Here is a 113091-nt window from a genome sequence, read left to right on the forward strand (position 1 = left end):
AGCAGCGGCCGCACCCCCTCACACGGAGAAGACCATGACCACTGGCTCTTCAGCACACCGTCCGAACGAGTACGCCATAGCCGCCTCCGTGGACCTTCCGTCCGCGCAGACCACCACCGTCACGGGCACCCACCCGGTGGGCGCGGTCCCCGCCGCCCCCGCCGACGCGATCCCGGCCGAGCCGTACCCCGAGGAGGCGCTCTTCGACGAGCACCTCGTGGAGGAGGAACCCGCGTACGACGGACCCGCGCCGGACGAGCGGCCGGAGCCCGCCCGGCCGGACGCCCGCGAGGACACCGGCGAGGACACCGGCGAGGGGACCGCCGGGGCCGGTGCCCGGCGGGCGGCCGGGTCACCGGAGGGCGATCCGGTCGCCGAGCTGGTGCGGACCGCCGTGGCCGACCGGCCGCTGGAGGAGGTCGTCGCCCTGATCACCATGCTGGAGCAGTCACCGCAGTACGCGCGGGCCACCGTCGACGCGCTCCGCGCGGTCGGCGTCAACCGGTCGGTGGAGGACGTGACCCGGCTGGTCGGGCTGCTGACCCGGCCCCCGCGCCACGCCGACAGCGCGGACGAGGCGATCCGGGCGGCGGCCGAGTGCCGCTCGGTGGAGGACGTGTCCCGGCTCATGGAACTGCTGCACCGCACCTCCCTGGAGCCGCACTGCGGCCAGGAGGCGGTACGGGCCGCCGCCACCGGCCGCCCGGTGGAGGAGCTCGTGCAGCTCATCGGCCGCCTCGACCAGGAGCGCCGGGACCAGGCCGGGCGGCCCGGCGACCGTCCCGAAGGGCCCCCGGCGGACCCCGGCGACGACCGGGAACCCCCCGCGCCGGCCGCCGCCGCCCGGACCGGCGGACTGGCCGGAGCCCTCCGGCCCGGCGGCCGGGCCCGGGGCCGGGCGGTGCGGGAACGCGGCGAGGACCGCCGGCGTGCTCAGCGTGAGGCACGGGCCCCGCGGCGGCGGACGGTGTCCCGGACGGCGTCCTGGACGAGCTGGTGCGCCGTGGCCGTGCTCGCCGGATGCGGGGTGGCGTTCTTCCCGCTGCGCACCGGCGCCTCCGCCCGCGGCTACGGCGTCGCCCTCGCCCTGTCGGCGCTCTGCCTGGCGCTGGCCCTGGTGCTGACCGTGCGGCCCGCCGTGCCGGTGCTCGCCGCGGCCGTCGTCGGACCCGCGGCCCTCGCCGCCGCCAAGCTGTACGCCAGTACCGCCCCCGGCTCCCGGGCGGCCCGGGTCATGGACCTCACCCTCGCCCCCGCCTGGGGGGCGGTCCTGGCCGCCGTGGCCGCGTCGCTGGTGGCGCTGACCGCGCTGTGCGCGCGGGTGGCGCACCAGGGCGCCGCCGACCGGTGGCCCGGCCCGGCCGCGCCGGCCGGCCGTACCGCCGACTGACCCGTCCGCGCCCCGGCGCCCGGACCGCCGCCGCGCGGTCCGGGCAGGTGGCGGTTCAGCCGCCGAAGGTGCCGGGCGGCGCCTCGTGCGCGAGCAGCCCGGTGAGCACCCGGTCCGGCGTCAGCGGCAGCTCCCGGAACCGGATGCCGGTGGCGTGGTGCACGGCGTTGCCGATCGCCGCCGCGGAGCCGACGATGCCGATCTCCCCGATCCCCTTGCTGCCCATCGGGTTGAGGTGGGGGTCGTCCTCCTGGAGCCAGTGCGCCTCGATGTCCGTGACGTCGGCGTGCGCGGGCACGTGGTACGAGGCCAGGTCGGACTCGGCGAAGTCGCCGAAGGCCGGGTCCAGATGGCTGCCCTCGGTCAGCGCCATGCCCAGCCCCATGGTCATGCCGCCCACGAACTGCGAGCGCGCGGTCCGGGCGTTGAGGATCCGCCCCGCCGCGTAGACGCCCAGCATCCGCCGCACCCGTACCTCGCCGGTGACCGTGTCGACGGCGACCTCGGCGAAGTGCGCGCCGAAGGCGTGCCGGGAGTACCGGCTCTCGGCGTCGGCCTGCCCGGCGGTGTCCGCGTGGGCGCCGAGGCCGGCCTCGGGGACGGGTCCCGGCAGGGTGGTGAGCCGGTCGGCGAGCCGGGCGCACGCCTCGTGCACGGCCCAGCCCCAGGAGGCGGTGCCGGAGGAGCCCCCGGCCAGCGGCGCGGCCGGCAGCTCGGTGCTGCCCACCTCGATGCCGACCCGGTCCAGCGGCACCCCGAGGGCGTCCGCCGCGACCTGCGCCAGCACCGTACGGGCGCCGGTGCCGATGTCGGTGGCGTTGACCCGGACCAGGAAGGTCCCGTCGGGCAGCGCCCACGCCGACGCCCTGGACGGTGCCGCCATCACCGGGTAGGTGGCCGCGGCCACCCCGGTGCCGATCAGCAGCGCACCGGCGGCCCCGGACCGGGGGCGCGGATCGCGGGCCGCCCAGCCGAAGCGGCGGGCGCCCTCGCGCAGGCACTCCACCAGGTGCCGGCTGCTGAACGGCCGCCCGGTGTCGGGATCGGCGGCCGGTTCGTTGCGCACCCGCAGCTCCACCGGGTCGACGCCGAGTTCCGCGGCCAGCTCGTCCATCGCCGACTCCAGCGCGTACATGCCGGGCGACTCGCCGGGGGCGCGCATCCAGGACGGTGTGGGCACGTCCAGGCGGACCACGCGGTGGACGCTGCGCAGGTGCGGTGCCGCGTACATCACCCGCGCGGGCACCGCCGCCTGCTCCACGAACTCCTTGATCCGGGAGGAGTGCGTGGTCACCTCGTGCGAGAGGGAGACCAGCCCGCCGTCCCGGCCGGCGCCGAGCCGGAGCCGGTGCAGGGTCGGCGCCCGGTGCCCGACCACGGCGGGCAGCCTGCGGCGCGGGAACGCCACGGTGACCGTGCGGCCGGTGTGCCGGGCCGCCATCGCGGCCAGCACCACGTCCGGGCGGGGCGTGCCCTTGGAGCCGAACCCGCCGCCCACGTGCTCGGCGCTCACCGTGATCCGCTCCTCCGGCAGCTCGAACACCTTGGCGAGGGCGGCGCGGACCGGGCCGGTGCCCTGGCTGGAGGTGCGCACCACCAGATGGCCCTCGTCCCACCGCGCGGTGCTCGCGTGCGGCTCCATCGGGTGGTTGTGCAGCGGCGGCACCCGGTACTCCACGTCGACGCGGACCTCGGCGGCGGCGAACGCCGCGTCCGGGTCGCCGTGCTCGCGCACCGCCGGGTACCCGCCGTTCGCGTTCTCGGGGGTGTACGCGTCCGGGTGCGACGCCGTGAGCGTCACGTCGTGCGGCTCGGCCTCGTACGCGACCCGCACGGCGTCGGCGCCCTCCCGGGCCGCCTCCAGGGACTCGGCGACCACCAGCGCCACGAACCAGCCCCGGTGCGGCACCCGGGGGTTCTGCAGCACCGCCAGGATCGGGTCGTCCGGCTCGGCGAGGCGGGGGGCGTTCTCGTGGGTCAGCACCGCCAGCACCCCGGGCAGCGCCAGCGCGGGCCCAGCGTCCACGGCGGTCACCCGGCCCCGGGCGACGGTGGCGGGCACCGGCCAGGCGTGGGCGCGGGCGGGCCCGTCGTACTCGGCGGCGTACCGGGCGGTGCCGGTGACCTTCTCCCGGCCCTCCCGGCGCTCGGCCGGGGCGCCCAGGACGGTCTCGGTGCCGGTGGTGCCAGTCATGGTCTCCTCCTCGAAGGGACGCCGGTTCAGATCGGGGAGACCGGCGCCAGCCGGCCCAGCACGTCCAGGGCCAGGCGGCGGGCCAGCGGCACCTTGTAGGCGTTCTCGCCCAGCGGTTCGGCGGCCGCCAGCTCCAGGTCGACGGCGTGCTCGAAGGCCGCCGCGGTGGGCGCCACGCCCAGCAGCGCCTCCTCCGCCCGCCGGGCCCGCCACGGCCGGTGCGCCAGCGCCCCGAAGGCGAGGCCGACCCGGTCCACCACCCCGTCCGAGCAGTGCAGCACGGCGGCGACGGAGGCGAGCGCGAAGGCGTACGAGGCCCGGTCCCGGGCCTTGCGGTACACCGACGGCAGCCCGGCCGTCGCGGCCGGCAGCAGCACCCCGGTGATCAGCTCGCCGGGGCGGATCTCGGTGTCCTGCTCCGGACGCGTCCCGGGCAGCCGGTGGAAGTCGGCGGCGGACAGGCTCCGGCCGCCCTCGGGCCCGTACAGCTCCACCCGGGCGTCCAGCGCGGCGAGCGCCACCGCCAGGTCGGAGGGGTGGGTGGCGACGCAGTGCGGGGAGTGGCCGAGCACCGCGTGGTCCCGGTGGACGCCCCGCAGGGCGCCGCAGCCGGTGCCGGGCTCGCGCTTGTTGCAGGGCTTGGAGATGTCCTGGAAGTAGGGGCAGCGGGTGCGCTGGAGCAGATTGCCGCCGGTGGTGGCGGCGTTGCGCAACTGCCCGGAGGCGCCCGCCAGCAGCGCCTGCGACAGCGCGGGGTAGCGGTCGCGGACGGCCGGGTGGGCGGCCAGGTCGCTGTTGCGGACCAGCGCCCCGACCCGCAGCGAGCCGTCCGGCAGCGGCTCCACCGCGTCCAGCGGGAGCCGGGTGATGTCGATCAGCGCGGCGGGCGTCTCCACGCCCAGCTTCATCAGGTCGACCAGGTTGGTGCCGCCGCCGAGGTAGCGGGCGCCGGGGCGGGCGGCGAAGGCGTCGGTGGCCTCCTCGACGCTGCCGGCGCGGACGTAGGCGAAGGGCTTCACTCAGATCACGTCCTCGACCGCGTCGGCGATCCGCGGATACGCGCCGCACCGGCACAGGTTGCCGCTGAGCCGCTCCCGGATCTCCGCCCGGACCAGCTCCACCGGCTCGCCGGAGGGCGCCGCCGGGTCGGTGACATGCGAGGGGTGGCCGGCCGCGGCCTCCGCGAGCATGCCGACCGCGGAGCAGATCTGGCCCGGGGTGCAGTACCCGCACTGGAACGCGTCCCGCTCCAGGAACGCCCGCTGCAGCGGGTGCGGGTCCCCGCCGTGCCCGGCGAGCCCCTCGACGGTGGTGACCTCGGCGCCGTCCAGGGTGACGGCGAGCAGCAGGCAACTGTTGACCCGCCGCCCGTCCACCAGGACCGTGCAGGCCCCGCACTGGCCGTGGTCGCAGCCCTTCTTGGCGCCGGTCAGGCCGAGGTCCTCGCGCAGCAGGTCCAGCAGGACGCGGCGGTGGTCGAGGTCGAGGGTGCGGGGCTCGCCGTTGACCCGGAGGGTGGTCTCCGAGTGCGGGGGCGCGGGCGCCGCGCCCGTGTCGTGGCTGTCCATGACGTCGCTGGCCTTCCGGGACGGTCGGTGCTGCCGTGCGCTCCGCGTATCCAGGTTGCTCCGGCTGACACGTGGGCCGGGCTCCGGGTGCGCGGGCACCCGGCTACCCTGGCGATCATGGACATGGCATGGGAGAAGGGTGCCGGGCCCGCCGAGGCGGTCCGCGACGCCTACGAGGCCCTGGCGGAGACCGTCCGGCCGCTCGGCGACGAGGAGTCCTGGCTGCCGACCGGCTGCACCGGCTGGGCGGTGCGCGACCTGCTGTTCCACCTGGCCGGCGACGCCCAGCGGGCGCTGGTCGCCTGCCACACCCCGGCCGGCGGGCCGCCCGACCGGGACGCCGTCGGCTACTGGGCGGACTGGCGGCCCGACGCGGCCGGCGCGGCCCACGGGCGGCGCTGGAACCGGGTGGCGGCCAGCATGTTCCTCGACTTCGGCCAGTTGCGGGAGCTGTACCTGGAGACCGCGGCGGCCACCGTGCGGGCGGTCGCCGCGACCGACCCCGCGCTGCCGGTGTCCACCCAGGGACACGTCCTGACCGCCGGGGACCTGATGCTGACCCTCGCGGTCGAGGCGACCGTGCACCACCTCGACCTGACCGTCGCCCTGCCCGCCGCGCCGGGCCCCTCCCCGGCCGGGCTGCGCGCGGTACGGGCCACCCTGGACGGGCTGCTGGGCCGGCCGGTGCCGCTGGACTGGAGCGACGAGCACTACGCACGCGCCGCCACCGGCCGCGCACCGCTCACCCCGGCCGAACGCCGCACCCTCGGCCCGGACGCCGACCGCTTCCCGCTGTTCGGCTGAGCCGGGGGCGGCGGGCTACTCCTCGCGGGGACGGGGCGATGGGCGCGGAGCGCCGGGGCGCTCCGCGCCGGGCGCGGGGGTGTCCGTGGCCGGGAGCGGGGTGTCCGTGGCCGGAGCCGACGTGTCCGTGACCGGGGCCGAGGCGTCCGGGACCGGGACCGACGTGTCTGTGACCGGGGCCGACGTGTCCGTGACCGGGGCCGAGGCGTCCGGGACCTCGACCGGGGTGTCCGTGACCGGGGCCGAGGCGTCCGGGACCTCGACCGGGGTGTCCGTGACCGGGGCCGAGGCGTCCGTGGCCGGAACCGACGTGTCCGTGGCCGGAACCGGCATGTCCGTGACCGGGACCGCGGTGTCCGGGGCCGGGACCGCCGGGTCCGGGGCGCGTCGTGTCGCGCCGGAGCCGCCCCGGAGGCGTTCCAGCTTGCGGGTCAGGGCGCGCAGCGGGGACGCGGGCCGCGGCGCCGGCGGGAGCGCGCCGGCCGCCTCCCGGTAGGCGGCCAGCGCCTCGTTGGCCCGCTCCGCCGCCTCCCGGTACAGGTCCCGGGACTTCGTCATGGCCTCCAGCGCCTCGGCGTACATGGCCACCAGTTGCCGCTGGCGGGCCAGCTCCTCCTGCACGGTCAGCAGCCGCCAGTCCTCGCGCAGCGCGGCCAGCGCCTCCTCGGCCCCGTCCGGCAGCGGCCGCTCCAGCGCGGCGAACCGGGTCACCGCGGCGATCAGCTCGGTGGGCACGGACCCGTCGAGGAAGACCGTCCGCACGGTGAAGTCGTGGTCGCCCGGCGCCGCCGGCCGGCCCGGCAGGATCACCGCGCCGCCCCGGGGCACCTGGACGCCGAACTCCTCCAGCGCCCAGTTCACCAGCCGGAACTGCTGGGGCGCGGCCCGGTGCTCCACCACCCGGTGGCTGAGCCCCGGCGGCAGTTGCCGTGCCAGCGGCACCCGCCCCCGGTGGTCCGGGGTCATCGCCTCGTGCACCACCACGTGGATGTTCCAGCCCGCCCGTCCCGCGTCGCGCAGCCGCCGCCGTACGGCCTTGTCCTCGTCGGGGAGAAAGTTGATGCCGCGCAGCCGCAGCCCCGTGGCGGTGTCGCGGTCCCAGGTGACGTCCGGGTCGTCGGGCCAGAACTTCCCGGCGGGCGACGGCCACGCCGGGTCCCAGTGCGCCTCGGCCTCCGCGACCAGCGTCCACTCCTGGCTGCCCGCCGAGGGCCGCGCCAGGGTCAGCCGGGCCCGTACGGTGACCTCCCCGGCGACCCGCCAGCGCGCCTCGAAGACCCGCCGCCCGGCCCCGTCCGCCTCGGGCAGCTCCTGGAAGTCGTCGACGACACCGGCGTCCTTGTGCTGCCGCAGGGTGTGCCCGAGGACGTCCCGGGCGGCGGTTCCGACATGGCGGCCGCGGGCGAGCCACACCGTCGGCGGAATGGCTGGGCGAGGAGTCGAAGAGGTCGGCATGGGTCCAGGGGGGTGCGGGGGCACGTATGCAGCCCAGTATCGGTGCCACCGGCCGGCGGAGATCACCCGGGGGGTCCGCCGACCGGCCGCGACGGTGGATGTGGATCACGCGCCGCGAGGGGCAACAGTGCAGGAGAGGTCGGCGGGTGACCGCGGACGACCGTACGGCACGACAAGGAGCGATGTGATGAACCTGGACCTCGACGGGCGGACGGCACTGGTGACCGGTTCCTCGCAGGGGATCGGCGCGGCGATCGCCGCCGGGCTGGCCCGGGCCGGCGCCCGGGTGGGCGTCAACGGGCGGAACGCCGGAAAGCTGGACGAGGCCGTGGCCGGACTGCGGGACCAAGTGCCCGGCGGGCAGTTCGTGCCGGTCGCGGCCGACCTCGGCACCGAGGAGGGCGCCGAGCGCGCCGTCGCGGAGCTGCCCGACGTGGACATCCTCGTCAACAACCTCGGCATCTTCGGCGCCGCCCCCGCGCTGGAGATCGACGACGCCGAGTGGCGCCGGTACTTCGAGATCAACGTCCTCGCGGGCGTGCGGCTCACCCGGGCGTATCTCCCCCGGATGAGGGACCGGGGCTGGGGGCGCGTGCTGTACATCGCGAGTGACTCGGCGGTGGTGATCCCGACCGAGATGATCCACTACGGCATGTCCAAGACCGCGCTGCTCGCGGTCAGCCGCGGGTTCGCGAAGGAGGCGGCGGGCAGCGGTGTCACCGTGAACTCGGTGATCGCCGGGCCCACCCACACCGAGGGCGTCGAGGACTTCGTGTACCAGTTGGTGGACCGCGAGCTGCCCTGGGAGGAGGCGCAGCGGGTGTTCATGCGCGAGCACCGGCCGCAGTCGCTGCTCCAGCGGCTGATCGAGCCCGAGGAGATCGCCAACCTCGTGGTCTACCTCAGCTCCCCGCAGGCGTCGGCCACCACCGGCGCGGCGGTCCGCGTCGACGGCGGGTACGTCGACTCGATCCTGCCGTAGCCGTAGCCGTAGCCGTAGCCGGTGGTGGCGGCCGAAGGCCCGGTGCGCCGGGGCCTACTCGCGGTCGGTGCCGCCGCTGCGGTTGGGGCGGTCCGGGTGCGGCTCGCGGCCGCCGACGACGTCGGCGACGCCGGACTCGTCGGCGGTGTCCTCGTGCGGACGCGGCGTGGACCGCCCGCCCGCCTGGCCGCCGCCGCTGGTGCCGTAGCCGCCGGGCACGCCGGGGACGCTGTCCGCGTCGGCCTGCTCGCGGCTGATGTGCCGGGTGGCGCGGACGCCCGCGCGCCGCTCGGGGTACGGATAGCTGAAGGGCCGGGACGCGGCGCGCTCCCGCTCCGACTCGGCGGAGGGCGCCTCGTCCCGGTGTTCGGAATTCTTGCGTTCGGTCATGGCCCCCGCGTACCCGTGCCGGGGCGCCCCATGTGAGTCACTCCTCCTGTTCCGCGCGCCGCTTGTCCTGCTCGTCCCAGGCCCGGGTGTCGCGCGGCTCGACGTACGGCTCGCTGCCGGCCGGGTGGCCGCCGTCGATGACCCGCTGCCGGGCCAGCTCGGCGTCGAACTCCAGGCCGAGCAGGATCGCCAGGTTGGTCACCCACAGCCAGACCAGGAAGATGATCACGCCGGCGAGGGTCCCGTACGTCTTGTTGTACGAGCCGAAGTTCGCCACGTAGAAGGCGAAGGCGCCGGAGGCGACCAGCCAGATCAGCAGGGCCAGCACACTGCCCGGAGTGATCCAGCGGAAGCCGCGCACCTTGGCGTTGGGGGTCGCCCAGTACAGGACCGCGATCATGAGGACGACCAGCAGGATCAGCACCGGCCACTTGGCGATGGACCAGACGGTCAGCGCGGTGTCGCCGACGCCCAGCGCGGTGCCGGCCTGCTCGGCGAGGGTGCCGGTGAAGACGACGATCAGCGCGCTGGCCACGGCGAGCACCAGCAGCAGCACGGTCAGGGCCACCCGGAGCGGCAGCACCTTCCACACCGGGCGTCCCTCGGGGACGTCGTAGACGGCGTTGGCCGAGCGGATGAACGCGGCCACGTAGCCGGAGGCCGACCACACGGCGCCGACCAGGCCGACCACGGCCAGCACCGAGCCGAGCCCGGCCTTGGCCTGCAACTGCTCGATCGCGCTGGACAGCACGTCCCGCGCGGAGCCGGGCGCCAGCTTCTGCACGTTGTCCAGGACCTCCTGGGTGGCCGACCGCCCGGCGATGCCGAGCAGCGAGACCAGCACCAGCAGGGCCGGGAACAGCGACAGGATGCCGTAGTAGGTGAGGGCGGCGGCGCGGTCGGTCAGCTCGTCGTCCTGGAACTCCTTCACCACGCGCCGCAGCAGCGAGGTCCAGGAGCGCTTCGGCAGCTCGGTGGGGGAGTCGGGCGCGGCGCGCTCGGTGGCGGCGTCCGGGCCGAAGTCCTCGCGGGTCGCCGCCGGCGCCTCGTGGCCGTCGCGGCCGGAGGGGTGCTTGTCGCGATGGGGAATGCGGAGTCGGGCCATACGGCACGAGTTGCCCGTCTCAGCATGAGCACGCCCGCGATCGGGCCGCAGTATGCCGCACCGCGGCCACCTGCCTCCGGGAAACGCCGCAGCTCCCACGGGACGTCCGCGACGTTCCGTAGCCGGGCACGGACCCGCGCGGGTCCGCGCCCGGCGGGCGGATCAGGCGCCGCTTGCCCGCAGCATGTCCTCGCGCTCGACCAGCTTCACCCGCTCCCGGTCCTGCGGCTCGCCCAGGGCGCGCTCCGCGGCGTCCAGCTTGTACCAGCCGTCCCACGTGGTGAACCGGATGTTCCGCTCGGCCAGGAAGGCGTCGACCGCCTCCGGCGCGGGCGCCGACGGGGTGTGCAGCCGCTCGTTGGCGTAGTCGTCCAGCAGGCTGGCCACCGTCTCGTTGGCGTCGCCCTTGGTGTGGCCGATCAGGCCGATCGGGCCGCGCCGGATCCAGCCGGTGACGTACGTGGACCGCAGGTGCTCGCCGGACTCCTGGATCACCCGGCCGCCCTGGTCGGGGACGGTGCCGGAGTCCAGGTCCCAGGGGAGCTTGGGCAGCCTGTCGGAGAGGTAGCCGACCGCGCGGTAGACCGCGGTGACGTCCCAGTCCTTGAACTCGCCGGTGCCCTTGACGTTGCCGGTGCCGTCCAGCGCGGTGCGCTCGGTGCGCAGGCCGACGACCTTGCCGTCCTCGCCGAGGATCTCCGCGGGGGACTCGAAGAAGTGCAGGTACAGCTTGTGCGGGCGGTCGCCGACATCGCGTATCGCCCAGTTCTCCAGGGTCTTGGCGACCATGTCGGCCTGCTTGTTGCCGCGCCGGGTGGCGATCGAGCCCTCGTCGTAGTCGATGTCCTCGGGGTCGACGATGACCTCGATGGTGGGGGAGTGGTCCAGCTCCCGCAGCTCCATCGGGGAGAACTTCGCCTGCGCCGGGCCGCGCCGCCCGAAGACGTGGATCTCCCTCGCCCTGTTGGCCTTCAGGCCCTCGTACACGTTCGGCGGGATCTCGGTGGGCAGCAGCTCGTCCGCGGTCTTGGCCAGGATGCGGGCCACGTCCAGGGCGACGTTGCCGACCCCGAGGACCGCGACCTTCTCGGCCTCCAGCGGCCAGGTGCGCGGCACGTCCGGGTGGCCGTCGTACCAGGAGACGAAGTCGGCGGCGCCGTAGGAGCCGTCCAGGTCGATGCCCGGGACGGCGAGCGCCCGGTCGGCCATCGCGCCGGTGGCGAAGATCACACCGTCGTAGAAGGCGCGCAGGTCGTCCAGGCCGATGTCGGTCCCGTAGTCGACGTTGCCGAAGAGGCGGATCTGCGGCTTGTCCAGCACCTGGTGCAGGGCCGTGATGATGCCCTTGATCCGCGGGTGGTCGGGGGCGACGCCGTAGCGGATGAGCCCGAACGGGGCGGGCATGCGCTCGAAGATGTCGATGGACACACCGGGCTCGGCGGCCACCTCGGACTTGAGCAGGGCGTCGGCGGCGTAGATCCCGGCGGGGCCGGATCCGACGATGGCTACCCGCAGAGGGCGGGGCATGTGCGGTTTCCCTTCGAGCGGTGACAGATCGACTCTCCGGGAAGCCTAAGCTAAGGGCACCCTAAGTCGGTACGCGGGTCCGATCTATGGGCTCATAAGCCGCGCTTATGACCGATCAAGGCGGAGGTTTGGACCGCGCGGGAGCGGAGACGCAGGCGGGAGGCCGACCGGTCCGCTGGAGGGAGCCCCCGTGAACGATCCGAACCGCTGGCGGGCCCTGTGGGTCACCCTGGTCGCCGGGTTCATGATCCTGCTGGACGTCACCATCGTCGCCGTCGCCCTGCCCTCCATGCAGCGCGGACTGGACGCCTCGGCGGCCTCCGTGCAGTGGGTCGTCTCCGGCTACGCGCTGACGTTCGCGCTGACCCTGGTGACCGCGGGCCGGCTCGGCGACGCCTACGGCCGGCGCCGGGTCTTCCTGGTCGCGCTGGCCGCCTTCGTGGTGTGCAGCGCCGCCGCGGGCGCCGCGCCGACGATCGGCTGGCTCGTCGTCGCCCGGCTCGCCCAGGGCGTCGCCGCGGGATCGCTGGCCCCGCAGAACTCCGCGCTCATCCAGCAGATGTTCCAGAACGCCGAGCGCGGCCGGGCCTTCGGGCTGTTCGGTGCCACCGTCGGCGTCTCCAGCGCGGTCGGCCCGGTCGTGGGCGGCCTCGTCCTGGCCCTCGCCGACGGCCCCGACGGCTGGCGGTGGATCTTCTACGTGAACGTGCCGGTCGGCCTGGCCGCCCTGCTGCTCGGCCTCCGCCTGCTGCCCCGCCTCGGACCCGGCCGGCGCGGCGGACTGGACCTGCCGGGCGTGGCGCTGCTGGGTCTGGGCATCCTCGCGGTGATGCTGCCCCTGGTGCTCGCCGAGGCCGGCGGACTGATCCGCCTGTGGTGGCTGTTCCCGGTGGGCCTGCTGATCCTCGCGGGCTTCGCCCGGTGGGAACGCCGGGTCGCCGCCCGCGACGGGGACCCCCTCCTCGACCCCCGACTGCTCACCGGGACCCGCGGGTACGCCACCGGGGCCGCGCTGGCCACCCTGTACTTCGTCGGCTTCAGCGGGGTCTGGCTGGTCTTCGCGCTGTTCTTCCAGAACGGGCTCGGCTACTCACCGCTGCACTCCGGACTGGCGGTGACCCCGTTCGCCGTCGGCTCCGCCGCCGCGGCGGCCGTCGCGGGCCGGCTGGTCGGCCGGTTCGGCCGGTCGCTCACCGTCGGCGGGCTCGCCGCCGTCATGGCCGGCCTCGGCGGCACCGCCCTGCTGCTGTGGCTGGCGCCCGCCCACGGGGCCGCGTGGCCGGCCGCGCCGCTGCTCCTGCTCGGCGGTCTGGGCAGCGGCTGCGTCATCTCCCCGAACCTCACCATGACCCTGCGCGAGGTGCCGGTGCGCATGGCGGGCGCCGCCGGGGGCGCCCTGCAGACCGGCCAGCGGCTGGGCGGCGCGGTGGGCACGGCCGCGCTGCCCGGACTCTTCTACCTGGTGCTCGGCTCCACCCACCACGACTACCGGGCCGCCGTCGCCCTCTCGGTCGGCTCGGGCGTCGCCTTCATGCTCTGCGCGCTGGCCGTCGCCGTCGCGGAGCTGCGGCGGGACCGCGCCGACGGCGGTTCCCGCGCGCCGGAGCGGTCCCCCGGCCGCTCGCCCGCCGCGCACCGCTGACCGCCGGTCAGCGCCGCTTGCCGAGCCTGCGCAGCAGCCCCTGGGCCTGCGCCCGGCGGCGCGGGTCGGCGGCGGCCCGCCGCACCTGCTCCGAGGCCCGGCGCCCCTGCGGGCTGCGCGCGAACTGCTTGATCCGGTCCAGTACTCCGGCCATGTCGTCCTCCTGAGATCGCCCGTACGCGGACGGTGACGCCCGCACCGTCCGCCTACCCGGCCCGGCCCCGCTCACCCCGGCCCTCGCCCGGGTTTGCGCCCGCCGTTCGGGGAAACCAGCAGGGGCACCGGAACGTCCACGACCGTCGAGGTGACAACCGTGTCAGGCAACGAGAAGTCCAAGGCCAGGACCGAGCAGGTCAAGGGCAAGGCGAAGGAAGCGGCGGGCCGGGCCGTCGGCAACGAGCGGCTGGAGGCCGAGGGCCGTACCGAGCAGGCCAAGGGAGACGCCCGCCAGGCCAAGGAGAAGACCAAGGACGCGTTCCGGCACTGACCGGCGTTCACCCGTCCTCGCGGACCGGCCCCCCGGCGGGGCCGGTCCGCGCCGTCGTTCAGGGGATCGGCTGCTGCGCCCAGATCACCTTGCCGTCGCGGGTGTAGCGGGTCCCCCAGCGCTCGGCCAACTGCGCGACGAGGAACAGCCCGCGCCCGCCCTCGTCGGTCATCGCCGCGTACCGCAGGTGCGGGGAGGTGCTGGTGCCGTCGGACACCTCGCAGATCAGGCTCCGGTCGCGCAGCACCCGCACCCGGATGGGCTCCGCGCCGTACCGGATGGCGTTGGTGACCAGCTCGCTGAGGATCAGCTCGGTGGTGAACACCAGCTCCTCCAGCCCCCACTCGGCGAGCCGCCGGGTCACCCCGGCGCGGACCTCGCCGACGGCCGCCGGATCGGCCGGCACCCGCCACTCGGCGACCCGGTCCGGGCCGAGCGCCCGGGTCCGGGCGACCAGCAGCGCGATGTCGTCGACCGGCCGCGCCGGCAGCCGGGCGTCCAGGACCTTCTCGCAGGTCTCCTCCGGTGACGGGCCGGTCCCCGCGAGCGCCGTCCGCAGTTCCGCCAGCCCGGTGTCGATGTCGTGCTCCCGGTCCTCGACCAGTCCGTCCGTGTAGAGCACCAGACGGCTGCCCTCGGCCAGCTCCAGCTCCGCCGTCTCGAACGGCAGCCCGCCCAGCCCCAGCGGGGGCCCGGCCGGCACGTCCGGGAACTCCACCCGCCCGTCGGGGTGGACCAGGGCCGGCGGCGGGTGCCCGGCCCGGGCCAGCACACAGCTTCGGCCCACCGGGTCGTAGATCGCGTACAGGCAGGTCGCGCCGGTGACCGGGGCGCCGCCGCCCTCGGCCGCCTGGTCCTGGTCGATCCGGCCGACCAGCTCGTCCAGCAGCGTCAGCAGCTCGTCCGGGGCCAGGTCCAGCGCGGCGAAGTTGTGCACCGCCGTGCGCAGCCGTCCCATGGTGGCCGCCGCGTGCAGCCCGTGCCCGACCACGTCGCCCACCACCAGCGCGACCCGCGCCCCGGACAGCGGCAGCACGTCGAACCAGTCGCCGCCCACCCCGGCCTGCGCGGGCAGGTACCGGCTGGCGATGTCCACCGCGTTCTGCTCGGGCAGCGTGCGCGGCAGCAGGCTGCGCTGGAGCGTCACCGCCAGACCGTGCTCGCGGGTGTAGCGGCGGGCGTTGTCGATGGAGACCGCGGCCCGGGTGACCAGTTCCTCGGCGAGCGCCAGCTCGTCCGTGTCGAACGGCTCGGGCCGCTCGGCCCGCCAGAAGCTGACCACGCCGAGCACCAGGGCGCCCGCCCGCAGCGGCACGGTGATCAGCGAGTGGATGCCGTACGCCACCACCTGGGCGGAGCGCTCGGCGTCCTGGGCCTGCCAGTGGGGCGCGCGGGCCAGCTCCGGCTCCAGGACGGGGCGTCCGGACTCCAGGCTGCGGGCCTGCGGGGACGTATCGACGAAACGTATCTGCCGACCCACCGGGTACAGCGGGCTGCCGTCGCGGACCCCGCGCAGCGCGGTGCGGCGCAGCGGGGTCACCGCCTCCGGCTGGCCCCCGGCGAGCACCGCGTCGAACAGGTCGACGGTGACGAAGTCGGCGAACCGGGGCACGGCCAGCTCCGCCAGTTCCTCGGCGGTGCGGGTCACGTCCAGGCTGGTGCCGATGCCCACCCCGGCGGCGTACAGCAGGTCCAGGCGTTCCCGGGCGGTGTCGGCGCGGCCGGACAGGGCGCGCAGCTCCGTGGTGTCGCGCAGGGTGGCGACGGTGCCGGGCGGGCCGTCGCGGATGTCGGTGGAGCGCTGGTTGACGGCCAGCAGCCGGTCCTTGACCAGGTGGACCTCGTCGGTGGCCCGGCGTCCGGAGGCCAGCAGGCCGGCCACCGCGGCGGGCAGTCCGAGGTCGCCGACGCGGCGGCCCTCGGCGTCGGCGGGCAGGTCCAGCAGGCGGTGCGCCTCGTCGTTGGCGAGCAGCAGGGTGCCCTCGCCGCCGACGATGAGGACGCCCTCGCGGACCGCGTGCAGAACGGCGTCGTGGTGTTCGTACATCCGGGTCATCTCGTCCGGACCCAGCCCGTGGGTCTGGCGCCGCAGCCGCCTGCTGACCAGTGCGGTGCCCGCCGTGGCCAGGGCCAGCGCCAGGGCGGCGGCGACCAGGACGAGGGGGAGCTGCCGGTCGGCGGCGCCGCCCACGTTCTCGGTGGTGATGCCGGCCGAGACCAGGCCCACCACGGTGCCGTCGGCCGCCTTGACCGGGACCACCGCCTGCACCAGCGGCCCCAGGGTGCCGTCGATCTCCTCGGTGACGGTCCGCCCGGCCAGCGCGGGCCCGAGCGTGCCGACGAACTTCTTGCCGATGCGGTCGGGCCGGGGGTGGGTGTAGCGGATGCCGTCGGTGCCCATGACGACGACGAAGTCCACGCCGGTCGCCTTCCGGGCGGCCTCGGCGCGGGGTTGCAGCACCGCCGTGGGGTCGGGGGCGCGCAGCGCCTCGCGGACGCCGGGGGACTCGGCGAAGGCCCCGGCCACCGCGACCGAGCGGTTGCGGGCCTCCTCGGTGCTGGCGTGCCGCCCCTGGAGCACCAGGGCGGCCACGGCGGCCAGCACCACCAGCAGCACCACGACGACCTGGAGGAGGAACACCTGCCCGGCGAGACTGCGCGCGGGCAGCGTGGACCGGTCCCGCCGCGACCGGTCCGCGGCTCGCCGCCGCCGGGCGAGCGGACCACTGGGACGACGGGCTGACCGGACCTCCGATCGACCCATGAGTCGGACCATGTGCCCATGTCTACACTGCCGGGCCGCGTGAGGCGAGAGAGACCCCCGCGCAGCCGCCGCCCCGAGACCGCCGGAAGCCTCGAAAGTTTCGGTCCCCAGGTCAGCACGCCGGGCGCGGACAGGCCGATCACCCCAAGGATTCCGTGCGGTGAGAGGCGTTGACCCGGTCCGGAGGAGTCCGTAATCTCCTCCGCGAAATTCGGAAACACCACCGAAATTTTCGAGGCCCAGGGAATGACATGCATCTGACACGTCTGTTCAGAGCCGCGACCGCCGGGCTCGTCACCGTCGCCGCGCTGACCACCGCGGCGCACACCGCCGACGGCGCCGAGGCCGCCGACACGCTCGGCTCGGCGGCGGCCGCCCAGGGCCGCTACTTCGGCGCCGCCGTCGCGGCCGGCCACCTCGGCGAGTCCGCGTACACCGCCACGCTGGACCGCGAGTTCACCTCCGTGACGCCCGAGAACGAGATGAAGTGGGACGCCACCGAGCCCACCCGGGGCGGCTTCAGCTTCGGCGCGGCCGACCAGATCGTGAACCACGCCCTCGGCCAGGGCATGAAGGTCCGCGGGCACACTCTCGTCTGGTACACCCAACTGCCGTCCTGGGTGAGCGGCCTGGGCGCCACCGACCTGCGCACCGCCATGAACGACCACATCAACGGGCTGGTGTCGCACTACCGCGGCAAGATCCACAGTTGGGACGTGGTCAACGAGGCGTTCCAGGACGGCGGCAGCGGCGCCCGCCGCGGCGGCCCGTTCCAGGACAAGCTGGGCGACGGCTACATCGAGGAGGCGTTCCGCACCGCGCGGGCCGCCGACCCGGCCGCCAAGCTCTGCTACAACGACTACAACATCGACGGCGTCAACGCGAAGAGCAATGCCGTCTACGCCATGGTCAAGGACTTCAAGGCCCGGGGCGTCCCCATCGACTGCGTCGGCTTCCAGTCGCACTTCAACAGCGCCTCGCCCGTCCCGTCGGACTACCGGGCCAACCTCCAGCGCTTCGCCGACCTCGGCGTCGACGTGCAGATCACCGAGCTCGACATCGAGGGCTCCGGCACCGCCCAGGCCGGCGACTACGCCACCGTGGTCCGGGCCTGCCTCGCGGTCAGCCGCTGCGCCGGCCTCACGGTCTGGGGCGTCACCGACAAGTACTCCTGGCGCAGCGGCGGCACCCCGCTGCTGTTCGACGCCAACTACAACAAGAAGCCCGCCTACGACGCCGTGCTCACCGCCCTCGGCGGCACGGGCGGCGGCGGGGGCGGCGGGGGCGGCGGCTCCGCGTCCTGCACGGCCGCCTTCACCAAGGCCGAGGACTGGCCCGGCGGCTACAACGGCAAGGTGACCATCACCGCGGGCAACGCCCCCATCACCGCCTGGTCGGCGACCCTCGCCTTCCCCGCGGGGCAGAAGGTCGCCACCGTCTGGAACGGCACCGCGAGCTGGGACTCCAGCGGCACCGTCATGACCGTACGGTCGAGCTACAACGGCTCCCTGCCGGCGGGCGCCTCGACCAGCTTCGGGTTCACCGCCATGAAGAACGGCAGCGAGGCGGTACCCACCGTCGGCACCTGCACCGCCTCCTGACGCCACCGCCGCGGCCCCCCGTCCGGGGAGCCGCGGCGGTCCGGGGCCCGCTCAGTCGAGCGGGTCGAGGATCAGGTACGCCTGCCGGGGGCTGCCGTCCTGCACCAGCGACTCGTGGTGCCCGACGTCGTCGAAGGCGAAGGCGTACGCCGTGCCGTCGGCCGTCCGGGAGTGGATCGCGCGGGCGTAGTGGTTGGTCACCGCGTCCTGGTAGAACGCGGCCGGGGAGGTGTCCGGCTGGTTGGGGTTGACCAGCAGCGTGGACCGGTTGAACCCGGCGCACAGGGTGCGGGAGATCGGGCCGCGCACCTGGTCGTTGGGGGCGTCCAGGAGCTTGTGGCAGCCGAAGACGCTGTCCGCGTCGGGCTTCTGGAAGCTGGTGACGACCGCGCCGGAGCCATCGGTGAAGCGCATGACCCCGCCGGAGACCCGGCCGTAGTACTTCGTGCCCGGCCGGTCGGCGAAGGGCGTCACCGTCAGCGTGGCCGTGGCGTACTTCTGCCAGACCCGGTCGATGTAGTCGTCCAGCACCGAGGCGGGCAGGGCGCCGGTGCCCACGCCGTGCCCGGGGGAGAGGGCGCGCAGCACGGTGCCGTCCGAGCGGGTCTGGATCAGCCCGGCCCACCCGGACCGGGCGCGCAGGTCGGCGAAGACGCCCCGGTAGCCGCCGGGCTTGAGATGGCCGGTGACGGCGGTGCTGCCGTCGGCGCGCTGGACGCCGACCGCGTAGGGCGCCGAGAACATGTCGACCTGGGTGCTGTTCAGCCACAGGCCGGCGTCGTTGAGCGTGTACTCCGACCAGTTGAAGAGGATGTCCCGGTTCGGGTCGCTCGGGTTCTGCACGGCGGGCTGGACCAGGCCGCCGGTCGCCAGCCGGAAGTCCAGCTTGCGTCCGTAGGAGAAGTAGATCCGGCCGGAGAGCTTGGGGACGCGGATGGTCGTGGTGCCGCCCGGCGCGGGCCCGGCGATCGAGGCGTCGGGCGCCGGGACGGGCGGGACGCCGCCGGCCGGCCAGGCGTGGAAGGTGCCGCTCGCGTCGGCCCAGCCCTGCCGGCCGGTCGACAGCTCGGTGCCGAGGTTGTAGACGTACACGGGCTCGGCGCGGCCCGAGTTGTTGGTGATCTGCAGCGGGATCGTCGCGGGGACGGCGGTTTCGGCGGGGGCGGCGGGGGCGGCCCCGAGGAGGACGCCGGCCGCGGCGGTGGCGAGCGCGGTCGCCGTCGCGGCGATCCGGTGCCGGAGTGTTCGGAACATGCGCAACCTCCGTACGGGCCCTGCGGACAGGGGCGCGGAGACGTGGGGGGGAGTGGTACGGACCAGCTCTGAGAGCGCTCTCAGATTGTCGCCGGAGTGTGCACATGTCAAGAGATTCGGGTGGTGGGAGCCCTCCGCGGCCGGGTATCACACCGCTGCCGCGGGGGAGCGAAACGGTCCCGACGCGGCGGAAGTTGACGGCAAGCGGATCGGACGGGCCGCTTCGGTGCGTATCGTGAGGTGCCGCAGACCGCCTGCTTGCCCAGATCGGCCCTCGGACCGGACGGTGAGACCCTGTAATGACTCCGGCGCGCAGACCCGATGCCGTGGACTCCTCGGTGCTGTCCACGGCGGTGGACTTTCCCGGCGGATCGGGGATGATCCCCGCCTCCCGCGACCTCGTCCAGGCGTTCGCCGCCCGGCTCCGGGAGGCGGGCGTGGAGGTGCCCGGGAGCTTCCTGGACACCGCGCGCCTGGTCGTCAGCGAACTGGTGACCAACGCCGCGCGGCACGCCCCCGGGCCCTGCCGGCTGCGGCTGGCCCTGGTGGAGGACCAGGTGGAGATCGCGGTCACGGACACCGGGGAGGGCTTCCCCACGTTCCTGCCCCCCGATCCCGCGCGGGTCGGGCGGCACGGGCTGGAGATCGTGACCCGGCTCTGCGACGAGCTGATCACCAAGCCGCACGACCGGGGCAAGACCGTGTACGCCCGTCTGCCGCTGGGCTGACTCAGCCCGCCAGGGCCTCGTCGACGGTCGGGTAGCAGGCGATCAGGGCGTCCACGCCGACGAGCTGGAGCACCCGCCGCACGGCCGGCTTCGGCGCGGCCAGCCGCAGCCAGCTCCCGCCCGCCTCGGCGGCCTGGTGGGCGGCGATGAAGGCGTTGATGCCGCTGGAGTCCATGAAGCCCACCTCCGCGAGGTCGACGACCGCGCCCCGGGACCCCTCCAGACCGGACAGCAGTACGTCGCGGAGCTGAGCGCTGCCGTCGAGATCCACTTCCCCCGCGAGGGTGACGACGCAGACGCCGTCGTCAGTGGTGGTGCGGGTGATCAGCAGCCGTTCCGGCACTGCCGCTCCCTCGGTGTCCGCCACGCTTCCTCACTTCTCGTACAGGTCCGGCCCATGGATTGGTGACCATGATGTTAAGGGTCCGAGGGCCCCCGGTGGGCAACTTGTGGAGGACCGGTTCGGCGCGCGAAAGCACAGGTGTGTGATTAATCTCTTTTCGTGTGGCTCACACATTCGACGAACTCGTCCAGAAGCGCCGTGCGGCGGACCAGGCGCACAGCCGGGTGCGGGAACTGCGCGACGCGTACGGGCCGCCCACCCAGCAGCAGTGGACCGCCCGGCAGTCGGACACCTACGAGACCGCCGTACGCGCCTGGCGGGACCTGGACCGCGACTGGCGGACCGCGATGAACGACTACATCCGGGAGCGGGGCGAGACGGCCCAGGTGGTCGAGGCGCAGGTGCGCCGGGCCCTGGAGGACTCCTAGACCCCCGGGGCCCCCTCGTCCGCGAGGAAGGACCGCGCGGTGGCCAGGGCCGCGGCGCGGTCCTCGGGGACCAGGCCGATGCGGGTGCGGCGGTCCAGCAGGTCGGCCTCGTCCAGGGCGCCCTCGTGGCGGACCGCCCACAGCAGTTCGGCGCCGGTGACGGGGTGGTCCGGCAGGACCCGCGCGCCCAGTCGGGGGTCGCGGGCGGCGAGGGCGTGCACGGCCGGGGCCTCGGTGCCGTAGCGGCGCACCAGCCGGCCCGGGGCCCGCAGTCCCGCCAGTACACGGGGCGCGGCGGCGCCCACCAGCGGCAGCGCGGCGGTGCGGCAGGGCCCGGCGGTGAGCCGGCGGGCGGCGACCGCGGCGTCCACGGCGTCCTCGGCCATCCGGCGGTACGTCGTCAGCTTGCCGCCGACCACCGTCACCACGCCGTCCGGGGAGGTCAGCACGGCGTGCCGGCGGGAGACGTCGGCCGTGCGGGGCGCGGCGCCCGACCGGCCCCGCGGGGCGGTGTCCAGCAGGGGGCGCAGGCCCGCGAAGGCGCCGACCACGTCCTCCCGGCGCACCGGCACCTCCAGCACCGAGCCGAGGACGTCGAGCAGGAACCCGATGTCCGTCTCCGGGGGCTCCGGGACGTCCGGGACGCGGCCCGTCACGGGTTCGTCGGTGAGCCCGACGTAGACCCGGCCGTCGCCCTGCGGGAGGACGAGGACGAAGCGGTTGCCCTCGCCGGGCACGGGGACGTGCAGGCCGGCCGGGAGCGGGCCGAGCCGCTCCGCCCGCAGGACGAGGTGGGTGCCGCGGGAGGGCCGGACCCGGATGCCGTCCACCAGACCGCCGGCCCACACCCCGGTGGCGTTGATCACCGCGCGGGCGCGGATCTCGCCCTCCTCGCCGGTGAGCCCGTCCCGTATCCGGGCGCCGGAGGAGGTCAGCTCCAGCACCCGGACCCGGGTCAGGACGCGGGCGCCGTGCGCGGCGGCGGTCCGGGCCAGGGCGGTCACCAGCCGGGCGTCGTCGGTGAGCCGGCCGTCCCAGGACAGCAGGCCGCCGCGCAGCCCGTCGGAGCGCAGCGCCGGGGCGAGCCGGCGGGTCTCCACGGCGGTCAGGCGGCGCGGCGCGGGCAGCGTGGCGCGGGCGGTGCGGGCGCCCAGCCGCAGCGCGTCACCGGCCCGCAGACCCGTCCAGGCCACCGCCGCCTGCCCGCGGGCGACCAGCGGGGTCAGCGGCAGCACGAACGGCTGGGCGGCCACCAGGTGCGGTGCCGTGCGCTCCATCAGCACCCCGCGCTCGACGGCGCTCTCGTGGGCGACGCCGAACCGGGCGGAGGCGAGGTAGCGCAGCCCGCCGTGGATCAGCTTGGAACTCCAGCGGGAGGTGCCGAACGCCAGGTCGTCGGCGTCCACGGCGACCACGCTCAGCCCCCGGGCGGCGGCGTCCAGGGCGGCCCCGGCGCCGGTCGCGCCCAGCCCGACGACCAGGACGTCCACGGCCGGGCCCGCGGTGGACGCGGCCAGTTCACGGGCGCGGCGCGCTGCCGACAGGGAGGCGCTCATGGCGTCAGGGTCCTCTCCAGGACGGTGCGCAGCTCCCCCAGGAAGGCCGCGCCGGTCAGATCGGGGTCGTCCTCGTCGGTCATGGTCCGCAGCGACAGGGCGAAGGACTGCACCACCAGCAGCACGGCCCGGGCCTGCCGGGCGACCGGCGCGACGCGCACCGAGCCGTCGGCGTGGCCGTCGCGCAGCGCGTCGCCGAGCAGCCCCAGGAGGGCGTCCTGGCTGGCGCCGCGCCGGTCCAGCACATAGGACAGCAGCAGTTCGGGATCGACGTCGACGATCTTGCGGAAGAGAGGGTGCCCGCGGAACGCCGCCACCCCGGCCACCAGCCCCTCCACCAGCAGCGTCCGGGCGTCCGCGCCGGGCCGCGGCCCGGGCATGGCGCCGGTGGCCACGGCGGTCCACTCCCGGGTCATCAGGTCGCCGACCAGGGAGCGCACGTCCGGCCAGCGCCGGTACAGCGTCATCCGGGAGACCCCGGCGCGCCGGGCCACGTCGGTCATCGTGGTCCGCCGCACGCCGACGGCCAGGACGCAGTCCCGTACGGCGTCCAGCACGGCGTCGGCGTCGGCGGAGTTCGGCCGGCCCGACTGGTTGTGACGAATAGGCGTCATGTGTCACAGTGTAACGCCCTCGGGGCCCGGTGCCGCGGCGGCGGGACGCGCCGGGGGCCGTGGTACCGACCGGTGAGGACAGGACGCGCATGGACATGCTGTGGAACGGCTGGGGCGACCCGGCCCGGGCGACCCCCCTGCCCGAGGCCGTGACCGGGCTGCTGCGCGACCTCCTCGGCGTCGAGCCGCGCACCGCCGCACCCGCCCGGCTCGCCGAGGTCGCCGTCCCCGGCGCCCCGCTCCCGGACGCCGCCCGCCGCGCGCTGCTCGACGCCGTCGGCGGCCGCGCGGACGCGGTGCGCACCGACCGCGAGAGCCGCCTGCGGCACACCCGGGGCAAGTCCACCCCCGACCTGCTGCGGATACGGGCCGGCGACGCCGCCGACGCCCCGGCGGCCGTCGTCCTGCCCGGCGGCCACGACGAGGTGCTCGCCGTGCTGCGGGCCGCCGCCCGGCACGGCCTGAGCGTGGTCCCGTTCGGCGGCGGCACCTCCGTCGTCGGCGGCCTCGCCCCCGAGCGGCACGCCCCCGTCGTCGCCCTCGACCTGCGCCGCATGGACCGGCTGCTCGCCCTCGACCCGGTCTCCCGCACCGCCACCCTCCAGGCCGGCCTGCGCGCCCCCGAGGCCGAGGCGCTGCTCGCCGGGCACGGCTTCACCCTCGGCCACTTCCCGCAGTCCTACGAGTGGGCGACCCTCGGCGGTTTCGCCGCGACCCGCTCCAGCGGTCAGGCGTCCGCCGGGTACGGCCGGTTCGACGACTTGGTCCTCGGCCTGACCCTCGCCACCCCCGAGGGCACCCTCGACACCGGCCGCGCCCCCCGCTCGGCCGCCGGACCCGACCCGCGCCAGCTCCTGCTCGGCTCGGAGGGCGCCTTCGGGGTGATCACCTCCGTCACCGTCCGGCTCCGGCCGGTGCCGCGCGTGCGCCGGTACGAGGGCTGGCGGTTCGGCTCCTTCGCGGCGGGCGGCGACGCCCTGCGCCGGCTCGCGCAGGACGGCCCGCGCCCCACCGTGCTGCGGCTGTCCGACGAGACCGAGACCCTGGTCGGCCTCGCCCAGCCGGACGCCCTCGGCACCGCCCCCGGCGGCGCGGACACCGGCTGCCTCGCGGTCGTCGGCTTCGAGGGCACCGAGGAGGACACCCACCGGCGCCGGACGGCCGCGGCGGAGGTGCTGCGCGCGGCCGGGGGCGCCTTCGCGGGCGACGAGCCGGGCGCGCGCTGGGCGCGGGGCCGCTACTCCGCGCCCTACCTGCGCGACGCGCTGCTGGACGCCGGCGCCCTCGCCGAGACCCTGGAGACGGCCGCCTACTGGTCCCGGCTGCCCGGCCTGTACGCCGCCGTCCGCGAGGCGCTCACCGCCGCCCTCACCGGCACCGGCGCCCCGCCGCTGGTCATGTGCCACATCTCGCACGTCTACGAGAACGGCGCCTCCCTGTACTTCACGGTCGTCTGCGCCCAGGGCGAGGACCCCCTCGCCCGCTGGACCCGGGCCAAGCACGCCGCCAACGAGGCGATCCTCGCCGCCGGGGGCACCATCACCCACCACCACGGCGTGGGCACCGACCACCGCGACTGGTACGTCCGGGAGACCGGGGACCTCACGGTGGCCGCGCTGCGCGCCGTGAAACGGACCCTCGACCCGGCCGGGGTGCTCAGCCCCGGCGTCCTGCTGCCCGCCGACTGACCGGCGCTCCACCGGCCGCGCACCGACGGCGCACCGGCCGCGCGCCGGGGGACCACGGGTGCCGACCGGCCACCCCCGCCGACCGGCCACCCCCGCCGACCGGCCACCCTCGCCGACCGTTCACCCGCCGCCCACCCCGAAAGAGGCGCCCCGATGCGACAGTTCACGGCCGTGGTCAATCCCACCGCGGGCGGCGCGGCCGGTGCCGCCGCGCTGCTCCGCGTCGCCCCGCTGCTGCGCGCGGCGGGCGCCGGCCTGGAGACGGAGTACAGCCGCGACCTCGCGCACGCCCGGGAGCTGGCCCGGGAGGCCGGGCGGCGGGGCCGGGTGGTGCTCGCCGTCGGCGGGGACGGCATCGCCGGGTGCGTCGGCGGCGCCCTCAGCGGCACCGGCGCGCTCCTCGGCCTGGTCCCGGCCGGACGCGGCAACGACTTCGCCCGCGCCCTCGGCCTGCCCGCCGACCCCGCCGCCCTCGCCCGGCTGCTGCTGCGCGGCGAAGGCCGGCCCGTCGACACCGTCGAGGTGACCTCCGCCGTCCACGACCGCACGGTGGTCCTGGGGAGTGTGTACGCCGGGGTGGACGCGCTCGCCAACCGGCACGCCAACCACGCGCGCGTGCTGCGCGGCACCGCCTCCTACTACACCGGCGCGCTGCGCGCGATCGCCACCTGGCGCGCACCGGCCTACCGCGTCACCGTGGACGGCGCGGAGCACACGTACCGCGGCTACACCGTCGTCGCCGCCAACTCCGGCTACTACGGCTCCGGCCGGCGCATCGCCCCCGGCGCCCGGGTCGACGACGGCCTGCTGGACGTGGTGATGATCCGGGACGCGCCCAAGCGGCTGTTCTTCGCCCTGATGAACGAACTGAGGGCGGGCACCCACCTCCACCGGCCCCAGGTGCGGGTGGTCCGGGGCCGGGAGGTCCGCATCGAGGCCGACCGCGCGGTGCCCTGCGGCGCGGACGGCGAGGTGGAGGCGGTGCTGCCGGTCACCGCGCGGGTGCTGCCCGGCGCGCTGCGCGTGCTGTGCTGACCGCGCCCGCCGGGCGGCACCCGCCGCCGGGGATCACACCTGGGTGCTGAACCGCTCCCACACCCGGTGCGTGCCCAGCAGCCGCGTGACCTGCTCCAGCGCGGCGGTGCCGGAGTCGGCCACGACCACGCCGGGCGCGGTCGCCGGCACCCCGGCCGCCTGGAGCGCGGCGTCGCCGCCCGCCCAGGCCCCGATGGCCTTGCCGTGCCGGAACGCCTCCGACAGCAGCAGCGCCACCCTCGGGTCGGTGGTGGCGGGACCGGAGGGCACCGGGTCGGACTTGGCGTCCCGCGCGGTGTAGGCGTCGCTGCCCACCCCGGGCACCCCGGCCAGCAGCACGGCGTCGAACTCCACGGACCGGGCGGTCACGAAGGTCCGCTGCACGGTCAGCGCCCCGTCGCCCAGGGTGCCGCCGGCCGGCGCGACCACCAGCGGGACCATCCCGGCGTTCAGCACCGCCTCGCGCACGGCGGCCACCCCCTCCAGGTCGTCGCCGCCGGTGACGATGCCGATCATCCGGCCCTCGGTCGGCCAGGTACCGCCGATCTGCGACAGCGCCGGGCTGGGCTCGACGTCGGCGAGCGGCACGGTCGGCTCCGGCGCCGGCAGGCCGAGGCCGGCCGCGACCTGCTCGCACAGCTCGGGGTCGATGTTGGCCAGCACCTGGAGGGTGCGCTCCTTGACGGCCTGCTCGTAGCACTTGCCCAGCTCGAAGGTGTAGGCGCCGATGATGTGTTCCTTCTCCACCGGGCTCATGCTCAGCCAGAACCGGCGCGGCTGGCTGAAGTGGTCCGCGAACGACTCGGGCGCCTCGCGCACCTTGCGGCCCTCCGGCACCCGCACCGGGACCTCGACGAACGCCCCGGCGTCCGCCCCGGCGGTGAACGGGCAGCCGCCGTCCAGGGAGTTGGGCCGGTAGGGCGCCACGCCCCGGTGGACGGCCGTCTGGTGCATGCCGTCGCGCTGCATGTCGTTGACCGGAGCGTGCGGCCGGTTGATGGGCAACTGCGGGAAGTTGGGGCCGCCGAGGCGGGTGATCTGGGTGTCCAGGTAGGAGAAGAGCCGGCCGGCGAGCAGCGGGTCGTCGGTGACGTCGATGCCCGGCACCAGATGGCCGACGTGGAAGGCGACCTGCTCGGTCTCGGCGAAGAAGTTGGAGGGGTTGCGGTTCAGGGTGAGCAGCCCGACCGGCTGCACCGGCGCGAGCTCCTCGGGCACCAGGTTGGTCGGGTCCAGCAGGTCGATGCCCTCGAAGGTCTGGTCCTCGGTGTCGGGGAAGGTCTGGATGCCCAGCTCCCACTGCGGGTACGCGCCCGCCTCGATGGCGTCGGCGAGGTCCCGGCGGTGGAAGTCCGGGTCGACGCCGTTGATGAGCTGCGCCTCGTCCCACACCAGGGAGTGCACCCCCAGCTTGGGCTTCCAGTGGAACTTCACCAGCGTAGTCTCACCGGCGGCGTTGACCAGCCGGAAGGTGTGGACGCCGAAGCCCTCCATCATCCGGTAAGAGCGCGGGATGCCCCGGTCGCCCATGAAGAAGATGGTGTGGTGGGTGGCCTCGGTGTGCAGCGACACGAAGTCCCAGAAGGTGTCGTGAGCGCTCTGCGCCTGCGGGATCTCCCGGTCCGGGTGCGGCTTCGCCGCGTGCACGACGTCCGGGAACTTGATGGCGTCCTGGATGAAGAAGACCGGGATGTTGTTGCCGACCAGGTCGAAGACGCCTTCGCTGGTGTAGAACTTCGTCGCGAAGCCCCGGGTGTCGCGCACGGTGTCGGACGAGCCGCGCGAGCCCACCACCGTGGAGAACCGCGTGAACACCGGCGTCTCCACGTCCTCGGCGAGGAACGCCGCCTTGGTCACCGAGGCCGCGGTGCCGTAGCTCTGGAACACGCCGTGCGCGCCGGCGCCCCGGGCGTGCACCACCCGCTCCGGGATGCGCTCGTGATCGAAGTGCATGATCTTCTCGCGCAGATGGTGGTCCTGGAGCAGCACGGGCCCGCGCGGGCCGGCCTTGAGCGAGTGGTCGGTGTCGGGAACCCGGGTGCCCTGCGCGGTCGTCAGATACGCCCCGGACTGGGCCATCCTCGCCTGGTCGGCCCCGGTCGGCTGCCCGGTCGGCGACACGGTGGCCGGGCCGCTCTGGTCGGGCTTGGGCGGCAGCGGCTCACGGGGAGCGGTGGGTTCGGCGAGCGACGGTGACTCGGCGGCCGGCTTGCCGGGCACGCCGTCCTCCGGCCCGCCGCCGCTCAGGGTCTCACTGACCTTGTGGGCTACCCGCTTGAGAGGGTTGGCCTCGCTCATATGTCTCTTTCCTCCGAATTCCGGCCGGTCGGCCGCGCTCGTCGCGGCCGGGGTGACGAGTCCCGACGGCGCGCGGGTACCCGCGGACGACCGGATCAGCGGCGTCGATCGCGACGGGTTCCCCGGAACGGACGACGGGTCAGACGACGGTCTTGCCGTCGTGGGTGCCGCCCCGGCAGTACTTGGTGAGCGTTCCGTCCGGACCGTCCGCGGAGATGATGAGCAGGCCGCCGCCGCGCAGGCACTCGGTCGCGGTGACGTCCCCGGGGGCGGCGGCGGCCGCCGGGACGGGCCCGAGCAGTGCGACGGCCAGCCCGGCGGCCCACAGGTACGACGGCTTCTTCATGACGACTCCCGGCTCGGCTGATCCGCTTTCCCGGCCAGCCTCCCCGCCCGGCCCCGGGCCCGCGACCGCACGCGGGCGCACGGGGGACCGGAGGCAGGACCGCGGGCGGCCGGCCGGGGCCCGGCGCGGCGGCGGGCAGGGCCCGACAAGCGTGCAGGTCCGGTCCCCCGGCGGGGAGTTCGGACGGGACGCTCACGCCAGGAAGGGCAGCCTTTCGCGGCGTACGGGGTGCAGGAAGCCGGCGCCGGACGCCCAGCGGGCGGTCTCGGCGAGGGCGGTCTCGGCCAGGCGGCGCCACTCGTTGCCCAGCGAACCGGCGAGGTGCGGGGTGATCAGCGCGTCCTCGCAGTCCCACAGCGGGTGGTCCGGCGGCAGCGGCTCGGGGTCGGTCACGTCCAGGACGGCCCGCACCCGGCCCGCCAGCACGGCGTCGGTCAGCGCGTCCTGGTCGACGACCGCGCCGCGCGAGGTGTTGATGAGCACCGCCCCCTCGGGCATCGCCTCGATCAGCTCGCGGCCGACCAGACCGCGGGTGGCGGGCAGCAGCGGGGTGTGCACGCTGACGGTGTCGCAGCGCGCGAACAGCTCCGCCGGTTCCACCCGCTCCACGCCCAGTTCGGCCGCCTCCGCGGCGGAGACGTACGGGTCGTACAGCAGCACGTCGAGGTCGTGCGGGCGCAGCAGTTCGACGACCCGGCGGCCGGTCAGCGAGGCCGACAGGATGCCGATCCGGCGGCGGTGGTTGCCGACCGTGCGCGGGGTGCGCAGCCAGTCGTCCCGGCGGCGGGCCGCCCGGTAGGCGCGGGCCTGTTCCAGCACCCGCTTGCCGCTGAGCAGGATCATCGCCAGGGTGTACTCGGCCACCGGCACCGCGTTGGCCGCGGCGGCGGAGGACACCTCGATGCCGCGCTCCCAGCAGGCGTCGGTGACGAGCCCCCGGACGCTGCCCGCGGTGTGCACCACCGCCCGCAGCTTCGGCGCCGCCCGCAGCACCTCGGCGTCCAACGGCGGGCACCCCCAGCCGGTGACCAGCAGGTCGGCCCCGGCCAGCACCGAGCGGGCCCGGGGCGTGGACAGGTCGTCCAGGGCCGGGAGCGGCGCGAGGTCGCAGAGCGTACGCAGGGTGCGCAGGGACTCGGCGTCGAGGACGGCGTCGGCGGCCTCGGGGGACATGGCCACGGCGGCCCGGGGCCGGAATCCGGGACCGGGGGAGTGCTGGGTCACTTGGCGGCTCCGGTGGTCGGTCCGCCGCGCCGGAACACGCGGGCGCGGCGCGGGGCGCGGAGGAGGACGAGCGGTACGGCCGGACCGCCGGGCACGGCGTGCGGCGGCTACCGGCGCCGGCCGTGCAGGAAGAGGTGCGGCTCGGGCACCGCGTCCGGGTGGGCCGGCGTGAACAGCGTCTCCTCGCGGTCCGCCACCTCGAACCCGGCGTCCTCGACCACGGCCGTCAGCGCGTCGGCGCCGAAGCTGGTCACGCGGACCGGCTGCCCCATGAAGACGCCCTCGGCGCCCTCCACGTCCAGCGGCACGGTCGCCAGCGCCAGCAGCCCGCCCGGCCGCAGGGCCCGCGCCAGTCGCCGCAGGACGGCGGTCTGCTCGGCGCGGGTCATCTGGAGCAGCGAGAAGTACACGCAGACCGCGTCGAAGGAGCCCTCCGGCAGCGGTATGTCACGGATGTCGGCGCACCGGAAGGAGGCGGCGGGCACCTGACGCGCCGCCAGCTCCGTCATCACGGGGGACACGTCCACCCCGCGCACCTGGTGTCCCGCCCGCGCGAGGGTCTGTGCCGTGGGCCGTCCGGTCCCGCTGCCCACGTCCAGCACCGCACTGCCGGGCGCGAGCCGGCCGAGCAGCCACTCCAGGGAGCGCCGGTGCGCCTCCGACCCGGCGAACGCCTCCTCGTACGCGGCGCCCAGCGCGTCGAACACGGCCGCCGCGGACGTCCCTCGCTGCTGCTCCTCGGTCACGGTCGGCCCTCTCCGGTGGTCGGTGCGCGGGCATCGTGTCATCGGGCCGGGGCGGCGGCAAGGGCGCCTCGGCCGTCCCGGCCCAGCGGCCGAGGCAGGGGTGCCTCGGCCTCCCGGCTCAGCGGTCGCCGCCGTCCGGGGCCGATCCCGGTTTCGCCATCTTGCGGTGCAGGGCCGACTTCACCCCGTCCGGCAGCAGCCGGTCGGCCACGCCCTGCGCCTTGGTCGCCGCCGAGCCGGTGACCACCTTGGTCCGGCCCTTCATGACCGCCTCGAACGCCTGCCGGGCGACATCCGCCGGGTCGTCCTTCGCCATGGCGGCCATCCGGGTGTCCTCCATCCCGGCCCGCCGGAAGAAGTCGGTGTCGGTGGGGCCGGGCATGAAGGAGGTGACGGTGACCCCGGTGTCCTTCACCTCCTCCGCCAGCGCCTGCGCGAAGGACTGCACGAAGGACTTCGAGGCGTTGTAGACCGGCTGGAAGGGGCCCGGCATCATCGACGCGATGGACGAGGTGAACACCATCCGTCCCACACCGCGCGCCACCATCTGCCGCAGCAGCGGCTTGGCCAGTTGCACGGTCGAGGTGACGTTCAGGTCGATCACGGACTGGTCGTCGGCCGGGTCGGTGTCCACGAAGGCGCCGCCCTGCCCCACCCCGGCGTTCAGCGCGGCCACGTCCACGGTCAGTCCGGCGGTGGCGGCGATCAGCCGGTCCACGCCGGTGGGTTCCCGCAGGTCGGCGCGGACGGTCCGGACCCGCGCGCCGGTCTGCCGCAGCCGTTCCGCGGCGTGCTCCAGACGGTCGTCCTCGGCGCAGATCAGCAGGTCGTGACCGTGCTCGGCGAACTGCCGGGCGAGTTCGTACCCGATGCCACCGGACGCCCCGGTCACCAGCGCGAGCGGCTTGTCGGTCTCCATGGAGGTCTCCACAACGTCTTCGCGGTCATCGGTCCCGGACGGCCCCGTCCGGCCGGGTCGGTCGCGCGGACGCGACCAGGCCCGGGTTCCCCCGAGACACGGGTCAAACGACGGCGGCCGGGTCACCCGGTGCGCGGCCGGGCCCCGTCCAGCGCCAGGTCGACCAGGCCCGCCACCAGCGGCTCGTCCAGCGGGGCGCCGCTGAGCAGCACCCGGACGAACAGCGGCCCGCTCACCGCCTCGATCAGCAGCCCGGGGTCGGTGTCCGGGGCCAGCTCGCCGCGGTCCACGCCGCGCCGGACCATCGCGCCGGCCCGGGTGAGCCGGTCGCTCCAGTAGGGCAGCCGCCGGTCGTCCAGCGTGCCGTCCCGCTCCACGCTCAGGCGCAGCAGCGCCTGCCCCTGGGCCGTGCCGAGCAACTGGGCCAGGGTCGTGAAGAAGCGCAGCAGGTCCTCGCGGACCCGCCCGGTGTCCGGGATCGGCAGCGCCGCGTCCAGTTGGCTGGTCAGCGCGTCGAGGATCAGGTTCTCGCGGGTCTTCCAGCGGCGGTAGACCGAGGTCTCGTGCACCCCGGCCGACCGCGCGACCGCCGCCACGGTCGTCCCCGCGAGCCCCTCCCGGGCCAGCAGCTCCACCACGGCGGCGAGCACGGCCCCCCGCATCCGCTCCCCGCGTCTGCGCAGCGGCGGTGCGGCAGCGGGGGAAGAGCGGGGAGTGCGGGGCGGAGTCGTCGGGCCGGTCACCGGCCCAGCCTAAAGCAGGTCGACCTGCGACAGGTGTACGGTTAACGCAAGTCGACCTGCGATAGAGCGCATGGGGCGCCCGGGGTCGCCGCCACCGAGGAGGTCCTGTCATGGCGCGGATGCTCGCCGCCCGTCTGCACGTACCGAGCCGCACCCTGCGGGTCGAGGAGGTGCCCCGCCCGCAGCCCGGCCCCGGGGAGGTGCTGGTCAAGGTCGAGGCGGCCGGGGTCTGCCTCTCCGACGTCCATCTCATCGACGGCACCCTCACCCCGCTGTACCTCCAGGGCGACACCGTCACCCTCGGCCACGAGGTCTCCGGCACGGTCGCCGAGACCGGCGAGGGCGTCACCGCCTGGAGCCCGGGCCAGCGCGTGGTCCTGCACGCGGGTGAGAAGCGCGACGGCGTCACCTACACCCGCGGCGTCGACTACGACGGCGGCTGGGCCGAGTACGCCCTGTCCGCCGCCGACGCCCTGACCGCGCTCCCCGACGCGATCCCCTTCGACCAGGGCGCGATCATCCCCGACGCGGTGTCCACGCCGTGGGGCGCGATCACCGAGACCGGCGCGGTCCGGCCCGCCGAGGCGGTCGGCGTCTGGGGCGTCGGCGGACTCGGCGTGCACGCCGTGCAGTTGCTGCGCGCCGCCGGGGCCTGCCCGGTCATCGCCGTCGACCCCAACCCGGTGGCCCGGGAGCGCGCCCTCGCGGCCGGCGCCGACCTCGCCCTCGACTCCGCCGACCCCGGTCTGCGCCGGGCCGTGGGCGAGGCGACCGGCGGGGCCGGGATCGCCGCCGCCTTCGACTTCGCGGGCGTGCCCGCCGTCCGCGAACAGGCCGTCTCCGTCCTCGCGCCCCAGGGCCGGCTGGTCCTGGTGGGGCTGACCAACCAGCCCCTCACGGTCACCGACGGCACCCGCTTCAGCTACCTCCAGCAGCGCATCCTCGGCCACTACGGCTCCGACATGCCGGTGGCGCTGCCGCAGTTGCTGCGGCTGATCGACCACGGGCGGCTGGACTTCTCCGGCTCCATCAGCGGCGTACTGCCGCTGGCCGAGGCCGCCGAGGCGGTCGCGCGGCTGGAGAAGAAGGAGGGCAACCCGATCCGGCTGATCCTGCGCCCGTGAGATGAGGGACGGCCGGGCGGCCCGCCGGGATCAGGGCGGGGTGAGGCGGCCCGCCCGCCGTCGCGTCGAAAACCCGCGTCGAACACGCCAACCGCCTTCGAAAAGTGGCGAATTCCCGTGTTGCTCCGCTGTTTCACAGGGCGCAGCCTGTGATCCGGGAGCGCTCCCAAGTCCCTCTCCGTCCATCCCCCCACCCGAAAGAGGGAGACCATGGCTTGTCATGCCAGCGCCAACACGTCGACCGGGGTGAGCAGGCCGCGCCGCCTGCTCACCCTCACGCTGAGCGCCGTCGCCGCCGCCCTGCTCGCCCTGATCCCCTGGAGCGGCACCGCCGTGGCGCACGGCTCCGTCATCGACCCGGCCTCGCGCAACTACGGCTGCTGGCTGCGCTGGGGCAGCGACTTCCAGAACCCGGCGATGGCGCAGCAGGACCCGATGTGCTGGCAGGCATGGCAGGCGGACCCCAACGCGATGTGGAACTGGAACGGCCTGTACCGCAACGGCTCGGCCGGCAACTTCCAGGCCGTCGTGCCCAACGGACAGCTCTGCAGCGGCGGCCGGACCGAGAGCGGCCGCTACAACTCCCTGGACGCCGTGGGCCCCTGGAAGACCACGGACATCGGCGGCAAGTTCACCGTCCGGCTGTACGACCAGGCCAGCCACGGCGCCGACTACATCCGCGTCTACGTCACCCGGCAGGGCTTCGACCCCACCACCCAACCGCTGACCTGGAACGACCTCCAACTGGTCGCCAGCACGGGCCGTTACGCGCCCGGCCAGAACTACGACATCCCGGTCAGCACCTCGGGCTACAGCGGCCGGCACGTGGTCTACACGATCTGGCAGGCGTCGCACATGGACCAGACGTACTTCTTCTGCAGCGACGTGAACTTCCGCTGACCCGGACGGCCGGTACCTCCCCCCTCCCCCCACCGCCCCCGCCGGACGCGCCGCGCGTCCGGCGGGGGCGTACCGCCGTTCCCGCCGCCTCAGTCGTCGAGGGCGTCCAGGACGTCGCCCAGGTCGACGTACTTGAAGTTGGTGACGCCCGTGTCACCGTCGCCGGGGGCGTCGTGCCCGTCCTGCACCACCAGCAGGCCGTGCGGGTAGCGGGAGCCCAGCGGCTGATTGAGGGCCGCCGCCCCGTCGCACTCCTCGGAGCCGTCCAGCGCCGCCGACGCGGCGGTCACCCGGAAGCCGCCCTCGTACTCGTTGGCCTCACCGGTCTCGCGGTCGTAGGCGGCGAAGGTGTCGTCGCCCTGGCTGGAGGCGAGCAGGTAGCCGTCGCCGTCCTTCTGCTGGACGAGCGTCAGGCCCTCGACGTCGGCGGTGAGCCGGGTGCCGCCGTAGCCGGGGTCGGCGCCCGCGACGCACTCCTCGGTGCTCTCGTCGTAGGTGCCCGGGACGCCGTACTCGCGCACCTTGTCCAGCAGCTTCGGCGTGCCGGTGAGGTCGGCGCGCAGCTTCCAGATGCCGACGTCCTCCTGACCGGCGTACAGCACCCCGTTGTCCGGGTCGACGACCATGCCCTCGACCTGCGGCGCCTCGCCCGGCTCCGCGCAGGGCGACCAGGAGGTGCCGTCGGGCAGCCGGAAGGCGGAGGGCAGGTCCAGGGTGCGGACCGTGCGGTAGCCGACGCGGCCCTGCGCGGTGGGGGTCAGTTCGAGCAGCGCGATCCGGGTGCGCTCGCGCCGGCTGACCAGGGCGTAGGAGCGGCCGGTGGTCCGGTCGGTGAAGGTGGCCAGCCCGTACGCGGTGCGCTGCTCGTTGATCTCGTCCTGGCCGGCCGAGAAGACCGGGGCGGCGGCCGGGTCGGTGACGTCGGTCAGCGGGCGGTCCGGCCGCGCGGGGTCGATGCGGTAGACGCGCAGCCGGTCGTTGCCCCGGTCGGTGGTGACCGCGAGGTCGGCCCGGCCGGTGCTCAGCTTCACGCCGTGCACCAGGTCGACGTTGTTGAACCGGCCGGGCGCGTCGTCGGCCCCCGGTCCGGGCGGGGCCGCCACCGACTGCACCAGCCGGGCGGCCAGGTCGTAGACGCGCAGCCCGCCCTCCTTGGCGGTGGCGACGACCAGGCTGCGGTCCGGGTCGGCCGGGTTGCGCCAGATCGCGGGGTCGTCGGCGTCGGCGTTGCCGCCGGCCTCGTCGTCCCGCAGCGGGGGCGTCTCGGCCCGGGGGTGCACGGCGGGCAGCGTGCCGCCGCCGGCCAGGGCCGGGCCCGCCGGGAGGACGGCGACCGCCGCGGTGAGGGCGCAGACGGCCAGTCGCCTGAGGGGGTGTCGGGTCACGCCGGGTCCTCCTGAAGTCGGTGACATGACAAGCAAGTTACGCCGGTGATCTTGACGGCGCAGCGGGTCGGCGGGGCGCCCTGCGGGTGACCGGAGGGCGTCCGGCGGGGGAACGGGACGTGGTGCCGGGGCGTCCGCGCGGCCGGTGCGGCCGTCCGGGCGCGGCGTCCGGAGGGTCCGGGCGTCTATACGATGGCGCTTCGGGAAACGGACGGCGGCGGAGGGAGTCAGGTCGTGGCGGACCACCCGCGTCCCCGGCGGCGGGGACAGGGCGAGCTGGAGGCGCTGGTGCTGTCGGCGCTGCGCACGGCGGACGGCCCAGCGACGGCCGGCTGGGTGCAGGAGCACCTCGGCGGCGACCTCGCCTACACCACGGTGATCACGATCCTGACCCGGCTGCTGGACAAGGGCGCGGTCACCCGGGAGCGGGCCGGCCGGTCCTTCGTGTGGACCCCCGCCGCGGACCAGGCGGGCCTCGCCGCCCGCAAGATGCGCAAGGTCCTGGACGCCGAGAGCGACCGCGAGGCCGTGCTCGCCAGCTTCGTCACCGGCCTCGAACCGGACGACGAACGGCTGCTGCGCGCCCTGCTCGGCCACACTCCCGCCGACGGGGACGAGGAAGACTGACGCCGCATGGGGGTCTTCGTCTTCCTCCCGCTGGTCCTGCCGCTGACGGCGTGGCCCGTCGCCCGCCTCGCCGAACAGCACCTGCACCCCCGTACCGCGACCCGGCTGCTCACCGGCGTGGCCGCCGTGATGGCGCTGTGCAGCACGGTCTGCCTGGCCCTGGCGATGGTGGTGGGCACCGCCCAACTGCCCGGCAACCCGCTCCCCGACGGCTGGTCCGACCCGGAGGTGCGGGCCGCCGTGCCGTACGACGAGGTGGCCGGCCAGGCCGCGATCCCGGCGCTGTGCGCGGTCGTCACGGCCTGCGCCCGCGAACTGTGGCGGCACGGCCGGGTACGCCGCCGCGCCCACCGCGCGCTGGCCGGGCTGCCCGGCACCTCGGTGGCCGTGCTGCCGGACGCCGTGCCGTACGCCTACGCGCTGCCCGGCGGCCGACGGGACCGGGTCGTGGTGACCACCGCGCTGCTGGCGTGCCTGGAACCCGCCGAGCGGCGGGCGCTCTTCGCCCACGAGCGCGCCCACCTCGCCGCCCGGCACCACCGGTTCCTGCTCACCGTCCGGCTCGCCGCGCTGGCCAACCCGTTCCTGCGGCCGCTGCGCACGGCGGTGTCGTACACGGCGGAGCGGTGGGCCGACGAGGCGGCGGCCGGCGCGGTCGGCAGCCGCCGCACGGTGGCGACCGCCATCGGCAAGGCGGCCCTGGTCTCCCGGGGCACCCCCGCCGCCACCCTGGCCGGCCTCGCCGCCCCGGGCCCGGTCCCGCGCCGGGTGGCGGCCCTGCTCGGCCCGGCCCCGGCGGTGCGCCGCCGCCCGCCCGTGTTCACCTCGGTGGGCCTGGCGGCGTGGGGCGCGGCCGTGGGCACCGCGGTGTCGGTGATGTCGTCCGCGAACTCGGCGGTCACGATGTTCCTGGTCCTGAAGGCGGCCACACCGCTGTGAGCCGGGCGGGCGCCCGCCGTTCCGGCCGTTCCGGCCGGCCCGGCGGTCTCGCGGCGGCCCTCGCGGCACCGTGCCGCCGGGCGCCCGCTGACCTGGCGCCCGTTGATCCTGGCGTCCGTTGATCCTGGCGCCCGCTGACCCCTGCGGCCCCGGTGGCCGAGCGGCGGACCGGCTGTCGTGGCGGCCCCGGTGGCCGAGCGGCGGACCGGCTGTCGTGGCGGCCCCGGTGGCCGAGCGGCGGACCGGCCTTCGCGGCGGCCTGTCACCCGGCGTCCGGTGGACGGTCGGGGCAGGCCCTCGCAGTTGCCCGGCGCCCGGTGGGCAGCCGGTGAAGCGGCCCTCGCGGAAACCCGGTGTCGGTGGGCGACGGTGTACGGCTACGGTGGCGTGCCGTCGCAGTCGTCACCGCAGGAACGGACCGCCATGCCGCAGCCCTGGATCACCCGCCCCGAGACGCCCGCCGACGTCCCCGCGATCCGGGAGGTGCTCCGCGCCGCGTTCCCCACGGCCCTGGAGGCCGACCTCGTGGACGCGCTGCGCGCCGACCCGGACGCGTGGATCGAGGGCCTGTCCCTGGTCGCGGTGGACGGCACCGGGACCCCCGTCGCCCAGGCCCTGCTGACGCGCTGCCACATCGGCGAGTCCCCGGCGCTCTGCCTGGGGCCGTGCGCGGTCCGGCCCGAGCGGCAGCGCACCGGCGCCGGCTCGGCGGTCGTACGGGCGGCGCTGGACGCGGCCCGGCGGCGGGGCGAGCACCACGTCGTCGTCCTCGGGCACCCCGCGTACTACCCGCGTTTCGGCTTCGGCCGGGCCTCCGCGCACGGCATCGGGGTCGCCTTCGACGTGCCGGACGAGGCGCTGATGGCCCTCACCCTGGACCCCGCCCGCCCGCTGCCCGCGGGCACCGTGCGCTACGCCGCCCCGTTCGGCGTCTGACCCCCGGACGCGGAAGGAGGACGGGCCGCCGGGGCCCGTCCTCCTGTGGTCGCACGGCGGCTGCGGGTCAGCCGACGGGGGCCGCCGGGCCCTTGTCGGCCGTCGCGGACGCCGCGCCGGCCTCCTCGGCCAGCCGCTCCATGCCGCTGGTGGTCTTCAGCGGCTTCTCCTTGATGAAGACCACGGCGACCAGCGCCAGCAGCGCGAACGGCGTGGCGATCAGGAACAGGTCGGCGGTGGCGACCCCGTAGGCGTGCTCGACGATCTCCCGCATCGGCGCGGGCAGCGTGCTCATGTCCGGAACGCTGCCCTCGCCGACGCCGCCGCCCGCACCGCCCCCGGCCACGCCCGCCTTCTCAAGGCCCTTGGTCATCTCGTCGGCGACCCGGCTGGCGAGGATCGCGCCCAGCACGGAGGTACCGATGGTGCCGCCCATGCTGCGGAAGAAGGACAGCACCGAGGTGGCGGCGCCCAGCTCGGCGGCGGGGACGTCGTTCTGCGCGGCCAGCACCAGGTTCTGCATCAGCATGCCGACACCGATGCCGAGCACGGCCATGTAGACGCTGAGCAGCCCGAAGTGGGTGTCGGCGCCGATCAGGGAGAGCAGCGCCAGACCGGCCGTCATGATGACGGCGCCCGCCACCAGGTACACCTTCCACTTGCCGGTCCGGCTGATGATCTGGCCGGCGACCGTGGAGGACACCAGCAGACCGAGGATCATCGGCAGGGACATCAGGCCCGCCATGGTCGGCGACTTGCCCAGCGAGACCTGGAAGTACTGCGACAGGAAGACGGTCCCGCCGAACATGGCGACACCGACCAGGAGGCTGGCGACCGTGGTCAGGGCGACCGTGCGGTTCCTGAAGATGTCCAGCGGAATGATCGGCTCGGCGGTGCGGGCCTCGACGAACACCGCGAGGACCAGCAGCAGGACGCCGCCGACGGTGAGCGCGGCGGTCTGCCAGGACGCCCAGTCGAACCGGTTGCCAGCCAGCGACACCCAGATGAGCAGCGCGCAGACACCGGCGACGATGAGGAAGGCACCGAGCCAGTCGATCTTCACCTGGCGCTTGACGGTGGGCAGCTTCAGTGTGCGCTGGAGCAGGAAGATGGCGAGCAGCGCGAACGGCACGCCGATGAAGAAGCACCAGCGCCAGCCCAGCCAGTCGGTGTCCACCAGCACACCGCCGATGAGCGGTCCGGCCACGGTGCCGACGGCGAAGACGGCACCGAAGATGCCGGAGTACTTGCCCAGCTCCCGGGGCGGGATCACGGCGGCCATCACGACCTGCGCGAGCGCGGTCAGACCGCCCGCGCCGATGCCCTGCACGACCCGGCTGAAGATCAGCAGCGTCGTCTCGTGGGAGAAGCCCGCCAGCAGCGAACCGATCACGAACATCAGCAGCGAGAGCTGGAGCAGCAGCTTCTTGTTGAACAGGTCCGACAGCTTGCCCCACAGCGGCACCGTGGCGGTCATCGCCAGCAGTTCGGCGGTGACGACCCAGGTGTACGAAGACTGGCCGGCACCGAGGTCGGCGATGATCGTGGGCAGCGCGTTGGACACCACGGTGCCCGCCAGGATGGCGACGAACATGCCGGCCATCAGCCCCGACATCGCCTGGAGTATCTGCTTCTGGGTCATGGAACTGGGCGGCGCGCCGGCGGGCGCCTGGGAAGCGGTCACGACTTCTCTTTCGACGGTGGTGATCGGTGCTCCGCGCGGACCGGGCGGGCACCTCGCGGGGTGCCCCGGCCGTGCGGGACGGACAGCGTCCGGCCGGCGGCCCGCCCCGGGGTGCGGGGCGGGCCGGCGCGGCGGGTTACGCGGGCGGCGCCGGGAGTCCGGCGGCGAGGTGGGCGAACACCTCCTGGAACACGTCGCGGAAGGCGCGTTCCTCCGGGCGGGCGCACCAGTGGTCCACGCTGACCCGGACGGCGGTGACCGCCACCGCGGCCAGCAGCCGCGGATACAGGTCCAGTGCCTTGCGGCGCTCGCAGCCGGCGTCGGGCGGTGCCGCCGGGGCGCCGGCCGGCGCGTGGGCGCTCTCCGGGGCCCGGGTGCCGGGGCCGGAGCGGAGCCGCTCGGCGACGGCCTCGGCCAGTTCGGTCTCGTCGGCCAGGTGTGCGCTCAGGCTGCGGACCATCAGGTGGGGTGCGGCGCGCAGCACCTCGCCGTGCAGCCGCCACAGCTCGTGCTGCTGCTCGGCCTCGGCCAGCTCCGCGGCCATCGCGTCCCGCAGCGCCAGGAGCGGGGGCAGGTCGGCCGGCGCGTCCAGCAGGGACCGGCGGACTCGGGCCCCGGTCTCGGCGTCGGTGAGGACGAACACGTCGTCGCGGGTGTCGAAGTAGTTGAAGAACGTCCGGACGGAGACGCCGGCCGCCGCGCTGATCGCCTCCACGGTGACCTTCTCCGCCCCGTGCTCGGCGGCCAGGCGCACCGCGGCCTCGGTGAGAGCGGCCCGCGTCGCCCGCTTCTTCCGCTCCCGCAGGCCGCCCCCCGGGGCGCTCTTCTCCGACATAACTTGCATGCTATGCAAAGATGCACGCTCTGCAAAATCAGCAGGGGCGCGCGCTCGGGGCGTCGCAGGCGGGCTCCGTCGGCCTCGGCGTGCACCCGGCGGCTCCCGCCGGGTCGTGCGCGACGGGCGTGCGGCGGAGCCGCGGGGGTAGGCGACGGCGGGACGGTCGCCGTCGGAGTCGGCGCCGAGGGCGGCCGTGCCGTACCCGGTGACTCCCTGGGCGCGCACCCCGCGGACCCGCTCCCCGGGGTGCGTACGCCGTAGGTCTCCGAGAGGCGTACGCCCCCGCCCCCCGGGGCCCGCCCCCCGAGGCGCGTACGCCCCCGCCCCCCCCCGGCGCCCATATCCCACGCGTCCCCAAAAGTGACCCGAACGGCCCTGCCGGGTACCCGGCCGCCGCACCGAGGGTGGTGGGATGTGCGCATCGGCACCACATCGCACCCCGGACCCCGCGCACGCCCCACCGCCCCGGCCCGACCGCTGCCCGACAGGGAAAGGAACCCCGATGTCCGCTCCGCAGCAGGTGCCCGACGTGCTCCCGGACGAGGAGCTGGCCGCCCTGGACGCCCACTGGCGTGCCGCCAACTACCTCTCCGTGGGCCAGATCTACCTGATGGCCAACCCGCTGCTCACCGAGCCGCTGCGCCCGGAGCACGTCAAACCGCGGCTGCTCGGCCACTGGGGCACCTCACCCGGCCTGAACCTCGTGCACACCCACCTCAACCGGGTGATCCGGGCCCGCGACCTGGACGCGCTGTGCATCTGGGGGCCGGGACACGGCGGGCCCGCCGTGCTCGCCAACTCCTGGCTGGAGGGCACGTACACCGAGACCTATCCCGACATCACCCGGGACGCGGCCGGGATGGCCCGGCTGTTCAAGCAGTTCTCCTTCCCCGGCGGGGTGCCCAGCCATGTCGCGCCCGAGACGCCGGGCTCCATCCACGAGGGCGGGGAGCTCGGCTACTCCCTGTCGCACGCCTACGGTGCCGCCTTCGACCACCCGGACCTGGTGGTCGCCTGTGTGATCGGCGACGGCGAGGCGGAGACCGGCCCGCTCGCCGCGTCCTGGCACTCCAACAAGTTCCTCGACCCGGTGCACGACGGCGCGGTCCTGCCGATCCTCCACCTCAACGGCTACAAGATCGCCAACCCGACGGTCCTGGCCCGGCTCCCCGAGGACGAACTCGACGCCCTGCTGCGCGGCTACGGCCACGACCCGATCCACGTCACCGGCGACGAGCCCGCCGCCGTGCACCGCGCGATGGCCCGCGCCATGGACACCGCCCTGGACCGCATCGCCGCCCTCCAGCGCGCCGCCCGCGAGGACGGCGCCACCGAACGCCCCCGCTGGCCGGTGATCGTGCTGCGCACCCCGAAGGGCTGGACCGGCCCCGCCGAGGTCGACGGCCGGCCCGTCGAGGGCACCTGGCGCGCCCACCAGGTCCCCATGGCCGCCGTCCGGGACAACCCCGAGCACCTGCGGCAACTGGAGGACTGGCTGCGCTCCTACCGGCCCGGGGAACTCTTCGACGAACACGGCGCCCCCCGCCCCGAGGTGCTCGCCTGCGTCCCGTCCGGCCCCCGCCGCCTCGGCGCCACCCCGTACGCCAACGGCGGCCTGCTGCTGCGCGAACTGCCCCTGCCGCCGCTGGAGAAGTACGCCGTCGCCGTCGACAAGCCCGGCGCCGGGACCCATGAACCCACCCGGGTCCTCGGGGACGTGCTGCGCGAGGTCATGGCCGCCACCGCCGACCGGCGCGACTTCCGGCTGGTCGGCCCCGACGAGACCGCCTCCAACCGCCTCCAGGCCGTCTACGCCGCCAGCGGCAAGGCGTGGCAGGCCGGTACCCTCCCCGTCGACGAGGACCTCGACCCGCACGGCCGGGTGATGGAGATCCTCTCCGAACACACCTGCCAGGGCTGGCTGGAGGGCTACCTCCTCACCGGCCGGCACGGACTGTTCTCCTGCTACGAGGCGTTCGTGCACATCGTCGACTCGATGGTCAACCAGCACATCAAATGGCTCAGGGTGACCCGCCGGTTGCCCTGGCGGGCCCCCATCGCCTCCCTCAACTACCTGCTCACCTCGCACGTGTGGCGCCAGGACCACAACGGGTTCTCGCACCAGGACCCCGGCTTCGTGGACCACATCCTCAACAAGAGCCCCGAGGCCGTCCGGGTCTACTTCCCGCCGGACGCCAACACCCTGCTCTCCGTCGCCGACCACGCCCTGCGCAGCCGCGACTACGTCAATGTCATCGTCGCCGGGAAGCAGCCCTGCTTCGACTGGCTGACCATGGAGCAGGCCCGCAGGCACTGCGCGCGCGGCGCCGGTGTCTGGGACTGGGCCGGCACCGAGGACGGCACCCGGGAACCCGACGTGGTGCTCGCCTGCGCCGGTGACGTGCCCACCCAGGAGATCCTGGCCGCCGCCCAACTGCTCCGCCGGCACCTGCCCGAACTCGCCGTCCGCGTGGTCAACGTGGTCGACATCGCCCGGCTGCTGCCCAGTGGCGAACACCCGCACGGCATGAGCGACTTCGAGTACGACGGCCTGTTCACCCCCGGCAAACCGGTCATCTTCGCCTACCACGGCTACCCGTGGCTGATCCACCGGCTGGCCTACCGGCGCCACGGCCACCAGCACCTGCATGTGCGCGGCTACAAGGAGATCGGCACCACGACCACCCCGTTCGACATGGTCGTCGGCAACGACATGGACCGCTACCGCCTGGTCATGGACGTCATCGACCGGGTCCCCGGCCTCGCCGTCCGGGCCGCCGCCGTCCGCCAGCGCATGGAGGACGCCCGGCTGCGCCACCACGACCACATCCGCGAGTACGGCGTCGACCTGCCCGAGGTCGCCGACTGGTCCTGGGACGGCTGACAAGCCGCCACGACGCGCGAAGGGAGCCCCCGCCGTGACCGCAACCCCCGCCGCCACCTGGGAGTACGACGGCTACCACCCGGCCGAGGAACGGCTGCGGGAGTCCCTGTGCACCCTCGGCAACGGCTACTTCGCGACCCGCGGCGCACTGCCCGAGTGCGCCGCGGACGACGTGCACTACCCGGGCACCTACGCGGCCGGCTGCTACAACCGGCTCACCTCCACCGTCGCCGGCCGCGAGGTGGAGAACGAGGACATGGTCAACCTCCCCGACTGGCTGCCGCTGCGCTTCCGCGTCCCCGGCGGCGGGTGGCTCACCCCCGACACCGCGCCGGTCCTCGCCCACCGCCAGGTCGTGCACCTGGACCCGGGACTGCTGGAGCGCACCACCCGCTACGGGCTCGGCGGCAGCCGGGTGCTGTCGGTGCGGCAACTGCGGCTGGTGCACATGGCCGACCCCCATCTGGCCGCCCTGCGCACCGAGTTCACCGTCGAGGGCGACGCCGTGGACCTGGAGGTGGAGGCCGCGCTGGACGGCGGGGTCACCAACGCCGGGGTGCCCCGCTACCGGCAGCTCGCCGGCCGCCACCTCACCCACGTGCACACCGGCGAGGCCGCGCCCGGCACGGTGTGGCTGCGCTGCCGCACCCGCACCTCCGACATCCGGATCGGCCTCGCCTCCCGGGTGACCGCCGGCGTGCCGGTCGTCCCCGGCTCCCGGGACCTGTGCGCCACCCAGCGGCTCACCCTGGAGCTGACCCCCGGCCGGACCGCCGCCGTCGACAAGACCGTCGCCCTGCACACCTCCCGCGACCCGGCGATCAGCGACCCGCTCCAGGCCGCCGTCGACCGGGTGACCGCCGCGCCCGGCTTCACCGAGCTGCTGCGCACCCACCGCACCGCCTGGGCCCAACTGTGGCGCCGGGCCCGCCTGGAGGTGCCCGGCGAGGCGGGCGCCATCCTGCGCCTGCACCTCTTCCACGTCCTGATGACGCTCTCCCCGCACACCGCCGACCTCGACGTCGGCGTACCCGCCCGGGGCCTGCACGGGGAGGCGTACCGGGGCCATGTCTTCTGGGACGAACTGTTCGTCCTGCCCTACCTCGACCTGCACTTCCCGGAGGTGTCCCGGGCGCTGCTGCACTACCGGCACCGCCGGCTGGAACGGGCCCGCGCCGCGGCCCGCGCGATCGGCCGGCGGGGCGCGCTGTACCCGTGGCAGAGCGGCAGCGACGGCCGTGAAGAGACCCAGCGGCTGCACCTCAACCCCCGCTCCGGCCGCTGGCTGTCCGACCACTCCCACCTCCAGCACCACGTCGGCTCCGCCATCGCCTACAACGTGTGGCGGTACTGCGAGGCCAGCGGCGACGCCGAGTTCCTGCACACCAAGGGCGCCGAGATGCTGCTGGAGATCGCCCGGTTCTGGGCCGACTCGGCGGTCTGGGACGACCGTCTGGGCCGGCACCGCATCCGGGGCGTCGTCGGCCCCGACGAGTACCACGACGCCTACCCGGACGCCGCCGCCCCCGGCCTGGACGACAACGCGTACACCAACGTCACCGCCGCCTGGGTGCTCACCCGCACCCTCCAGGTGCTGCGCGCCCTGCCCGAGCCGCGCCGCCGCGAACTGGTCGAACGCACCGACCTGGACGAGGGCGAGCTGCAGCAGTGGGAGGACGTCTCCCGCACCCTGCACATCCCCTTCCACCGGGGTGTCATCAGCCAGTTCGAGGGCTACGGCGACCTCGCCGAACTCGACTGGGACGGCTACCGCGAGCGGTACGGCGACATCCGCCGCCTGGACCGCGTCCTGGAGGCCGAGGGCGACACCGCCAACCGCTACCAGGCGTCGAAGCAGGCCGATGTGCTCATGCTCGGCTACCTGTTCTCACCCGTCGAACTCCGCTCGCTGTTCGAGCGGCTGGGACACCGCCTGGACGACGACCTCTGGCGGCGCACCGTCGACTACTACCTGGCCCGCACCAGCCACGGCTCCACCCTCAGCGGCCTCGTGCACGGCTGGGTGCTGGCCCGCTGCCGCCGCGCCGATGCGTGGACCTACGTCCAGGAGGCCCTCAAGGGCGATGTCGCCGACCTCCAGGGCGGCACCACCGGCGAGGGCATCCACCTCGGCGCCATGGCCGGCACCCTCGACCTGGTGCAGCGCGGCCTGACCGGGCTGGAGACCCGCGCCGGCGCCCTCTGGCTGGACCCGGTGCCGCTGCCCGAGCTGTCCTCGTACGGCTTCTCACTGCGCTTCCAGGGCCACTGGGGGGTGCGGCTGCGGCTGGAGCACGGCCGTCTGGAGATCGCCGTACCGCCCTCCGGGCCGCTGCCCATCGACGTGAGGCTGCCCGACCGGACGGTCCGCGTGTGCCCCGGCGACACCTGCCGCCTCGCGCTCGCGGACGCCGCTCAGCCCGGCAGCGGGTAGGAGACCGTGCGCGGCGCGCCCGCGGGCCGCTCGCCCGAGTAGGTCAGGCTGATCCGGGTGAAGTGCGACCGCTCGTCGGGGGAGTCCAGCCGGACCGTCACCGGGTAGGAGCGGAAGGTGCCGACCGCGCAGTACGGCACGCAGTCGTTGACCTGGTTCACGCCCTGGCCGACCGCCGCCCGCGCGTCCCAGCGCGCCCAGTGCAGCGACACCAGACGGCTGTTGGCGTCGCCGCAGGCCAGCAGGAACGCCCCGGGGCGCACCTCCGGGCGGGCCGCGCAGTCCAGCACCGAGGGCTCCCGGGCGCCCTGCCGTGCGGGGCCGTCCGTCGCCGGGGCGGCCGAGGCCGCGCCCAGCACCAGCGGGGCCGCCAGCGCCGCGGCGGCGCAGAGCGTGACCGCCGCCCTCGTCCCGTGTCTTCCGCGGTGTCCGCCCATGTCCGCTCCCGGCCGTCCTGGGGGAGGCCCGTCGCCTCACCGGTGTCCGTCGATACGACGCTACGACCGACCCCGGCACCGCACCACTCGAACGGACCACCCCCGGCCGCTTCCCCGGGGCACCTCCCGGGGATGCCGGGGTCACCGGCCGGTGCGCAGGTCCACCCCCCGGCGGGCCAGCACCAGGACGCCGGTGACCACCAGGGCGACGCCCAGCACCTGGGGCGCCAGCCACCAGCCGGTGCGGATGTGCTCCTGGTACAGCAGGACGCCGAGGAGCAGGCTGACCGTGGCGTCGCCGAGGGTGAGGGCGGGCTGGGAGGCGACCAGCGGGCCGCCCTGCATGGCGTGCTCCAGCAGCAGGACGGCGGCCACCCCGGCCGCGGCGAACGCGTACGTCTGCCAGGCGGTCAGGAACCCGGTCACCCCGTCGTCGTCCAGGACCCGCATCGCGTCCTTCATCAACGCGGCGGTCAGCGCGTAGCAGACCGCGGTGGCCGTGCCCAGGCAGCCCGCCCGGGCCTTGCCGACGGGCCGCCGCAGTCCGGCCCCGGCGAGCAGCACGGCCGCCGCCGCGCTCGCCGCCAGCGCCGGCACCCAGCGGGCCAGGGACACCTGCTCACGTCCGCCCGCCGGGTCCGCCGACGCCAGCGCCACGCCCAGCCCGGTCACCACGGCGGCCACCGCCGCCCACATCCCGGCGGGCAGCGACCGCCCGGTCATCAGCGAGGCCAGCAGCAGGGCCAGCGGCAGCTCCAGCACGAACAGCGGCTGGACCAGGGAGAGCGGCCCGGTCGCCAGCGCCGCCGCCTGCCCCACCCCGGCGACGATCACCGCGAGCATCCCGGCCAGCCACACCGGCCGCCGCAGCAGATCGGCGATGAGCGAGAGGCGGAACCCCCGGGACTGCGGCACGCTCAGCGCGGCCCGCCGCTGCAACACGGTGGCCAGGGCGTTGCTGAACGCGGCGACGAACGCGAAGAGGACCGGCAGTACGACTCCCATCCACCGATCCTCACCCCGGTCCGCGCCGGGCGCGCGCCGTCAGACGCCCGGCGTCACCTCCTGCGGTGCCGGACGGGGCAGCGTCAGCACGGCCAGGAAGCCCAGCACCGCGACCGCCGCGAAGAAGTAGAAGCCCCACGGGTGGCCCACCCCGGACGCCACCAGGGCGCCGGTGATGGACGGGCCGACGATCGAGCCGAGCCGGCCGATGCCCGAGGCGGAGCCCAGCGCGGTGCCCCGCACGGAGGCCGGGTAGTAGCTCGTGACGTAGGCGTAGACGAGGACCTGGGCGGAGAAGACGAAGACGCCGGTGAGGAAGACCACCGCGTCGAGCAGCAGGTCGCTGTCCATCTTGACGCTCAGGCAGGCCAGCATCGCCACCGAGACCGCGAACCAGCCCAGCGTGGTGATCTTGATGCCGCGCCGGTCGGCGACCCAGCCGCCGAGGACCAGGCCGACGACACCGCCGACGTTGAGCACCAGGAGCTGGGTGACGGCGGTGGGGACGGGGTAGCCGGCGTCGTTCATCAGCTTGGGCAGCCAGGTGTTGAGTCCGTAGACCAGCAGCAGGCCCATGAACGAGGCGACCCAGATGCCGATGCCGGCGCGCAGGTAGGCGGGCTTGAGCAGCTCGGTGAACGGCACCCGGCGGTCCTGGTTCTCCTTGGCGCGGACGAACGCCTGCGACTCGGGCAGCTTGAACCACTGGACGGCGGCGACGACGAAGCCGACGACGCCGAGCAGGTAGAACAGCACCTCCCAGTCGTCGGTGACCTTCAGGGCGAGCAGTGAGGTGACGACCGCGCCGGTGTGGTAGCCGGTCATGGTCAGGGTGCTGGCGCGGGCCCGCCGGTCGGCCGGCATGTGCTCGGCCATCATCGTCAGCGACACCGGCATGCAGGCGCCCAGGCCCAGCCCGGCGACCAGCCGCAGCGCGGCGAACATGGCGACCGAGCCGGCCAGCGGCACCAGGAGGGTGAACAGCGAGAACACCACCACCGAGCCGATCAGCAGCTTGCGCCGGCCGAGCCGGTCGGCGAGCGGGCCGACGCAGACCGCGCCGATGGCGACGCCGACCAGCGACAGGGTGGCGACGGTGGTGGCGTCGCCCGCGGTCATGCCGAGGTGGTGGGTCTTCAGGAGCGTGGGGATGATGGCGCCGAGGACGACGAGGTCGTAGCCCTCCAGCAGGACGGTGATCCAGCACAGGACCACGGTCCAGCGGTCGCGTCCGGGAGCGGAGGCGGCGGGCGCCGGGGAGGTACGGGACGAGGTGACGGAGGCCATGTGGCGTTCCCCCTGGGGACGGGAGCGGGCGGGATCAGAACGGGTAGTCGGCGATGTCCGGGCGGACCGTGACCCACTGGGTCTCGGTGAACGCCTCGACATTGGCCGCGGCCCCGCCGAACCGTGATCCGGTGCCGGACGCCTTGACCCCGCCGAACGGCGCGTTGGGCTCGTCGTCGACGGTCTGCTGGTTGATGTGGACCTTGCCGGAGTCGACCCGGTCGGCGAGCTTCATGGCGGTGCCGACGTCGCCGAGGATGCCGACGGACAGCCCGTACTCGCAGTCGTCGACGATCTCGGCGGCCTCCTCCAGGGTGGCGAAGGAGACGACCGGGGCGACGGGCCCGAAGATCTCCTCCCGCCAGGCCGGCATGTCCGTCGTCACTCCGGTGAGCACGGTGGCCCGGTAGCAGGCGCCGTCGATCTCGCCGCCCGCGGCGACCTTCGCGCCGGCCGCGACGCTGTCGGTGACGATGCCGTGGATCCGCTCCAACTGGCGGCGGTCGATGATCGGGCCGAGCGCCACGTCCTCGCGGGCCGGGTCGCCGACCGGCAGCGCCCGGGCCTTGGCGGCGAGCGCGGCGGTGTACTCCTCGACCAGCGACTCGTGCACGATGTGCCGCCCGGTCGTCATGCAGATCTGGCCCTGGTGCAGATACGACCCGAAGGCGCCCGCGGAGGCCGCCTTCGCCACGTCGGCGCCGGGCAGCACCACCAGGGCGTTGTTCCCGCCCAGCTCCAGGTGGGCCCGCTTGAGCAGCTTGCCCGCGCGCTCGCCGATGGCCCGGCCCACCGGCGTGGACCCGGTGAAGGAGACGACCCGCACCTCGGGCGCCTCGACGACCGCCTGGCCGACCGAGCCGTCGCCCGGCAGCAGGTGCAGCACGCCCTCGGGCAGCCCGGCCTCCTCGAAGACCCGGGCGATGACCACGCCGCCGCTGACCGCGGTCCGCGGGTCCGGCTTCAGCAGCACCGCGTTGCCCAGGGCGAGCGCGGGGGCCACCGAGCGCAGCCCGAGGATGAGCGGGAAGTTGAACGGCGCTATGACGCTGACCACCCCGGCGGGGCGGCGCCGCGCCAGCGACCAGCGGGCCTCCTCGGAGGTGAGGACCTCGCCCTGCGGATGGCTGGGCAGGCCCGCGCACTCGAAGCACTCCCCGATGGCCAGCCCCACCTCGAACGCGGCCTTGGACCGCACCGAGCCGGCCTCGCGGACCAGCCACTCCTCGATCTCGGCGGCGTGCTCGGTGAACAGGTCGCCCGCGCGGCGCAGCACCGCGGCCCGCCGCTGCGGCGGGGTCGCGGCCCACTCGCGCTGGGCCTCGGCGGCGCGGGCGGCGGCGCGCCCCGCGTCCTCGGCGGTGGCCAGGCCGACCGCGCCGAGCCGGTCCCCGGTGGCCGGTTCGACCACCGGCCGGGTGGCGGTGGCGGTGCGCCAGCCGTCGCTGAGGTACTTCTCGCCCCAGACGTCGCTGTCCAGGAATGTCATCGTGTCCCTCTTCTCTGCTGCTGATGCTGATGCGGCTCATCAGCCGTTCGGGTCAGGCGGGGGTGGTGAGCGCCGTGTCCACCTGGATCAGGCGGGGCCCGTCCGGGCGTTCGGCGAGCACGGCGCGGAGTTCCCCGGCGCCGGTGACGTGCCGGGACGGCACGCCGTAGCCCTCCGCGATCCGGGTGAAGTCCAGGCCCGGGATGTCCAGTCCGGGCGCGTCCGGCACGCCGAGCAGGCCGCCGAACCAGCGCAGCGCCCCGTAGGTGCCGTTGCGCAGCAGCACCACCGTCAGCGGCAGGCGGTGCTGGGCGGCGGTCCACAGCGCGGTGATGCCGTAGTTGGCCGAGCCGTCCCCGATCACCCCGACGACGGGCCGGTCCGGGTGGCCCATCGCGACCCCGACCGCGCCGGGCAGCCCGAACCCGAGCCCCCCGGCCGCCGGGAAGTAGTACGAGCCGGGGCGGCGCAGGTCCATCTGGCGCCACCAGGCGGAGTTCGTCGACGTCGACTCCACGACGTACGCGGTGTCCTCGGGCTGCTCGTCGCGGAGCGCGGCGAACACCTCCTCGGGGTGCAGCCGGTCCCCGTCGCCGGCGGTCCGCGGCTCGGGCACCGGCCGGTAGGGGGTGCCGGAGGTGGCGGCGCCGTCGAGGACCTTGAGCAGGTGTTCGACCACGGCCGCGGGGTCGGCGACCAGGGCCTCGCCCATCGGGGCCCGCGCGGCGGCGGAGGCGTCCTCGGTGACCTGGACCAGCCGGGTGCCCTCGGGCAGGTACCGGCCGGGGAGGTGCTCGTGGTAGCGGAACACCGGGGCGCCCAGCACCAGCACCAGGTCATGGCCCTCGAACGCCGCCGAAACGGGCGCGATCCCGGCGGGCAGCACCCCCCGGAACAGCGGGTGCCGGTTGGGGAAGGGCAGCCGGAACAGCGAGGGCGCCGCCCACACCGGGCAGTCCAGGCGCTCCGCGAGGCGCACGGCGTCGTCGAACAGGCCGGGGGTGTCCACGTCACCGCCCAGCACCAGCGCGGGACGCCGGGCGGCGGCGACCCGCTCGGCGAGCCGCCGGCCCTGCTCGGCGTCCGGCACCCCGGCCCGCGCCACCTCCCGGTCGAGCACCGCGAGGCTGTTGTCGCCGGCCTCGGCGGCCCAGTCGTCGTAGGGGACGGAGAGATAGGTGGGCCGCCGCTGCAGCCGGGCCTCGAACACGGCCTGCGCCAGCGCCCGCGGCACATCCTCGGCGCAGGCCGGCTCCGCCGCCCAGCCGACCAGGGGCTTCATCAGCGTCGCCGCGTCCACGCTGGCCAGGTTGGCCTCCGGACCCACCGCGGAGCGCACCTGCTGCCCGGCCACCACCACCAGCGGGGTGCGCGAGGCGACCGCGTTGGTCAGCGCGCCCATCGCGTTGCCGGAACCGGAGGCGGCGTGCAGGTTGACCAGCACCGGTCGGCCGGTCGCCTGGGCGTACCCGTCGGCCATGCCGACCACCGCCCCCTCGTGCAGCCCGAGGACGTAGCGGAATCCGTCCGGCAGACCGGCGAGGAAGGGCAGTTCGTTGGAGCCGGGGTTCCCGAAGACGGTGGTGAGCCCCTGACGTTCCAGGAAGGCATGGGCGACGCGACGCACGGAGGGCACGGGTGGTTCCTTTCGCAGTGAAGCGGAACACACGCTAGGCAGGCCGCGACATGGCCACCAATAAACATTTCGGTAGCCCGATATAGAGTGCCTCTATATGAAGACCTTCGACCTCAACCTCGCCCGGGTCTTCGTGCTGCTGTACGAGACCGGCAGCGTCACGGCCACCGCCGAGACCCTCCACGTCACCCAGCCCACCGTCAGCTACAGCCTCGGCAAGCTCCGCCGGCACTTCGGCGACGAACTGTTCCGGCGCACCGGACGCGGGCTGGCGCCGACCGCGGGCGCCCGCCGCCTGTACGAACCGCTGCGCCGCGCGCTCGCCGAGATCGACGGCACGGTCCGGCAGGCCGACGACTTCGACCCGCGGGCGATGACCGCCCTGTTCACCATCGCCCTGTCCGACCTCGGCGAGGCCACGCTGCTGCCGCGGCTGCTGGTGGCGGCGCGCGAGCGGGCGCCCGGGGTGTCGTTCACCGTGCGCTCCTTCGACGTGGAGGCCGCCGAGGGCCAGTTGCGCCGCGGCGACCTCGACGTGTTCGTCGCCACCCCGGTGCTCACCTCGCACCGGACGGTGCGCATCCCGCTCTTCCAGGAGCGGTACGTCGGCATGGTCGCGGCCGACCACCCCCGGGTGCGGGGCGCCTCGGTCACCCTGGCGGAACTCGCCGCCGAGCACCACGCCACGGTGTTCGGACCCAGCGGGCACGTGGCCCCGCGCGCGCTGCTGGCCGCGCACGGCCTGCTGGACCGGGTGGTGGTGGACGCCACCCGGTTCTCGATGCTGCCGTACCTGCTGGAGCAGACCGACCTGATCGCGATAGTCCCCGAGTACGTCGGTGAGGTCTTCACCGCCTCCCACCGGCTGCGGCTGGTCCAACTGCCCTTCGAGACCGAGCCGATCGAGATCGCCCTGTACGCGCGGCACGAGTACTCCCGCAGCCCCTCGCAGCGGTGGCTGGTCCGCTTCATGGCCGAGGTCCTCGGCGAGCGTCTCAGCCCGGCCCAGCTCCCGCCGCACGGAGACCCCACGGCACTGCTGTGACACCCGTACCGGGCCAGGGGGTTGGCGCGTCCGGGAGCGCACGGACCGACGGTGTGAGCCCTGTACGCGCCCCCGCGTGCGCGGGCAGAATGCGCGGTGCCCCGCGACCACCCGGCTGAGGTGCACCCCCGTCACCGCGTCCCGAGGAAGGCAGGTCGGCTGCCGTGCTGTTGCGTCTGCCCACGTCCGTGTCCGAGGCCCGGCAGCACCTCGCCGAAGGGGCGGTGCCCGTCGGCGGGGCGACCCTCGTCTGGGCCGCCTGGCAGCGGGACGGCTTCCCCGACCTGGCGATGTCGCTGCGGAACCTGCCCGAGGCCAACGAGATAGGACGGGAGCGGCTCGGCGCGGCCGTCCTGCTGCACCGGATCGACGACCGGGTGCCCGAGGTGCTGCACCGCGCCGCCGCCGGCGTCGGCACCGGCGCGGTCCGCCGCGCCGCCACGGTCGGCGGCAACATCGTCGGCAGCACCCTGCGCTGCCTGCTGCCCGCCGCACTGGTCCTCGACGCCCGCGCCACGGTGCTCGGCCAGGACGGTGTGCACGACGTCGACCTGGTCGAACTCATCGCCAAACGGCCCCTGTTGCTCTCCCTGAGCTGGCGGGCGCCGCTCGCCAGCGGCTACCGCAAGCTGCCCGCCGAAGCGGGCGGCCCGCCGCCGCTGGTGGTCGCCGCCGCGGTCGGCACCGACGAGGACGGGCACCGGCGGCTCCGGGTCGCCGTCCGGGACGGCTACGAGGTGCTCAGCGAGGACACCGACGGCACCGCCGACCCCGCGCGGGCCGTCGACGCCCTGACCCGCACGGCCCTCGGCTCCCTGCCCCCCGAGGCCCGGGAGGTCGTCCGCGAGCAGGTCACCGACGTCCTGGACCGCGCCGCCGGTCACTGACCCCCCGCACGCCGGGCCCCGGGCCGGCCGCGTCAGCCGAAGCTGCGGCGGTAGGTGTGGGGGCTGACGCCGGTGGTGCGTTTGAACCGGTCCCGGAAGGCGGTGGGGGAGCCGAACCCGACCTGGGCGGCGATGCGTTCCACGGGGTGCCGGGTGGTCTCCAGCAGGTGCTGCGCCTGCCGGACGCGGGCCCGGTGCAGCCACTGGAGCGGGGTGGTGCCGGTCTGTTCGCGAAAGCGCCGGATCAGGGTGCGGGTGCTGGTCCCGGCGCGGGCGGCGATGTCGGCGAGGCTGAGGTCGCGGCCGAGGTTCTCCTGCAGCCAGGTCAGCAGCGGCTCCAGGGTGGACCCCTGGGGCGTGGGCGCGTGGTAGTGGACGATGAACTGGGCCTGCCCGCCCTCCCGTTCGAGCGGCATGACGGAGAGCCGGGCGGCGTGGGCGGCGACGGCCGACCCGTAGTCGCGGCGGATCATGTGCAGGCACAGGTCCAGTCCCGCGGCGGCCCCGGCCGAGGTGAGGAACTGCCCGTTGTCCACGTAGAGCACGGCCGGGTCGACCTCGACCTCCGGGTGGGCCCCGGCCAGGAGGTCGGCGGCGATCCAGTGGGTGGTGGCGCGCAGCCCGTCGAGGAGCCCGGTGGCGGCCAGCGGGAAGGTGCCCGAGCAGATGGAGGCGATCCGGGTGCCGGCCGCGGCGGCGGTGCGCAGCGCGTCCCGGACGGCCGGCGGCAGCGGCGCCGCGGGCGCGGCCGTCCCCGGCACGATGATCGTGTCCGCCCCCTGGAGACCCTCCAGGCCCCAGGGCGCGCGCAGGGTGAAGGCACCCGCGTCGACCTCGGGCCGTTCGGCGCAGACCCGGATCTGGTAGCCGGGCCGGCCGTCCGGGAGCCGGGTCCGGGTGAAGACCTCGATCGGCGTGGACAGGTCGAACGGGATCACCTGGTCCAGCGCGAGTACGGCGACGGTGTGCATGACCGGAAACTACCGTGCCGCCGGGCCCCCGAGGCCCCCCGGGCGGCCGGAAGTGCCCTTCCTCACCGGCCCGTAGGCGACGCCGAAGGTCCTGTCACTTTTCCGGCGGAAGGTGTCGCTCACGCCACTGGGAGGCGGGCCGGTGGACGCATACCGTCGGGGCGTGCCCGGCCGGCGCCGACCCCTCTGCCCGTACGCGAAGGAAGCAAGGAAGCACATGCGTGCCCCGATCGTCCCGTCCGGCGGCCTCGACCCGCTCGACGCCGCCGCCCCCCGCCGAGCCGCCGCGCCCGTGGAGGCGGTCCGGTCATGACCTACCTGTCACCGATCGTCGTCGGCCTGGTCTACGCCGTCCTGATGTCCCTGCTGCGCGAACCCCACCGGCGCCGGTTCAACGCCGTCATGGTGGCCGGGGCGGGCGCCGCCTATCTCAGCGGCGGAGGCTTCGGCGGATGGGAGTTCCCGGTCACCGCCCTCATCACCTATGTCGCCTACCGGGGCCTGGAGTCCTGGACCTTCATCGGCCTGGCCTGGCTGCTGCACACCGCCTGGGACCTGGTCCACCACTTCAAGGGCAACCCGATCATGCCCTTCTACCACGGCTCCTCGATGGCCTGTGCCGTCTGCGACCCGGTCATCGCGCTGTGGTGCTTCCGCGGCGGCCCCTCGCTCATCGCCCTCGTCCGCGACCGCGGGCGGCGGCCCCGCGCGGCCGGACGGGGCGCGTCCTGACCGGTGGCGGCCCTCACCCGACGGCCGGGGCGCCGGGCGCGAGGACCACCTTGCCGACCACGGCACCGGACTCGGCGTACCGCAGGGCCTCGGCGGCCTGGGTGAGCGGGTAGACCCGGTCGATCCGGGCGGTGACGGTGCCGTCCCGGAGCAGGGCGAAGACCCGGGTGAGGTCCTCGCGCAACTCGGCGCGGTAGGCGTCGGGACGGCGCGCACGGCCCGCCCACAGGTTGAAGAAGTGCGCGGAGCGGCCGTTGGGCAGCGCGTTCCACAGCATCAGCCGGGCGACCAGCTTCAGCACCGGCAGCGCGCCGTTGCCCGGCTGGTCCCGGGTGGCGGCGCTGCCGTACGACACGAGGGTGCCGCCGGGGGCGAGCATCCGCCAGGAGTCCTCGATGCCCTTGCCGCCGACGTGGTCGAAGACGGCGGCCACCCCGCCGGGCGCCAGTTCCCGGACCCGGGCCGGGACGTCCCCGCGGTAGTCGACGGGTACGGCGCCCATGGCCCGGACGGCTTCCTGGTTGCGGGCGGAGGCGGTGCCGATGACCTGCACGCCGTGCGCCCGGGCCAACTGCACCAGGACGCTGCCGACCCCGCCGTTGGCGCCGTGCACGACGACGGTGTCGCCGGGGCGGACCCGGGCCGTGCGGTGCAGCATGCGCCAGGCCGTCGCGCCGTTGGTCACCATCGTCTCGGCCTCGGCGGCGTCCACTCCGTCGGGCACCGGCACCAGGTCGGCGGCGTCCAGCAGCGCGTACTCGGCCCAGCCGCCGGTCTTGGTGAGCGCGGCGACCCGCTGTCCGGGGGCGAGTCCCGGCACCGGGGAGCCGAGGGCCTCGACGGTGCCGACGAGGTCGTAGCCGGGGACGAAGGGGAACGCCGGCATGTCGTAGTACTTGCCCCGGCGCATCTGCTGCTCCGCGAAGGTGACACCGCTGGCCTCGATCCGCACGAGCGCCTGACCGGGCCCGGGCGCGGGCAGGTCACGGACCCGGACCTCCAGGCTCTCGGGCTCGCCGACGCCCGGCAGCACGATCTCGGTGGTACGCATGACGATCTCCTTCGTCGGTCGATGCCGAGTGATCAGTGGTTGACCACTCACTCTGAAGGTCCGAGAGAGGGCGGCCGTCGGACTCCAGGGGAATCGTCGGACCGCCCGTCGTTCGGACTCTCCATTGATGTGTAGTCAACCACTCACACTCTCGCCGGTCAAGCGGGGCGCCGCCGGGGCCGTCGGCCGCGCCGCGTCGGGCCCCAGGGCTTCAGTACGGAGATCACCGTCATGAACACATACGCGGACAGCGAGACGACCGGCCCCATCAGCACGTCCCCCCGGTCGGGCAGCGCCCCCTCGGCGGTGACACCGGCCACCGCCGCGTGCACCGCCGGGCGCAGCACCAGGGCGGTCGCGGTGACCGTGGCCAGCGTCAGCCAGAACTTGACGTACACCCACCGGTGCCGGGCCAGCCCCCACGGCGTGCCCAGCGACAGCACCAGCCCGCTCGCCAGGGTGAGGAACGCGACCGGCAGCAGCAGCCAGTCCGCGAACACCCGCATCCCCCGCACGGCCGCCTCCGTCCCCGCCGCCGACCCGCTCCCGGCGGCGGCGATCCCGAGGGCCAGCAGCCCGAGGGTGACCCCGACCCAGCTCCCGGACGCCACCACGTGCACGACCAGGACGCCCCGCCGCCGGCCCCGCGTCAACTTCGTCTCCATGCGTGCCACCCTGCCGCCGCCCGGCCCCGGGGGCGTCCCGCGCGGGGAGTAACCCGGCGTACTGGCGTCGGCGTACACGCACCACCGTGCCCCGGAGCACCGACGGCTCCGGGGCACGGTGGCGAGGTCGCGCGGGGGTGTTACGGGACGATCTTCAGGAGGCGGTTCGGGGAGCCGCTGCCGGGGTTGGTGACCTTGCCGGTGGTGGCGCCCGCGGTCAGCGCCGAGGCGACCTGGGCGGGGGTGGCGGAGGTGTGGTTCGCGAGGTAGACCGCCGCCGCGCCCGCGACGTGCGGGGTGGCCATCGACGTACCGGAGATGGTGTTGGTCGCCGTGTCGCTGGTGTACCAGCCGGCCGTGATGGAGGAGCCGGGGGCGAAGATGTCCAGGACGGAGCCGTAGTTGGAGTAGCTGGCGCGGGCGTCCGTGCTGGTGGTGGCGCCCACGGTGATGGCCTCGGTGACCCGGGCGGGGGAGGACGTGGAGGCGCTGGTGGAGCTGTTGCCCGCGGCGACGGCGTACGTCACACCGCTGGCGATGGAGTTGCGGACGGCCGTGTCCAGGGTGGTGGAGACGCCGCCGCCCAGGGACATGTTGGCGACCGAGGGGCCGGAGTGGTTGGCGGTCACCCAGTCGATGCCCGCGATGACACCGGCCGTGGTGCCCGAGCCGCTGTTGTTCAGCACCCGCACCGCCACGATCTTCGCCTTCTTGGCGACGCCGTACGTCGTCCCCGCGATCGTCGTGGCCACATGGGTGCCGTGGCCGTTGCCGTCGGAGGCGACGGTGTCACCGTCGACCGCGTCGTAGCCGTAGGAGGCGCGGCCGCTGATCTGCGAGTGGGTGATGCGCACGCCGGTGTCGATGACGTACGCCGTCACCCCGCTGCCCGCGCTGTCCGGGTAGGTGTACGTCCCGGACAGCGGCAGGGAGGTCTGGTCGATGCGGTCCAGGCCCCAGGGCGCGTTGGTCTGCGTGGTGTCGGTGAGCCGGACGCGCTGGTCCTGCTCGACCGAGGCCACCGACGGGTCGGCGGCCAGGCGTCTGGCCTCGGCGGCGGAGAGGGTGGCGGTGTAGCCGTTCAGGGCACTGCCGAACGTCTTCTTCACCGTGCCGCCGTACTCCCGCACCAGGTTCTTGCCGGCGGCGGAGGACGCCTTGAGGCCCGCGCCCTTCTTGAGGGTCACGATGTAGCTGTCCTTGACCGCGGTGGGGGAGCCGGCGGCGATCACGGTGCCCTCGGCCGGGGCGGCCTGGGCGGGTATCGCGGTGAGCCCGCCGGTGAGGGCGGCGGCCGCCGCGCCGGCGATCGCGGCGAACCGTATCTTCTTGCTCAGCAGTGGTGCCATACGAGGGAGTCCTCCTCTAGGCAGCGCGCGCCTGGGTGGGGGCGCGCGGCTGTGGGGGGTGTGCGCGGGCTCGCGCACACGGCCCGCGGACGTCGCGTTCCGCCCCGGGCCGTGGAACAGCGTCGACCAACTACGCGCGTAGGACAAGAGGTTGAACGCATGTCAACGAACCTGTCATGTGCACGAAACGTCGACGGTGTGCCGTCCGGCCACCGGACGGCCGGAAACACGAGGTGAACACCGCGACCACGAAGTGATAACGGCGGACAACCGAACCGCGCGGCCCCGGGTCTAGTCCCGCATGAAGATCTCTTTCCTCCTGCACAACGCGTACGGGATCGGAGGCACGATCACCACGACGTTCAACCTGGCCCAGGCGCTGGCCCGGCGGCACACCGTGGAGATCGTCTCCGTGCTCCGGCACCGGGAGCGCCCGCACTTCGCCCTCGACCCCCGGGTGGCCCTCCGGCCGCTGGTGGACCTCCGGCAGGAGAAGGAGCACCCGCTGCACCTGCGGCCCGCCCAGGTGTTCCCGGCCGCCGAGTACCGCTACGAGCAGTACAGCGAGCTGACCGACCAGCGGATCGGGGCCTGTCTGGAGGCGATCGACGCCGACGTGGTGGTGGGCACCCGCCCCGGACTCAACGTCCACCTCGCCCTCCAGGCGCCGGCGCACGTCGCCCGGGTCGGCCAGGAGCACCTCACCCTGGACAACCACCCCCCGCGCCTGCGCACCGCGCTGCGCCGGGCCTACCGGCGGCTCGACGTGCTCACCACGGTCACCGAGGCCGACGCGGACGCCTACCGCCGCAAGATGCGGCTGCCCGGTGTCCGGATCGAGGCCCTGCCCAACAGCGTCCCCGACCCGGTGCTGCCGCCCGCCGACGGCACCGCCAAGGTCGTCGTCGCGGCCGGCCGGCTGGTCCCCGTCAAGCGCTACGACCTGATCATCGAGGCGTTCGCCCGGGTCGCCGCCGAACACCCCGACTGGCAGCTCCGCATCTACGGCAAGGGCGAGGAGCACGACCGGCTGCGCGCCCTCGTCCTCCGGCTCGGCCTCAGCGACAACGTTCTCCTCATGGGCCCCGCCGCCCCCATGGAGGCGGAGTGGGTCAAGGGCTCGATCGGCGCCGCCGCCTCCAACTTCGAACCGTTCGGGATGACCCTGGTGGAGGCCATGCGGTGCGGGCTGCCGGTGGTGAGCACCGACTGCCCCTACGGCCCCGGCGAGATCATCCAGGACGGTGTCGACGGCCGCCTCGTGCCGGTCGGCGACACCGCCGCCTTCGGCGCGGCCCTGCTGGAACTGGTCCGCGACGACGAACGGCGCCGGCGCATGGGCCGGGCGGCCGTCGAGAACGCCCGCCGCTTCGCCCCCGGCCCCGTCCTCGAACAGGCCGAGCGCCTGCTGGAACGGGCCGTCGCCGCCCGCCGGGCCGGGCGCCCCGCCGCCGAGGACCGCGACCCGGTGCGCCGGGTCCTCGTGGGCCAGGGCTTCGCCGCCCGCGACGCCGTCCACGCCACGGGCAGCCACGCCCTGCGCACGCTCCGGAGGGGACGCCGATGAGCACGGACCAGGACATCGAACCCCGCGTCGACTGCACGGTGGACGCGGACGGCCGTACCGTCTTCGGCGTCCACCCGGCCCCGGCCGCCCCGCGGGCCCGGCTCCTCCTCGCACTGCGCCCGGCGAAGGACGAGCCCGAGCGGACCACCCGCCTCCTCGACCTCGGCCCGGCCGACGGCACGCACCGCCGCACCGCCGTCCTGCCGGTGGAGCAGCGGCTCCCCGAGGGCCGGTGGGACCTGTACCTGCTCCCGGAACCGGACGGCGAGCGGCAGCGGCTGCGCGCCGGACCGCGCGACCTGCGCGCCCTGGTGGACGGCGCCGCCCGGGACCGGTCCGCGCCGGTCGCCGCCCGTGTCCCGTACGTCACCAAGGGCGGCTTCCTCGCCCTGCGGACCTGGCTGCGCGACGCGCACGCCGAGGCCGGCCGCATCACCCTGGCGGACGGGACGCTGACCGCCCGACTCCGCCTGCACGGCGCCGAGTCGGGACCCCGGCCCGGGGTATGGCTGCGGCTGCGCGGCCGGGCCGGGACCGAACTGGCCGCCGAGGTCCGGGTGGCCGCCGACCACCGGGACCTGTCCTTCACCGCCTCCCTCGCCGACCTCGCCGCACCGGCCGCCGCGGCCCGCTCCGGACGGTGCATCTGGGACGTCTTCGTGCGCCCCGGCGGGGCGGTACCGCCGGTCCGGGTCAGCCGGTTCCTCGACGACCTGGCCGACCGCAAGGACATCCAGGTCTACCCGGAGGTCCCGGTCGGCGAGGCCCTCGTACGCCCCTACTACACGGTCGACAACGACCTGTCCGTGGTGGTGACCCGCACCGGCTGACCCCTGCCCCGGCCCGCTTTTGAACAAGTTCAAAAACCTGCGCTAGGCTCCCCTTACACGAAGAGGGGGAGGCCCCATGAAGATCGTGATGCCCGGGGGTACCGGGCAGGTGGGCCGGGTCCTGGAGCGGGCGTTCACGGCCGCCGGACACGACGTCGTCGTCCTGACCCGGCGGCCGTCGGGCCCGGGCCAGGTGTACTGGGACGGCGAGACGCCCGGCCCCTGGACGGACGCCGTCGACGGCAGCGACGTGGTGGTCAACCTGGCCGGGCGGAGCGTCAACTGCCGTTACACACCGGCCAATCTGCGGGCGATGATGGACTCGCGGGTCCGCTCCACCCGCGCGGTGGGCGAAGCCGTCGCCGCCGCCGCGCGACCGCCCCGGGTCTGGCTCCAGATGAGCACCGCCACCGTCTACGCCCACCGCTTCGACGCCGCCCACGACGAGGCGACCGGCGTGCTCGGCGGCAAGGAACCCGGCGTCCCCGGCTACTGGTCGTACAGCGTGGACATCGCCACCGCCTGGGAGCGCGCCCTGGCGGAGGCGCCGACCCCGCGCACCCGCAAGGTCGCGCTGCGCTCGGCGATGGTGATGAGCCCCGACCGGGGCGGGGTCTTCGACGTCCTGTCCCGGCTCGCGCGCACCGGCCTCGGCGGCCCGGTCGCGGGCGGCGCCCAGTACGTGTCCTGGGTGCACGAGACGGACTTCGTACGCGCCGCCGGGTTCCTGATCGACCGGGAGGACCTCAGCGGGCCGGTCAACGTGGCCGCGCCCGCGCCGCTGCCCCAGCGGGCCTTCATGCGGGAGCTGCGCGCCGCCTGGGGGATGCCCATCGGCCTGCCCGCCACCCGGTGGATGGCGGAGATCGGCGCGTTCGTCCTGCGGTCCGACACCGAGCTGCTGCTCAAGAGCCGCCGCGTGGTGCCCGGCCGGCTCCTCGACGCGGGCTTCACCTTCGACCGGCCCGCCTGGCCGGGGGCCGCCGCCGACCTCGTACGGCGCTCCCGCGCCCGCGCCCGGGGCCGGGCGGCCTGACGGTCAGGGCCGGTACTGCTGCTGCGGGGACTGCCCGGACACCTGGCCGCCGGGGCCGTCCTGGGCCTGCGCCCGGAGCTGCTCGGCCTGCTCCTTGGTCACCTTCTGCTCGGCGCCGCAGAAGGTGCACTGGGTCGAGTACGACGTCGAGAACGGGAACAGCGGTACGAAGAACAGCGTGAACTTCGTGACGCGCTTGCGGAGCGTGTGCGCGGCGGGATTGCCGCAGTGGCCGCACACCAGCGTCAGTATCGCCAGTTGGTACAGGTAGCCCTTGGTGCCAAAGATGATCATGCCGGTCCTTCCCCGGGAGGGTGCCCTGCCGCCAGGGTGCCAGACGAGTGCCCGGCGTGCCGCGCGAGATGCACCGCCGGCCGGGCGGCGGCCGGCCGGGTCAGGCGATGGACGCCGAGATCACCGCGGACACCGCGAGGTTGCAGGACGCCGTCACCCACACCGCGGGGTGCGGCTCCGGGTCCACCAGCGTCTCGCCCAGCCTCCCCGGCGTGAGCACGTCCACCACCAGGAACGCCACGGCCATCATCACCAGCCCCAGCAGCCCGAACGACGCCGTGGACACCAGCCCCTTGCCGAAGTCGTCGTACGTCGTCCAGATCGAGGTGAACACCACGCCGCCGACGCCGAGCAGCGCGGAGCTGAGCACCAGCGCCGCGTTGCGGTTGCGCTGCTCCCATATCTGCCGGCCGAGCTTCCCCGGGGTCAGCACGTCGACCAGGACGATACCGAGGACCAGCAGGACCAGACCGAGCGCGCCGTAGGCGGTGGCCCGGCCGAGTCCGTTGACGATGTCGCTCATGGGGGTGCCGGCTCCGTAGGTGAGGGATCGGGAAACGACCGCGGGCGGTCAAGGCGATGCAAAATGTAGCGCACCGCCTGCGACACCCTGTTCGTCACCTGACTTGAACCGTTCGTTCTCTTTAACTGTTCGTGTTTCCGGCGTAGTTTCACCGCCATGACCGCTCCCCGGCCACCCACGCCCGCCGAGGAACTGCGCGGCGCCGGCCTGCGGGTGACGGCGGCCCGCGTCGCGCTGCTGGAGACCGTCCGGCGCGGCGGTCACCTCGATGTCGAGGCCATCGCCGCCGGGGTGCGCGAGCGCGTGGGCCACATCTCCCTGCCGGCCGTCTACGAGGCGCTGCACGCGCTGACCGCGGCCGGACTGGTCCGCCGGATCGAACCCGCCGGCAGCCCCGCCCGGTTCGAGGGGCGGGTCGGCGACAACCACCACCACGTCGTCTGCCGGTCCTGCGGCGCGGTGGCCGACGTCGACTGCGCGATCGGCCACGCGCCCTGCCTGGCCGCCTCGCAGGACCACGGTTTCACGATCGACGAGGCCGAGGTCACCTACTGGGGCCTGTGCCCCGACTGTTCCGCCAGCACACGTTCCTGAGCACCGAGATCCACCCCGGAAGGACGCCCATGACCGAGAACCACGACGCGATCGTGACCGATGCGAAGACCGAGGGCGAAGGAGGCTGCCCGGTCGCGCACGCACGTGCCCCGCACCCGACGCAGGGCGGCGGGAACCGCCAGTGGTGGCCGGAGCGCCTCAACCTCAAGATCCTCGCGAAGAACCCGCCGGCGGCCAACCCGCTGGGCGCGGACTTCGACTACGCCGAGGCGTTCGGCAGGCTCGACCTGCCGGCCGTGAAACGGGACATCGCCGAGGTGCTGACCACGCCGCAGGACTGGTGGCCGGCCGACTTCGGCCACTACGGGCCGCTGATCGTCCGGATGGCCTGGCACAGCGCGGGCACCTACCGCATCAGCGACGGCCGCGGCGGCGCCGGCGCCGGCCAGCAGCGCTTCGCCCCGCTGAACAGTTGGCCGGACAACGCCAACCTCGACAAGGCCCGCCGGCTGCTGTGGCCGGTGAAGAAGAAGTACGGCCAGAGCCTGTCCTGGGCCGACCTGCTGATCCTCGCGGGCAATGTCGCCCTGGAGTCGATGGGCGTGAAGACCTTCGGCTTCGGCGGCGGACGCGAGGACGTCTGGGAGCCCGAGGAGGACGTGTACTGGGGCCCCGAGACCACCTGGCTCGACGACCAGCGCTACACCGGCGACCGCGAGCTGGAGAACCCGCTCGGCGCCGTCCAGATGGGCCTGATCTACGTCAACCCCGAGGGCCCCAACGGCAACCCGGACCCGCTGGCCGCCGCCCGTGACATCCGCGAGACCTTCGCCCGGATGGCGATGAACGACGAGGAGACCGTCGCCCTCATCGCCGGCGGCCACACCTTCGGCAAGACCCACGGCGCCGGCCCGGCGGACGCCGTCGGCCCCGACCCCGAGGCCGCCCCGCTTCAGGAGCAGGGCCTGGGCTGGCGCAGCGGCCACGGCACCGGCAAGGGCGCGGACACCATCACCTCCGGCCTGGAGGTCACCTGGACCTCCACGCCCACCCGGTGGAGCAACGGCTTCTTCGACAACCTCTTCGGCTACGAGTGGGAGCTGACCCGCAGCCCCGCGGGCGCCCACCAGTGGAAGCCGAAGGACGGCGCCGGCGAGGGCACCGTGCCGCACGCCCACGACGCGACGAAGAAGATCGCGCCGAACATGCTCACCACCGACCTGGCGCTGCGCTTCGACCCGATCTACGAGCCGATCTCCCGCCGCTTCCACGAGAACCCGGAGGAGTTCCAGGAGGCGTTCGCCCGCGCCTGGTACAAGCTGACCCACCGTGACATGGGCCCGAAGTCGCTGTTCCTGGGTCCGGAGGTGCCCGAGGAGACGCTGCTGTGGCAGGACCCGCTGCCGGAGCCGCAGGGCGAGCCGATCGGCGCCGCCGACATCCAGGTCCTCAAGGCGAAGATCCTCGACTCCGGGCTGTCCGTCTCCGACCTGGTCTTCACCGCCTGGGCCTCGGCGTCCACGTTCCGCGGCAGCGACAAGCGCGGCGGTGCCAACGGCGCCCGGATCCGCCTGGAGCCGCAGCGCACCTGGGAGGTCAACGACCCCGACCGCCTCGCCGCGGTCCTGTCCGCCCTGGAGGGCGTCCAGCGGGACTTCGGCGCCGGCGGCGCCCGGCAGGTCTCGCTGGCCGACCTGATCGTCCTCGGTGGCTGCGCCGCCGTGGAACGCGCCGCCAAGGAGGCCGGGTTCGCCGTCGAGGTGCCGTTCACGCCGGGCCGGGTGGACGCCACGCTGGAGCACACCGACGTGGAGTCGTTCGCCGCGCTGGAGCCCACCGCCGACGGGTTCCGCAACTACCTCGGCAAGGGCAGCCGGCTGCCCGCCGAGTACCTGCTGCTGGACCGCGCCAACCTGCTGACGCTGAGCGCCCCCGAGATGACGGTCCTGGTCGGCGGTCTGCGCGTGCTCGGCGCCAACCACCAGCGGTCCCAGCTCGGCGTCCTCACCACCACCCCGGGCTCGCTCACCAACGACTTCTTCGTCAACCTGCTCGACCTGGGCACCACCTGGCGGGCGACCACCGAGGACCAGACCGTCTTCGAGGGCCGGGACGCCGCCACCGGCGAGGTCAAGTGGGCGGGCAGCCGCGCCGACCTCGTCTTCGGCTCCAACTCCGAACTGCGCGCCCTCGCCGAGGTGTACGCCAGTGACGACGCCAAGGAGAAGTTCGTCCGCGACTTCGTCGCCGCCTGGGACAAGGTCATGAACCTGGACCGGTTCGACCTGGCCTGATCCCCGCCGGCCCGCCCCCGGCCCGGTCCGGCCGGGGGCGTACTTCAACACTTCCTTGAGTCGTTGCGGTACGCCCCCGGCCCGCGCGACAGTTTCCCCGCACGGTGCGCGGCAGCGCGGGGGAGGGGCGACGCGGATGGCACAGCCGGACGGACCGGGGGGCACCGGGGCGGTGTGGTCCTGGCGCGAGGACTGGCCGGCTCCGGCCTTCGCCCTGCTGGCGGTGGCCGGACTGGCCGGCGTGCTGGGGCCGTCCGGCTGGTCCCGGGCGGGCGTGCTACTGCTGTGCCTGCTGACGGCCCCGGTCTGGTTCGTGCTGTGCCGGGCGGCGGCCCGCCGCGGCGCCGGGGGGATCACCGGGGCGCTCCCGGGGAGGCTGCGCCTGGCGGTCCTGCTGGGCGCGGTGGCGGCCCCGCTCGCCGCCTTCGGCTGGGTCGCGTTCGCCGTGCACCACTCCGCCGGGTACGCGATGCGGTACGGCACGCAGGACCGGATTCCGCTGCCCGAGAAGTGCGTGGCCGGCAGCGCCACGGCCACCTGCGACGACCTGTGGAAGGAGCACGAGGGCGACCCCGGCACCGTCCTGGACAACGAGTACCGCCACATCCAGGTCCACTTCGGCGAGGCCGCCTGGGCGGAGTACGGCCGCTACTACTCGCTCGCCGGGATCGGCGGATCGGCGGGCGGCATCGACATCGACGTCCGGATCGTCGGCGGCGACGCCCATGTGACGACCGGTCTGCACCCGAGCCGCCTGGCCCCGCTGGGCGTCGACCCCCTGCCCTGGCTGGCCTCGGCGACCCTGCCGGCGCTGCTGGTCCCGCTCTCCCTCCGGCTGCGGGCCCCCGAGGCACCCTCCGTCCCGGCACCGCCGTCACCGGAACCGGCGGCCGGCGCGACCGGGGACCGTACCGTCACCGTGGCCTCGGCGACGGCGCGGGTGACGGCGGAGCCGGGCGCCCTGGTCGTCGAGCGGGTCATGACCGGAGCCGGGGGCTCCCGACGCTGGGGCACGGTCCTGGAGACACCGTGGCGGCACCTGTCCGGCCTGGAGTTCGGCCGCGCCCGGCCCGGCGGCCCGGTCGCCCTGTACGCCCGCCGCGCCGGCTCCCCGCCCGCCCGCGTCCTGGACGCCGCCGACCTGGCACCCGGCCAGTGGGCCGAGGTCGCCGCGGCGGTCGCCGCGCGCACCGGCCGCCGGGTCGTCCTGGACCCGGCCGGCTGGTTCCCCGAAGACACCCCCGCCGGCTGACGCACCGGCCCCGGACCGCACACGCGCGTGGTGGTCACCGCCGCCCGCGCGGCCCCGGGCAGGCGGACCACCTGGTCCGGCCGGTGCTCGCCGGTCCCTGGAGGGCCCGCACCGGCGTTCCCCGGCCGGGACCGCAGGGCCGGTCAGGAGAGCAGGTCGACCAGGGCGTCCCCGCGCTCGGTGCGCGCCAGCCGGACGTACTGGCCCTGCCGGTGCCGGACGACGAGCCCGCCGTGCTCCAGCCGGCGGCAGTGGTGCGTGAGGTTGGCGGGGGTGCAGCCGACCCGGGCGGCGACCTCGCTCATCGGCGCCGGTGCCCGCACGGCGCGCAGCACCCGGGCCCGTACCTCGCCGACCACCAGGGACAGCGCGTCGTCCGCCCGGGCCGGGCCGGCGGCGGGCGGCCCGCCCCACAACTGGCCGAGGCCCGGCAGCGGATACCCGATCCACACCAGGTCCGGCCGGTCCAGCGCGAACACCGAGGTGCCGGGGCCGGACACGATCGGCACCAGCACCAGGCGCCGGCCGCCCAGCTCGTACGTGTCCTGCCGCGGGTCCGGCAGGTGCAGCGTCCCGCCGGTCAGCCGGAAGCGGCGGCTCAGATCGCCCAGCACCGCGTCCGCGCAGTTGCGCACCACGGCACCGCCCACCCGTTCCGCCTCCCGGTCGAGCAGTGGCCGGGCCGCCGCCCACACCGGGCCGAACGCCTCCCACACCGCCTGGATGACCCCCGAGTACGCCCGCAGCCACTGCCGGGGCCGGTCCACCACCGGCCGCCACCGCGCGGGCACGGCACCCCCGAACTCGGCCTCCAGCTCCGCGAGCAGCACCTCGGGGGAGAGGTCGGCGAGCTGCTCGCACTGGGTGGCCACATCGCCGCCGGGCATGCTCGCGGTCGGGGTCACACAGTCCGGGACGACCGAGCAACCGCCGTCGAACAGCGGCCGCAGCACCTCCCCGGCCGAGCCCGGCGCGGCCCGCGCGACCAGCGTCCGCCACCGCGCGGGCACCCCGTGGCCCCGCCCGCCGAAGGCGTCCGCGATCAGGGACAGCACGGTGGCGCCCTGATGGCCGGCCACCGACACCCGCAGATCGTCGAGTGCTCCCAGATGCAGCGCCGTGTGCCCGCGCATACCGCCGTCCGTTCCCGCGCGTTCCGTATCCCCGACGCATTGTCACCCCCCGGCAGCGGCCCGGACCCCCGCCCTACGCACAAGTACGCAGCCGCGACTGCCCCTACCATGGGACCCGGAGCACACCGCAACGGGAGGGCACCGTGGCACTGGGCCGGCGCGACTACGAGAGCCTGCTGGCACTCGCCGTGCACGCCCTGGAACAGGACGGTACGCACGCGCCGTGGCCGGCGATCGCCGAGGCGCTGGCCGACCACCTCGACGCCGCGGCGGTCACCCTCACCGAGATCGAAGGCGGCCGGGGACGGCCCCTGGCCTGGTCCCCGTCCCGCCTGACCGGGCCCCGTGTGCGCGAACTGTCCCGGCGGTCGGTGGCCGCCCGCCACCCGCTCATCACCCATTACGGCAGCACCGCCGACACCGTGCCGCGCACCGCCGAGGACGTGACCGGCGGCGCCGAGTGGCGGCGCAGCCCGGCCCGTTCGGTGATCCGGCGGTACCTGGGCGCCGACCACGTACTGGCCGCGCCCAGCGCCCGGACCGCCGGGACGGTCCGGGGCTTCGTGGTCTACCGCGCCGCCCCGTTCGCCCCGGCCCACCGGGACTACCTGCGCCGCGCGCAGCCGCTGCTGGCCGCCGTCGACGCCCACGACCGGGCCCTGGCCCGCTTCCGGACGCCGCCCGCCGAGGACGTGCCGCGCCGGGCCCGCGCCTACGGGCTGACCCCGCGCGAGCTGACCGTGCTCACCCTGCTCGGCGAGGCGCTCCCGGCGAAGGCCATCGCCACCCGGCTGCGGATCTCGGTCCGCACGGTGCACAAGCACGTACAGCACCTGTACCGCAAGCTCGGCACCGGCGACCGGGTGAGCACGGTGCTGCGCGCCCAGTCGCTGGGCCTGCTCCCCGCCGACGCGCCCGGGCGGCGCCCGTCAGTGCCGCAGCCGGGCCAGCACCGACCGCATCGCGTGGCGGACCGCCTCCCGTGACGCCTCGTCCCGGGTGAGGGTCTCGAAGGCGTGCCGGGCGTCCGGTACGTCGATCAGCTCGACGTCGGCGCCGTGCCGGCCGGCGGCGGTGCGGAACTCCTCGACGGTGGCGGCGATCTCGGGCGACTCACGGCCCACCCGGGTGAGGACCACCGGCAGGGCGCCCGCCCGGGCCACCGCCTCGACCGGCCGGAACCGGCCTTCCGGCAGGCCCCAGTTGGCGAGCGGCGCCAGGATCGGGTACGTGGCCGCGAGGCAGCGCAGCCACGGCGGGGGCGCCTGCAGCCAGTCCGCGGCGAGCAGGCCGCCGCCGGAGAAGAACCACAGCGCGATCCGGTCGGCGTCCACCCGGGGGTCGGCCCGCAGGGTGTCCACGGCGGCGGCCACGTCCTCGGCGGCCCGCGGGTAGTCGGACACGTCGTGCAGCCGGTGGTCGAGGACGGCGGCGACCACCCCCTCGCCGGCCGCGTACCGGGCGTACCCGGTCAGCGCCGGCCAGTCCCGGGGCGTCGGCCGGGCGTCCGCGGGCACCGGGCCGCCGTGCACGAACAGCACCGCCGGGCGCGGCTCCCCGGCGTCGGCCGGGTACAGGTCCACGCGTCCGGTCCGCTCGCGCGGGCGCTCCGGCACGTCCAGCAGGAACGGCCGCAGATGCGCGGGCGGTTCCGCGGTGTCGGCCGGTGTCAGCCGGTGCCCCTCACCGGCCGCCGCCCGCAGCAGCACCCGCGCCAGGTCGGCGGGGCAGGACAGCATCGGCCAGTGCCCGGTGGGCAGTTCGAAGAACGTCACCCGGGGATCGGCGAGCGCCTGGAGGGCCGGGTCGCCGAAGTCCACCTGCGCCTGCACCAGTTCGATGCCCACGCCGTTGCGGGTGCACAGCACCGCCGTGCTGGGCAGTGCCGCCGCCGCGCCGGTCAGCCGCAGCGGCTGGAGCAGGGTGCCCAGCGGCTGCGGCGCCGCCAGCGCGGTCAGCCGGTCCAGCGCCGCGTCGGACAGCCCGTCGGTGCTGCCCCAGCGCCGCCACTCGTCGCGCGCCGGGGGCGCCAGCACCCCGCCGTCGGCCGCCCGCCCGGCCAGTTCCGCGCGCAGCGCCTGGTCGGGCACGGCCGCCAGGGCCGGCACCCCGTCCTGGGGCAGCCCCGCGTCCAGGTGGACGATCCGCGCGACCCGCCCGGGCCGCCGGTCGGCGGCGGCCACCGCCGGGTGGATGCCGTAGTCGTGCCCGACCAGCACCACGTCCCGGCCGTCCGTGCCGATCGAGTCGAGCACCGCGAGGACGTCCGCGACATGCGTCTCCAGGTCGGTTCCGTCCTTGCGCGGGCCGTCCAGCCCGGTCAGCGCCACCGGATGCGCCCCGGCCCCCGCCGCGGTCAGCTCCGCGGCCGTCGCCTGCCACACATGCGTGCCGGTGAACCAGCCTCCCACCAGTACGAACTCCGTCATGACCCGCTCCTTCGGCACCTCGTCGTCCGCGCACCGGACCGATCACCCGGCCGCGCTCGCCGGTACCGTAGGAACTCCCCCTGAGGGAGGTTCAAGTGAGCACGACCACCACGCCGTACGACGACCGGTACGGCATAGGTGAGCTGGCCGAACGCGCGGGCGTCACCGTCAAGACCGTCCGCTTCTACTCCGACCGGGGCCTGCTGCCGGAGTCCTCCCGCACCACGGGCGGCCACCGCCGCTACGGCCCCGGGGCGCTGGACCGGCTGCGGCTGATCCGCGCCCTGCGCTCGCTCGGCCTGGCCGTCCCCGAGATCCGCCGCGTCCTCGACGAACAGGACCGGCACGGCGGCCCCGGCGACGCGCTGGAGGAGGCCGTCGCCGGACACCTCAGCGCCCTCGGCGGCCAGCTCACCGCGCTGCGCTGGCGGGAGGCGGCACTGCGGCTGGTGCAGGAGTGCCCGCCCGGCGAACGGCCCGACCGGCTGCGCCTGATTGGCACGGTGACGGCACCGCCGAGCACCGCGCCCCTGGCCCGGTTCTGGCGGGGCTGGCTGCCGGCCCGGATGCCGGCCCGCGCGGTCGCCGCGTTCCTGGAGGTGGCGGTCCCCCGGCCGCCCGAGGACCCGGCACCGGCGCAGGTGCTCGCCTTCGCCCGGCTCAACGCCCTGACCGGCGCCCCCTGCCCGCCCGGCCGGCAGACCCAGCCCGAGGCCCACCGCGCCGTCGGCCCCCGGGGCGCGGCCGTCCTGTATGAGGGGCTGGCCGAGGCGTACGAGCTGGCGGGCGTGGCGCTGCGCCGGGGCCGGGCGCCGGGCGCCGGTGAGGCGCTGGACTGCTTCGTCGCCGCGTACGCGAGCGCGTACGGCACCCGGGACACCCCCGGCTTCCGGGAACTGCTGGCCGGCCGGCTGCCCGCCGAGCCCCGGCTGGACCGGTACTGGGAGCTGGTCGCCGAGGTGCGCACCCCGCCGGGCGGCCGGCCGGAGCCCACCCCGGGCACCGCCCACGACTGGCTGCTCGCCGCCCTGACCGCACCGGCCGCCGCCTGATCAGCGGCCGGTGCCGAAGTCCTGGGTCCACCAGGGGCCGCCGTCGCCGGGGTGCACACCGACGCCGAGGTGGGTGAAGGAGCAGTTGAGTATGTTGGCGCGGTGGCCGGGGCTGTTCATCCAGGACTCCATCACCGAGGCGGCGTCCGCCTGGCCCCGCGCGATGTTCTCGCCCAGCGCCGACCAGGCGTAACCGGCCGCCTCCACCCGGGAGGCCATGGTGGAGCCGTCGGGGCCGGTGTGGGACAGCACGCCGCTGCCCGCCAGCACGTCGCTGTAGGCGTCGGCCGCCCGGGTGAGCCGGTCGTCGGCGGTGAGCGGCGCGCAACCGGCCGCCGCCCGCTCCTCGTTGACCAGCGCCAGCACCTGCGCCTCGGGGCCGGCGGACCGGGCGGCGGCGCTCTCGGCCGGGTGCGGGGCGGCGGCGCCGGTCGCCGCGGGTGCCGGGGCGGATCCGGTGGCGGTGGGTGCCGCCGTCGCGGTCGGTGCCGCCGTCCGCGTCGGCCGCGGCGCGGTCCTCCCCGCCCGGGCGGGCGGGGAGCTCGCCGTGCGGCTCGGGGACACCGACGGGGACGACGACGCGGGGGACGGAGAAGGTGACGACGGAGCCGGGACCGTACGGTCCAGTGTCTCCCCGGCGGTCGGAGCGGCGGTGTCCGCGCGGCTGGCGACCCGGTCCGCGTGCCCGTCGCCCCGGCCGTCCAGGGCCGCCAGGGTCGCCCCGGCCCCGGCGCTGACCACCACGGCACCCAGCACCAGGGCGGTGCGTCCGGCGCGGCGGGACGGGCGGGCGGCTCGGTGGGACCCCATGCGTACGACACCTCTGACCGGTCGGCGAACAGATGATCCCGGCGGACGCTAGTGCGCCCACCGGGATCGGATGTCACTCAACTACGTTCCCTTAAGGCCGGCTTCAGACAGCCTTAAGGAAGCGACCGGTCACTTGTGGAACGTGATGTAGCCGTTGCCGTCCCGGTCGTTCTTGCTCTTGGTGTACGAGTGGACATCGGCGCGGCTGCCCGACGGCTTGACGACGTAGATGGTGTCCTTGTCGTTGTTCCATATGAAGTTGCAGTTCTGCCGGTACACGACGTTCTTCGCGTCGGAGTCGGTGCCCCGGCCGCCGCGCAGCTTGACGTAGTCGCCCGGCTCCAGCTTGTGGCTCGCCTTGAACGTGAACCTGTTGCCCGCGGCGTCCTTGACCACGTACCCCTTGAGGTTGACGGTCGCGGTGCGCGAGTAGTTCTTGATCGTCAGGTACTCGTCCTTGGTGTTGCCACCCGAGCACTTGTTGGAGTCCTTGCCGGGAGCGTCGTACTGCACGCCCTTGATCTTCAGCGCCGAGGAGTACTCGGCGGCCTGGGCCGGGACGGCGGCGACGAGGCCGAGCGTGCCCGCGGCGGCGACGGCGGTGGCCGTCAGGGTGGCGCGCATGCGCATGAGGAAATCCCCCCTCAGTGGTGCCAATGGAGCAACCGGGAGCTTACCGAAGGGGTGATCGGAGGGTGGCCGAAACGTGGAGGAAATGTGTGCGGCCGGTCCCCGGAGGGTCCGGCCGCGGCGGTCGGCGGGCCCGGCGCGGGCTCGGCCCGCGGGTTCGGCGCGGGCCCGGCCCGCGGGTTCGCTCAGATGCCGAACTCCGCCGGGGCGAGCCCCAGCGCGGTGCACGCCTCGCGGATCGCGTTCTGCTCCGACGGCTCGAAGTGGCCGTCCGCGCCCGCCACCACGATGCCGGTCTGGATCACCGCCCGCGCCTCGGCGGGCTTCTTCGCGGCCTTGGCGATGACCTGGAGCGCCTCCGCCCGGCCCGCCTGGAAGTCGGCCAGCAGCCGGTCCACATGCTGGTTGAAGCGCTGGCGGAGCTGGTCCGCCGGGAAGTTCTGCAGCACCTCGTTGGTGACGATCAGCTCCTCCACCCGCTGCCGCTCGGCCGGCTCCACCCGCCCGTCGGCCGCGGCCACCAGCGCGCACATCGCCATGCTGGCGTCCCGGTAGGCACCGCTCTTCAACTCCGTCTTCACCGACGCGAGCTGGGACTTGAACAGCCCGATCAACTGGGCCTTGGTGCCACCGGAGGACGAACCCGGGGCATGGCTCCCGCCCTGCCCGTGCCCGCCGTACGGGCCCTGGCCGCCGCCGGTCCCGCGCGAACCCTGGGACTGCTGGAGATTCTTGGCCTGGTCCTTGATCCGGTCCCACATCGCCACTGGTGCCACCTCGGCTTCTGCTGTGCCTCGCGGACGTCGGTCACGCCGCTTCGCCGGGAGAACGGTTCTGGCCCGCACAGGGTTCCCTCGGGCCCGACCTCCCCTAATCTTCTACATGCACGTAGAACCACCTGCCATGTGAAGGGGTGAACGCCACGATGGTGTTCAAACGACTGCTCGGTTCGCTCGGCGTGGGCGGGCCCACGGTCGACACGGTCCTCGACCCGGGCGCGGCCCGCCCCGGCGCCGCGCTCACCGGCCGGGTCCATCTCCAGGGCGGCGGCGCCGACTTCGACATCGAGCACATCGCCCTGGAGCTGGTCGCGCGGGTCGAGGCCGAGCACGCGGAGGGCGAGAGCGAGGGGGCCGTCGCCTTCGAGCGGTACACCGTCGGCGGCGGCTTCCGGCTCGCCGAGGGCGCGGAGCACACCGTGCCGTTCTCCGTCCCGCTGCCCTGGGAGACGCCGGTCACCGAACTGTACGGCCAGGACCTGGGCATCGTGCTCGGCGTGCGCACCGAACTGGCGGTGGCCGGCGCCCGCGACAAGGGCGACCTCGACCGCCTCACCGTCGGCCCGCTGCCCGTCCAGGAGGCCGTGCTGGAAGCCTTCGGACAGCTCGGGTTCGGGTTCCGCTCCGCGGACCTGGAGTACGGCCGCATCGGCGGCACCGGGCAGCAACTGCCCTTCTACCAGGAGATCGAGCTGACCCCGGCCCCGCACTACGCCCACCAGGTCAACGAGATCGAGCTGACCTTCCTCGCCCACCCCGGCGGTGTGGAGGTGGTCCTGGAGGCGGACAAGCGCGGGGGCCTCTTCACCGAGGGGCACGACGCGCTCGCCCGGTTCACCGTCGGGCACCAGGACGTGCGCGACTGGGCCGCCGAAGTCGACGGCTGGGTCCGCCAGTTGATCGACCACCGCGCCTCGTACGGCACGCACGCCTCGTACGGCCACCACGACGGTCACCACGGAGGCCACCACTCCGGCGGGCCCGGCGTCGGCACCGCCGTCGCGGCCGGCGCGGCGGGACTCGCCGTGGGCGTGGTCGGCGGGATGGTCGCGGCCGAGGTCGTCGACGAGATCGGTGACTTCTTCGAGGGCGACGAGGAGGACGAAGGGGACGAGGGCTGATCCCGTCGCCGAGGGCTGATCCCCCCCCCGAGGGCGCGCCCGGTGCGCCCCGCGCGGCCCGTGCAAAGCGGGACAGCACCGGCACCGGGCCGCCCCCCGCTCGGCCCCGCCGTACCGCCCCAGTAGGCTCACCTGCCGTCGGTGATCATGGCGGGGAACAGGGGGAGCGCCCGTGGAGGGGCTGCGGCAGGACGACCCGGCGCGGATCGGGGAGTACGTCACGCTGGCCCGGCTCGACCCGTCGGCCGAGGCGCACCTGGTGCCGGAGCGGCGCTATCTGGCGCGCACCGCGGACGGGGCGCGCACCGTGCTGGTGAGCCTGCCGCCGCGCGGCGCCGACCCGGCCCGCTGGGCGGCCGAGGCGCAGTGGGCGGGCCGGCTCACCCAGCCCGGGTTCTGGCCGGTGACCCAGCTCGGCGGCAGCGCGGCCTTCCCCTGGCACGCCTCGCCCTACCGGCCCGTGCTGCCGCTCACCGCGGCCCTCGCCGCGCACGGCGGCCCGCTGCCCGAGCGGACGGTACGGCTCGTCGGGGCCGCCCTCGCCGAGGCCCTCGCCTCCGCCCACGTCCTGGGTGTGGCGCACGGCGGCATCTGCCCCGCCGCCGTGCTGCTCACCGCGTACGGGCCGCTGCTCGGCTGCTTCGGCGCCGCCCGCGCCCTCGCCCCCGACGGCACCCGGCGCGCCGGGGTGCCCGGCCTCGACGCCGGGTGCCTGGCCCCGGAGGCGGCCGCCGGGCATCCGGTCTCCCCGGCCGGTGACGTGCACGCGCTGGGTGCCGTCCTCGCCTACCTGGCCACCGGCCACACGGTCCCCGAGCGCGACGAGATCCCGCCCGCGCTGCGCGGCCCGATCGCGGCCTGCCTCTCCCGGGACCCGGCCGGCCGCCCGGCCCCCGCCCAGGTCCTGGCCGAACTGGCGCCCGGCGCCGCCTACGGCACCCACACCGCCGGCACCGAACCGCTGCCGCTGCCGGGCCGCGTGGTCGCGGCGCTGTCCGACCAGTCGGTGCGGGTGCTCACCCTGGAACTCCCCGCCGAGGTGCGCTGAACCGCCATGCTGTCCCCCCTGCTCCACGACGACCCGGAGACCGTCGGCCGCTACCGCCTGCTGGCCAGGATCGGCAGCGGCGGCATGGGCACGGTCCACCTGGCCCGCACCCCCGGCGGCCGGACCGTCGCCGTCAAGGTGCTGCACCCGCGACTGGCCGGCGACCCCGAAGCGCGCACCCGCTTCCGCCTGGAGGCCGACGCCGCCCGGGTGATCGGCGGACGGTACGGCGCCGGAGTGCACGACGCCGACCCGGCCGCGCCGCTGCCGTGGCTGGCGACCGAGTACGTCACCGGCCCGTCGCTGGACGAGGCGGTGGAGGCCGGCGGGCCGCTGCCGGAACCCGCCGTCCGGGCCATCGGCGCCGCGCTGGCGGAGGGGCTCGGGCAACTGCACCGCTCCGAGGTGGTGCACCGGGACCTGAAGCCGTCCAACGTGATGGTGACGGCCTTCGGCCCGAGGATCATCGACTTCGGGGTGGCCCGCGCGGTCGGCGACGCCCCGCTCACCCGGGCCGGTTCGGCCCTCGGCACCCCCGCCTTCATGTCGCCGGAACAGGCCGCGGACCTCGAACACGGCCCGGCCGGCGATGTGTTCGCGCTCGCCGGGGTGCTGGTCTTCGCCGCGTCCGGACACGGCCCGTTCGGCTCCGGAAGCGCCGCCGACCTGCTCTACCGGGTGCGGTACGCCGACCCCGACCTCGGCGGGGTCCCGCCCGCGCTGGTCCCGGTGCTCGCCCGCTGCCTCGACAAGGACCCGGCCCGCCGCCCGGCCACCGGCGAACTCGCCGCCGCCCTCACCGACGGCACCGGGGCCCACGGGCCCGCCGCGCTCCTCGCGGACGTGCTGCCCGACGCCGTGCTCCGCGAGATCGCGCGGCGCGGCGACGACGTCTGGCGCGAGCCGCCGCACCGGCTGCCGCCCCCGCCGCCCGACACGCCCCCGGCGACCGGGCCGGCCGCCCCCGCCGTGTCCCGGCGCAAGCTGTTCGCGATGACCGCCGGTGCCGTCGCGGCCGGCGCCGGCCTGGCGGGCGGCGGGGTGTGGGCCTGGCTCGCGGGCCGGGACTCCGGCACCGGTGGCACCGCGCGGGGGAGGACCACGGCGCAGACGGTGAAGCCGCCCGCCCGGCTGTGGACGTTCGCCGTGCACATCCCCAACGCCCGCGCCGAGGTCCTCGCGGCCGGCAGCGGCGTGGCGATCCCGGCCGGCATCGTGCTGTGCGGCGTCAACGCCGAGAGCGGCGAGGGAAGCTGGCAGGCGGACCTCGCCGACGGCTGGCGGTACGCGGCCGACGGCAAGAAGCTGTACGCGCTGCGCGACCCCGAGGAGGGCGACACCCTCGCCGTCTGCGAGATCGACATGACCGACGGGCAGCCCGGCAAGCCCCTCGCCGAGGTGCCGGACCTGGCCGGCGACGAGCCCCGCAACCAGCTCCTGTGCGTGGTGAAGGACATCGCCTACCTGGCCGCCCGCGCCGCCTCCGGCGGCTCCTGGTACCTGCTCGCCCTCGGCCTCGGCGACGGCCGGGTGCGCTGGCGCACCGCCCTCGACGCGGCCCGGCAGCAGAACGAGCCGCCGCTGCTGTGCGCCGCGGTCACCGGCGGCCGGCTGCTGCGGTTCCGGTCCGACTCGGGGCTCAGCTCCTTCCTCGAAGTCACCGCGCACGACCTCGCCGACGGCACGCAGAAGTGGTCGCGGTCCGAGCCGTACGACGGCCCGCCGCCCACCCGGATCGTCCACGACGACCGCCACTTCTACCTCGGCGCCGACGCGCTGACGGCCGTACGACTGGCGGACGGCGAGACCGCCTGGCGCTTCGGCGACCTGCGCGACGTCGGCGACAGCGCGGGCGAGACCCGGCTCTACGGGGCGCCCGAGGTCCGCGACGGCGCCGTCTACTGCACCGAGGGCGACCGGGGCGTGGTGTCCGTCGACGCCCTCACCGGCACCCTCAACTGGCTGGAGAAGGGCCTGAAGAACCGGCACCTGAACCGCGACGAGGCCCCCGCGGTCGGCGAGAAGTACGTCTACAGCCTGGACGAGCAGGGGCTGCGCGCGGTGGACCTGCGCACCCGCACGGCGGTGTGGACCCTGCCCACCGACGCCACCGTCCTGTCCGCCGACACCGAACGCGGCCGGCTCTACGTCCGCCAGGAGAAGGAGACCTTCGCCCTGCCCCTGGACTGACCCCGCCGTTCCCCCCTGCGTCTTCCGCCCGCACCCGAAAGGACCCGACGTGCGACCGCTCGGCCCCGGAGACCCGCTCCGCCTCGGCCCCTACCGCATCGCCGGCGTGCTCGGCGCGGGCGGCATGGGCAAGGTCTACCTGGGACACGACACGGCCGGCCGCCCGGCCGCCGTCAAGGTGCTGCTGCCCGAACTGGCCGGCGACCGGCACCTGGCCGAGCGCTTCGTCCGCGAGGCCCGTACCGCCCGGACGGTCACCAGCGAGGGCGTGGCCCGGGTGCTGGCCGCCGAACCGGAGGCGGGACGGCCGTGGATCGCCTCCGAGTTCCTCGCCGGGCCCACCCTGGACGAGGCGGTGGCGCGCTACGGGCCGTTCGGCGACGCCCTGCTGCGCGAACTCGCCCGGTCCCTGGCCCGCACCCTCGCCGACATCCACGTCACCGGGCTGGTGCACCGCGACCTCAAACCGCAGAACGTCGTCCTGACCTCGCGCGGCCCCCGCGTCATCGACTTCGGCATCGCCCGCCCCGAACACGGACTGACCCTGACCCGCACCGGCCAGATCCCGGTCACCCCCGGCTACGGCGCCCCCGAACAGGTGCTCGGGCAGCGCGTCGGACCGGCCGCCGACGTGTTCTCCCTCGGCGCGGTCCTCGCCTACGCCGCCTCCGGCCGGCCCGCCTACGCGGGCACCGAGGTGGCGGCGGTGATGTACGAAGTGGTGCACGGCGAACCCGACCTGACGCTCGTCCCCGGACCGCTGCGGGACCTGATCGCGCCCTGCCTGGCCAAGGACCCCGCCGCCCGGCCGCTGCCCGGGTGGCTCGCCGACGCCGCCCGGCCCCCGGCCGGCAGCGAACGGTTCTGGACCACCGGCCCGCTCGCCGACGACATCCGGCGACGGGAGGCCGCCGCCCGGCAGCCGGCCGGCGACGGCGGCGGCCCGACCGCGGTGCCCGCCGCGCGCCCCGGCCCGGACCGCCCCCGGCTCTCCCGCCGGCGCCTGCTGACCGCCGTGGCGGGCGGCGGGGCGCTGCTGGCGGCCGGTGCGGGCGGCGCCGCCTGGTGGCTGAGCGGCGACGGCGCCGCCGCCGGTTCCTCCGACCCGTTCGACATCCCGCCCGCCGCCCGGGTGGAGAGCGCCTCGCTCGGCAGCGACACCGGCGAGATCGAACCGCTGTGGGGCCCGCTGGAGGACGTGGCCGACCCGGAGTCGCCCCCGCCGCTTCCGGTGCGGGACGTCGTGGTCGTCGCCGCGGCCGGCGGCGGCGTCGCCGCCCACGACGTCACCGACGGCACGGAGCGCTGGCGCGCCGACGACGCGCGCGGCGACGCCGGCTACCTGTCCCTCGGGGACCGGCTCGTCGTCACCGCCGACCAGGACGGGACCGTCCGTACGTACGTCGCCGCCACCGGCGCCGCCAAGTGGACGGCCGACGCGCGGGCCGAGGTCCTGCTCGCCGCCGACGCCGGGCACGTCTACCTCCTCACCGCCGACGGCGAGTTGCGCTGTGTGTCGGCCGCCGACGCCCGGGTGCGCTGGACGCGCCGCCCCCCGCTGGCCCTCACCGGCCGGCCGGCCGCGGCCGTCGGCTCGGGGCTGCTCGTGGTGTGCGGCGGCTCCGGCGACGTCGCCGCGGTCCGGGTGAGCGACGGCGCGAAGGCGTGGACGCGCGAGGGACAGGCCCCGGCCGCCCTGCGCCCGGCCGTCGACGGCGGCGTGGTCTACCTCGGCGGCCACACCTTCGCCGCCGTCCGCGCGAGCGACGGCCGGCAACTGTGGTCCCGGCGGCCGCTGCACGCCGTGCGGCGCGGCGCCTACGGGTTCGGTCCGCCCACCGTCGCCGGCGGGGTGGTCTTCACCCTGGACAGCGAGGCGCTGCGCCATCTGCTGCCCGACGGCGGCGAGGAGGCGGTCACCTTCGTCACCGCCCCCACCCCGCCCTGGCAGCCGCCCGTCGTGCAGGCCGGCAGCGTCTGGGTCGCCGAGCGCGAGAACACCGGCGTCAGCGGCCTGCCCCGGTACAGCGGCAGCACCAGCTCCCGGGCGCGGACCTACCCCCTGCGGGCCGCCGAGAGCCGCACCCTCGCCGGCGACCGCAACCGGCTGTTCGTCCTCAACGGCGGGACCCTGGTGGCGCTTCCGGTCTACTGACGGCCGTGCCCCGCGCGCCTGTCGCCTTCTTTACGCGCGGGCCGCCGTGCTCCCTCGGGGCGCCCGAACGTGAACCGGGGCCCGGCCTCAGGAGGGGCGCCCCGCGCGTGCCTCACGTGCTCCGCCGCCCCTTCCCGAACGGCGCTTACCGTTCCGGATCGTCGGAAAGGCTGTCCGCGTGCATCCGGCAGGTGCCGGAGCCCCGCCGAAGGAGGACCATCCATGCCGACCACAGCCGACGACCGACAGATGTTCGACGAGCTGCGTGAGGTGCTGGCCGCCACCGTCGAGGACGTCTCCCCGGAGGAGGTCGGCCTCGACGCCGACCTCAGGGACGACCTGGGTGTCGACTCGCTCGCCCTGCTGGAGCTGGTCGCCGCGATCGAGGAGCGCTGGCAGGTGAAGATCCCGGTGGAGGAGGCGGCCCGGCTGGCCACCGTCAGCGATGTCGTCGACCACCTCTGCGGCGTGGTCGCCGCCCCGGCCGGTGGGACCGCGTGAGCCCAGAGCACGGGGCCGCCGCGGCCCGCGAGGAGCGGACGGCCGTCATCACCGGACTCGGCGCGACCACCGCGCTGGGCGGTGACGTGCCGACCACCTGGGCGGCGCTGCTGGACGGCGCGTGCGGCATCGGACGCGTCGACTTCGGCGCACCGGGCGGCCCGCCGTGCGACTACCTCGCGGCGTCCGCCGCGGTCGACCCGGCGGATCTGCTGCCCCGCGCGAAGGCCGCCCACTGCGACCGGTCCGCGCAGTTCGCCCTGGTCGCCGCCAAGGAGGCGCTGCGGGACGCCGGTCTGCCGGACGACCCCGGGGCCGGCGACGGCGGCCCCCGGGTCGCGGTGGTCCTCGGCGCCGGACTGGGCGGGCTGACCAGCATCCTGGAGCAGAACCACCGGCTGGAGACCGGCGGCCCGGACCGGGTCAGCCCCCGGGCCATCCCGGTCATGCTGCCCAACCACGCGGCCGCCGAGGTCGGGCTGATGGTCGGCGCCAAGGAGGGCGTGCACACCCCGGTCAGCGCCTGCGCGTCCGGCGCCGAGGCGCTGGCGCAGGCCCTCGGTATGATCCGGGAGGGCCGCGCCGACGTGGTGGTCGCGGGCGGCTCGGAGGCCGGACTGCATCCGCTGATCTTCGCGGGGTTCGCCCGGCTGCGGGCGCTGTCGCGGTGCGACGAGCCGGAGCGGGCGTCCCGGCCGTTCGACGCCGATCGGGACGGGTTCGTGATGGGGGAGGGGGCCGGGATGCTGGTCGTGGAGAGCGCCGCGCACGCCGCGGCCCGCGGCGCCCGGGTGCACTGCGAACTGGCCGGCGCGGGCGTCACCAACGACAGCCACCACGTCGCCCGGCCCGCACCCGGTGGAGCGGGCTGCGCCACCGCCGTCACCGCCGCCCTGCGCGACGCCGGCCTCGACCCCGAGCAGGTCCGGCACGTCAACGCGCACGCCACCTCCACGCCGCTGGGCGACCTCAGCGAGGCACAGGCCCTGCACACCGCCCTGGGCAAGGACCTCCAGGACGTGACGGTCAGCGCCACCAAGGCCGCCCTCGGCCACACCCTGGGCGCCGCCGGGGCCATCGAGGCGGTCACCACCGTCCTCGCCCTGCGCGACCGGATCGCCCCGCCCACCCACAGCCTCGAACGCGTCGACCCCGCGATCGAGCTGAACGTGGTCGGCCGCGACCCCGAGCCGCTGCCCCCCGGCCCGCTGGCGGCGGTCAGCACCAGCATGGGGTTCGGCGGGCACAATGTCGCGCTCGCCTTCACCAGCGCCTCATGAGACCCGACGGCCCGTCATGAGGGCCGACGGCAGCACCCCCGACGCCGGCCGGCCGCGCACCGTGCTGATGTGTCCCGGGCAGGGCGCCTACCTCCCCGGCGCCCTGCGCCACCTCGCCGGCGTGCCCGCCGTCGCCGAGGTCCTGACGGCCGTGGACGGTCACGCGCCGGGCGGCGCCGGCACCGCGTCGGTGGGCCGGCTCCTCACCGAGCCCGGCGCGCCCGCCCCCGAGGAACTGCTGCGCGCCGACCCGCTCGCCTTCGACCTGGCCACGTACGCCGCCGCGGTCGCCGCCGCCACCGTCACCCTCGCACTGCTGCCGGCCCCGGTCGACGCGGTCCTGGGCCACAGCGTCGGCGACCTCGCGGCGCTCACCGTCGCGGGCGCCCTCACCGTCCGCCAGGGGCTGCAACTGCTGCGCATCCGGGACCGGTTGCTGACCACCGCCGGCCTGCCCGCCGCGGGCATGGCGGCCACCGACCTGACCCGCGCCCAGGCCGCCGACCTGATCCGCGCCTGCGGCACCCCGCAGGTGCGGATCGCGGTGCACAACGCGCCCGCCCAGGTGGTGCTGGCCGGCCCCGACGCCCAGCTCGGCCACGTGGGGCGGGTGGCCGGGGACCGCGGCCACCGGGTGACCCGGCTGGTCAGCCGCACCGCCTACCACCACCCCCTGCTCGACGAGGTCAGCCGCGCCTTCCGCAGCCTGCTGCGGGCCCAGCCGGTCGCCCCGCCCCGCATCCCGGTGTACGCCACCGCCACCGGGCGGCGGGCCGGCACCCCCGACCGGCTGCGCGCCATGGCCGCCGCCCACCTCACCGACTCCCTCCCCTTCCACCCGGCCCTGCTGGCGCTGGACCGGGCCGGCTTCACCACCTACGTCGACAGCGGCCCCCGCGCCCTGCTCGCCACGCTCGCCAAGGCCGGGCTGCCCCACCGCACGGCCGTCGCCCCGCTGCGCACCCCCGCCGACACCGACCGGATGCACCGCCGGCTCACCCGCGTCCCGCCCGCCGGATCCGCGGCGGAGGGCCCTTGCTAGGCTGCCGGAGCCAGTCGTGCCACATCCGTGGTCAGGGAATCCGGTGCGAATCCGGAACTGACGCGCAGCGGTGAGGGGGACGGGCGGGGCACTGATGCCACTGGGACACCACCGCGCCGGCGCGACGCCGGGGCGGAGCCGTCCTGGGAAGGCGCCCCGGCCGGACGAACCCGAGTCCGAAGACCTGCTGGCACCTCCGCGTCCCCGCGCGGGGGTCGACTTCAGGCCAGGCTCCGCGTTCGAGCCCCGACACCCGAGGCATGCCCGTGCTCCGTCCCGTCCTCCGCCCCGCCGCCCTCCTGCTCGTCTGCGCCGCCTCGCTCACCGCCTGCGGCACACCGGACGGCACCCGCGCGGCGGACGCCACCGCCGGCCGCCCGCGCGTCCTCGACAACTGCGGCCACCGCGTCACCCTGACCGCGGCGCCCCGCCGGGCCGTCTCCCTCAACCAGGGCAGCACCGAGATCCTGCTCTCCCTCGGCCTCGCCGACCGCATGGCCGGCACCGCCACCTGGACCGACCCCGTCATGAAGGGCCTGGAGAAGGCGAACGCCGGGGTGCCCCGCCTGGCCGACGACAACCCGTCCTTCGAGAAGGTGCTGGCCGCCGCGCCCGACTTCGTCACCGCCTCCTTCGTCGCCACGCTCGGCACCGGCGGCGTCGCCACCCGCGAGCAGTTCGAGAAGCTGGGCGTGCCCACCTACGTCTCCCCGGCCGACTGCGGCGCCGGCAAGGACAACGACAGCGGCGGCGACGGCTCCCGCGAGACACCGCTCACCCTGCACACCGTCTACGGCGAGATACGCGACCTCGCCCGCGTCTTCGGCGTCGAGCGCCGCGGCGAGCGGCTCGTCGCCCGGCTGAAGGCACGGGTGCGCGCGGCCACCGACGGCCTGGACGCCTCGCACGTCTCCCTCATGTACTGGTTCGCCGACTCCCGGTCGCCCTACCTGGCCGGCTGCTGCGGCGCCCCCGGCGCCATCACCCGGGCGATCGGCGCGCGCAACGTCTTCGCCGACACCCACGACGAGTGGCCCCAGATCAACTGGGAGACCGTCGCCGACCGCGACCCCGACGTCATCGTCCTCGGCGACCTGACCCGCGAGCAGCAGACGGCCGAGACCGCCCGCGCCAAGATCCGCTTCCTGGAGACCAACCCGGCCACCCGCCACCTCACCGCCGTACGGAAGAAGCGGTACGTCCTGCTCAGCGGCCAGGCGATGAACCCCACGATCCGCACGGTCGAGGGCATCGAGCGGGTCGCCGCCGGCCTGCGGGACCTCGGGCTCGTCAAGTGAGGGCCGCCCGCGTCCCGTTGCTCACCGCGGCCGGGACCGCCGTGCTGGCGGTGTCGGTGGCCCTCGCCGTCACCGTCGGACCGGCCGACATCTCCCCGTCCGACGTGTGGGCCTCCCTCGCCGCCCACCTCGGCCTCGGGCACGGCACACTGACACCGCTGCGCGACGGCATCGTGTGGGACCTGCGGATGCCGCGCACCCTGCTGGCCGCGGTGTGCGGGGCGGGGCTCGCGCTGTGCGGGGCGGTCATGCAGTCGCTGCTGCGCAACCCGCTGGCCGACCCGTTCGTCCTCGGGGTGTCCTCCGGCGCGTCCACCGGGGCGGTCGCGGTGATCGTCCTCGGCGTCGGCGGGGGAGCGGTGCCGCTGTCGGTGGGCGCCTTCGCCGGCGCGCTGCTGGCGTTCGCGCTGGTGCTGCTGCTGAGCCACAGCCTCGGCGCGAGCATGGACCGGGTGGTGCTGTCGGGGGTGGCCGCGATGCAACTGTTCTCGGCGCTGACCTCGCTCACCGTGCTCACCTCGGCGGACGCGGAGACCACCCGGGGCGTGATGTTCTGGCTGCTCGGCTCGCTCACCGGCGCCGACTGGACCGCGGTGGTGCTGTGCGCCGCCGTGCTGGCCGTGGTCCTCGCCGTCTGCCTCCTCAACTCCGCCACCCTCGACGCGTTCACCTTCGGCGAGGAGGCCGCGGCGGCCCTCGGCGTCCGGGTGGCCCGTACCCGGCTGGTGCTGCTGTGCGCCACCGCGCTGCTCACCGCCGCGCTGGTGAGCTGCGCCGGGGCGATCGGCTTCGTCGGACTGGTGCTGCCGCACGCCACCCGCGCCCTCACCGGCACCGCCCACGCCCGACTGCTGCCGGTCACCGTGCTGACCGGCGCAGTCTTCCTGGTCTGGGTCGACACCCTGGCCCGTACCGTGCTCGACCCGCGGGAGATCCCGGTGGGCGTGGTGACCTCGCTCATCGGTGTGCCCGCGTTCGTCGCGGTGCTGTACCGGGGAAGGCGGCGGGCATGACCGGCCCCGCCGCCGACGGCACGGCACCGGGGCTGCGCGCCGGGCGCGTAGGCCGCCGGGCGGGCGGCCGGTTCGTCGTCGACGGCGTCACCCTGGCCCCCCGCCCCGGCGAGACGGTGGGTCTGCTCGGCCCCAACGGCTCCGGCAAGTCCACGCTGCTGAAGCTGCTCGCCGGTGTCCTCGGCCCGTCCGCCGGTGTCGTCACCCTCGACGGCCGGCCGCTCGCCCAGGTCGGCCGCCGGGCCGCCGCGCGCCGGATCGCCACCGTCGACCAGCACGCGTACACGCAGAACGAACTCACCGTCCGGGAGGTCGTCGCCCTCGGCCGCATCCCGCACCGCCGCCCCTGGTCGGCGGTCTCCGGCGACGACGCCCGGGCGGTCGCCGCCGCCCTGGCACGCACCGGACTGACCGCCCTGGCCGACCGGTCCTGGCACACCCTGTCCGGCGGCGAACGCCAGCGCGCCCAGATCGCCCGCGCGCTCGCCCAGGAACCGCGCGAGCTGCTGCTCGACGAGCCGACGAACCACCTCGACATCCAGCACCAGCTCGACCTGCTCGAACTGATCGCCGGGCTGCCCGTCACCACGGTCGTCGCCCTGCACGACCTCAACCTCGCGGCCCTGTACTGCGACCGCCTGCTGGTCCTGGCCGGCGGCCGGGCCGTCGCCGAGGGCACCCCCGGGGAGGTGCTCACCCCGGCCCTGATCGAGCGGGTCTACGGGGTCCGCGCCGAGGTCACCGACGACGGGGGGCGCCCGACGATCCGCTACCTGCGCAGACCGCCGACGGCCGACCGCTGACCGCGGCCACCTGACCGGCCACCGGCTCCCCCTCCGGCCGACCGCCCGCCCCCTCAGACACCCCCCGCCAGAACCTCGGCCACCGCCACCCCGGACGCCGTGCTCGCCCCGTAGGTGCAGATCCGTACGCCGGTGTCCGGGAGGCCGGGGCCGGGCAGGCCCATCTCCACGGTCACCGCGTCCGGGCGGGCGGTGGTCAGGTCGGTGAGGGCCCGGCTCATCCAGGTGTGCCGGGCGGCGTCCCGAACCACGACGACCAGCGGACGGCCCACCGCGGGCCGCAGCGCGCACTCCGCCAACACCGCTGTCCCGTCCCGCAGTTCGTCCTCGCGCACCCGTACCGCCGTGGTGTCCGGCAGGCGTTCGCGCAGCGGTGCCGCGACCCCCCAGGGCGTCTCCTTGCCGATGGCCAGGTTGGTGACCGGGGCCAGTTCCACCACGTGCGGCGCGGCGGTGAGCGGCAGGGCGTTTCCGGCGGGCCCGCTGATCCGCACCGCCCGGCGCGCGGCGACCTGGCCGATCCCGGCACCGCCCTGTGAGGCACCCCCCTGCGGAGCGGCGCCCGCCTCCCGCAGCTTGACCGACCAGTCGGCGAACTCCCGTACCCGGACCGCCGCCTCGGCCAGCCGCTCCTCCGGCAGTCGCCCGTCGGCCACCGCCTCGCACAGCGCGTCGGCCAGCAGGTGCGCGGTGGCCGCCTCGGCGCTCTCGCCGCCGACGCACACCGCGTCCACCCCGGCGGCGACGGCCCGTACCGTCGCCCCGCCGATGCCGTACCGGCGGGTGACCGCGCCCATCTCGATGGCGTCGCTGACCACCAGCCCGTCGAAGCCCAGCTCGCCCCGGAGCAGGTCCTGGAGGATGCGCGGGCTGAGCGTGGCCGGCCGGTCCGGATCGTAGGCCGGCACCAGCAGGTGGGCGCTCATCACGGCCCGCACCCCCGCGTCGAGCGCCGCCCGGAACGGCGGCAGCGCCCCGGCCTCGATCTCCTCCCGGCGGGCGGTGCAGACGGGCAGGTCGTGGTGGGAGTCGACGGCGACGTCCCCGTGGCCGGGGAAGTGTTTGGCGCAGGCGGCGACGCCCGCCGACTGCAGGCCCCGGACCCAGGCGGCGGTGTGCCGGGACACCACCTCGGGGCCGGTGCCGAAGGACCGTACGCCGATCACCGGGTTGTCGGGGTTGGAGTTGACGTCCGCGCTCGGCGCGTAGTCGAGGCTCACCCCGGCGGCGCGCAGCTCCTGGCCCAGGTCGGCGGCGACCGCCTCGGTCAGTGCCACGTCGTCCACGGTGCCGAGGGCGAAGTTGCCGGGCCGGCTGGAGCCGGTGGCGGACTCGATCCGGGTGACGTCCCCGGCCTCCTCGTCGATGGCGACGATCAGCGCCGGGTTCTCCGCGCGCAGTTGCCCGGTCAGCCGGGCGACCTGCTCGGGGGAGACGATGTTGCGGGAGAACAGCACGACGGAGGCGAGTCCGCCGGCGATGTCCCGCAGCACCCAGTCGGGTGCCTCGGTGCCGACGAAGCCGGGTTGCAGGACGGAGAGCGCGAGCCGTCGCAACTCGCTGCTGTGCGGGCGGTGGGACATCGGCGCGCGCCTTTCGGACGGAACGGTGGGACACCCTCCGCTTGGTCCGTACCAAGGCGGTGGTGGGCCCGAGTTAACCAGACGTGTCAAGGCTTCCGAAGGCCCAACACGGCGTGTTCCGAGGGGTGTTGACACCCGCACCTGGTCTAGTCCATTGTGAGGCGCACGTTCGACGAGGGGCTCCCGTGACCGGTGTGCCGACCGGTCCCCGCCGCCCCGACACGCCGCTCCGCCAGCCGGACGCGAGCGGACTCCCGCTGCCCCGCATCCCGCGTGCGCACCACGACACGCCACTTTCTCCGCACAGACCGCCGTCCGTCCCGGCGCGGACGACGGCGAGGACTTGGAGCACCACATGGCGACACCCGACCACTACCTCTACCGAGCCGCCACGGACGTCCCGTACTTCAGCGCGGACGCGGACACCTACCTGGCCCGGACCCCGCTGCGCGACCTGGACAAGACCCGCCCGCTGCGGGTGCTCACCGAGGAGGACTTCGCGCACTGGCAGACCTACGGCTACGTCGTGGTCAGGGAGGCGGTGCCCGCCTCGGCCGCGCGCCGGCTCCTGGACTTCGCCTGGGAGTTCCAGGGCCTGGACCCCGACCGCCCCGAGACCTGGTACGAGGAGCGCGCGTACCGCTCCGACCTCGACCGCGAACTGCACATCTACGGCTTCGTCGAGGCGTACCACCACCAGCTCATCTGGGACAGCCGCCAGACCCGCAGGGTCTACGACGCCTTCGTCGACGTGTGGGACGCCGAGGAGCTGTGGGTCACCCTGGACCGGCTCAACCTCAACCCGCCCAACGTCAAGAACCGCGACCGCGCCCTGATCGAGCGGCGGGAGCGCGGCTTCGACATCGAACTGCACTGGGACGTCGACACCACCCTCGGCGTGCTGCCCCAGCGGGTGCAGGGCATCATCGCCCTCAACGACACCGAGGCGGACCACGGCGGCTTCCAGTGCTGCCCCGAACTCTTCCGCCGCTTCGACCGCTGGAAGGCGCTCCAGCCCGAGGACCGCGACCCGATCCGGCCCGCCGTCGACCGCACCGAGATGCCCGTGGTCCGGCCCGATCTGCACGCCGGCGACCTGCTCATCTGGAACGGCCTGCTGGCGCACGGCGTCGCGCCCAACACCTCCGGCGGCGGTGTGCGCGCCGTGCAGTACCTGTCGATGATGCCCGCGCTGGAGTCCCACACCGCGCTGCGCCGCTCCCGCGTCGACTCCTGGCGCACCCTCGCCACCCCCGAGTGGAACGCCACCCTGCTCGGCGACGCCCGCAGGCCCGAGGCCGAGCGGTACCCGACCGCCGAACTGACCGATCTGGGCGCCAAGCTGCTGGGGCTGACCTCCTGGCACGGGCAGCGCGGCACCGACACGGCCACCGGGGACGGGACATGCGCCGCATCTGCCTGACCCTGCCCACCGACCGGTCCTGCCCCGCGACCATCGCGGCCCTCGGCGAGGAGGCGGCGTACGCCGTCGAGCACTTCGACATCGATGTCCGGCTGCTGATCCTCGACTCCTGCCCGCCCCCGGTGTACGCCGAGCACACCGAGGCCGTCCGGCGCCTGCCCGCCCACCCCCGGATCACCGTCCACCACCTCGACGAGGCCCGCCAGCGGGACTTCCTCGCCGCGGCCGTCGCCCGCTCCGGCCGGGCCAAGCCCGAGCTGCTGCTGGACCTGCTGCTCCCCGACGGCCTGTCCTACGGCGCCTGCACCGACCGCGCCTTCCTCATCGCCGCCGCGCTGGGCTGCGAGTCCGTGCACCGCAGGGACTCCGACAGCCGCTACCAGCGCCTGGACGGCCGTACCGTCTTCCCCGTCCACCACGAACTGCGCACCCTCGGCCACCGAGCCGCCGACGCCGCGTCCCGGGTCACCGCGACCGACCTGCCGGCCGCGTGCCTGGACCACCGGGTGGCGATGGTGGGCGCCTCCTTCATCGGGGAACTCTCCGTCGATCTCGCCGAGATCGAGGCCGCCGACCCGGCCGTCTACCACGACGTCGTCGGTCTCTGGGCCCCCGCCCACTGGAGCGCCGAGCGCCGGCGGGAACTGGTCGCGGAGTCCTTCCGGGGCGCGGGCACCGAGCCGTTCACCCACGACCGGTCGCTGCTGACGCTGGTCGACCCGATGCGGGTCGACATGTGCAACATCGCCTTCCACGGCGTCCACGAACGGGTGCCGCTGCCGCCCGCGCGGGACACCATCGGCAGCGACTACTTCCTCATCCACCTCGTCCACGACGCCCGGCTGCCCGGCGTCCTGCACAACCGGCACATCGTCAACTACCACACCGGCGAGCGCCGCACCGGCCCCGGCTTCCGCGCCTACCAGCGCCGCTTCGTCAAGTTCCTGCTGTCGATGCGCTACTTCCACCACGTCTACGACCGGATGGCCGCCGCCGGCGACACCCTCCTGGACGGCTCGGGCCGGGTCCGCGGCGAGGCCGTCGCCGCGCTGGCCCGGGAGAGCACGGCACTGGACCGGGGCGAGAACACCGCCCGGCTCGACGCCGTCGACACCGCCTACCGGAAACTGGGCGGCCGGTACGCCGAGGTCGCCGATCTGCTCGCCGCCGACCGGGACCGGCTGCTGGACGAGGCCCGCGACGACATGGCGGACTTCGCGCTGCTCACCGAGGCGTGGGAAGCGCTGATCGCCGCCGCCCGGGTCACCCCCGTGGCCGCACCCCCGGGCCGGCCCGGGTGAGCCCCGCGCCGACCGCCCCGCTGGCCGCCGCCCTCGCCGCCGCCGACACCGACCGCATCGTCCTGGACCTGGACGGCATCGCCCGCCGACACCGCGCCCTGCGCCGCGAACTGCCGGGCGTCCGGGTGCGGTTCGCGATGAAGGCGTGCCCGGTCGACGAGGTGATCGCCACCCTCGCCAGGGAAGGCGCCGGGGTCGACGCGGCGAGCCCGGCCGAGATCCGGCAGGCGCTGCGGGCCGGGGTGCCGGCCGCCCGGACGCACTACGGCAACACCGTCAAGTCGGACCGGGACATCGCCGCCGCGCACCGGCTCGGCGTACGCCTGTTCGCCACCGACAGTGCCGAGGACGTGGCCGCCCTCGCCGTGCACGCCCCCGGCGCCCGGGTGTTCTGCCGGGTGGCGACCGGGGGAGAGGGCGCGCTGTGGGGGCTGAGCCACAAGTTCGGCTGCCCGCCCGCCGAGGCCGTCCGGGTCCTGGCCCGCGCCCGCGACCTGGGCCTGGTGCCGGCCGGCCTCTCCGTGCACGTCGGCTCCCAGCAGATGACCGCCGAGGCGTGGCGGTCCGCCCTGGACGACCTGGGCGGGGTGCTGCGCGCCCTGGACCGGCGCGGCATCCGGGCCGGCCTGGTCAACCTCGGCGGCGGCCTGCCCGCCACCGGCTACCTCGACCGGCGCGGCGACCCCCTCGACCCGCCGCTGGACAAGATCTTCGCGGTGATCCGGGAGGGCATGGCCGACCTGCGCCGGATCCACGGCGGCCCCCTGGAGTTCCTCGTCGAACCCGGCCGCCACCTCGTCGCCGACCACGGCGCCGTCCGCGCCCACGTCGCCCGCCTCGCCCGCCGCCGGGACCCGGACGGCACCCCCCGGCACTGGCTCTACCTGAGCTGCGGCAAGTTCAACGGGCTGTACGAGATGGACGCCCTGCAGTACCCGCTGGTCTTCCCCGGCCACCCCGGCGGCCCCCGCGTCCCGGCCGTCGTCGCCGGACCCACCTGCGACAGCGACGACGCCTACGCCCACCGGGAGGGCCTGGTCCAGGTGCCCGCGGCGCTGGCCTCCGGCGACCCGGTCTGGGTGCTGTCCTGCGGCGCCTACTCCACCAGCTACATGACCCGCGGCTTCAACGGCATCGCCCCGCTGCCGTACACCGTCACCGGAGGCGGCGCCGATGAGTGACACCGTGGCGGTACGGCACCTCGCCGACCGCGACTGGGACGCCGTGACGGCCCTGGAGCACGACGCCTACGCCGGGCTCGGCCTGTCCGAGGGGCGGGCCGCGCTGCAGTCCCGGGCGGCCGCCTCGCCCGGCACCTGCTTCGTCCTCGACGTGGGCGGCCGGACCGCCGGGTACCTGCTGGCCCTGCCCTACCCGGAGTTCCGGTGCCCGGAGCTGGGCCGGGCGGAGCCGGCCGCCCGCACCGGCGGCAACCTCCATCTGCACGACATCGTCGTCGCGCCCGCCCTGCGCCGCCGGGGCCTGGGCCGGCTCCTGCTCGGGCGGCTCACCGGCACCGCCCGGGCCCGCGGCGACCGGCGGATCTCCCTGGTCGCCGTGGGCGGCAGCGACCGGTTCTGGTCCGCGCGGGGCTTCACCGCCCACCCCGGCGTCGCCCCCGCCGACGGCTACGGCCCCGGCGCCGTCTACATGTCCCGGCCGGTGCCGGCCGCCCGGCCCGGACCGGCCGGGCCGCCCGCCCCGACCCTGCGTGAAGTGAGCTGATGCGCGTGTTCCGACTCCACGACCCCTACCACCGCGGTCAGTCGGCGATCGCCGCGCTGTTCTGCTCGCTCGGCTTCCAGTACGCCACCTGGGCGGCCCGCATCCCCGACCTGAAGAACGGCCTCGCCCTGTCCGCCGCCGAGGTCGGGGTGCTGCTGATGGCCGCCGGGGTCGGCGCGGCGGCCTCCTTCCCGCTGGTGGCCTGGCTGATGCGCCGCCTGGGCTCGCGGAAGCTGGCCCTGCTCTCCCAGCTCTGCCTCGCCCTGCTGCTGCTCGCGCTGGCCGCGGCGCCCTCGTACCCCGTGGCGCTGCTGGTGATGTGCGTCGACGGGGTCCTCGTGGGGTGCCTCAACGTGGCCATGAACGCGCAGGGCGCGGCCCTGGAGGCCCGCTACGGGCGCACCACCATGGCCAAACTGCACGCCGTCTTCAGCGCCGGTTCCCTGCTCGCCGCGCTGGTCGCCTCCGCCCTGCACGCGGTCACCTCCTCGGTCACGGCCCACTTCGCGGTGGCCGTCGCCCTGCTGCTGGCGCTGGGCGCGGGCGCCCGCACCGGGCTGCTCACCGAGGACCCGCCGGAGCCGGCCGCGGCCGGGATGCGGGAGCGGCGCCGCCGGCGGATGCCGAGCCGGATCACCCTGTGGATGTGCTGTGCCATGGCCTTCGGCACGGTCGCCGAGGGCGCCATGAACGACTGGTCCGCGCTCTATCTGAAGGACGTGGCCGAGGCGTCGGACGGACTCGCCCCGCTGGGCATCGCCGTGGTGTCCGGCGCGATGCTGGTCGCCCGGCTCTTCGCCGACCGGTGGCGCAGCCGCTGGGGCGACCGGCGGGTGGTCCTCCTGGGCAGCGCCCTGGCCGGCGGCGCGCTCGCGCTCGCGCTGGCCGGCGGGGGCGTGCTGCCGGCCCTGGCCGGTTTCGCCTGCGTCGGCCTGGGCATCGCCGCCGTCACCCCGTGCGTGTACGCCGCCGCGGCCCGGGCGGGCTCGGACGCGCTCACCCTGGTCGCCGCCATGGGCACCACCGGGCTGCTGGCCGGGCCGCCGCTGATCGGCTTCGTCGCCAACGCCGCTTCCCTCACCTGGGGCATGGCGGCGGTCGCCGTCTCGGCGCTGGTCGTCGCGGTGTGCGCCACCCGCATCCGCTGGGAACCGGCCCCGGCGGCGGCACCCGCCGTGCCGGCCCCGGGCGGCGGGTGAGCGGGGGTCAGCGGGCCAGCGCGGCCGCCGGGCCCATCACGACGACCGGCCGCGCGGCCGGGTCCAGGGCCCGCAGCAGGGCGCGCATGTGCAACCGGGCCAGGGACACGCACGCGTTGGTCGGCCCGCCGTGGTCGACGTGGATCCACACCCCGCCGCCCCGGTCCTCGCCCAGCGGACGCTCCTTGTCCAGCGGTGTGGTGCCCCGTACGCGGTTGTAGTCGACGGCCACCACGTAGTCGAAGGAGCCCTCCAGCGGCTCGCCGACGTGCCCGGTGCCGTCGATGGAGAAGTCCGGGCTCTCGTCGTACGGCAGCCGGGTGTCCGGGTCGGGCAGCCGGCCCCCGGCGTCGCTGAGCGTGAACACCCCGATGGGGGTGCGCAGATCGCCGGCCCAGTGGTCCCGGGTCCAGCCGCGCAGCCCGTTGTGCGCGGGCCAGGGCCCCGCGGCCCGCCGCCAGCCGCCGCCCGGCTCCCGCTGGTACAGCTCCGCCCGCGCCCGGTTGCCGTCCGTCGTGGTGCCCCGCACCAGCAGCACCTGCCGGGTGGCCGCCGGGATCTCCGAGCGCGTCCGGGGACCCAGCCCGGGCAGCGGCCGTGCGGCCGGGCTCGGCGGCGCCGGGCGGCCCGACACCGGCCCGGAGGGCGAGGGCGTGCCCTTGGCGGCGGCACCCCGCTGCTCCTTGGCGCAGCCGGTCCCCAGCATGCCGGTGCACACCAGGGCGCTGATCCCCACCGCGAGGGCTTTCCTCAAGGTCATGCCAACCTCCGACTCCGTGCGCGTCCACGTCATTGCTTGACCGCTGAGCGCCCCGGGTTCCCCGCCGCCAGTCCCGCCTCCCCCGAAGGGAGCAATCGGCAAACAGTGACCAGGGACACGTCTGTTTGATCCTGATTCTGGTGTGCGGGAAGTGGCGGATGGGCAGTGACTGCGTGATCGGGGGGAGGACGGTGAACCATGTGGGGGAAAAGCGTGCGCGTGTGTGTGATCGGTGCGGGTCTGTCGGGGCTGGCGGCGGCACATGCCCTCAAGGAGCGCGGCATCGACTTCGTCTGCCTGGAGAAGGCCCCGGACGTCGGCGGGGTCTGGCGCCAACCGGGCACCGGTGAGCGCGGACCGGGCTACCGGTCGCTGCACCTGAACACGGCCAAGGACCTGACCGCCTACGCCGACTTCCCGATGCCGGCCGAGTACCCCCTCTACCCCCGGCACAGCGAGGTCGCCGCCTACCTGCGGTCCTTCGCCGAGTGGGCCGGGGTCCTCGGCCACGTGGAGACCCGTACCGAGGTGCGGTCCGTCCGGCAGGACCCGGACGGCACCTGGACCGTCGTCAGCGCCGACGCGCGCGGCCGGACCGCCACCCGGCGGTTCGCGCACGTCGTCGTCGCCTCCGGGCACCACACCGAGCCCGCCCTGCCCGACCCGCTGCCGCCGGGCCACGACACCTTCACCGGCACCGTGCTGCACGCCCTCGACTACCACGACGGCGCCGACTTCACCGGCCGGCGCGTGGTGGTCGTCGGCCTCGGCGCCTCCGCCGTGGACATCGCCGCCGACCTCTCCCGGCACGCCGCGCGGACCGTCCTCTCGGTCCGCCGGGGCCTGCACATCGTGCCCAAGCAGCTCTACGGCCTGTCGGTCGACCAGATCGCCGAGGCCCCCTGGTTCCAGGCGATGACCTTCGAGGAGCAGCGCCGCTTCTGCGAGCGCGCCCTGCACGTCGCGCGCGGCAACCTGGCCGACTACGGCCTGCCCGAGCCGGACCACCCCCTGTTCTCCTCGGCCGTCACCATCTCCGACGAGATCCTCAGCCGCATCCGGCACGGCGCCGTGCTGCCCCGGCCCGCGATCGCGTCCTTCGACGGGCCCCGGGTGCGGTTCGCCGACGGCAGCGCCGAGGAGGCCGACGCGGTGGTCTACTGCACCGGCTACCACATGGCGTTCCCCTTCCTGCCCGAGGGCTGCCCCGTCGCCGCGGACGGCTCGGTCCGGCTCTACAAGCGGGTGGTGGCGCCGGACCGGCCCGGCCTGTACTTCGTCGGGCTGGTGCGCCCGGTCGGGGCGATCACCCGGCTGGTCGAGGCCCAGTCCCGGTGGGTGGCGGGCCTGGTCGCCGGCGACAGCGCGCTGCCCTCGGCCGAGGTGATGCGCGCGGAGGTCACCGAGTACCTCGCGGGCATCACCCGGCGGTACGGCCGCACCCGGGGCGCCTCCATCCAGGTCGACGTGGGCCCGTACCTGGGCCAACTGCGCGAAGTGATCGGCGTCTAACCTCCGGACGAGGAGGGCTCCCGGCGCGGTCCGCCGGGAGCCCCCTCGCCCGTGCTCAGCCCCGCAGGGCCCCGGCCGGACGGAACGCCGCCGGCTCCGGCGGCCGGACCGCGTACGCCTCGCAGGACAGGTACGCCGTCACCCGGGGCGCCCGGCCCCGCTGGTGGGCCAGCGCCAGGTAGGCGATCAGCCCCACCCCGTCCTCCGGGCGCCGCCCGGTGAGCGCCGACAGCGCCCGCGGCAGCGGGGACGGATCGATGCCGTACCGGCGCAGCAGGACCGTCGCCCGGGCCAGGGCCTCGCCGTCGTGCCCGGCGTAGTCCCGCACCGGGACGTGCAGCGTGAAGCCGGCCGGGGCCGCGCTGCCGGTGAAGGCGTGGCAGGTCAGCGCCGGGCGCCGGTCGAGGCGGAGCTCCCCGGGTGCCGCGCCCGGTCCGGCGGCGGCCGTGCGGAAGAAGTCCTCGACCACGGCCGGATCGGGCCCGCCGGCGGCCGCGGCCAGCAGCCCCGCCCGGCCGGGCGTCAGCCCCTCGTGCCGGAGGTAGACCTTCACCCGGGGCTCGGCCCAGTCCCCGAGGTCCAGCGCCAGGAACGGGTACCCGTCGGCCTCGGGCAGGGCCGCGGCGGCCCGTGCGTGCCCGAGCCGGCCCAGCGCCCGGCGCACCGTCGCGGCGGCACGTCCGGCGCCGGAGGCCGAGGGGTTGAGGTAGACCTTGACCCGGGGCACGCCTCCCGGCCGCAGTTCCAGCGCGCACCACAGCGCCAGCGGGCCGTGCGGTACGGGGGGCAGGAACAGGTCCTCGACCGCGTCGAGGGAGTCGGTGCCGAACCGCCACCGCCGGGCCAGCGACCGCACCGCGGCGAGTCCGGCGCGGCCGTTGCGAGCCAGGCTGCCTGCGCCGCAGCCCGGTTCCAGCAGCACCCGCAGGGCGGGGGCCGCGCCCGGCCGGAAGGAGAGGGAGAACTCCACGGGCGTGTGGTCGTCGGAGAGGAAGGTGCGGTTCGGGGGCCCCAGGTCCAGGGGCCGCGCGGCCACGGTGCCGAGCGCCTCGGTCAGCACGCCGGCGTAACCGCCGGCGTCGGCGTCGGACAGTCCCGCGACCGCGCCCAGTCTTCGCAACTGGCCGCCGGTGAGGGCGCCGAGCGTCGGCGCGCCCGGGGGGCCGCCGTCCCCGGTGGGGCCGGCGGCGGTCACCGGGCCGCCCGGCGGCGCCCGGGGCGGACAAAGGGATACCCGCCCCGGGGGGCGGGTATCCGGCAGGTCACCGGCAGGAAAGCGGCGTCCATGGATATGTGGTCCACGGCACCTCCTTTGCGTGTAAGCAACTCGAATGCCGCGTTGCTCACTACCCCTGCCGTTGAACGGTTATGCGAAAGGGGCTGGTTGGGAGGCTGTTGCGCGCGTCACCGGGTGAGCCAGGTGAGGAACGAGCTCCACAGGCCGCCGCGTTCGGGCCGGCGGCCCGCCTCCGCCGACGCCGCCGTGGCCGCCTGGGCGGTCCGCTCACCGGCCGGACGGGCCGGCCGGACCGGGGTGAACCGGGCCGGGAGCGTGGCCAGCGCCCGGTTGAACGGGCCCGGCCGCCAGGTCAGGCTGTCCTCGGGGATGGCGAGTTCGATGTCCGGCAACTGGTTGAACAGGTGCTCGATGGCGGTCACCGTGATGTGCCGGGCGGGCTCCTTGGAGGGGCAGGCGTGCGGTCCCGCGCTCCACGCCAGGTGCGCCCGGTTGCTGCCCGCCTGCCGGGACTCGGCGAGCGCCGGTCCGGTGTTGGCGGCGGCGAAGCTGACCAGCACCAGGTCGCCCGCCTGCAGGTGCTGCCCGGCGAAGTCCAGGTCGGTGGCCGGGTAGTGCGGCGCGTAGTTCGACATCGGCGGGTTCTCCCACAGCGTGTCGTCGAGGGCCTCGTCGATCAGACCGCCCTCGCGCGCGTACCGGTCGTGGGTGAGCAGCCGGTGCAGCGTGTTGCCGATGAGGTTGCGCAGCGGCTCCGCGCCCGCGCCGAGCAGCAGCGCGAGCTGGTGCACCATCTCCTCGTCGGTCAGCCCCGCCTCGTGCCGCATCAGCCAGGAGGTGACGTCGTCACCGGGCTTGCTCCGCTTCAGCGCGACCAGTTCGCCGACCGCCCCGAACAGCACCTCGGTGGCCTTGTCCGCGTTGACCCCGTCGAACATCCCGGAGATGCCGAACAGCACCCGGTCGCCGATGCCGGCCGGGCAGCCGAACAGCTCGTTGAACACGAACAGCGGCAACTGCTTGGCGTAGTCGCCGAGCAGATCGGCCGAACCGCGCCCGCCGAACTGGGAGACGAGGTACCCGGAGATCTGCTCGGTGCTCCGGCTCAGCCGCCGGGTGTCCACCCGGGCCATGCTGTCGGTGACCGCCTGGCGCAGCCGCAGATGGTCCGCGCCGTCGGCGAACATGCAGTTGGGGCGGTACGCCAGCAGCGGCGCGACCGGGCTGTCCGGGCCGACCTTGCCCTCGTTGAAGGCCCGCCAGCGCCGGGCGTCCTTGCGGAAGGTGCCGGAGTCGTGCAGCAGTTGGAGGGCGGCCGCGTAGTCGGTGACCAGGGTGGCCTCCACGCCCGGCGCCAGCTCCACGGGCGCGGCGGGCCCGTAGTGCCGCAGATAGTCGTAGTACGCCCGCGGGTCGGCGGCGAACTCCGGCCCGTACAGCGGGACCCGGCCGCCCGAGCCGTGGGCCGGGCACCCCGGCGGGGGCACCGGGGCGGTGTCGTGAGGTTGCATGTCTGTCTGCTCCCGGCTTCTAGTGGGCGCGGTCCAGCAAATAGCGGACGAGCGTGGTCAGGGCGGCGGCGGAGGACTTCTCGTCGCGGGCGTCGCAGGTGACGACGGGGGTGTCGGCGAGCAGGTCCAGCGCCTCGCGCAGGGCCGCCTCGTCACGCGGCGGCGCGCCGGTGAAGTGGTTGACGGCGATGGCGTAGTCCAGTCCGTACTGCTCGATGAGGTCGATCACCGGGAAGGAGTCCGCCAGCCGCTCGGGGTCGACCAGGATCAGGGCGCCGAGCGCGCCGCGGGCCATGTCCTCCCACATCTGCACGAACCGCTGCTGTCCCGGTGTCCCGAACAGGTAGAGGACCACCCGGTCGCTGATGGTGAGCCGGCCGAAGTCCATGGCGACGGTGGTGGTCGTCTTGCCCTGGACGCCCTTGAGGTCGTCGACCGCCTCGGCGGCCCGGGTCATCGTCTCCTCGGTGGACAGCGGCTCGATCTCGGAGATCGACCCGATGAAGGTGGTCTTGCCCACCGCGAAGTGCCCCACCACGAGGATCTTCACCGCGGTCTGGGTCGCCCCGCCGCGGACGTACGCCTGCTCACCCAAACTTGGCGCGGAGACCATTGAGCACCTCCTGAAGGATCTCCCGGTCGGCGAGCGCCGCCGGGGCCACCGGCGGACGGGTGACGAGGTGGCCGCCCTCCGCCAGGGAGGACAGCAGGATCCGCACCACGCCCAGCGGCAGTTGGGTGTGCCCGGCGACCTCGGCGACCGACAGGTAACCGGCGGAGCACAGGTCGAGCAGCGTCTGCTCCTCGGGGGAGAGCCGGGCCGGCCGCCGCGGGTCCGCGGGCGCCGCCGTGACCAGGGTGATCAGGGAGAGCTGCTCCTCGTCGGGCAGCTCCCGCCCCTTGGTGATGACGTACGGCCGTACTAACGGGGCCGCCTCCGGCTCCCAGGCGTCCCGGTCGGTCATGAGGTGCCGCCGATGTTCTCGCGCGGTGGCGCCGTCAGCCGCTTGCCGAGCTGCGCGACGAGCTGCTGCATCCGGAACGTGATGTCTGCCATGTCCACGTCCGGCGAGGCGGAGACGCCCAGGTAGGCGCCCTCACCGGCGGAGATAAGGAAGACCCAGCCGCCGTCGAACTCGACCAGCGTCTGCCGCCAGGCGGCCTTCGGGTCCTCGCAGAAGAAGCCCAGCGTGCGGCTGAGCGACTGCACCCCGCTCATCGCCGCCGCGACCCGGTCGGCGTCGTCCCGGTCGAAGTCCTGGGTCCGGGCCATCAGCAGGCCGTCCGCGGAGATCAGGACGGCGTGCAGGGCCCCGGGAATCTCCAGGGCGCTGTCGAGCATCCAAGACAGATCGTCGTTCACGAGTCCTCATGTCCTTCGCTGCTTGCACCACGTGTGCTGCTCGTGCGGTCCGCGCCCTCCGGTCCGGTGGCCCGGCCGGTCCGCGTGCCCCGCTGGAAGGCGCCCATGATCTGCGCCTGCTCGGAGCCGGAACGGACCGCGGGCCGCGCCGCGGGGGCGCTGCCGGGCACGATGGCCATCGGCCGCTTGCGGCGCCGCCGGGGCAGCCCGTCGGCGGTGGCGGCGGCGGACAGCGCCGGCTCGGGCCCGTCCCCGGCGTCGACGGCGGTGCGTACGGTGGCGGGGGCGGGCGCCTTGCGCTCCGGCATGGCGGTCAGCAGCTCGTGCGGCAGCAGCACGACCGCGCGGACACCTCCGTAGGGGGAGGAGGTGTCCACCGACACCTCGAAGCCGAAGCGCTCGCAGAGCAGGCCGATCACGGCGAAGCCGAACTGCGGCGGGTTGCCGAGCCCGGCCACCCCGGAGGCGCGCTCGCTGGAGAGCAGCTTCTCGGCGCGGGTCCGCTCCTCGTCGCTCATGCCGACACCGGCGTCGTCGACGACCACGCAGATGCCCTTGGGCACGGTACGGATGTTGATCTCGACGACGGTGTCCGGGCTGGAGTAGCTGGTGGCGTTGTCGAGCAGTTCGGCCAGGGCGAGGGCCACGGGCTCGACGGCCCGGCTGGTGATGCCGAAGTCGACCTGGGAGAGGATCTCCACCCGCCGGAAGTGCCGGATGCGGCCCTGCGCGCTGCGCACCACGTCGTACACCGAGGCGGTGTCCCGCCGGCCGCCCAGCCAGCCGTCGCAGAGCACCGCGATGGACTGGGCGCGGCGGCCGAACTGCGAGTTGGTGTGGTCGATCTCCAGCAGGTCCTGGAGCATGGCCGAGTCGCCGTACTTGCTCTGCAGGCGGGACAGCACCAACTGCTGCTCGGCGGCCAGGCCCTGGAGGGTCCGCATGGCGGACTTCAGGACGGTCTTGGTCTCCTCCTCGGCTTGCTCCTGAGCCGCCCGGACCGACTGCTCGTAGCCGGTCTCCAGCTCTGTGTACCGTTCCCCCAGGCCCTGGATCTCCTGTCGCAGCAACCGGACCGTCCTGCGCTGGCGGACGGCCATGGTGCTGGTGGCGACGAATGCGACGAGGAGAGCCCAGAACAGGGGGTTCTCTATGTATTCCGTCATAAGACTCTCTTCAGGCGACTGACGGCCAACGTGCTGATGTCCCGTCATGTGCGGGCGGCCAGTACCCCCGTGCCACCCATCGGCCCGCTCCGCAAACGCGGTGATCGTATCACCGCTCGATCAGGTGAAATTACGTCAGGAAACGCGCAGGATCGGTCTGTTGTGCCAACAGGCTGTGGCCGCCGGGTTGCCCGCCCCACCCTCTTTCCCGACGAACGGACGAGGTTCCGTCCTGTCTTGCCCAACCTATCGAAACTCGATAGATTTCCATTGTTACTCGATGGAAGGAGCTGCGATGGGAAAGGTGACGGTGCTGGCGTTGCGCGCCGTGCTCGGGGTACTGCTCACCGGCTCGGTGTTCGTGCAGGCGGTGATGGTGCCCCTGGTCGCCGCCGACGTGCGGGAGGCCGACCCGGAACCGGCCTTCCCCCGGACCCCGTTCCTGGTGATCCTCGTGCTGGGGATCGTGACGGCCCAGGTCGTGCTGGTCTGCGTGTGGAAGCTGGTGACGATGGTGCGGCGCGGCACGGTCTTCTCGCACGCCGCCTTCCGGTACGTGCACACCGTGCTGGGCGCGGTCGTGGCCGCCGCGCTCCTGCTGTTCGCGCTGGCGGTGGTGCTGGCGCCGGGCGAGGCGGTCGCCCCCGGTGTGGTCCTGCTGATCTGCGGGGCCGTGGTCGCCGCCCTGGGCGTCGCGCTGATCGTGCTGGTCCTGCGGATGCTGCTCGCCCAGGCCGTGGCGCGGGACGTCGAGGCGGCGCGGATGCGGGCCGAGCTGGCCGAGGTGATCTGATGCCGATCGTCGTCGACATCGACGTGATGCTGGCGCGGCGCAAGATGTCCGTGGGCGAGCTGGCGGAACGCGTGGGGATCACGCCCGCCAACCTGGCGGTGCTCAAGAACGGCCGCGCCAAGGCGGTCCGCTTCACCACCCTCGCCGCGTTGTGCGAGGTCCTCGACTGCCAGCCGGGCGACCTGCTGCGCTGGGAGGCGGACGGGACGGCCGGTACGGACGGGACGGACGGGGCGGCCGACCCGGAGGCGGCGCGAGCGGAGGGCGCGGGCCGCCGCGCCTGACCCGCACGCCGGCCACCCCGGCCCCGCGTCTCAGGCCCCCCGCCTCACACCCCGGCGTCTCAGGCCCCCCTCACACCCCCCGGCGTCTCAGGCCCCCCGCAGATCCTGTACCCGGCGGATCTTGCCCACCGAGCGTTCCAGGGTCCCGGGGTCGACGATCTCCACGTCGACCGTGACGCCGACGCCCTCCTTCACGCTCCGGGCGACGGCCCCGGCCGCCGTCTCCCGGTCGCCGGGCACGGCGTCCGGACGGGCCTCGACGCGGACGGTCATATGGTCCATCCGGCCCCGCCTGTCGAGCCGGAGCTGGAAGTGCGGGGCGACACCGGGGGTGCGCAGCACGATCTCCTCGATCTGGCCGGGGAAGACGTTCACCCCGCGCAGGATGATCATGTCGTCGCAGCGGCCGGTGATCTTCTCGATGCGCCGGAAGGCGGGCCGGGCGGTGCCCGGCAGCAGCCGGGTCAGGTCCCGGGTGCGGTACCGGATCACCGGCTGGGCCTCCCGGGTCAGCGTGGTGAGGACCAGCTCACCGCCCTCGCCCTCGGCGAGCACCTCGTCCGTCACCGGGTCGACGATCTCCGGGTAGACGTGGTCCTCCCACACGTGCAGCCCGTCCTTGGTCTCCACGCACTCCTGCGCCACCCCGGGGCCCATCACCTCCGACAGCCCGTATATGTCGACGGCGTGCAGGTCCATGCGCTCCTCGATCTCCCGGCGCATCTCCTCCGTCCACGGCTCCGCCCCGAAGACGCCGATCCGCAGCGAGGTCGTGCGCGGATCGACGCCCTGCCGTTCGAACTCGTCCAGCAGGGTGAGCATGTACGACGGCGTCACCATGATGACCTCGGGCCGGAAGTCCTGGATGATCCGCACCTGCCGCGCGGTCATGCCGCCCGAGGCGGGGATCACCGTGCACCCGGCCCGCTCCGCGCCGTAGTGCGCGCCGAGACCGCCGGTGAACAGGCCGTAGCCGTAGCTGATGTGCACCTTGTGGCCGGGCCGGGCACCGGCGGCGCGCAGCGAGCGGGCGACCAGCCCGGCCCACGTCGACAGGTCGCGCTCGGTGTAGCCGACGACGGTCGGCCGGCCGGTGGTGCCGCTGGAGGCGTGCACGCGCCGCACGTCGGCCATCGGCACGGCGAGCATCCCGAACGGGTAGGAGTCCCGCAGGTCCGCCTTGGTGGTGAACGGGAACCGCGCCAGATCGGCCAGGGTCCGGCAGTCCTCGGGCCGCACCCCCGCCGCGTCGAACTTCTCGCGGTACAGCTCCACGTTGTCGTACGCGTGCCGCAGCGTCGCGCGCAGCCGGCGCACCTGCGTCTCGCGGAGCTCCTCGGGGGTCAGCCGCTCGGCGTCGTCCAGCAGCTCGGCCGGAACCGGCTCGCCCCGGCGGACCGGCCCGGCGGCGGGGGTGTTCGGGTGCGGGTCACTGCTCATCGCGGCTCCTCCACCGATGTGCCGACCGAACATTCGGTAAGCGCGCGGCACCGTCAAGAAACCAAGGCCGGCCGGGCGCTGTCAAGGGGACGTGCGGAAGGCGGAAATCCATCGGCCCCGACGGTTGCCGGGACCCGGGGGACTGGTTCTATCATGAACCGAACGAATGGTCGGTTGGGGAGAGGTGACCGAGATGGCGGCACGGCAGGCCGGGCCGGCGGCGCACGAGGCGCCCCCGGAACTCCAGCAGCACTTCGACGCGACGATCGCCCGTGACCAGCGGATCGAGCCGCGCGACTGGATGCCCGACGGCTACCGCTCCACCCTGATCCGCCAGATCGCCCAGCACGCCCACTCCGAGATCATCGGCATGCAGCCCGAGGGCGAGTGGATCACCCGCGCCCCCTCGCTGCGCCGCAAGGCGATCCTGTTCGCCAAGGTCCAGGACGAGGCCGGCCACGGCCTGTACCTGTACGCGGCGGCCGAGACGCTCGGCGCCGACCGCGCGGACCTCACCCGGCGGCTGATCGAGGGCCACCAGAAGTACTCGTCGATCTTCAACTACCCGACGCCGACCTTCGCCGACGTCGGTGTGATCGGCTGGTTCGTGGACGGCGCCGCGATCTGCAACCAGGTCCCCCTGTGCCGCAGCTCCTACGGCCCCTACGCCCGCGCCATGGTGCGGATCTGCAAGGAGGAGTCCTTCCACCAGCGGCAGGGCTACGAGCTGCTGAGGACGATGATGCGCGGCACCGACGCCCAGCGGGAGATGGTGCAGGACGCGGTGGACCGCTGGTGGTGGCCGTCGCTGATGATGTTCGGCCCGCCCGACGACGCCTCGCCCAACTCCGCCCGCTCGATGGCCTGGAAGATCAAGCGGCACAGCAACGACGAACTGCGCCAGCGCTTCGTCGACATGACCGTCCCGCAGGCCGAGAAGCTCGGCGTCACCCTCCCCGACCCCGAACTGCGCTGGAACCCGGAGCGCGGCCACCACGACTTCGGCACCCCCGACTGGGACGAGCTGACCCGGGTCATCCAGGGCGACGGACCGTGCAACGCCCAGCGCGTGCGGCGGCGCCGCACCGCCCACGAGGAGGGCGCCTGGGTGCGCGAGGCCGCCGCCGCGCACGCCGCCAAGCGGGCCGCCCGCAGCGAGAAGGGAGCGGTGGCATGACCGCCGAGCGCGACTGGCCCCTGTACGAGGTGTTCGTCCGCGGCAAGCGGGGCCTCAACCACGTCCACGTCGGCTCGCTGCACGCCGCCGACGACCGGATGGCCCTCACCCACGCCCGGGACCTCTACACCCGGCGCAACGAGGGGGTGAGCATCTGGGTGGTGCGCTCCGCGCACATCGCCGCCTCCACCCGCGACGAGAAGGACCCCTTCTTCGACCCGAGCGCCGACAAGGTGTACCGCCACCCCACCTTCTACGACATCCCCGACGACGTCCCGCACATCTAGGAGCAGGGCATGAGCGACGACCACGTCTACCTCACCCTCGCCGAGGAGCACGAGGACGACACCCGGTGGGCCTACGGCACCGGCTTCGAGGACCCCCTGCACGGCGTGGACACCACCGTCCCCGACGGCGTCGACCGGGCCGCGCTGGCCGGGCTCTGCCTGGCGCTCGGCGACGACGCCCTGGTCGCGGCCCAGCGGCTGGCCGAGTGGACCACCCGCGCCCCCGAGCTGGAAGAAGAGGTCGCCCTCGCCAACATCGGCCTGGACCTGCTCGGCCAGGCCCGGCTGCTGTACGCCCGCTGCGGCCAGGTCGACGGCACCGGCCGCGGCGAGGACGCCTACGCCTACTTCCGCGACCCGGCCGGCTTCCGCAACGTCACCCTGGCCGAACTGCCCAACGGCGACTTTGCGTTCAGCATGGTCCGGCTGCTGGTGTTCGCCAGTTGGCGGCTGGCCCACCTCCAGCGGCTCACCGCCTCGCCCGACCCGGTGCTCGCCGCCGTCGCCGCCAAGGGCGTCAAGGAACTGACGTACCACCGCCAGTACGCCGCCGAATGGGTGGTGCGGCTCGGCGACGGCACCGAGGAGTCGCACCGGCGCACCCGCGCCGCGCTGCGGCAGGTCACCCCGCACCTCGGCGAGCTGTTCACCGCCTACGACGCCCGGGAGGAGGTGGTCGCCGTGCTGCGCCAGGTGACGGACGCGGCCGGAGTGCCGCTGCCCGCCTGGACACCGGGGCCCGGGGCCGGCCGGCGGGGCGTCCACACCGAGCACCTCGCCCCGCTGCTGGCCGAGTTGCAGTCCGTCGCCCGCGCCCACCCGGAGGCGTCATGGTGACCGCACCGGCCGACGCCCGGCGCGCCCGGCACATCGCCGGGCGGGTCCCCGACCCCGAACTGCCCATGCTCACCCTCGCCGACCTCGGCGTCCTGCGCGCGGTCGACGTCGGCCCGGACGGCACGGTCGTCGTCAGCCTCACCCCCACCTACTCGGGCTGCCCGGCCATGGCCGAGATGCGCGCCCAGGCGGCCGCCCGGCTCAGGGCCGCCGGATACCCGCGGGTGAAGGTGCGCACCGTCCTCGACCCGCCCTGGACCACCGACTGGATCACCCCCGAGGGCCGCCGCAAACTCGCCGAGCACGGCATCGCCCCGCCCGGCCCCGCCCCCCGGCCCGCGCCCGGACCGGTGCCCCTGGTCCTGACGGCCACCCGGCGCGCGGTGCCCTGCCCGCGCTGCGGCGCGGCGGACACCGAGGAGACCTCCCGGTTCGGCGCCACCTCCTGCAAGGCGCTGTGGCGCTGCCGCGCCTGCCGCGAACCGTTCGAGTACGTCAAGGAGATCTGATGGCCGACCTGTTGAGCGGACCCGCCCCGGTGCGGCCGCCGCGCCGCCGGCCCGTCTTCCACCCGCTGCGCGTGGCCTCCGTACAGCGCCTGTGCGAGGACGCGGTCGCGGTCGCCTTCGACGTCCCCGCGGACCTGGCCGGGGAGTTCGCGTTCGCGCCCGGGCAGTCCCTCACCCTGCGCCGCGTCGTCGGCGGACGCGACGAGCGGCGCTCGTACTCCATCTGCTCCCCGGCCGGTGCCCGGCGGCCCCGGATCGGGGTGCGCGCGGTGCCTGGCGGGCTGTTCTCCTCCTGGCTGGTGCACGAGGTCCGCCCCGGCGACACCGTCGAGGTGATGGCCCCGACCGGTGCCTTCACCCCCGACCTGACCACCCCCGCCCACCACGTCCTGGTCGCCGCCGGGTCGGGCATCACCCCGATGCTGTCCATCGCCGAGTCCGTCCTCGCCGCCGACGACCGCTCCCGCGTCACCCTCTTCTACGGCAACCGGCGCACCGGCTCGGTGATGTTCGCCGACGAGCTGGCCGACCTCAAGGACCTGTACCCCGCCCGGTTCCAGCTCGCCCACGTGCTCTCCCGGGAACCCCGCGAGGCCGGGCTGCTGACCGGCCGGATCGACGCCGAGCGGCTCGCCGCCCTGATCGACGGGCTGGTCGAGCCGGCCGGCGCCGACCACTGGTGGCTGTGCGGCCCGCACGGCATGGTCACCGACGCCCGGCGCGTGCTGACCGCACTCGGCGTCCCCGCCGAACGCGTCCACCAGGAGCTGTTCTTCGCCGGCGAGGAACCCCCCGGTGCCGTGCGCCGCCCCGAGCCGCGCCCCGGCGGGCCGGTCAGCGAGGTCACCGTCGTCCTCGACGGCCGCTCCACCACCGCCCCGCTGCCCCGCGACACCACCCTGCTCGACTCCGCCGCCCGGGTCCGCCCCGACCTGCCCTTCGCCTGCAAGGGCGGCGTCTGCGGCACCTGCCGCGCCAAGGTCACCGACGGCGAGGCCGACATGCGCCGCAACTACGCCCTGGAACCCGCCGAGGTCGACGCCGGCTACGTACTGACCTGTCAGAGCTACCCGGTCTCCGGCACCCTTACGGTCGACTACGACTGCTGAACCCGCCCCCGCCGCCCGCCCGGCCGCGATACTGGTGCCGTACGGACGAAGACGGCACGGTCAGGGGAGCGGCATTGGTGAAGTCCACGCGGACCAGCGGCGCAAGGACGCCGGGCGGGCGGCACGCGGTCGTGGTCGGGGGGAGCCTCGCGGGGCTGCTGGCGGCGCACGTCCTGACCGCGCACGCGGACCGGGTCACCGTCGTCGAGCGGGACCGCTACCCGGAGGGTCCCGTCCCGCGCGCCGGGGTGCCGCAGAGCCGCCACCCGCACGTCCTGCTGGAGGCCGGCCAACTCGCCCTGGAAGAGCTGCTCCCCGGCTTCCTCGGCGAACTGCGGGCGGCCGGCGCCCCCCGGGTCGGGATGCCCGAGGACATGGTGCAGTGGCAGAACGGCCGCTGGTTCACCCGCCTGCCGGCCACCACCCACCTGTACACCGGATCGCGCGCCCAGCTCGAACAGCTCGTCCGGCGGCGGGTGCTGGCCGACCCGGCGATCACCGTCGCCGAGGGCACGGACGCCGTCGGCCTGCTCGGCGACGCCTCCCGGGTGCGCGGCGTCCTGCTGCGCGACCGCGGTGCCGCGCCCGACGCCCGGCCGCGCCCGGTCGAGGCCGACCTCGTCGTGGACGCCTCCGGCCGCGGCACCAAGGCCCCCCGCTGGCTGGCCGACCTGGGCGCCGAGGCCCCGCCGGAGGAGGTCATCGACACCGGACTCGCCTACGCCTCCCGCGTCTACCGCGACACCACCGGCACCCTCGGCGGCCACGCGCTCGGCATCAACATCGTGCCCAACCCCGCCCAGCCCTACGGCGCCGTCGTCCTGCCCCTGGAGGACGGCACCCACATCGCCACCATGTCCGGGCTGCGCGGCGACGAACCCCCCACCGACGAGGAGGAGTTCACCGCGTACGCCAAGAAGCTGCCGCACCCCCTGGTGCACCGGTGGCTGCGCGACAGCGAGCCCCTCACCCCCGTGCGCGGCTTCGGGCGGACCTCGAACGTGCGGCGCCGCTACGACCTGCCGGGCCGCCGCCCCGCCGGGTTCCTGGCGACCGGCGACGCCCTGTGCACGTTCAACCCGATCTACGGCCAGGGCATGGCCGTCGCCGCCCTGAACGCCGTCGCGCTGCGCGACGCGCTGGCGGACCCCCGCCGCACCCCCAGCACCGCCCGGGTGCAGCGGGCCCTGCTCGCCGCGTCCCGGCAGGCGTGGGACATCTCCGCCGGGGCCGACAAGAAGATGCCGGGCGTCCTCGGCAACGCGCTCACCGTCACGGCCGCGGACCGCCTCGCCGGCCCGTATCTGCGCCGCGTCCAGGACCGCTACCCCGGCGACCCGGTCATCGGCCCGGCCTTCCGCTCGGTGCTCACCCTCACCGCCCCGCTCACCTCCGTGTTCGCCCCGAAGGTGGTCCGGGCGGTGCTGTTCGGCCCGGCGCCGCGCACCCCCGCCGAGCCGCCGATGACCGCGTGACACCGCCCCGTACCGCCCGCCGCGAGCGGCCCGGCTCACGTCTTCCCGCACGAGGACCGCAACTCCCTCCACCGGCTGAAGGCCGACGAGGTGTACGAGACCGGCGAGCCCGGCCACCCGGTCCGGGCCCACCTCTCCGTCCAGCAGGTCGAGGGCGGCGACCCGCTGGTCCACCCGGCCTGAACCGGGCCCGCCAGACGATGGTCAACTGACGGAAAACGTCAGTGGGTTGGCTGAAAATCGCTCACCCGTTCGTGGTCTTGCTCGATCGAAGAAACGGTTATTCTCGACCGTTCGCGCGAACAGGTCTCCAGATCGTCCCGTGATCAGGGCCGCGGAGGCTGCTGGCGGCATATTCCGCCCTCTATCACGGGGCACCTGCGCGGCAGCACCTTCGGGCCTAAATCGGCCGTCTCGCAGACTGTGCCCCCAGGCGGAACTCCGGACGCGGCCGGGTGACTAGCATGAACCCATACCTGGTCCGGAAGATCACCATCCCTTTGGCGTGCGTTCTCCGGGCCGGTGGCCGTCGTGTGTCGGTCGACCCGTTTCTCCTGCACCCAAGGACCGAGGGACCGCGGAATGTCAGTGCCTGCACCGCCCAGTCAGCACCGGTCGGCGAAGCCCGGCCGGGCCGCTCCGGTCGTACCCCTGGCCGTGCTGGTGGTGACTGCCGCGGCGGCCGGCGCGGTGGCCGCGGTAGCCCCCGCGAGCGCCCGCTCCTGGGCGCTCGCCACCGTGCTGGGCGCCTGGCTCTGCGTCGCCGTCACGGTCGTCGTCAGCGCCCTGCTGCTCCGGCGGGCCCGCCGCCAGAACCTGCGGCTCGGCGCCGAGGCCCAGCAGGCCAGGGCCCAGTCGGCGCAGACGGCGGGGGAGACCGCCCACCTGGTCACCGTCACGGTGCCCGCCGTCGTCAAGCGGCTGCGCGACGGCACCAGCGCGAACGACGCGGTGACCGGCGTGACCCCGCCCTCCGACCCCCAGCTCCGCCAGCTCCTGCACGTCTTCGCCGCCGCGATGGAGGAGCAGGTACGGCACGCCGTCACGGCCGGCGCCGAACTGCGCCAGGCCCGCGAGGAGTCCGGCCGGGCCGCCGCCGAACTGCGCCGGCTGACCGACGAGACCCTGCCCACCGCCGTGACACGGCTGCGCGAGGGCCACTCCGCCGAGACCGTCCTCGCCGAACTCGACTGGCCGGGGCTGCCCCTGCTGCGGGCCCCCGCCGAATCGTTCGTCCGTGAACTCGCCCGCAGCGAGCGCCGCGCCGCCGCCGCGCAGGCCGCCTCCGCCAAGGCACTCAGCCGCGTCCAGGCCAAGGCGGTCAGCATGCTCGCCGACCTCCGCGAGATGCAGGAACGGCACGGCGAGGAGGTCTTCGGCGACCTGCTCAAGCTGGACCACAGCACCTCCCAGCTCGGCCTGATGACCGACCGGCTGGCCCTGCTGATGGGCGGCCGCTCCAGCCGCGCCTGGAACAAGCCCATCGTGATGGAGTCCATCCTGCGCGGCGCGGTCGGCCGCATCGCCGCCTACCAGCGCGTCCGGCTGCACTGCTCGACCGGCGCCGCCGTCACCGGCTTCGCCGCCGAGGGCGTGATGCACCTGCTCGCCGAGCTGATGGACAACGCCGCCAACTTCTCCCCGCCCATCGACGAGGTCAACGTCTACGTCGAGGAGCGCAGCGCCGGCATCGTCGTCACCATCGAGGACAGCGGCCTGAAGATGGCCGCCGCCGCCATGCGCCGGGCCGAGGAGGCGGTGTCCGGGCGGATGACCGACCTCGCCACCCTCCAGGGCACCCGGCTCGGCCTCGCCGTCGTGGGCCGGCTCGCCGTCAAGTACGGCATCAGCGTCAACTTCCGGCCCTCCTCGCGCGGCGGCACCGGCGTCGTCGTCCTGCTGCCCCGCCAGCTCCTCGCCCAGCAGCGGGACCCGGCCCCCCGGCGGAGCCCGGCCCGCCACGCCGCCCCGGCACCCGAGCCCGCCCCCGCCCGCGCCGAACTGCCCGAGGCCCGCCCGGCGCCCCCGGCGCCCCTGCCCGAGCAGCCGGCGCCGCCCCGCCCCGCCGCCACCGAGGCCACGCCCAACGGGCTGCCCGTGCGCACCCCCGGCCGCACCATGGCCGAGGCCGAACGGGAGCGCGAGCAGCGCCGCGACCCGCGGGGCGAGACCGAGCGGACCACCCGGCCCGACACCGCCGCGACCCGCGACGCGGGCGCCCGCTTCGGCGCCTTCCACCGCGGCCGCCGGTCGGGCAGGGGCACCACCGGACCCGACGACCGGACCGCCCCCGAGCCGCCGGCCGCCCCGTAGGCCACCGCCCCCACCCCCCTGCGGCGCGCGGGGCCCCGGCGCCCACGTCCCCGCCCGAGTACGTGAGATTGGAGGAACGGGCCGGTGACCGCTCAGTTGGGCAACCACCGACCCCTCACCACCATGCAGACCACCGACAACAGCCTCACCTGGCTCCTGCAGAACCTCCTGGAGCGCACCCCCGGCACCCGGCACGCGCTGGTCCTGTCCCGGGACGGCCTCAAGCTGTGCTGGACCGAGCACCTGACGCTCGACCAGGCCGACCAGCTCGCGGCGATCTGCTCCGGCATCCAGGCCCTCGCCCAGGGCGCCTCCGTCGAGTTCGGCGACGGGACCGGCGGCGTGCGCCACTCGATGACCGAGTTCCACGGCGGCCTGCTGTTCATCGTGGAGGCCGGCGAGGGCGCGCACCTCGCCGTGGTCGCCGAGGAGAACGCCGACCCCGGTGTGGTCGGCCACCAGATGACCGAACTGGTCGAGCAGATCGGCGAGCACCTGCGAGCCGAACCCCGCAACCCGGTCCACGGGGGTGCCCCCTCGTGATGCGCAGGCCCGTGGACACCGGCGATCCGGACCGGCTCTACACGGTCACCGGCGGACGCAGCCGCGCCGACGACGACTTCGACCTGGTCACCCTGGTGGTCAGCGAGAGCGAGCCGACGGCCGGGATGCAGTCGGAGCACGCCCGCATCCTCGACCTGTGCCGGCACCCCACCGCCGTGGTCGAGATCGCCGCGGAGCTGAAGCTGCCGATCACGGTGGTGCGGATCCTGCTCGGAGACCTCCTCGCCATGGGCCGCATCACCGCCCGCCACCCCCGCGCGGCGCAGTCCCTCGCCTCGCTCCCCGACTCCGCGCTCCTCAAGGAGGTGCTCCATGGGCTCCGCAATCTCTGAGCTGCCGTCCCGCCGCACACCCCTGGCCGACGCCGCCGAGACCGGCCTGAAGATCGTGATCGTGGGCGGCTTCGGGGTCGGCAAGACGACCTTGGTCCGCTCGGTCAGCGAGATCCGGCCGCTGAACACCGAGGAGGTGATGACCCAGGCGGGCGTGGGCGTCGACGAGACCAGCGGGGTCGCCGCCAAGACCACCACCACGGTGGCCTTCGACTTCGGGCGGATCAGCCTCAACGAGCGCATGGTGCTCTACCTGTTCGGCGCCCCCGGGCAGGAGCGCTTCTGGTTCCTGTGGGACCGGCTGTTCTCCGGCACGCTCGGCGCGGTCGTCCTGGTCGACACCCGCCGTATGGACGACTCCTGGTACGCGATAGACCGGCTGGAACACCACCGCACCCCGTTCGTGGTGGCCGTGAACCGCTTCGACGACGACACCGCCGGCTACTCCCTGGACGAGATCCGCCAGGCGCTCGCCCTGCCCGAGCGGGTGCCGCTGATCGACTGCGACGCGCGGCTCAGGCAGTCCGGCAAGGACGTCCTGATCACCCTCGTGGACCACCTGTACGAACTGGCCATGGCCCAGGAGATGACACCGTGACCGACCCCGGAAACCCCTCCACCGACGCGGTCCCGCCACCGGGCTGCCCCGCTCACCCCGGCGCCGTGCGCCTGGGGGGTCTGGAGTACCAGCAGTCGCCCTCGCAGCTCTACCGGGCGCTGCGCCGGGAGCACGGCCCGGTGGCCCCGGTGCTGCTGGACGGGGACATCCCCGCCTGGCTGGTCCTCGGCTACTCCGAGCTGAGCTATGTCACCAGCCACGACGAGCTGTTCGCGCGGGACTCCCGGCGCTGGAACCAGTGGCCGAACATCCCGCCGGACTGGCCGCTGCTGCCGTTCGTCGGCTACCAGCCGTCGGTGCTGTTCACCGAGGGCGAGGAGCACCAGCGGCGGGCCGGGGTGATCACCGAGGCGCTGGAGGGCGTCGACCAGTTCGAACTGGCCCGGGAGTGCCAGGAGATCGCCGACGCGCTGATCGCCGCCTTCGCGGGCAGCGGCCACGCCGAGCTGATGAGCGGCTACGCGCACGCCCTCCCGGCGCGGGCCGTGGTCCAGATGTGCGGGATGCCGAGCAGCGGCACCGACACCCAGCAGCTCGTGGACGACCTGCGGATCTCCCTGGACGCGGCGGAGGGCGACGACCCGGTCGCCGCGTACGGGCGGGTGGGCGCGCGGCTCGCCCAGTTGGTGAAGGAGAAGCGGGAGCGGCCGGGCCCGGACGTCACCTCGCGGATGCTGCTGCACCCGGCCGGACTCACCGACGAGGAGGTCGTCCAGGACCTGATCTCGGTCATCGCGGCCGCCCAGCAGCCCACCGGCAACTGGATCGGCAACACCCTGCGGCTGCTGCTGACCGACGAGC

General features: G+C 75.0%; 103 protein-coding genes, 1 pseudogene and 1 riboswitch (1 of these 105 only partly in view). Of the genes and pseudogenes, 57 read left to right on the forward strand and 47 right to left on the reverse strand.

The window, feature by feature from the left end:
- Positions 1-34: 34 nt before the first annotated feature.
- A complete protein-coding gene (locus tag IE316_RS13100; RefSeq protein ID WP_229910369.1) occupies positions 35-1390 on the forward strand; it encodes a hypothetical protein in 1356 nt (451 codons plus the stop codon).
- Between the two features lie 55 nt (positions 1391-1445).
- Here IE316_RS13100 and IE316_RS13105 read toward each other — a convergent pair whose 3' ends face one another.
- From IE316_RS13105 to IE316_RS13115, 3 genes are read right to left on the reverse strand one after another with little or no spacing between them, the layout of a single operon-like run.
- The gene (locus IE316_RS13105; protein ID WP_190204440.1) at positions 1446-3584 is read right to left on the reverse strand and encodes a xanthine dehydrogenase family protein molybdopterin-binding subunit; all 2139 of its coding nucleotides are present in this window, start codon (positions 3582-3584) and stop codon (positions 1446-1448) included.
- Positions 3585-3610: 26 nt separating this feature from the next.
- A complete protein-coding gene (locus IE316_RS13110) occupies positions 3611-4603 on the reverse strand; it encodes an FAD binding domain-containing protein (RefSeq protein WP_190204441.1) in 993 nt (330 codons plus the stop codon).
- Positions 4604-5152, reverse strand: a complete 549-nt coding sequence (locus tag IE316_RS13115; RefSeq protein WP_190204442.1) for a (2Fe-2S)-binding protein — start codon at positions 5150-5152, stop codon at positions 4604-4606.
- 117 nt (positions 5153-5269) lie between these two features.
- On the opposite strand from IE316_RS13115, the gene IE316_RS13120 reads away from it, so the two are divergent.
- On the forward strand, positions 5270-5956 hold the full coding sequence (locus IE316_RS13120) for a maleylpyruvate isomerase family mycothiol-dependent enzyme (protein ID WP_229910370.1): 687 nt from the start codon (positions 5270-5272) through the stop codon (positions 5954-5956).
- A gap of 357 nt (positions 5957-6313) precedes the next feature.
- Here IE316_RS13120 and IE316_RS13125 read toward each other — a convergent pair.
- A pseudogene (locus IE316_RS13125) lies at positions 6314-7411 on the reverse strand (hypothetical protein); the annotation flags it as partial.
- A gap of 187 nt (positions 7412-7598) precedes the next feature.
- Between IE316_RS13125 and IE316_RS13130 the strand changes: the two are divergent.
- A complete protein-coding gene (locus tag IE316_RS13130; RefSeq protein ID WP_190204443.1) occupies positions 7599-8393 on the forward strand; it encodes an SDR family NAD(P)-dependent oxidoreductase in 795 nt (264 codons plus the stop codon).
- 54 nt (positions 8394-8447) lie between these two features.
- Here the strand turns inward: IE316_RS13130 and IE316_RS13135 are convergent, their stop codons facing one another.
- The 3 genes from IE316_RS13135 to IE316_RS13145 form a co-directional block, all read right to left on the reverse strand.
- Positions 8448-8783 (reverse strand): hypothetical protein, encoded by a 336-nt coding sequence (locus IE316_RS13135; protein WP_229910371.1) that lies wholly within the window; start codon positions 8781-8783, stop codon positions 8448-8450.
- 37 nt (positions 8784-8820) lie between these two features.
- Entirely contained in the window at positions 8821-9888 is a 1068-nt protein-coding gene (locus IE316_RS13140; RefSeq protein ID WP_190204444.1) for a YihY/virulence factor BrkB family protein, read from the reverse strand.
- 162 nt (positions 9889-10050) lie between these two features.
- Complete coding sequence (locus IE316_RS13145) at positions 10051-11415, reverse strand: FAD-dependent oxidoreductase (RefSeq protein WP_190204445.1); 1365 nt, start codon at positions 11413-11415, stop codon at positions 10051-10053.
- A 244-nt stretch (positions 11416-11659) separates the two neighbouring features.
- Between IE316_RS13145 and IE316_RS13150 the strand changes: the two genes are divergently transcribed.
- Entirely contained in the window at positions 11660-13057 is a 1398-nt protein-coding gene (locus tag IE316_RS13150) for an MFS transporter (protein ID WP_190204644.1), read from the forward strand.
- Positions 13058-13064: 7 nt separating this feature from the next.
- Here the strand turns inward: IE316_RS13150 and IE316_RS13155 are convergent, their stop codons facing one another.
- Positions 13065-13211: a hypothetical protein gene (locus tag IE316_RS13155; RefSeq protein WP_190204446.1), complete on the reverse strand. Its 147-nt coding sequence runs from the start codon at positions 13209-13211 to the stop codon at positions 13065-13067.
- 159 nt (positions 13212-13370) lie between these two features.
- On the opposite strand from IE316_RS13155, the gene IE316_RS13160 reads away from it, so the two are divergent.
- Positions 13371-13544 carry a CsbD family protein gene (locus tag IE316_RS13160; protein WP_190204447.1) on the forward strand — a complete coding sequence of 58 codons (174 nt, stop codon included), beginning with the start codon at positions 13371-13373 and terminating at the stop codon, positions 13542-13544.
- A 58-nt stretch (positions 13545-13602) separates the two neighbouring features.
- Here the strand turns inward: IE316_RS13160 and IE316_RS13165 are convergent, their stop codons facing one another.
- On the reverse strand, positions 13603-16320 hold the full coding sequence (locus IE316_RS13165; protein WP_190204448.1) for a SpoIIE family protein phosphatase: 2718 nt from the start codon (positions 16318-16320) through the stop codon (positions 13603-13605).
- 239 nt (positions 16321-16559) lie between these two features.
- On the opposite strand from IE316_RS13165, the gene IE316_RS13170 reads away from it, so the two are divergent.
- A complete protein-coding gene (locus tag IE316_RS13170; protein WP_190204449.1) occupies positions 16560-17909 on the forward strand; it encodes a glycoside hydrolase family 10 protein in 1350 nt (449 codons plus the stop codon).
- A 51-nt stretch (positions 17910-17960) separates the two neighbouring features.
- On the opposite strand, the gene IE316_RS13175 is transcribed toward IE316_RS13170, so the two are convergent.
- Entirely contained in the window at positions 17961-19163 is a 1203-nt protein-coding gene (locus IE316_RS13175; protein WP_190204450.1) for a glycoside hydrolase family 64 protein, read from the reverse strand.
- A gap of 326 nt (positions 19164-19489) precedes the next feature.
- Between IE316_RS13175 and IE316_RS13180 the strand changes: the two genes are divergently transcribed.
- Positions 19490-19891, forward strand: coding sequence for an ATP-binding protein (locus IE316_RS13180; RefSeq protein ID WP_229910372.1), 402 nt, complete (start codon positions 19490-19492; stop codon positions 19889-19891).
- Position 19892: 1 nt separating this feature from the next.
- On the opposite strand, the gene IE316_RS13185 is transcribed toward IE316_RS13180, so the two are convergent.
- Positions 19893-20258, reverse strand: coding sequence for an STAS domain-containing protein (locus tag IE316_RS13185; RefSeq protein ID WP_190204452.1), 366 nt, complete (start codon positions 20256-20258; stop codon positions 19893-19895).
- A 137-nt stretch (positions 20259-20395) separates the two neighbouring features.
- Between IE316_RS13185 and IE316_RS13190 the strand changes: the two genes are divergently transcribed.
- Entirely contained in the window at positions 20396-20662 is a 267-nt protein-coding gene (locus IE316_RS13190; protein ID WP_190204453.1) for a hypothetical protein, read from the forward strand.
- Here IE316_RS13190 and IE316_RS13195 read toward each other — a convergent pair.
- Both IE316_RS13195 and IE316_RS13200 read right to left on the reverse strand, forming a co-directional pair.
- Complete coding sequence (locus IE316_RS13195; RefSeq protein WP_190204454.1) at positions 20659-22218, reverse strand: glycerol-3-phosphate dehydrogenase/oxidase; 1560 nt, start codon at positions 22216-22218, stop codon at positions 20659-20661. The two genes, IE316_RS13190 and IE316_RS13195, sit on opposite strands and share 4 nt — an antisense overlap.
- A complete protein-coding gene (locus IE316_RS13200) occupies positions 22215-22832 on the reverse strand; it encodes a TetR/AcrR family transcriptional regulator (RefSeq protein WP_190204455.1) in 618 nt (205 codons plus the stop codon). The genes IE316_RS13195 and IE316_RS13200 overlap by 4 nt, the downstream gene beginning before the upstream one ends.
- A gap of 89 nt (positions 22833-22921) precedes the next feature.
- On the opposite strand from IE316_RS13200, the gene IE316_RS13205 reads away from it, so the two are divergent.
- The gene (locus IE316_RS13205) at positions 22922-24520 is read left to right on the forward strand and encodes an FAD-binding oxidoreductase (RefSeq protein ID WP_190204456.1); all 1599 of its coding nucleotides are present in this window, start codon (positions 22922-22924) and stop codon (positions 24518-24520) included.
- Between the two features lie 153 nt (positions 24521-24673).
- Complete coding sequence (locus IE316_RS13210; protein ID WP_190204457.1) at positions 24674-25555, forward strand: diacylglycerol/lipid kinase family protein; 882 nt, start codon at positions 24674-24676, stop codon at positions 25553-25555.
- A 33-nt stretch (positions 25556-25588) separates the two neighbouring features.
- Here IE316_RS13210 and IE316_RS13215 read toward each other — a convergent pair whose 3' ends face one another.
- The 6 genes from IE316_RS13215 to IE316_RS13240 all read right to left on the reverse strand — a co-directional run bounded on the left by IE316_RS13215 (position 25589) and on the right by IE316_RS13240 (position 31750).
- The gene (locus IE316_RS13215; RefSeq protein WP_190204458.1) at positions 25589-27853 is read right to left on the reverse strand and encodes a catalase; all 2265 of its coding nucleotides are present in this window, start codon (positions 27851-27853) and stop codon (positions 25589-25591) included.
- Positions 27854-27992: 139 nt separating this feature from the next.
- Positions 27993-28199, reverse strand: coding sequence for a hypothetical protein (locus tag IE316_RS13220; RefSeq protein WP_190204459.1), 207 nt, complete (start codon positions 28197-28199; stop codon positions 27993-27995).
- Positions 28200-28391: 192 nt separating this feature from the next.
- Entirely contained in the window at positions 28392-29423 is a 1032-nt protein-coding gene (locus tag IE316_RS13225; RefSeq protein WP_190204460.1) for a hydroxyacid dehydrogenase, read from the reverse strand.
- A 107-nt stretch (positions 29424-29530) separates the two neighbouring features.
- Positions 29531-30211 carry a class I SAM-dependent methyltransferase gene (locus tag IE316_RS13230; RefSeq protein WP_190204461.1) on the reverse strand — a complete coding sequence of 227 codons (681 nt, stop codon included), beginning with the start codon at positions 30209-30211 and terminating at the stop codon, positions 29531-29533.
- Positions 30212-30287: 76 nt separating this feature from the next.
- Positions 30288-31088: an SDR family NAD(P)-dependent oxidoreductase gene (locus tag IE316_RS13235; RefSeq protein ID WP_190204462.1), complete on the reverse strand. Its 801-nt coding sequence runs from the start codon at positions 31086-31088 to the stop codon at positions 30288-30290.
- A 122-nt stretch (positions 31089-31210) separates the two neighbouring features.
- A complete protein-coding gene (locus IE316_RS13240) occupies positions 31211-31750 on the reverse strand; it encodes a TetR/AcrR family transcriptional regulator (RefSeq protein ID WP_190204645.1) in 540 nt (179 codons plus the stop codon).
- A gap of 191 nt (positions 31751-31941) precedes the next feature.
- On the opposite strand from IE316_RS13240, the gene IE316_RS13245 reads away from it, so the two are divergent.
- Both IE316_RS13245 and IE316_RS13250 read left to right on the forward strand, forming a co-directional pair.
- Positions 31942-32955: a zinc-binding dehydrogenase gene (locus tag IE316_RS13245; RefSeq protein WP_190204463.1), complete on the forward strand. Its 1014-nt coding sequence runs from the start codon at positions 31942-31944 to the stop codon at positions 32953-32955.
- 210 nt (positions 32956-33165) lie between these two features.
- Positions 33166-33855: a lytic polysaccharide monooxygenase auxiliary activity family 9 protein gene (locus tag IE316_RS13250; protein ID WP_190204464.1), complete on the forward strand. Its 690-nt coding sequence runs from the start codon at positions 33166-33168 to the stop codon at positions 33853-33855.
- 89 nt (positions 33856-33944) lie between these two features.
- On the opposite strand, the gene IE316_RS13255 is transcribed toward IE316_RS13250, so the two are convergent.
- Complete coding sequence (locus IE316_RS13255; RefSeq protein WP_229910373.1) at positions 33945-35240, reverse strand: phytase; 1296 nt, start codon at positions 35238-35240, stop codon at positions 33945-33947.
- A 234-nt stretch (positions 35241-35474) separates the two neighbouring features.
- Between IE316_RS13255 and IE316_RS13260 the strand changes: the two genes are divergently transcribed.
- The 3 genes from IE316_RS13260 to IE316_RS13270 all read left to right on the forward strand — a co-directional run bounded on the left by IE316_RS13260 (position 35475) and on the right by IE316_RS13270 (position 37742).
- Complete coding sequence (locus IE316_RS13260) at positions 35475-35867, forward strand: BlaI/MecI/CopY family transcriptional regulator (RefSeq protein WP_190204466.1); 393 nt, start codon at positions 35475-35477, stop codon at positions 35865-35867.
- 6 nt (positions 35868-35873) lie between these two features.
- Positions 35874-36806, forward strand: coding sequence for a M56 family metallopeptidase (locus tag IE316_RS13265; RefSeq protein WP_190204467.1), 933 nt, complete (start codon positions 35874-35876; stop codon positions 36804-36806).
- A gap of 423 nt (positions 36807-37229) precedes the next feature.
- Positions 37230-37742: a GNAT family N-acetyltransferase gene (locus IE316_RS13270; protein WP_190204468.1), complete on the forward strand. Its 513-nt coding sequence runs from the start codon at positions 37230-37232 to the stop codon at positions 37740-37742.
- A 67-nt stretch (positions 37743-37809) separates the two neighbouring features.
- Here the strand turns inward: IE316_RS13270 and IE316_RS13275 are convergent, their stop codons facing one another.
- Positions 37810-39384, reverse strand: a complete 1575-nt coding sequence (locus IE316_RS13275; protein WP_190204646.1) for an MDR family MFS transporter — start codon at positions 39382-39384, stop codon at positions 37810-37812.
- A 178-nt stretch (positions 39385-39562) separates the two neighbouring features.
- Complete coding sequence (locus IE316_RS13280; RefSeq protein ID WP_190204469.1) at positions 39563-40270, reverse strand: TetR/AcrR family transcriptional regulator; 708 nt, start codon at positions 40268-40270, stop codon at positions 39563-39565.
- 496 nt (positions 40271-40766) lie between these two features.
- Here IE316_RS13280 and IE316_RS13285 point away from each other — a divergent pair, with 496 nt between their 5' ends.
- Together IE316_RS13285 and IE316_RS13290 are read left to right on the forward strand one after the other, a co-directional pair.
- On the forward strand, positions 40767-43148 hold the full coding sequence (locus IE316_RS13285) for a phosphoketolase family protein (protein WP_190204470.1): 2382 nt from the start codon (positions 40767-40769) through the stop codon (positions 43146-43148).
- Between the two features lie 34 nt (positions 43149-43182).
- The gene (locus IE316_RS13290) at positions 43183-45582 is read left to right on the forward strand and encodes a glycoside hydrolase family 65 protein (RefSeq protein ID WP_190204471.1); all 2400 of its coding nucleotides are present in this window, start codon (positions 43183-43185) and stop codon (positions 45580-45582) included.
- On the opposite strand, the gene IE316_RS13295 is transcribed toward IE316_RS13290, so the two are convergent.
- From IE316_RS13295 to mdlC, 5 genes are all read right to left on the reverse strand, one after another.
- A complete protein-coding gene (locus IE316_RS13295; RefSeq protein WP_190204472.1) occupies positions 45564-46019 on the reverse strand; it encodes a hypothetical protein in 456 nt (151 codons plus the stop codon). The genes IE316_RS13290 and IE316_RS13295 overlap by 19 nt on opposite strands.
- Positions 46020-46160: 141 nt before the next feature.
- Entirely contained in the window at positions 46161-47024 is an 864-nt protein-coding gene (locus IE316_RS13300; RefSeq protein WP_190204473.1) for a DMT family transporter, read from the reverse strand.
- 39 nt (positions 47025-47063) lie between these two features.
- A complete protein-coding gene (locus IE316_RS13305) occupies positions 47064-48311 on the reverse strand; it encodes an MFS transporter (protein ID WP_190204474.1) in 1248 nt (415 codons plus the stop codon).
- A gap of 34 nt (positions 48312-48345) precedes the next feature.
- The gene (locus tag IE316_RS13310; protein ID WP_190204475.1) at positions 48346-49800 is read right to left on the reverse strand and encodes a benzaldehyde dehydrogenase; all 1455 of its coding nucleotides are present in this window, start codon (positions 49798-49800) and stop codon (positions 48346-48348) included.
- A 52-nt stretch (positions 49801-49852) separates the two neighbouring features.
- On the reverse strand, positions 49853-51436 hold the full coding sequence (gene mdlC / locus IE316_RS13315) for a benzoylformate decarboxylase (RefSeq protein ID WP_190204476.1): 1584 nt from the start codon (positions 51434-51436) through the stop codon (positions 49853-49855).
- A 97-nt stretch (positions 51437-51533) separates the two neighbouring features.
- Between mdlC and IE316_RS13320 the strand changes: the two genes are divergently transcribed.
- Positions 51534-52481, forward strand: coding sequence for a LysR family transcriptional regulator (locus IE316_RS13320; protein ID WP_190204477.1), 948 nt, complete (start codon positions 51534-51536; stop codon positions 52479-52481).
- A gap of 164 nt (positions 52482-52645) precedes the next feature.
- Entirely contained in the window at positions 52646-53368 is a 723-nt protein-coding gene (locus IE316_RS13325; RefSeq protein WP_190204478.1) for an FAD binding domain-containing protein, read from the forward strand.
- Positions 53369-53400: 32 nt separating this feature from the next.
- Here the strand turns inward: IE316_RS13325 and IE316_RS13330 are convergent, their stop codons facing one another.
- Positions 53401-54339, reverse strand: coding sequence for a GlxA family transcriptional regulator (locus IE316_RS13330; protein ID WP_190204479.1), 939 nt, complete (start codon positions 54337-54339; stop codon positions 53401-53403).
- A gap of 309 nt (positions 54340-54648) precedes the next feature.
- Between IE316_RS13330 and IE316_RS13335 the strand changes: the two genes are divergently transcribed.
- Entirely contained in the window at positions 54649-55071 is a 423-nt protein-coding gene (locus IE316_RS13335; protein WP_190204480.1) for a DUF6010 family protein, read from the forward strand.
- Between the two features lie 13 nt (positions 55072-55084).
- On the opposite strand, the gene IE316_RS13340 is transcribed toward IE316_RS13335, so the two are convergent.
- From IE316_RS13340 to IE316_RS13350, 3 genes are all read right to left on the reverse strand, one after another.
- Positions 55085-56122, reverse strand: coding sequence for a medium chain dehydrogenase/reductase family protein (locus IE316_RS13340; RefSeq protein ID WP_190204481.1), 1038 nt, complete (start codon positions 56120-56122; stop codon positions 55085-55087).
- 158 nt (positions 56123-56280) lie between these two features.
- Positions 56281-56787 carry a DUF2269 domain-containing protein gene (locus IE316_RS13345; protein ID WP_190204482.1) on the reverse strand — a complete coding sequence of 169 codons (507 nt, stop codon included), beginning with the start codon at positions 56785-56787 and terminating at the stop codon, positions 56281-56283.
- 140 nt (positions 56788-56927) lie between these two features.
- Positions 56928-58136 (reverse strand): S8 family peptidase, encoded by a 1209-nt coding sequence (locus IE316_RS13350; protein ID WP_190204483.1) that lies wholly within the window; start codon positions 58134-58136, stop codon positions 56928-56930.
- Between the two features lie 301 nt (positions 58137-58437).
- On the opposite strand from IE316_RS13350, the gene IE316_RS13355 reads away from it, so the two are divergent.
- The 3 genes from IE316_RS13355 to IE316_RS13365 all read left to right on the forward strand — a co-directional run bounded on the left by IE316_RS13355 (position 58438) and on the right by IE316_RS13365 (position 61569).
- Positions 58438-59703, forward strand: a complete 1266-nt coding sequence (locus tag IE316_RS13355; RefSeq protein ID WP_190204484.1) for a glycosyltransferase family 4 protein — start codon at positions 58438-58440, stop codon at positions 59701-59703.
- Positions 59700-60533, forward strand: a complete 834-nt coding sequence (locus IE316_RS13360) for a transferase (protein ID WP_190204485.1) — start codon at positions 59700-59702, stop codon at positions 60531-60533. Before IE316_RS13355 ends, IE316_RS13360 begins: the two co-directional genes overlap by 4 nt.
- A gap of 76 nt (positions 60534-60609) precedes the next feature.
- The gene (locus IE316_RS13365) at positions 60610-61569 is read left to right on the forward strand and encodes a DUF1731 domain-containing protein (RefSeq protein ID WP_190204486.1); all 960 of its coding nucleotides are present in this window, start codon (positions 60610-60612) and stop codon (positions 61567-61569) included.
- Between the two features lie 3 nt (positions 61570-61572).
- Here IE316_RS13365 and IE316_RS13370 read toward each other — a convergent pair whose 3' ends face one another.
- Complete coding sequence (locus IE316_RS13370; RefSeq protein WP_190204487.1) at positions 61573-61863, reverse strand: zinc-ribbon domain-containing protein; 291 nt, start codon at positions 61861-61863, stop codon at positions 61573-61575.
- A 100-nt stretch (positions 61864-61963) separates the two neighbouring features.
- Positions 61964-62386, reverse strand: coding sequence for a DUF350 domain-containing protein (locus tag IE316_RS13375; RefSeq protein WP_190204488.1), 423 nt, complete (start codon positions 62384-62386; stop codon positions 61964-61966).
- A 156-nt stretch (positions 62387-62542) separates the two neighbouring features.
- Between IE316_RS13375 and IE316_RS13380 the strand changes: the two genes are divergently transcribed.
- The 3 genes from IE316_RS13380 (at position 62543) to IE316_RS13390 (ending at position 66487) form a co-directional block, all read left to right on the forward strand.
- The gene (locus IE316_RS13380; RefSeq protein WP_190204489.1) at positions 62543-62980 is read left to right on the forward strand and encodes a Fur family transcriptional regulator; all 438 of its coding nucleotides are present in this window, start codon (positions 62543-62545) and stop codon (positions 62978-62980) included.
- Positions 62981-63009: 29 nt separating this feature from the next.
- Positions 63010-65235: a catalase/peroxidase HPI gene (gene katG, locus IE316_RS13385; protein ID WP_190204490.1), complete on the forward strand. Its 2226-nt coding sequence runs from the start codon at positions 63010-63012 to the stop codon at positions 65233-65235.
- 136 nt (positions 65236-65371) lie between these two features.
- Positions 65372-66487 carry a hypothetical protein gene (locus IE316_RS13390; RefSeq protein WP_190204491.1) on the forward strand — a complete coding sequence of 372 codons (1116 nt, stop codon included), beginning with the start codon at positions 65372-65374 and terminating at the stop codon, positions 66485-66487.
- Between the two features lie 143 nt (positions 66488-66630).
- Here the strand turns inward: IE316_RS13390 and IE316_RS13395 are convergent, their stop codons facing one another.
- Positions 66631-67620 carry a winged helix-turn-helix domain-containing protein gene (locus IE316_RS13395; RefSeq protein WP_190204492.1) on the reverse strand — a complete coding sequence of 330 codons (990 nt, stop codon included), beginning with the start codon at positions 67618-67620 and terminating at the stop codon, positions 66631-66633.
- A 143-nt stretch (positions 67621-67763) separates the two neighbouring features.
- On the opposite strand from IE316_RS13395, the gene IE316_RS13400 reads away from it, so the two are divergent.
- Complete coding sequence (locus IE316_RS13400) at positions 67764-68606, forward strand: helix-turn-helix transcriptional regulator (RefSeq protein ID WP_190204493.1); 843 nt, start codon at positions 67764-67766, stop codon at positions 68604-68606.
- Here IE316_RS13400 and IE316_RS13405 read toward each other — a convergent pair.
- Positions 68550-70049: an alpha/beta hydrolase gene (locus IE316_RS13405; RefSeq protein WP_190204494.1), complete on the reverse strand. Its 1500-nt coding sequence runs from the start codon at positions 70047-70049 to the stop codon at positions 68550-68552. The two genes, IE316_RS13400 and IE316_RS13405, sit on opposite strands and share 57 nt — an antisense overlap.
- 95 nt (positions 70050-70144) lie before the next feature.
- On the opposite strand from IE316_RS13405, the gene IE316_RS13410 reads away from it, so the two are divergent.
- The gene (locus tag IE316_RS13410; protein ID WP_229910374.1) at positions 70145-71101 is read left to right on the forward strand and encodes a MerR family transcriptional regulator; all 957 of its coding nucleotides are present in this window, start codon (positions 70145-70147) and stop codon (positions 71099-71101) included.
- Here the strand turns inward: IE316_RS13410 and IE316_RS13415 are convergent, their stop codons facing one another.
- The 3 genes from IE316_RS13415 to IE316_RS13425 all read right to left on the reverse strand — a co-directional run bounded on the left by IE316_RS13415 (position 71102) and on the right by IE316_RS13425 (position 73308).
- A complete protein-coding gene (locus IE316_RS13415) occupies positions 71102-71911 on the reverse strand; it encodes a CAP domain-containing protein (protein WP_190204495.1) in 810 nt (269 codons plus the stop codon). It lies immediately after the preceding gene.
- Between the two features lie 129 nt (positions 71912-72040).
- Positions 72041-72541 carry a lamin tail domain-containing protein gene (locus IE316_RS13420; RefSeq protein WP_190204496.1) on the reverse strand — a complete coding sequence of 167 codons (501 nt, stop codon included), beginning with the start codon at positions 72539-72541 and terminating at the stop codon, positions 72041-72043.
- 185 nt (positions 72542-72726) lie between these two features.
- Entirely contained in the window at positions 72727-73308 is a 582-nt protein-coding gene (locus IE316_RS13425) for a tellurite resistance TerB family protein (RefSeq protein ID WP_190204497.1), read from the reverse strand.
- A 158-nt stretch (positions 73309-73466) separates the two neighbouring features.
- Here IE316_RS13425 and IE316_RS13430 point away from each other — a divergent pair, with 158 nt between their 5' ends.
- From IE316_RS13430 to IE316_RS13475, 10 genes are all read left to right on the forward strand, one after another.
- Complete coding sequence (locus IE316_RS13430; protein ID WP_190204498.1) at positions 73467-74441, forward strand: sporulation protein; 975 nt, start codon at positions 73467-73469, stop codon at positions 74439-74441.
- 172 nt (positions 74442-74613) lie between these two features.
- Positions 74614-75489 carry a protein kinase family protein gene (locus tag IE316_RS13435; protein ID WP_190204499.1) on the forward strand — a complete coding sequence of 292 codons (876 nt, stop codon included), beginning with the start codon at positions 74614-74616 and terminating at the stop codon, positions 75487-75489.
- A 6-nt stretch (positions 75490-75495) separates the two neighbouring features.
- Positions 75496-77679 (forward strand): serine/threonine-protein kinase, encoded by a 2184-nt coding sequence (locus tag IE316_RS13440; protein ID WP_190204500.1) that lies wholly within the window; start codon positions 75496-75498, stop codon positions 77677-77679.
- Between the two features lie 49 nt (positions 77680-77728).
- Entirely contained in the window at positions 77729-79834 is a 2106-nt protein-coding gene (locus IE316_RS13445) for a serine/threonine-protein kinase (RefSeq protein ID WP_190204501.1), read from the forward strand.
- A gap of 222 nt (positions 79835-80056) precedes the next feature.
- Positions 80057-80335: an acyl carrier protein gene (locus IE316_RS13450; RefSeq protein ID WP_190204502.1), complete on the forward strand. Its 279-nt coding sequence runs from the start codon at positions 80057-80059 to the stop codon at positions 80333-80335.
- A complete protein-coding gene (locus IE316_RS13455) occupies positions 80332-81615 on the forward strand; it encodes a beta-ketoacyl-[acyl-carrier-protein] synthase family protein (protein WP_190204503.1) in 1284 nt (427 codons plus the stop codon). Before IE316_RS13450 ends, IE316_RS13455 begins: the two co-directional genes overlap by 4 nt.
- A gap of 16 nt (positions 81616-81631) precedes the next feature.
- Complete coding sequence (locus tag IE316_RS13460; RefSeq protein WP_190204504.1) at positions 81632-82657, forward strand: ACP S-malonyltransferase; 1026 nt, start codon at positions 81632-81634, stop codon at positions 82655-82657.
- A riboswitch (cobalamin riboswitch) is annotated at positions 82652-82863 on the forward strand. Its footprint overlaps the gene before it by 6 nt.
- Before the next feature lie 54 nt (positions 82864-82917).
- A complete protein-coding gene (locus tag IE316_RS13465) occupies positions 82918-83955 on the forward strand; it encodes an ABC transporter substrate-binding protein (protein WP_190204505.1) in 1038 nt (345 codons plus the stop codon).
- On the forward strand, positions 83952-84968 hold the full coding sequence (locus tag IE316_RS13470; protein ID WP_190204506.1) for a FecCD family ABC transporter permease: 1017 nt from the start codon (positions 83952-83954) through the stop codon (positions 84966-84968). The genes IE316_RS13465 and IE316_RS13470 overlap by 4 nt, the downstream gene beginning before the upstream one ends.
- Positions 84965-85771, forward strand: a complete 807-nt coding sequence (locus IE316_RS13475) for an ABC transporter ATP-binding protein (protein WP_190204507.1) — start codon at positions 84965-84967, stop codon at positions 85769-85771. Before IE316_RS13470 ends, IE316_RS13475 begins: the two co-directional genes overlap by 4 nt.
- 53 nt (positions 85772-85824) lie before the next feature.
- On the opposite strand, the gene IE316_RS13480 is transcribed toward IE316_RS13475, so the two are convergent.
- Positions 85825-87354, reverse strand: coding sequence for a glycoside hydrolase family 3 protein (locus IE316_RS13480; RefSeq protein WP_190204508.1), 1530 nt, complete (start codon positions 87352-87354; stop codon positions 85825-85827).
- A gap of 355 nt (positions 87355-87709) precedes the next feature.
- On the opposite strand from IE316_RS13480, the gene IE316_RS13485 reads away from it, so the two are divergent.
- From IE316_RS13485 to IE316_RS13505, 5 genes are read left to right on the forward strand one after another with little or no spacing between them, the layout of a single operon-like run.
- Positions 87710-88777 (forward strand): phytanoyl-CoA dioxygenase family protein, encoded by a 1068-nt coding sequence (locus IE316_RS13485; RefSeq protein WP_190204509.1) that lies wholly within the window; start codon positions 87710-87712, stop codon positions 88775-88777.
- Positions 88759-90078: a DUF6271 family protein gene (locus IE316_RS13490; RefSeq protein ID WP_190204510.1), complete on the forward strand. Its 1320-nt coding sequence runs from the start codon at positions 88759-88761 to the stop codon at positions 90076-90078. The genes IE316_RS13485 and IE316_RS13490 overlap by 19 nt, the downstream gene beginning before the upstream one ends.
- Positions 90075-91259, forward strand: coding sequence for a type III PLP-dependent enzyme (locus IE316_RS13495; protein ID WP_229910375.1), 1185 nt, complete (start codon positions 90075-90077; stop codon positions 91257-91259). Before IE316_RS13490 ends, IE316_RS13495 begins: the two co-directional genes overlap by 4 nt.
- Positions 91252-91803 (forward strand): GNAT family N-acetyltransferase, encoded by a 552-nt coding sequence (locus IE316_RS13500; RefSeq protein WP_190204511.1) that lies wholly within the window; start codon positions 91252-91254, stop codon positions 91801-91803. Before IE316_RS13495 ends, IE316_RS13500 begins: the two co-directional genes overlap by 8 nt.
- Complete coding sequence (locus tag IE316_RS13505) at positions 91803-93002, forward strand: MFS transporter (protein ID WP_190204512.1); 1200 nt, start codon at positions 91803-91805, stop codon at positions 93000-93002. Before IE316_RS13500 ends, IE316_RS13505 begins: the two co-directional genes overlap by 1 nt.
- A 7-nt stretch (positions 93003-93009) precedes the next feature.
- Here the strand turns inward: IE316_RS13505 and IE316_RS13510 are convergent, their stop codons facing one another.
- Positions 93010-93762, reverse strand: a complete 753-nt coding sequence (locus tag IE316_RS13510; protein WP_190204513.1) for a hypothetical protein — start codon at positions 93760-93762, stop codon at positions 93010-93012.
- A gap of 213 nt (positions 93763-93975) precedes the next feature.
- On the opposite strand from IE316_RS13510, the gene IE316_RS13515 reads away from it, so the two are divergent.
- Positions 93976-95274 (forward strand): flavin-containing monooxygenase, encoded by a 1299-nt coding sequence (locus IE316_RS13515; RefSeq protein WP_190204514.1) that lies wholly within the window; start codon positions 93976-93978, stop codon positions 95272-95274.
- Positions 95275-95329: 55 nt separating this feature from the next.
- Here the strand turns inward: IE316_RS13515 and IE316_RS13520 are convergent, their stop codons facing one another.
- The 6 genes from IE316_RS13520 to IE316_RS13545 form a co-directional block, all read right to left on the reverse strand.
- Positions 95330-96469 carry a tryptophan dimethylallyltransferase family protein gene (locus IE316_RS13520; RefSeq protein ID WP_190204515.1) on the reverse strand — a complete coding sequence of 380 codons (1140 nt, stop codon included), beginning with the start codon at positions 96467-96469 and terminating at the stop codon, positions 95330-95332.
- Positions 96470-96678: 209 nt separating this feature from the next.
- Positions 96679-98022 (reverse strand): cytochrome P450, encoded by a 1344-nt coding sequence (locus IE316_RS13525; protein WP_190204516.1) that lies wholly within the window; start codon positions 98020-98022, stop codon positions 96679-96681.
- 19 nt (positions 98023-98041) lie between these two features.
- Positions 98042-98635, reverse strand: a complete 594-nt coding sequence (locus IE316_RS13530; RefSeq protein ID WP_190204517.1) for a GTP-binding protein — start codon at positions 98633-98635, stop codon at positions 98042-98044.
- The gene (locus tag IE316_RS13535; protein WP_190204518.1) at positions 98610-98987 is read right to left on the reverse strand and encodes a DUF742 domain-containing protein; all 378 of its coding nucleotides are present in this window, start codon (positions 98985-98987) and stop codon (positions 98610-98612) included. Before IE316_RS13535 ends, IE316_RS13530 begins: the two co-directional genes overlap by 26 nt.
- Positions 98984-99385 carry a roadblock/LC7 domain-containing protein gene (locus tag IE316_RS13540; RefSeq protein WP_190204519.1) on the reverse strand — a complete coding sequence of 134 codons (402 nt, stop codon included), beginning with the start codon at positions 99383-99385 and terminating at the stop codon, positions 98984-98986. The genes IE316_RS13535 and IE316_RS13540 overlap by 4 nt, the downstream gene beginning before the upstream one ends.
- On the reverse strand, positions 99382-100551 hold the full coding sequence (locus tag IE316_RS13545; protein WP_190204520.1) for an ATP-binding protein: 1170 nt from the start codon (positions 100549-100551) through the stop codon (positions 99382-99384). The genes IE316_RS13540 and IE316_RS13545 overlap by 4 nt, the downstream gene beginning before the upstream one ends.
- Positions 100552-100846: 295 nt before the next feature.
- Between IE316_RS13545 and IE316_RS13550 the strand changes: the two genes are divergently transcribed.
- Entirely contained in the window at positions 100847-101344 is a 498-nt protein-coding gene (locus tag IE316_RS13550) for a DUF2975 domain-containing protein (RefSeq protein ID WP_190204521.1), read from the forward strand.
- Positions 101344-101628 (forward strand): helix-turn-helix domain-containing protein, encoded by a 285-nt coding sequence (locus tag IE316_RS13555; protein WP_229910376.1) that lies wholly within the window; start codon positions 101344-101346, stop codon positions 101626-101628. The genes IE316_RS13550 and IE316_RS13555 overlap by 1 nt, the downstream gene beginning before the upstream one ends.
- Positions 101629-101715: 87 nt before the next feature.
- Here IE316_RS13555 and paaK read toward each other — a convergent pair whose 3' ends face one another.
- Positions 101716-103068, reverse strand: coding sequence for a phenylacetate--CoA ligase PaaK (paaK, locus tag IE316_RS13560; protein WP_190204522.1), 1353 nt, complete (start codon positions 103066-103068; stop codon positions 101716-101718).
- Between the two features lie 193 nt (positions 103069-103261).
- Here paaK and paaA point away from each other — a divergent pair, with 193 nt between their 5' ends.
- The 11 genes from paaA to IE316_RS13615 all read left to right on the forward strand — a co-directional run.
- Positions 103262-104245, forward strand: coding sequence for a 1,2-phenylacetyl-CoA epoxidase subunit PaaA (paaA, locus tag IE316_RS13565; protein ID WP_190204523.1), 984 nt, complete (start codon positions 103262-103264; stop codon positions 104243-104245).
- On the forward strand, positions 104242-104532 hold the full coding sequence (gene paaB, locus IE316_RS13570) for a 1,2-phenylacetyl-CoA epoxidase subunit PaaB (protein ID WP_190204524.1): 291 nt from the start codon (positions 104242-104244) through the stop codon (positions 104530-104532). The genes paaA and paaB overlap by 4 nt, the downstream gene beginning before the upstream one ends.
- Before the next feature lie 9 nt (positions 104533-104541).
- Positions 104542-105369: a 1,2-phenylacetyl-CoA epoxidase subunit PaaC gene (gene paaC, locus IE316_RS13575; protein ID WP_190204525.1), complete on the forward strand. Its 828-nt coding sequence runs from the start codon at positions 104542-104544 to the stop codon at positions 105367-105369.
- The gene (gene paaD, locus IE316_RS13580; protein WP_190204526.1) at positions 105363-105878 is read left to right on the forward strand and encodes a 1,2-phenylacetyl-CoA epoxidase subunit PaaD; all 516 of its coding nucleotides are present in this window, start codon (positions 105363-105365) and stop codon (positions 105876-105878) included. Before paaC ends, paaD begins: the two co-directional genes overlap by 7 nt.
- Positions 105878-106987, forward strand: coding sequence for a 1,2-phenylacetyl-CoA epoxidase subunit PaaE (paaE, locus tag IE316_RS13585; RefSeq protein WP_190204527.1), 1110 nt, complete (start codon positions 105878-105880; stop codon positions 106985-106987). The genes paaD and paaE overlap by 1 nt, the downstream gene beginning before the upstream one ends.
- 74 nt (positions 106988-107061) lie before the next feature.
- Complete coding sequence (locus IE316_RS13590) at positions 107062-108462, forward strand: FAD-dependent oxidoreductase (protein ID WP_373311174.1); 1401 nt, start codon at positions 107062-107064, stop codon at positions 108460-108462.
- 582 nt (positions 108463-109044) lie between these two features.
- Positions 109045-110775 (forward strand): ATP-binding protein, encoded by a 1731-nt coding sequence (locus IE316_RS13595; protein ID WP_190204529.1) that lies wholly within the window; start codon positions 109045-109047, stop codon positions 110773-110775.
- A 123-nt stretch (positions 110776-110898) separates the two neighbouring features.
- Positions 110899-111318, forward strand: coding sequence for a roadblock/LC7 domain-containing protein (locus IE316_RS13600; protein WP_190204649.1), 420 nt, complete (start codon positions 110899-110901; stop codon positions 111316-111318).
- A complete protein-coding gene (locus IE316_RS13605) occupies positions 111315-111671 on the forward strand; it encodes a DUF742 domain-containing protein (RefSeq protein ID WP_190204530.1) in 357 nt (118 codons plus the stop codon). Before IE316_RS13600 ends, IE316_RS13605 begins: the two co-directional genes overlap by 4 nt.
- On the forward strand, positions 111652-112269 hold the full coding sequence (locus tag IE316_RS13610) for a GTP-binding protein (protein WP_190204531.1): 618 nt from the start codon (positions 111652-111654) through the stop codon (positions 112267-112269). Before IE316_RS13605 ends, IE316_RS13610 begins: the two co-directional genes overlap by 20 nt.
- Positions 112266-113091, forward strand: partial view of a cytochrome P450 gene (locus IE316_RS13615; RefSeq protein WP_190204532.1) — the 5' portion only. 440 nt of this gene lie beyond the right edge of the window; only the first 826 of its 1266 coding nucleotides appear in the window; it begins with the start codon at positions 112266-112268; its stop codon lies beyond the right edge, outside the window. The genes IE316_RS13610 and IE316_RS13615 overlap by 4 nt, the downstream gene beginning before the upstream one ends.

Source organism: Streptomyces fumanus, from assembly GCF_014655295.1.
In the GTDB taxonomy this organism is placed as follows: domain Bacteria; phylum Actinomycetota; class Actinomycetes; order Streptomycetales; family Streptomycetaceae; genus Streptomyces; species Streptomyces fumanus.

Coding starts and splice junctions, on each gene's coding strand:
- katG (WP_190204490.1), top strand. CDS start 63,010: ATGACCGAGAACCACGACGCGATCGTGACCGATGCGAAGACCGAGGGC.
- IE316_RS13300 (WP_190204473.1), bottom strand. CDS start 47,024: ATGGGAGTCGTACTGCCGGTCCTCTTCGCGTTCGTCGCCGCGTTCAGC.
- IE316_RS13440 (WP_190204500.1), top strand. CDS start 75,496: ATGCTGTCCCCCCTGCTCCACGACGACCCGGAGACCGTCGGCCGCTAC.
- IE316_RS13100 (WP_229910369.1), top strand. CDS start 35: ATGACCACTGGCTCTTCAGCACACCGTCCGAACGAGTACGCCATAGCC.
- IE316_RS13535 (WP_190204518.1), bottom strand. CDS start 98,987: ATGACCGACCGGGACGCCTGGGAGCCGGAGGCGGCCCCGTTAGTACGG.
- IE316_RS13485 (WP_190204509.1), top strand. CDS start 87,710: ATGGCGACACCCGACCACTACCTCTACCGAGCCGCCACGGACGTCCCG.
- IE316_RS13175 (WP_190204450.1), bottom strand. CDS start 19,163: ATGTTCCGAACACTCCGGCACCGGATCGCCGCGACGGCGACCGCGCTC.
- paaC (WP_190204525.1), top strand. CDS start 104,542: ATGAGCGACGACCACGTCTACCTCACCCTCGCCGAGGAGCACGAGGAC.
- IE316_RS13600 (WP_190204649.1), top strand. CDS start 110,899: ATGCAGACCACCGACAACAGCCTCACCTGGCTCCTGCAGAACCTCCTG.
- IE316_RS13390 (WP_190204491.1), top strand. CDS start 65,372: ATGGCACAGCCGGACGGACCGGGGGGCACCGGGGCGGTGTGGTCCTGG.
- IE316_RS13320 (WP_190204477.1), top strand. CDS start 51,534: ATGAAGACCTTCGACCTCAACCTCGCCCGGGTCTTCGTGCTGCTGTAC.
- IE316_RS13140 (WP_190204444.1), bottom strand. CDS start 9,888: ATGGCCCGACTCCGCATTCCCCATCGCGACAAGCACCCCTCCGGCCGC.
- IE316_RS13530 (WP_190204517.1), bottom strand. CDS start 98,635: ATGGTCTCCGCGCCAAGTTTGGGTGAGCAGGCGTACGTCCGCGGCGGG.
- IE316_RS13415 (WP_190204495.1), bottom strand. CDS start 71,911: ATGGGGTCCCACCGAGCCGCCCGCCCGTCCCGCCGCGCCGGACGCACC.
- IE316_RS13460 (WP_190204504.1), top strand. CDS start 81,632: ATGAGGGCCGACGGCAGCACCCCCGACGCCGGCCGGCCGCGCACCGTG.
- IE316_RS13210 (WP_190204457.1), top strand. CDS start 24,674: ATGCGACAGTTCACGGCCGTGGTCAATCCCACCGCGGGCGGCGCGGCC.
- IE316_RS13270 (WP_190204468.1), top strand. CDS start 37,230: ATGCCGCAGCCCTGGATCACCCGCCCCGAGACGCCCGCCGACGTCCCC.
- IE316_RS13145 (WP_190204445.1), bottom strand. CDS start 11,415: ATGCCCCGCCCTCTGCGGGTAGCCATCGTCGGATCCGGCCCCGCCGGG.
- IE316_RS13420 (WP_190204496.1), bottom strand. CDS start 72,541: ATGCGCATGCGCGCCACCCTGACGGCCACCGCCGTCGCCGCCGCGGGC.
- IE316_RS13500 (WP_190204511.1), top strand. CDS start 91,252: ATGAGTGACACCGTGGCGGTACGGCACCTCGCCGACCGCGACTGGGAC.
- IE316_RS13610 (WP_190204531.1), top strand. CDS start 111,652: ATGGGCTCCGCAATCTCTGAGCTGCCGTCCCGCCGCACACCCCTGGCC.
- IE316_RS13510 (WP_190204513.1), bottom strand. CDS start 93,762: ATGACCTTGAGGAAAGCCCTCGCGGTGGGGATCAGCGCCCTGGTGTGC.
- IE316_RS13375 (WP_190204488.1), bottom strand. CDS start 62,386: ATGAGCGACATCGTCAACGGACTCGGCCGGGCCACCGCCTACGGCGCG.
- IE316_RS13215 (WP_190204458.1), bottom strand. CDS start 27,853: ATGAGCGAGGCCAACCCTCTCAAGCGGGTAGCCCACAAGGTCAGTGAG.
- IE316_RS13170 (WP_190204449.1), top strand. CDS start 16,560: ATGCATCTGACACGTCTGTTCAGAGCCGCGACCGCCGGGCTCGTCACC.
- IE316_RS13220 (WP_190204459.1), bottom strand. CDS start 28,199: ATGAAGAAGCCGTCGTACCTGTGGGCCGCCGGGCTGGCCGTCGCACTG.
- IE316_RS13305 (WP_190204474.1), bottom strand. CDS start 48,311: ATGGCCTCCGTCACCTCGTCCCGTACCTCCCCGGCGCCCGCCGCCTCC.
- IE316_RS13475 (WP_190204507.1), top strand. CDS start 84,965: ATGACCGGCCCCGCCGCCGACGGCACGGCACCGGGGCTGCGCGCCGGG.
- paaA (WP_190204523.1), top strand. CDS start 103,262: ATGGCGGCACGGCAGGCCGGGCCGGCGGCGCACGAGGCGCCCCCGGAA.
- IE316_RS13310 (WP_190204475.1), bottom strand. CDS start 49,800: ATGACATTCCTGGACAGCGACGTCTGGGGCGAGAAGTACCTCAGCGAC.
- paaE (WP_190204527.1), top strand. CDS start 105,878: ATGGCCGACCTGTTGAGCGGACCCGCCCCGGTGCGGCCGCCGCGCCGC.
- IE316_RS13345 (WP_190204482.1), bottom strand. CDS start 56,787: ATGGAGACGAAGTTGACGCGGGGCCGGCGGCGGGGCGTCCTGGTCGTG.
- IE316_RS13230 (WP_190204461.1), bottom strand. CDS start 30,211: ATGACACGATGCCCGCGCACCGACCACCGGAGAGGGCCGACCGTGACC.
- IE316_RS13430 (WP_190204498.1), top strand. CDS start 73,467: ATGGTGTTCAAACGACTGCTCGGTTCGCTCGGCGTGGGCGGGCCCACG.
- IE316_RS13365 (WP_190204486.1), top strand. CDS start 60,610: ATGAAGATCGTGATGCCCGGGGGTACCGGGCAGGTGGGCCGGGTCCTG.
- IE316_RS13550 (WP_190204521.1), top strand. CDS start 100,847: ATGGGAAAGGTGACGGTGCTGGCGTTGCGCGCCGTGCTCGGGGTACTG.
- IE316_RS13135 (WP_229910371.1), bottom strand. CDS start 8,783: ATGACCGAACGCAAGAATTCCGAACACCGGGACGAGGCGCCCTCCGCC.
- IE316_RS13200 (WP_190204455.1), bottom strand. CDS start 22,832: ATGACGCCTATTCGTCACAACCAGTCGGGCCGGCCGAACTCCGCCGAC.
- IE316_RS13280 (WP_190204469.1), bottom strand. CDS start 40,270: ATGCAAGTTATGTCGGAGAAGAGCGCCCCGGGGGGCGGCCTGCGGGAG.
- IE316_RS13330 (WP_190204479.1), bottom strand. CDS start 54,339: ATGCACACCGTCGCCGTACTCGCGCTGGACCAGGTGATCCCGTTCGAC.
- IE316_RS13525 (WP_190204516.1), bottom strand. CDS start 98,022: ATGCAACCTCACGACACCGCCCCGGTGCCCCCGCCGGGGTGCCCGGCC.
- IE316_RS13295 (WP_190204472.1), bottom strand. CDS start 46,019: ATGGGCGGACACCGCGGAAGACACGGGACGAGGGCGGCGGTCACGCTC.
- IE316_RS13265 (WP_190204467.1), top strand. CDS start 35,874: ATGGGGGTCTTCGTCTTCCTCCCGCTGGTCCTGCCGCTGACGGCGTGG.
- IE316_RS13120 (WP_229910370.1), top strand. CDS start 5,270: ATGGACATGGCATGGGAGAAGGGTGCCGGGCCCGCCGAGGCGGTCCGC.
- IE316_RS13235 (WP_190204462.1), bottom strand. CDS start 31,088: ATGGAGACCGACAAGCCGCTCGCGCTGGTGACCGGGGCGTCCGGTGGC.
- IE316_RS13555 (WP_229910376.1), top strand. CDS start 101,344: ATGCCGATCGTCGTCGACATCGACGTGATGCTGGCGCGGCGCAAGATG.
- paaK (WP_190204522.1), bottom strand. CDS start 103,068: ATGAGCAGTGACCCGCACCCGAACACCCCCGCCGCCGGGCCGGTCCGC.
- IE316_RS13285 (WP_190204470.1), top strand. CDS start 40,767: ATGTCCGCTCCGCAGCAGGTGCCCGACGTGCTCCCGGACGAGGAGCTG.
- IE316_RS13245 (WP_190204463.1), top strand. CDS start 31,942: ATGGCGCGGATGCTCGCCGCCCGTCTGCACGTACCGAGCCGCACCCTG.
- IE316_RS13450 (WP_190204502.1), top strand. CDS start 80,057: ATGCCGACCACAGCCGACGACCGACAGATGTTCGACGAGCTGCGTGAG.
- paaD (WP_190204526.1), top strand. CDS start 105,363: ATGGTGACCGCACCGGCCGACGCCCGGCGCGCCCGGCACATCGCCGGG.
- IE316_RS13480 (WP_190204508.1), bottom strand. CDS start 87,354: ATGTCCCACCGCCCGCACAGCAGCGAGTTGCGACGGCTCGCGCTCTCC.
- IE316_RS13150 (WP_190204644.1), top strand. CDS start 11,660: ATGATCCTGCTGGACGTCACCATCGTCGCCGTCGCCCTGCCCTCCATG.
- IE316_RS13405 (WP_190204494.1), bottom strand. CDS start 70,049: ATGACGGAGTTCGTACTGGTGGGAGGCTGGTTCACCGGCACGCATGTG.
- IE316_RS13250 (WP_190204464.1), top strand. CDS start 33,166: ATGGCTTGTCATGCCAGCGCCAACACGTCGACCGGGGTGAGCAGGCCG.
- IE316_RS13505 (WP_190204512.1), top strand. CDS start 91,803: ATGCGCGTGTTCCGACTCCACGACCCCTACCACCGCGGTCAGTCGGCG.
- IE316_RS13275 (WP_190204646.1), bottom strand. CDS start 39,384: ATGACCCAGAAGCAGATACTCCAGGCGATGTCGGGGCTGATGGCCGGC.
- IE316_RS13355 (WP_190204484.1), top strand. CDS start 58,438: ATGAAGATCTCTTTCCTCCTGCACAACGCGTACGGGATCGGAGGCACG.
- IE316_RS13155 (WP_190204446.1), bottom strand. CDS start 13,211: ATGGCCGGAGTACTGGACCGGATCAAGCAGTTCGCGCGCAGCCCGCAG.
- IE316_RS13195 (WP_190204454.1), bottom strand. CDS start 22,218: ATGAGCGCCTCCCTGTCGGCAGCGCGCCGCGCCCGTGAACTGGCCGCG.
- IE316_RS13130 (WP_190204443.1), top strand. CDS start 7,599: ATGAACCTGGACCTCGACGGGCGGACGGCACTGGTGACCGGTTCCTCG.
- IE316_RS13335 (WP_190204480.1), top strand. CDS start 54,649: ATGACCTACCTGTCACCGATCGTCGTCGGCCTGGTCTACGCCGTCCTG.
- IE316_RS13165 (WP_190204448.1), bottom strand. CDS start 16,320: ATGGTCCGACTCATGGGTCGATCGGAGGTCCGGTCAGCCCGTCGTCCC.
- IE316_RS13240 (WP_190204645.1), bottom strand. CDS start 31,750: ATGCGGGGGGCCGTGCTCGCCGCCGTGGTGGAGCTGCTGGCCCGGGAG.
- IE316_RS13350 (WP_190204483.1), bottom strand. CDS start 58,136: ATGGCACCACTGCTGAGCAAGAAGATACGGTTCGCCGCGATCGCCGGC.
- IE316_RS13370 (WP_190204487.1), bottom strand. CDS start 61,863: ATGATCATCTTTGGCACCAAGGGCTACCTGTACCAACTGGCGATACTG.
- IE316_RS13465 (WP_190204505.1), top strand. CDS start 82,918: ATGCCCGTGCTCCGTCCCGTCCTCCGCCCCGCCGCCCTCCTGCTCGTC.
- IE316_RS13340 (WP_190204481.1), bottom strand. CDS start 56,122: ATGCGTACCACCGAGATCGTGCTGCCGGGCGTCGGCGAGCCCGAGAGC.
- IE316_RS13545 (WP_190204520.1), bottom strand. CDS start 100,551: ATGACGGAATACATAGAGAACCCCCTGTTCTGGGCTCTCCTCGTCGCA.
- IE316_RS13490 (WP_190204510.1), top strand. CDS start 88,759: ATGCGCCGCATCTGCCTGACCCTGCCCACCGACCGGTCCTGCCCCGCG.
- IE316_RS13360 (WP_190204485.1), top strand. CDS start 59,700: ATGAGCACGGACCAGGACATCGAACCCCGCGTCGACTGCACGGTGGAC.
- IE316_RS13595 (WP_190204529.1), top strand. CDS start 109,045: ATGTCAGTGCCTGCACCGCCCAGTCAGCACCGGTCGGCGAAGCCCGGC.
- IE316_RS13205 (WP_190204456.1), top strand. CDS start 22,922: ATGGACATGCTGTGGAACGGCTGGGGCGACCCGGCCCGGGCGACCCCC.
- IE316_RS13380 (WP_190204489.1), top strand. CDS start 62,543: ATGACCGCTCCCCGGCCACCCACGCCCGCCGAGGAACTGCGCGGCGCC.
- IE316_RS13105 (WP_190204440.1), bottom strand. CDS start 3,584: ATGACTGGCACCACCGGCACCGAGACCGTCCTGGGCGCCCCGGCCGAG.
- paaB (WP_190204524.1), top strand. CDS start 104,242: ATGACCGCCGAGCGCGACTGGCCCCTGTACGAGGTGTTCGTCCGCGGC.
- IE316_RS13115 (WP_190204442.1), bottom strand. CDS start 5,152: ATGGACAGCCACGACACGGGCGCGGCGCCCGCGCCCCCGCACTCGGAG.
- IE316_RS13395 (WP_190204492.1), bottom strand. CDS start 67,620: ATGCGCGGGCACACGGCGCTGCATCTGGGAGCACTCGACGATCTGCGG.